At 63.7% G+C, this 114,764-nt stretch carries 102 protein-coding genes, 1 tRNA gene and 2 pseudogenes; 55 read left to right on the top strand and 50 right to left on the bottom strand.

Going from position 1 to position 114,764, the window contains the following annotated elements; translation table 11 throughout:
* The first annotated feature begins 57 nt into the window (after positions 1-57).
* On the top strand, positions 58-2,505 hold the full coding sequence (locus tag KFO72_RS03705; protein WP_225031419.1) for a PAS domain S-box protein: 2,448 nt from the start codon (positions 58-60) through the stop codon (positions 2,503-2,505).
* Positions 2,506-2,946: 441 nt separating this feature from the next.
* A complete protein-coding gene (locus KFO72_RS03700; RefSeq protein ID WP_225031418.1) occupies positions 2,947-4,077 on the top strand; it encodes a sensor histidine kinase in 1,131 nt (376 codons plus the stop codon).
* Positions 4,078-4,201: 124 nt separating this feature from the next.
* On the opposite strand, the gene KFO72_RS03695 is transcribed toward KFO72_RS03700, so the two are convergent.
* Positions 4,202-5,248 carry an AraC family transcriptional regulator gene (locus KFO72_RS03695; RefSeq protein ID WP_082845631.1) on the bottom strand — a complete coding sequence of 349 codons (1,047 nt, stop codon included), beginning with the start codon at positions 5,246-5,248 and terminating at the stop codon, positions 4,202-4,204.
* Positions 5,249-5,387: 139 nt separating this feature from the next.
* Here KFO72_RS03695 and KFO72_RS03690 point away from each other — a divergent pair, with 139 nt between their 5' ends.
* The gene (locus KFO72_RS03690; RefSeq protein ID WP_062918747.1) at positions 5,388-6,416 is read left to right on the top strand and encodes an SDR family oxidoreductase; all 1,029 of its coding nucleotides are present in this window, start codon (positions 5,388-5,390) and stop codon (positions 6,414-6,416) included.
* Between the two features lie 219 nt (positions 6,417-6,635).
* Here the strand turns inward: KFO72_RS03690 and KFO72_RS03685 are convergent, their stop codons facing one another.
* Positions 6,636-7,166 carry a MarR family winged helix-turn-helix transcriptional regulator gene (locus KFO72_RS03685; RefSeq protein WP_054931315.1) on the bottom strand — a complete coding sequence of 177 codons (531 nt, stop codon included), beginning with the start codon at positions 7,164-7,166 and terminating at the stop codon, positions 6,636-6,638.
* Positions 7,167-7,377: 211 nt separating this feature from the next.
* Here KFO72_RS03685 and KFO72_RS03680 point away from each other — a divergent pair, with 211 nt between their 5' ends.
* From KFO72_RS03680 to KFO72_RS03665, 4 genes are read left to right on the top strand one after another with little or no spacing between them, the layout of a single operon-like run.
* A complete protein-coding gene (locus KFO72_RS03680; protein WP_225031417.1) occupies positions 7,378-8,349 on the top strand; it encodes an amidohydrolase family protein in 972 nt (323 codons plus the stop codon).
* Positions 8,346-9,710 carry an MFS transporter gene (locus KFO72_RS03675; protein WP_225031416.1) on the top strand — a complete coding sequence of 455 codons (1,365 nt, stop codon included), beginning with the start codon at positions 8,346-8,348 and terminating at the stop codon, positions 9,708-9,710. Before KFO72_RS03680 ends, KFO72_RS03675 begins: the two co-directional genes overlap by 4 nt.
* A gap of 59 nt (positions 9,711-9,769) precedes the next feature.
* The gene (locus KFO72_RS03670) at positions 9,770-10,234 is read left to right on the top strand and encodes a (2Fe-2S)-binding protein (protein WP_225031415.1); all 465 of its coding nucleotides are present in this window, start codon (positions 9,770-9,772) and stop codon (positions 10,232-10,234) included.
* Positions 10,231-12,504, top strand: coding sequence for a xanthine dehydrogenase family protein molybdopterin-binding subunit (locus tag KFO72_RS03665; RefSeq protein ID WP_225031414.1), 2,274 nt, complete (start codon positions 10,231-10,233; stop codon positions 12,502-12,504). The genes KFO72_RS03670 and KFO72_RS03665 overlap by 4 nt, the downstream gene beginning before the upstream one ends.
* Before the next feature lie 158 nt (positions 12,505-12,662).
* On the opposite strand, the gene KFO72_RS03660 is transcribed toward KFO72_RS03665, so the two are convergent.
* Genes KFO72_RS03660 through KFO72_RS03645 form a run of 4 tightly spaced genes read right to left on the bottom strand, consistent with a single transcriptional unit; the run spans position 12,663 to position 15,375 of the window.
* Complete coding sequence (locus tag KFO72_RS03660) at positions 12,663-13,061, bottom strand: DoxX family protein (protein WP_107201213.1); 399 nt, start codon at positions 13,059-13,061, stop codon at positions 12,663-12,665.
* Positions 13,062-13,095: 34 nt separating this feature from the next.
* Positions 13,096-14,166, bottom strand: coding sequence for a maleylacetate reductase (locus tag KFO72_RS03655; RefSeq protein ID WP_225031413.1), 1,071 nt, complete (start codon positions 14,164-14,166; stop codon positions 13,096-13,098).
* The gene (locus KFO72_RS03650) at positions 14,153-14,476 is read right to left on the bottom strand and encodes a Dabb family protein (RefSeq protein ID WP_156516850.1); all 324 of its coding nucleotides are present in this window, start codon (positions 14,474-14,476) and stop codon (positions 14,153-14,155) included. Before KFO72_RS03650 ends, KFO72_RS03655 begins: the two co-directional genes overlap by 14 nt.
* Positions 14,473-15,375, bottom strand: coding sequence for an intradiol ring-cleavage dioxygenase (locus KFO72_RS03645; protein ID WP_225031412.1), 903 nt, complete (start codon positions 15,373-15,375; stop codon positions 14,473-14,475). The genes KFO72_RS03650 and KFO72_RS03645 overlap by 4 nt, the downstream gene beginning before the upstream one ends.
* 131 nt (positions 15,376-15,506) lie before the next feature.
* Here KFO72_RS03645 and KFO72_RS03640 point away from each other — a divergent pair, with 131 nt between their 5' ends.
* Positions 15,507-16,430, top strand: coding sequence for a LysR family transcriptional regulator (locus tag KFO72_RS03640; protein WP_054931310.1), 924 nt, complete (start codon positions 15,507-15,509; stop codon positions 16,428-16,430).
* A 100-nt stretch (positions 16,431-16,530) separates the two neighbouring features.
* On the opposite strand, the pseudogene KFO72_RS03635 reads toward KFO72_RS03640, so the two are convergent.
* Positions 16,531-16,745: pseudogene (locus tag KFO72_RS03635) on the bottom strand (hypothetical protein); the annotation flags it as partial.
* A 121-nt stretch (positions 16,746-16,866) separates the two neighbouring features.
* Here KFO72_RS03635 and KFO72_RS03630 point away from each other — a divergent pair.
* Positions 16,867-17,709, top strand: a complete 843-nt coding sequence (locus KFO72_RS03630) for a DMT family transporter (protein WP_225031411.1) — start codon at positions 16,867-16,869, stop codon at positions 17,707-17,709.
* A 151-nt stretch (positions 17,710-17,860) separates the two neighbouring features.
* Positions 17,861-18,757 carry an oxidoreductase gene (locus KFO72_RS03625; protein WP_060609435.1) on the top strand — a complete coding sequence of 299 codons (897 nt, stop codon included), beginning with the start codon at positions 17,861-17,863 and terminating at the stop codon, positions 18,755-18,757.
* A 36-nt stretch (positions 18,758-18,793) separates the two neighbouring features.
* On the opposite strand, the gene KFO72_RS03620 is transcribed toward KFO72_RS03625, so the two are convergent.
* Positions 18,794-19,120, bottom strand: coding sequence for a hypothetical protein (locus KFO72_RS03620; RefSeq protein WP_060609432.1), 327 nt, complete (start codon positions 19,118-19,120; stop codon positions 18,794-18,796).
* 83 nt (positions 19,121-19,203) lie between these two features.
* Between KFO72_RS03620 and KFO72_RS03615 the strand changes: the two genes are divergently transcribed.
* A complete protein-coding gene (locus KFO72_RS03615; RefSeq protein ID WP_060609429.1) occupies positions 19,204-19,623 on the top strand; it encodes an RcnB family protein in 420 nt (139 codons plus the stop codon).
* A gap of 71 nt (positions 19,624-19,694) precedes the next feature.
* On the opposite strand, the gene KFO72_RS03610 is transcribed toward KFO72_RS03615, so the two are convergent.
* The 3 genes from KFO72_RS03610 to KFO72_RS03600 all read right to left on the bottom strand — a co-directional run bounded on the left by KFO72_RS03610 (position 19,695) and on the right by KFO72_RS03600 (position 22,528).
* Positions 19,695-20,948: an ATP-binding protein gene (locus KFO72_RS03610; protein ID WP_107201167.1), complete on the bottom strand. Its 1,254-nt coding sequence runs from the start codon at positions 20,946-20,948 to the stop codon at positions 19,695-19,697.
* The gene (locus KFO72_RS03605) at positions 20,945-21,706 is read right to left on the bottom strand and encodes a response regulator (protein WP_060609423.1); all 762 of its coding nucleotides are present in this window, start codon (positions 21,704-21,706) and stop codon (positions 20,945-20,947) included. The genes KFO72_RS03610 and KFO72_RS03605 overlap by 4 nt, the downstream gene beginning before the upstream one ends.
* 177 nt (positions 21,707-21,883) lie before the next feature.
* Positions 21,884-22,528 (bottom strand): TetR family transcriptional regulator, encoded by a 645-nt coding sequence (locus tag KFO72_RS03600; RefSeq protein WP_054931304.1) that lies wholly within the window; start codon positions 22,526-22,528, stop codon positions 21,884-21,886.
* Positions 22,529-22,802: 274 nt separating this feature from the next.
* Between KFO72_RS03600 and KFO72_RS03595 the strand changes: the two genes are divergently transcribed.
* The 12 genes from KFO72_RS03595 (at position 22,803) to KFO72_RS03540 (ending at position 42,081) form a co-directional block, all read left to right on the top strand.
* Positions 22,803-23,996 carry an efflux RND transporter periplasmic adaptor subunit gene (locus tag KFO72_RS03595; protein ID WP_412101755.1) on the top strand — a complete coding sequence of 398 codons (1,194 nt, stop codon included), beginning with the start codon at positions 22,803-22,805 and terminating at the stop codon, positions 23,994-23,996.
* A gap of 14 nt (positions 23,997-24,010) precedes the next feature.
* Positions 24,011-27,169: an efflux RND transporter permease subunit gene (locus KFO72_RS03590; protein ID WP_225031409.1), complete on the top strand. Its 3,159-nt coding sequence runs from the start codon at positions 24,011-24,013 to the stop codon at positions 27,167-27,169.
* Positions 27,170-27,179: 10 nt separating this feature from the next.
* On the top strand, positions 27,180-28,700 hold the full coding sequence (locus tag KFO72_RS03585; protein WP_225031408.1) for an efflux transporter outer membrane subunit: 1,521 nt from the start codon (positions 27,180-27,182) through the stop codon (positions 28,698-28,700).
* 168 nt (positions 28,701-28,868) lie between these two features.
* Positions 28,869-30,032, top strand: coding sequence for an efflux RND transporter periplasmic adaptor subunit (locus KFO72_RS03580; RefSeq protein WP_225031407.1), 1,164 nt, complete (start codon positions 28,869-28,871; stop codon positions 30,030-30,032).
* 27 nt (positions 30,033-30,059) lie between these two features.
* Entirely contained in the window at positions 30,060-33,188 is a 3,129-nt protein-coding gene (locus KFO72_RS03575; protein WP_225031406.1) for an efflux RND transporter permease subunit, read from the top strand.
* Between the two features lie 3 nt (positions 33,189-33,191).
* Positions 33,192-36,296, top strand: a complete 3,105-nt coding sequence (locus tag KFO72_RS03570; RefSeq protein ID WP_225031405.1) for an efflux RND transporter permease subunit — start codon at positions 33,192-33,194, stop codon at positions 36,294-36,296.
* Complete coding sequence (locus KFO72_RS03565) at positions 36,293-37,795, top strand: efflux transporter outer membrane subunit (RefSeq protein WP_225031404.1); 1,503 nt, start codon at positions 36,293-36,295, stop codon at positions 37,793-37,795. Before KFO72_RS03570 ends, KFO72_RS03565 begins: the two co-directional genes overlap by 4 nt.
* A gap of 162 nt (positions 37,796-37,957) precedes the next feature.
* Positions 37,958-38,776, top strand: a complete 819-nt coding sequence (locus KFO72_RS03560; protein ID WP_035992597.1) for an ABC transporter substrate-binding protein — start codon at positions 37,958-37,960, stop codon at positions 38,774-38,776.
* A gap of 7 nt (positions 38,777-38,783) precedes the next feature.
* On the top strand, positions 38,784-39,515 hold the full coding sequence (locus tag KFO72_RS03555) for an amino acid ABC transporter permease (RefSeq protein WP_225031403.1): 732 nt from the start codon (positions 38,784-38,786) through the stop codon (positions 39,513-39,515).
* Complete coding sequence (locus KFO72_RS03550; protein WP_225031402.1) at positions 39,512-40,252, top strand: amino acid ABC transporter permease; 741 nt, start codon at positions 39,512-39,514, stop codon at positions 40,250-40,252. Before KFO72_RS03555 ends, KFO72_RS03550 begins: the two co-directional genes overlap by 4 nt.
* The gene (gene soxC / locus KFO72_RS03545) at positions 40,230-41,507 is read left to right on the top strand and encodes a sulfite dehydrogenase (protein ID WP_062918731.1); all 1,278 of its coding nucleotides are present in this window, start codon (positions 40,230-40,232) and stop codon (positions 41,505-41,507) included. Before KFO72_RS03550 ends, soxC begins: the two co-directional genes overlap by 23 nt.
* Positions 41,500-42,081, top strand: coding sequence for a c-type cytochrome (locus KFO72_RS03540; protein WP_060609393.1), 582 nt, complete (start codon positions 41,500-41,502; stop codon positions 42,079-42,081). Before soxC ends, KFO72_RS03540 begins: the two co-directional genes overlap by 8 nt.
* Positions 42,082-42,085: 4 nt before the next feature.
* Here the strand turns inward: KFO72_RS03540 and KFO72_RS03535 are convergent, their stop codons facing one another.
* The 9 genes from KFO72_RS03535 to katG all read right to left on the bottom strand — a co-directional run bounded on the left by KFO72_RS03535 (position 42,086) and on the right by katG (position 53,670).
* Positions 42,086-43,456 (bottom strand): LLM class flavin-dependent oxidoreductase, encoded by a 1,371-nt coding sequence (locus tag KFO72_RS03535; RefSeq protein ID WP_060609390.1) that lies wholly within the window; start codon positions 43,454-43,456, stop codon positions 42,086-42,088.
* Between the two features lie 37 nt (positions 43,457-43,493).
* Positions 43,494-44,351 carry an ABC transporter ATP-binding protein gene (locus KFO72_RS03530; protein ID WP_054931293.1) on the bottom strand — a complete coding sequence of 286 codons (858 nt, stop codon included), beginning with the start codon at positions 44,349-44,351 and terminating at the stop codon, positions 43,494-43,496.
* 23 nt (positions 44,352-44,374) lie between these two features.
* Positions 44,375-45,268, bottom strand: coding sequence for an ABC transporter permease (locus KFO72_RS03525; RefSeq protein WP_224101384.1), 894 nt, complete (start codon positions 45,266-45,268; stop codon positions 44,375-44,377).
* 24 nt (positions 45,269-45,292) lie between these two features.
* The gene (locus tag KFO72_RS03520; RefSeq protein ID WP_225031401.1) at positions 45,293-46,156 is read right to left on the bottom strand and encodes an ABC transporter permease; all 864 of its coding nucleotides are present in this window, start codon (positions 46,154-46,156) and stop codon (positions 45,293-45,295) included.
* A gap of 11 nt (positions 46,157-46,167) precedes the next feature.
* Positions 46,168-47,250: an ABC transporter substrate-binding protein gene (locus KFO72_RS03515; protein WP_060609376.1), complete on the bottom strand. Its 1,083-nt coding sequence runs from the start codon at positions 47,248-47,250 to the stop codon at positions 46,168-46,170.
* 82 nt (positions 47,251-47,332) lie between these two features.
* Positions 47,333-48,142 (bottom strand): class I SAM-dependent methyltransferase, encoded by an 810-nt coding sequence (locus KFO72_RS03510; RefSeq protein ID WP_225031400.1) that lies wholly within the window; start codon positions 48,140-48,142, stop codon positions 47,333-47,335.
* 200 nt (positions 48,143-48,342) lie between these two features.
* Entirely contained in the window at positions 48,343-49,059 is a 717-nt protein-coding gene (gene phoU, locus KFO72_RS03505) for a phosphate signaling complex protein PhoU (RefSeq protein WP_054931289.1), read from the bottom strand.
* A gap of 242 nt (positions 49,060-49,301) precedes the next feature.
* The gene (locus KFO72_RS03500) at positions 49,302-51,116 is read right to left on the bottom strand and encodes an L-lactate permease (RefSeq protein WP_054931288.1); all 1,815 of its coding nucleotides are present in this window, start codon (positions 51,114-51,116) and stop codon (positions 49,302-49,304) included.
* A 289-nt stretch (positions 51,117-51,405) separates the two neighbouring features.
* Positions 51,406-53,670, bottom strand: a complete 2,265-nt coding sequence (katG, locus tag KFO72_RS03495) for a catalase/peroxidase HPI (protein ID WP_225031399.1) — start codon at positions 53,668-53,670, stop codon at positions 51,406-51,408.
* A 250-nt stretch (positions 53,671-53,920) separates the two neighbouring features.
* Between katG and KFO72_RS03490 the strand changes: the two genes are divergently transcribed.
* Entirely contained in the window at positions 53,921-54,061 is a 141-nt protein-coding gene (locus KFO72_RS03490) for a hypothetical protein (RefSeq protein WP_225031398.1), read from the top strand.
* Between the two features lie 482 nt (positions 54,062-54,543).
* Here KFO72_RS03490 and KFO72_RS03485 read toward each other — a convergent pair whose 3' ends face one another.
* Entirely contained in the window at positions 54,544-58,143 is a 3,600-nt protein-coding gene (locus tag KFO72_RS03485; RefSeq protein ID WP_225031397.1) for an indolepyruvate ferredoxin oxidoreductase family protein, read from the bottom strand.
* 100 nt (positions 58,144-58,243) lie between these two features.
* Here KFO72_RS03485 and KFO72_RS03480 point away from each other — a divergent pair, with 100 nt between their 5' ends.
* The gene (locus KFO72_RS03480; RefSeq protein ID WP_054931284.1) at positions 58,244-59,149 is read left to right on the top strand and encodes a LysR family transcriptional regulator; all 906 of its coding nucleotides are present in this window, start codon (positions 58,244-58,246) and stop codon (positions 59,147-59,149) included.
* 25 nt (positions 59,150-59,174) lie between these two features.
* Here the strand turns inward: KFO72_RS03480 and KFO72_RS03475 are convergent, their stop codons facing one another.
* The 4 genes from KFO72_RS03475 to KFO72_RS03460 all read right to left on the bottom strand — a co-directional run bounded on the left by KFO72_RS03475 (position 59,175) and on the right by KFO72_RS03460 (position 62,816).
* Positions 59,175-59,909: an ABC transporter substrate-binding protein gene (locus tag KFO72_RS03475; RefSeq protein WP_225031396.1), complete on the bottom strand. Its 735-nt coding sequence runs from the start codon at positions 59,907-59,909 to the stop codon at positions 59,175-59,177.
* A 63-nt stretch (positions 59,910-59,972) separates the two neighbouring features.
* Positions 59,973-61,316 (bottom strand): chromate efflux transporter, encoded by a 1,344-nt coding sequence (chrA, locus tag KFO72_RS03470; protein WP_225031444.1) that lies wholly within the window; start codon positions 61,314-61,316, stop codon positions 59,973-59,975.
* Positions 61,317-61,520: 204 nt separating this feature from the next.
* Complete coding sequence (locus KFO72_RS03465; RefSeq protein WP_225031395.1) at positions 61,521-62,498, bottom strand: chromate resistance protein ChrB domain-containing protein; 978 nt, start codon at positions 62,496-62,498, stop codon at positions 61,521-61,523.
* A gap of 233 nt (positions 62,499-62,731) precedes the next feature.
* Positions 62,732-62,816 (bottom strand) — tRNA-Leu (locus KFO72_RS03460).
* A 283-nt stretch (positions 62,817-63,099) separates the two neighbouring features.
* On the opposite strand from KFO72_RS03460, the gene KFO72_RS03455 reads away from it, so the two are divergent.
* Genes KFO72_RS03455 through arsH form a run of 5 tightly spaced genes read left to right on the top strand, consistent with a single transcriptional unit; the run spans position 63,100 to position 66,256 of the window.
* A complete protein-coding gene (locus KFO72_RS03455; RefSeq protein WP_009771446.1) occupies positions 63,100-63,432 on the top strand; it encodes an ArsR/SmtB family transcription factor in 333 nt (110 codons plus the stop codon).
* Positions 63,429-63,896, top strand: coding sequence for an ArsI/CadI family heavy metal resistance metalloenzyme (locus KFO72_RS03450; RefSeq protein ID WP_224101392.1), 468 nt, complete (start codon positions 63,429-63,431; stop codon positions 63,894-63,896). The genes KFO72_RS03455 and KFO72_RS03450 overlap by 4 nt, the downstream gene beginning before the upstream one ends.
* Positions 63,893-64,414, top strand: a complete 522-nt coding sequence (locus KFO72_RS03445; RefSeq protein ID WP_225031394.1) for an arsenate reductase ArsC — start codon at positions 63,893-63,895, stop codon at positions 64,412-64,414. Before KFO72_RS03450 ends, KFO72_RS03445 begins: the two co-directional genes overlap by 4 nt.
* Positions 64,401-65,492: an ACR3 family arsenite efflux transporter gene (arsB, locus tag KFO72_RS03440; protein WP_225031393.1), complete on the top strand. Its 1,092-nt coding sequence runs from the start codon at positions 64,401-64,403 to the stop codon at positions 65,490-65,492. Before KFO72_RS03445 ends, arsB begins: the two co-directional genes overlap by 14 nt.
* Positions 65,493-65,494: 2 nt before the next feature.
* Entirely contained in the window at positions 65,495-66,256 is a 762-nt protein-coding gene (gene arsH, locus KFO72_RS03435) for an arsenical resistance protein ArsH (protein WP_225031392.1), read from the top strand.
* Positions 66,257-66,343: 87 nt separating this feature from the next.
* Here arsH and KFO72_RS03430 read toward each other — a convergent pair whose 3' ends face one another.
* Positions 66,344-66,616, bottom strand: coding sequence for a DUF2934 domain-containing protein (locus KFO72_RS03430; protein WP_054931278.1), 273 nt, complete (start codon positions 66,614-66,616; stop codon positions 66,344-66,346).
* A 75-nt stretch (positions 66,617-66,691) separates the two neighbouring features.
* On the bottom strand, positions 66,692-67,447 hold the full coding sequence (locus KFO72_RS03425; protein ID WP_225031391.1) for an NAD(P)-dependent oxidoreductase: 756 nt from the start codon (positions 67,445-67,447) through the stop codon (positions 66,692-66,694).
* Here KFO72_RS03425 and KFO72_RS03420 point away from each other — a divergent pair.
* Positions 67,373-67,882, top strand: coding sequence for a citrate/2-methylcitrate synthase (locus KFO72_RS03420; protein ID WP_225031390.1), 510 nt, complete (start codon positions 67,373-67,375; stop codon positions 67,880-67,882). The two genes, KFO72_RS03425 and KFO72_RS03420, sit on opposite strands and share 75 nt — an antisense overlap.
* On the opposite strand, the gene KFO72_RS03415 is transcribed toward KFO72_RS03420, so the two are convergent.
* Both KFO72_RS03415 and KFO72_RS03410 read right to left on the bottom strand, forming a co-directional pair.
* Positions 67,765-68,406 (bottom strand): DUF1109 domain-containing protein, encoded by a 642-nt coding sequence (locus KFO72_RS03415; protein WP_225031389.1) that lies wholly within the window; start codon positions 68,404-68,406, stop codon positions 67,765-67,767. The genes KFO72_RS03420 and KFO72_RS03415 overlap by 118 nt on opposite strands.
* Positions 68,403-68,951 (bottom strand): sigma-70 family RNA polymerase sigma factor, encoded by a 549-nt coding sequence (locus tag KFO72_RS03410; protein ID WP_054931368.1) that lies wholly within the window; start codon positions 68,949-68,951, stop codon positions 68,403-68,405. The genes KFO72_RS03415 and KFO72_RS03410 overlap by 4 nt, the downstream gene beginning before the upstream one ends.
* 310 nt (positions 68,952-69,261) lie before the next feature.
* Between KFO72_RS03410 and KFO72_RS03405 the strand changes: the two genes are divergently transcribed.
* The 3 genes from KFO72_RS03405 (at position 69,262) to KFO72_RS03395 (ending at position 70,997) form a co-directional block, all read left to right on the top strand.
* Positions 69,262-69,900 carry a cytochrome b/b6 domain-containing protein gene (locus tag KFO72_RS03405; protein ID WP_176052957.1) on the top strand — a complete coding sequence of 213 codons (639 nt, stop codon included), beginning with the start codon at positions 69,262-69,264 and terminating at the stop codon, positions 69,898-69,900.
* Positions 69,901-69,921: 21 nt separating this feature from the next.
* On the top strand, positions 69,922-70,698 hold the full coding sequence (locus tag KFO72_RS03400; protein ID WP_062918719.1) for a molybdopterin-dependent oxidoreductase: 777 nt from the start codon (positions 69,922-69,924) through the stop codon (positions 70,696-70,698).
* A gap of 65 nt (positions 70,699-70,763) precedes the next feature.
* Entirely contained in the window at positions 70,764-70,997 is a 234-nt protein-coding gene (locus tag KFO72_RS03395) for a pentapeptide MXKDX repeat protein (protein ID WP_054931273.1), read from the top strand.
* Positions 70,998-71,057: 60 nt separating this feature from the next.
* Here the strand turns inward: KFO72_RS03395 and KFO72_RS03390 are convergent, their stop codons facing one another.
* Positions 71,058-72,119 (bottom strand): class I SAM-dependent methyltransferase, encoded by a 1,062-nt coding sequence (locus tag KFO72_RS03390; RefSeq protein ID WP_060610613.1) that lies wholly within the window; start codon positions 72,117-72,119, stop codon positions 71,058-71,060.
* Positions 72,120-72,319: 200 nt separating this feature from the next.
* Here KFO72_RS03390 and KFO72_RS03385 point away from each other — a divergent pair, with 200 nt between their 5' ends.
* On the top strand, positions 72,320-72,739 hold the full coding sequence (locus tag KFO72_RS03385; RefSeq protein ID WP_054931365.1) for a MarR family winged helix-turn-helix transcriptional regulator: 420 nt from the start codon (positions 72,320-72,322) through the stop codon (positions 72,737-72,739).
* Positions 72,740-72,832: 93 nt separating this feature from the next.
* Positions 72,833-74,143 (top strand): chloride channel protein, encoded by a 1,311-nt coding sequence (locus tag KFO72_RS03380; RefSeq protein ID WP_062918718.1) that lies wholly within the window; start codon positions 72,833-72,835, stop codon positions 74,141-74,143.
* 7 nt (positions 74,144-74,150) lie between these two features.
* Here KFO72_RS03380 and KFO72_RS03375 read toward each other — a convergent pair whose 3' ends face one another.
* The 3 genes from KFO72_RS03375 to KFO72_RS03365 all read right to left on the bottom strand — a co-directional run bounded on the left by KFO72_RS03375 (position 74,151) and on the right by KFO72_RS03365 (position 78,331).
* Positions 74,151-76,577, bottom strand: a complete 2,427-nt coding sequence (locus tag KFO72_RS03375; RefSeq protein WP_225031388.1) for a glucose/quinate/shikimate family membrane-bound PQQ-dependent dehydrogenase — start codon at positions 76,575-76,577, stop codon at positions 74,151-74,153.
* Between the two features lie 235 nt (positions 76,578-76,812).
* Complete coding sequence (locus KFO72_RS03370) at positions 76,813-77,355, bottom strand: ureidoglycolate lyase (RefSeq protein WP_062918716.1); 543 nt, start codon at positions 77,353-77,355, stop codon at positions 76,813-76,815.
* Positions 77,356-77,386: 31 nt separating this feature from the next.
* The gene (locus KFO72_RS03365) at positions 77,387-78,331 is read right to left on the bottom strand and encodes a LysR family transcriptional regulator (protein ID WP_054931269.1); all 945 of its coding nucleotides are present in this window, start codon (positions 78,329-78,331) and stop codon (positions 77,387-77,389) included.
* 187 nt (positions 78,332-78,518) lie between these two features.
* Here KFO72_RS03365 and KFO72_RS03360 point away from each other — a divergent pair, with 187 nt between their 5' ends.
* The 6 genes from KFO72_RS03360 (at position 78,519) to KFO72_RS03335 (ending at position 84,828) form a co-directional block, all read left to right on the top strand.
* Positions 78,519-79,202 carry a DUF2848 domain-containing protein gene (locus tag KFO72_RS03360; protein ID WP_054931268.1) on the top strand — a complete coding sequence of 228 codons (684 nt, stop codon included), beginning with the start codon at positions 78,519-78,521 and terminating at the stop codon, positions 79,200-79,202.
* Positions 79,203-79,207: 5 nt separating this feature from the next.
* A complete protein-coding gene (locus KFO72_RS03355; RefSeq protein ID WP_054931364.1) occupies positions 79,208-80,563 on the top strand; it encodes an amidase in 1,356 nt (451 codons plus the stop codon).
* Positions 80,564-80,682: 119 nt separating this feature from the next.
* Positions 80,683-81,849, top strand: coding sequence for a branched-chain amino acid ABC transporter substrate-binding protein (locus KFO72_RS03350; RefSeq protein ID WP_225031387.1), 1,167 nt, complete (start codon positions 80,683-80,685; stop codon positions 81,847-81,849).
* Positions 81,850-82,241: 392 nt separating this feature from the next.
* The gene (locus tag KFO72_RS03345; protein ID WP_062918713.1) at positions 82,242-83,084 is read left to right on the top strand and encodes a DUF4118 domain-containing protein; all 843 of its coding nucleotides are present in this window, start codon (positions 82,242-82,244) and stop codon (positions 83,082-83,084) included.
* Positions 83,085-83,089: 5 nt separating this feature from the next.
* Positions 83,090-83,980: an alpha/beta hydrolase gene (locus tag KFO72_RS03340; protein WP_054931265.1), complete on the top strand. Its 891-nt coding sequence runs from the start codon at positions 83,090-83,092 to the stop codon at positions 83,978-83,980.
* The gene (locus KFO72_RS03335) at positions 83,980-84,828 is read left to right on the top strand and encodes a MipA/OmpV family protein (protein ID WP_107201142.1); all 849 of its coding nucleotides are present in this window, start codon (positions 83,980-83,982) and stop codon (positions 84,826-84,828) included. The genes KFO72_RS03340 and KFO72_RS03335 overlap by 1 nt, the downstream gene beginning before the upstream one ends.
* On the opposite strand, the gene KFO72_RS03330 is transcribed toward KFO72_RS03335, so the two are convergent.
* The 7 genes from KFO72_RS03330 to KFO72_RS03300 form a co-directional block, all read right to left on the bottom strand.
* Positions 84,816-85,337 carry a GNAT family N-acetyltransferase gene (locus KFO72_RS03330; protein ID WP_062918711.1) on the bottom strand — a complete coding sequence of 174 codons (522 nt, stop codon included), beginning with the start codon at positions 85,335-85,337 and terminating at the stop codon, positions 84,816-84,818. The genes KFO72_RS03335 and KFO72_RS03330 overlap by 13 nt on opposite strands.
* Positions 85,338-85,396: 59 nt before the next feature.
* On the bottom strand, positions 85,397-86,254 hold the full coding sequence (locus tag KFO72_RS03325) for a helix-turn-helix domain-containing protein (protein WP_225031386.1): 858 nt from the start codon (positions 86,252-86,254) through the stop codon (positions 85,397-85,399).
* 32 nt (positions 86,255-86,286) lie between these two features.
* On the bottom strand, positions 86,287-87,192 hold the full coding sequence (locus tag KFO72_RS03320; protein WP_060609322.1) for a LysR family transcriptional regulator: 906 nt from the start codon (positions 87,190-87,192) through the stop codon (positions 86,287-86,289).
* A 107-nt stretch (positions 87,193-87,299) separates the two neighbouring features.
* Complete coding sequence (locus KFO72_RS03315; protein WP_225031385.1) at positions 87,300-89,372, bottom strand: pyridoxamine 5'-phosphate oxidase family protein; 2,073 nt, start codon at positions 89,370-89,372, stop codon at positions 87,300-87,302.
* Between the two features lie 61 nt (positions 89,373-89,433).
* Positions 89,434-90,051 (bottom strand): glutathione S-transferase family protein, encoded by a 618-nt coding sequence (locus tag KFO72_RS03310; protein WP_054931260.1) that lies wholly within the window; start codon positions 90,049-90,051, stop codon positions 89,434-89,436.
* A gap of 203 nt (positions 90,052-90,254) precedes the next feature.
* On the bottom strand, positions 90,255-92,147 hold the full coding sequence (locus tag KFO72_RS03305; protein ID WP_107201140.1) for a methyl-accepting chemotaxis protein: 1,893 nt from the start codon (positions 92,145-92,147) through the stop codon (positions 90,255-90,257).
* A gap of 230 nt (positions 92,148-92,377) precedes the next feature.
* Entirely contained in the window at positions 92,378-92,995 is a 618-nt protein-coding gene (locus KFO72_RS03300; RefSeq protein ID WP_062918708.1) for a DJ-1/PfpI family protein, read from the bottom strand.
* Between the two features lie 86 nt (positions 92,996-93,081).
* On the opposite strand from KFO72_RS03300, the gene KFO72_RS03295 reads away from it, so the two are divergent.
* Together KFO72_RS03295 and KFO72_RS03290 are read left to right on the top strand one after the other, a co-directional pair.
* Entirely contained in the window at positions 93,082-94,416 is a 1,335-nt protein-coding gene (locus KFO72_RS03295; RefSeq protein WP_225031384.1) for a PLP-dependent aminotransferase family protein, read from the top strand.
* 99 nt (positions 94,417-94,515) lie between these two features.
* Complete coding sequence (locus tag KFO72_RS03290; protein WP_225031383.1) at positions 94,516-95,130, top strand: LysE family translocator; 615 nt, start codon at positions 94,516-94,518, stop codon at positions 95,128-95,130.
* A gap of 173 nt (positions 95,131-95,303) precedes the next feature.
* Here the strand turns inward: KFO72_RS03290 and poxB are convergent, their stop codons facing one another.
* From poxB to KFO72_RS03270, 4 genes are all read right to left on the bottom strand, one after another.
* The gene (poxB, locus tag KFO72_RS03285) at positions 95,304-97,025 is read right to left on the bottom strand and encodes a ubiquinone-dependent pyruvate dehydrogenase (RefSeq protein WP_225031382.1); all 1,722 of its coding nucleotides are present in this window, start codon (positions 97,023-97,025) and stop codon (positions 95,304-95,306) included.
* Positions 97,026-97,283: 258 nt separating this feature from the next.
* A complete protein-coding gene (locus tag KFO72_RS03280) occupies positions 97,284-98,402 on the bottom strand; it encodes an alkene reductase (protein ID WP_225031381.1) in 1,119 nt (372 codons plus the stop codon).
* A gap of 53 nt (positions 98,403-98,455) precedes the next feature.
* Entirely contained in the window at positions 98,456-99,262 is an 807-nt protein-coding gene (gene dkgB, locus KFO72_RS03275; protein ID WP_225031380.1) for a 2,5-didehydrogluconate reductase DkgB, read from the bottom strand.
* Between the two features lie 153 nt (positions 99,263-99,415).
* Complete coding sequence (locus tag KFO72_RS03270; RefSeq protein ID WP_225031379.1) at positions 99,416-100,618, bottom strand: MFS transporter; 1,203 nt, start codon at positions 100,616-100,618, stop codon at positions 99,416-99,418.
* Positions 100,619-100,733: 115 nt separating this feature from the next.
* Between KFO72_RS03270 and KFO72_RS03265 the strand changes: the two genes are divergently transcribed.
* The 3 genes from KFO72_RS03265 to KFO72_RS03255 all read left to right on the top strand — a co-directional run bounded on the left by KFO72_RS03265 (position 100,734) and on the right by KFO72_RS03255 (position 104,133).
* A complete protein-coding gene (locus KFO72_RS03265) occupies positions 100,734-101,636 on the top strand; it encodes a LysR family transcriptional regulator (RefSeq protein ID WP_060609295.1) in 903 nt (300 codons plus the stop codon).
* A 251-nt stretch (positions 101,637-101,887) separates the two neighbouring features.
* A complete protein-coding gene (locus KFO72_RS03260) occupies positions 101,888-103,093 on the top strand; it encodes an NAD(P)/FAD-dependent oxidoreductase (protein WP_225031378.1) in 1,206 nt (401 codons plus the stop codon).
* 296 nt (positions 103,094-103,389) lie between these two features.
* Positions 103,390-104,133, top strand: a complete 744-nt coding sequence (locus KFO72_RS03255) for an SDR family NAD(P)-dependent oxidoreductase (RefSeq protein ID WP_062918702.1) — start codon at positions 103,390-103,392, stop codon at positions 104,131-104,133.
* A gap of 32 nt (positions 104,134-104,165) precedes the next feature.
* Here the strand turns inward: KFO72_RS03255 and KFO72_RS03250 are convergent.
* The 5 genes and pseudogenes from KFO72_RS03250 to KFO72_RS03230 all read right to left on the bottom strand — a co-directional run.
* Positions 104,166-104,393: pseudogene (locus KFO72_RS03250) on the bottom strand (sigma factor-like helix-turn-helix DNA-binding protein); the annotation flags it as partial.
* Between the two features lie 174 nt (positions 104,394-104,567).
* Positions 104,568-105,557 carry an alpha/beta fold hydrolase gene (locus KFO72_RS03245; RefSeq protein ID WP_225031377.1) on the bottom strand — a complete coding sequence of 330 codons (990 nt, stop codon included), beginning with the start codon at positions 105,555-105,557 and terminating at the stop codon, positions 104,568-104,570.
* Positions 105,558-105,610: 53 nt separating this feature from the next.
* Positions 105,611-106,006 (bottom strand): DUF3331 domain-containing protein, encoded by a 396-nt coding sequence (locus KFO72_RS03240; RefSeq protein ID WP_054931247.1) that lies wholly within the window; start codon positions 106,004-106,006, stop codon positions 105,611-105,613.
* Between the two features lie 31 nt (positions 106,007-106,037).
* Positions 106,038-106,553 (bottom strand): Ohr family peroxiredoxin, encoded by a 516-nt coding sequence (locus KFO72_RS03235; protein ID WP_225031376.1) that lies wholly within the window; start codon positions 106,551-106,553, stop codon positions 106,038-106,040.
* Positions 106,554-106,853: 300 nt separating this feature from the next.
* Positions 106,854-108,296 (bottom strand): PLP-dependent aminotransferase family protein, encoded by a 1,443-nt coding sequence (locus tag KFO72_RS03230; RefSeq protein ID WP_225031375.1) that lies wholly within the window; start codon positions 108,294-108,296, stop codon positions 106,854-106,856.
* Positions 108,297-108,386: 90 nt separating this feature from the next.
* Between KFO72_RS03230 and KFO72_RS03225 the strand changes: the two genes are divergently transcribed.
* From KFO72_RS03225 to KFO72_RS03200, 6 genes are all read left to right on the top strand, one after another.
* Positions 108,387-108,824 carry a GNAT family N-acetyltransferase gene (locus tag KFO72_RS03225; RefSeq protein ID WP_054931244.1) on the top strand — a complete coding sequence of 146 codons (438 nt, stop codon included), beginning with the start codon at positions 108,387-108,389 and terminating at the stop codon, positions 108,822-108,824.
* Positions 108,821-109,480, top strand: coding sequence for an FMN-dependent NADH-azoreductase (locus KFO72_RS03220; RefSeq protein ID WP_225031374.1), 660 nt, complete (start codon positions 108,821-108,823; stop codon positions 109,478-109,480). The genes KFO72_RS03225 and KFO72_RS03220 overlap by 4 nt, the downstream gene beginning before the upstream one ends.
* A 22-nt stretch (positions 109,481-109,502) precedes the next feature.
* Complete coding sequence (locus KFO72_RS03215) at positions 109,503-109,961, top strand: carboxymuconolactone decarboxylase family protein (protein ID WP_054931242.1); 459 nt, start codon at positions 109,503-109,505, stop codon at positions 109,959-109,961.
* 387 nt (positions 109,962-110,348) lie between these two features.
* Positions 110,349-110,597 carry a hypothetical protein gene (locus KFO72_RS03210; protein WP_062918697.1) on the top strand — a complete coding sequence of 83 codons (249 nt, stop codon included), beginning with the start codon at positions 110,349-110,351 and terminating at the stop codon, positions 110,595-110,597.
* Positions 110,598-110,657: 60 nt separating this feature from the next.
* Entirely contained in the window at positions 110,658-111,413 is a 756-nt protein-coding gene (locus KFO72_RS03205) for an SDR family oxidoreductase (RefSeq protein WP_176052826.1), read from the top strand.
* A gap of 144 nt (positions 111,414-111,557) precedes the next feature.
* Entirely contained in the window at positions 111,558-111,863 is a 306-nt protein-coding gene (locus KFO72_RS03200) for a cupin domain-containing protein (protein ID WP_225031373.1), read from the top strand.
* 9 nt (positions 111,864-111,872) lie between these two features.
* Here the strand turns inward: KFO72_RS03200 and KFO72_RS03195 are convergent, their stop codons facing one another.
* The gene (locus KFO72_RS03195; protein ID WP_225031372.1) at positions 111,873-112,769 is read right to left on the bottom strand and encodes a LysR family transcriptional regulator; all 897 of its coding nucleotides are present in this window, start codon (positions 112,767-112,769) and stop codon (positions 111,873-111,875) included.
* 151 nt (positions 112,770-112,920) lie between these two features.
* Between KFO72_RS03195 and KFO72_RS03190 the strand changes: the two genes are divergently transcribed.
* Positions 112,921-113,760 carry an amidohydrolase family protein gene (locus KFO72_RS03190; protein ID WP_225031371.1) on the top strand — a complete coding sequence of 280 codons (840 nt, stop codon included), beginning with the start codon at positions 112,921-112,923 and terminating at the stop codon, positions 113,758-113,760.
* A gap of 28 nt (positions 113,761-113,788) precedes the next feature.
* On the top strand, positions 113,789-114,610 hold the full coding sequence (locus KFO72_RS03185) for an aldo/keto reductase (RefSeq protein ID WP_225031370.1): 822 nt from the start codon (positions 113,789-113,791) through the stop codon (positions 114,608-114,610).
* Positions 114,611-114,764: the final 154 nt, after the last annotated feature.

The raw sequence follows: 114,764 nt of genomic DNA, 5'->3' as shown, positions 1-114,764 counted from the left end.
GGTGACGGTTTTTATCCCCGGCACCTGGTCCGGCAGGCATCCGCACACCGGTCGCACATGAACGACGACACAGCACCCGCCACTGGCTTTAGCGCTGTCTGGCTTCGGCTATGGGCCGAGTCGACTGACGACTATTCCATTTTCGCCCTCTCGCCTGACGGCATCGTGATGACCTGGAACCCGGGAGGCGAACGTATCCAGGGTTACACGGCTGATGAAGTTATAGGGCAGCCATTCTCCGTGTTTTACACGGAGACCGAGCGTGCCTCGGGCGTGCCCGAGGCCGCGCTCAAAGCTGCGGCCAGTTCGGGGCGCTATGTTACTGAAGGATGGCGTGTACGAAAGGACGGCTCGAGGTTCTGGGCCAATGTCGTCATGACAGCACTTCGTGACAGCACCGGCCAGCTTCTGGGCTTTGGAAAGGTCGTTCAGGATGTCAGCGACAAAAAGGCGGCTCACGATGCCGTGCTCGAAAGCGAGCGGAGCTTTCGCCTGCTGGTTCAGGGCGTCACCGACTATGCCATCTTCAGGCTGTCGCCCGACGGGCGGGTCACAAGCTGGAACTCCGGCGCCCGGCGAATCAAGGGATACAGCGAAAGCGAGATCGTCGGCTCGCATTTTTCGAGGTTTTACACGCCCGAGGACGTGGCGGCCGGGGTGCCATTTCGCGGCCTGGAGACGGCAAGACGCGAGGGCCGTTGCGAGGCAGAAGGCTGGCGCGTGCGGAAGGACGGCAGCCGCTTCTGGGCGCATGTCGTCATTGACGCGATACGCGAGAATGGTGAACTCGTCGGATTTGCGAAGGTCACGCGGGACATTACCGAGCGTCGGCGTGCATCGGAACTGCTCGAGCAAACGCAGCGTGCTTTGTTCCAGGCGCAAAAAATGGAGGCGCTGGGGAAACTGACGGGCGGGGTCGCGCACGATTTCAACAATGTACTGCAGGTGCTACGGGGAAACCTGGAAGTACTCGAAAGCAGGTACGGTCGCGACAGCTGGAGCGCCGAGCGCCTGGGCAAGGCGATTGACGCCGTGGATCGCGGCGCGAAACTGGCCTCGCAGCTGCTCGCCTTCGGACGTCAGCAGCCGCTGGCGCCCGTCGTCATGAATCCCGCACACCAGCTTCGCGCGCTGGACGACCTGTTGCGCAGGGCGCTGGGCGAGACGATTGAGATCGAGTCTGTTGTCGCGGGCGGTCTCTGGAACATCCTTGCCGATCCCCATCAGCTGGAAAACGTGATTCTGAATCTGGCCATCAACGCGCGCGACGCAATGCCGGATGGCGGGAAGCTCACGCTCGAACTCGCCAACGCGACGCTGGACGACGAGTATGTATCGACGGTTCCTGACGTCAGCCCCGGACAGTACGTCATGCTGGCTGTCACGGACACGGGAACCGGCATGACCCGGGAAGTGATGGAACGCGCTTTCGATCCCTTCTTCAGCACGAAACCGGAAGGCCAGGGTACAGGCCTCGGGCTGAGCATGGCGTATGGGTTCGTCAGACAGAGTGGCGGGCACATCAAGCTCTACAGCGAGATTGGCGAAGGAACAACCGTCAGGATTTATTTACCCCGCTCGACCGGTACGGCAGTCGAATTCCCGCCTCGTACGAGTCGCAGCGTAGAGCATGGCGAAGAGACCATTCTCGTGGTTGAGGATGATCCGCAGGTCCAGTCGACGGTCGTCGAGCTTCTGACCGGTCTAGGCTACGCCGTGTTGAAGGCCAATGACGCGCAACAGGCACTGGCCGTCGTCGCGAGCGGCGTGCACATCGATCTGCTATTCACGGATGTCGTGATGCCGGGGCCGTTGCGTAGCCCCGACATGGCACGGCAAGCCGCCCGGATGCTACCGGGACTGAAAGTGCTTTTCACTTCAGGGTACACACAGAACGCTATCGTGCACGGCGGCCGGCTGGACCCGGGCGTGGAACTGCTCAGCAAACCGTACAGCCGTCAGCAGCTCGCGATGAAGGTGCGGCAGGTGCTCGGCGACAGTGATGGCGATAGCAAGGCGATCGAACAGCCGATGGCCGGGTCCGTCGATGGCCCGAATGGTCCCGTCTCGCGCCCCGAAGAATTGCGCGTCCTCGCGGTCGACGATGACCGCGCGTCGCTCGACGCGCTCTGTGAACTCCTCCAGCTGCTGGGAATCGACGCACGGCGTGCCGAAAACGCAGCGGCAGCTCTCGAAGTGCTAGAAGCAATGGACGTCGACGTTCTTCTCACAGACGTGGTCATGCCCGACATGTCCGGGCTGGAACTGGCGCGCCGCGCAGCGGCCATGCATCCCGGCCTCAAGGTTATCTTTGCTTCTGGAAAGAGGCTGCCGGACCAGCAGACGATGACATTCGACTGGTCGGCGCTTCGCAAGCCGTACACGTTCGCGCAGTTGCAGGATGCCCTGCAGTCAGCCGGTTACCGGCAGGAAAAGCGGAAAGCCGGCGGGGGCGGCGCCGACAGAATCCGCCACCCAGGCGATAAACCGGGCGCTGGATCATAGTGCCTTCGGACCCGCGTTGCCCCGGGTTTCCCAGCGAAATCAGTGCGCCCGCCTGCTATGAAGAGAGTCTGCGTGCGCATGCGGCTCTGGGCTAACGCGCCTTTTCGAATAGTGCGCAGATAGTGCGCGGATTGTGCGCTCCTGCCCGGGACGAGTTCTGCGTCGTACCCGGACAGACCACGGAAAACAGTGATCGCCTCCGCCTCGTCCCTGCGATCATCTACGACCAGTAGCTGGCGCGGAGTGAACCTTCTGGGACCGGGCGTGCGCTGAGTTCACCGAGTAATCGGCGAGGACAGCGGCATGAGCGGATATATACTTTTCACGTTGCCCGGCAACGTGCAAAGCATCGTCCGTTCCGGACGCGGGAAGGGGGCGGACACGAGGGGCGGCCTGTTTATTGCGCACAAGAAGCCAGGGCGTGGATGGGCGAGGGAACATATGACTCTGTCGGACTTCATCGAAAGCAACCTGGCCCAGTTCGTCGAAGACTGGACGGCATTTGCGCGCCAACTGACCCCCGCGGACGGTCAGCTCAACGACGAGCAACTGCGAAACTCAGCGCGCGCGCTCCTGACCGGGATTGCAGCCGACATGCGGGAACCGCAGACTGCAGCGCAGCAACAGACCAAATCCTACGGCCATCGCCCAAGCGCGGATTCGCACTTCAACCAGATTGGTCGCGTACACGCCGACGACCGGCGCGCGCACGGCTTCGAGATCAATGCCCTGGTGGCGGAATATCGTGCGTTGCGGGCAAGTGTCCTGCGCAGATGGCAACAGACCTGCCAGTTCGACGCAGCGGCATTTGAGGAGATGATCCGTTTCAATGAGGCAGTGGATCAGATGGTTGCTGAGTCGGTTCAGCAGTTCGCGAAGACGACAGAGCGTATCAGGGATCTGTTCGCGGGTGTCCTTGCACACGATCTGCGCTCGCCGGTGGGCGCGATCGTCAACTCGACCTACGTGATTCTGAAGGACGAGAACCTGTCGCCGACCAGCGTTCGGGCGGCTGCGAACCTGCGACACAGCGCGGAGCGCGTGAAAATGATGGTTGACGATCTTTTCGTCTTCACGCGTACACGCCTCGGGGACACGCTTCCCGTTGATCCCGCCCAGCACGATCTTGAGCGCATCTGCCACGGCGCGGTCGACGAGGTGTGCGCCACGCATCCCGACTCGCACATCAGGGTGGAAGCCCGAGGTGAGCTCATCGGCACGTGCGACGGCGCACGCATGAACCAGCTCGTCGTCAACCTGGTCGCAAACGCCGTTCAGCATGGCTCTGGGCCTGTCCGCGTCGAAGTGGAGGGCGATGGCGAGCGCATAAAGATCGCTGTCTCAAGTGGAGGGCAACCGATACCGCCCGACGCACTGCCCACCCTCTTCGATCCGTTGACGCGCGCAGCGCCTTCGCGGGAACGCAAGCGCGCTTCGCCCGGCATGGGGCTTGGCCTGTATATCTGCCGGTGCATTGCGCACGCCCACCGGGGAACGATTACGGTTGCATCCGATGAGCGCGCAACGGTTTTCACGGTGGACATCCCGCGGTTCGCCGTGCCGAACCGCTGACCCGGACTACGACGCCGGCAAACGGAAGTCTGATGGCTATTGGCCGGTGAGCGGCCGCTTCCTCGCGGATTACCCATTTAACGCTGGCTGAATCCGCACTCTGCAATACGCGAATCTGGCCGCATCAATCTTGCTGAAGCGTCTCGACTGCAGGCGTGAGATCAATAGCGCCACCGCTCGTGGACGGTAGGTCGCGCCCAATGGTGGGCCGGCCTGCCAAACGCAATGCAGTCCGATAGGCCTTTGGCGATCTCCCCGTGATGCGCTTGAAAGCGTGGCTGAACGCGCTCTCGGACGCATACCCCAGTGTCTGAGCGACGACCGAAACCGGCGTGGCGTCGTCTCCCAGTGCGCGTTCCGCCAATCGCATGCGCCAATTGGTCAGATAAGTCAGTGGTGCAACGCCCGCGACGGCTTTGAAGTGAGACGCAAATGTTGTTCGCGACATAGCGCAGGCCTGGGCCAGATCTTCGAGATGCCACGACCGTGCGGGACTCTCATGCATCAAACGGAGCGCAGGAGCGATGCGTGCGTCGCTCAACGCGCGCAGCCATCCAGCGTTCAGCGGCCCCGAGCTCGCCACGTGTGCGCGCAGGATCTCGATGAACAGCAGCTGCGACAGTTGCGCCGACGCGAGTTGCGAGCCGGGCTGCCCTGCCGCTCGCTCCTCCACCAGTCTGTCGAGGAGCCAACTGAAGACCGCCGCTTGCGGCGACGCGGCCTTGATATGGATCCACGGAGGCAAGACGTCCAGCAGCAGCGGGCCGCTGACGGGGTCAAGCAATACGTGTCCTCCGACGTGCGCGAACTCGTTCCCATTTGCTAGCTGCGTGGTCGAGCGTCCGGCGCGAGAGAAGATATCCATCGCTTCAATCGGTTCGGTCTCCAGATCGCTCGAAAGGATCGACCAGCGGGGAGCAGAGAGCAACCCGACATCGCCCGTCTCGAAACGCACCGGCTCGGGTTCGCCCTCGAGCCGTACCCAGCACTTCCCTTTCACAACTGCAAAAAACTTGATCTTGTCGGGAGCGGGGAAGCGCACTGCCCATGGCCCACCAGCCGTAAACCCGCCGGTGACGAGGCTCCGAGCCTGCGTCAGTTTGAGGATGTCGGAGAACGGATCGGTCGTCATCTTCGTACTCTTGCACAAGCAAAACGTACTTTCAAGCATTCTCAGCACGGCGAGCGTGGCTTATCGTGCTGCCTGTCTGGCGGCAGCTTCGACGATGAATTGCCCTGCAGATGTAGGGCTACGCGGTTGATCGCTGAGCCGGCCGACTGATTCAAACGACTTAACCCAAGGATCAAAAATGGACCAGGAAATGGTACTCGTCACCGGCGGAACCGGGTTTATCGCTCAGCATTGCATGCTGGCTTTGCTGAGTCAGGGCTATCAGATCCGCACAACCTTGCGCAACTTGTCGCGGGAAGCAGAAGTCCGGGAGAACCTCAAGACGGGCGGTGCAGAACCAGGAGATCTGTTGTCGTTCGTCGCGGCAGATCTCGGTTCCGACGAGGGATGGGCCGAGGCAATGCGCGGCTGTACCTATGTCATTCACTGCGCTTCTTCAACGCCGTCGGGCAACTACGCCACCCAGAACGACTGGAATAAGCCCGCTGTCGAAGGCAATCTGCGAGTCTTGCGGGCAGCGCGCGACGCAGGTGTGAAGCGCCTCGTGCTGACTTCTGCGTTCGGCGCTGTTGGCTGCGGCCACGAGCCACTCAACAGGCCTTTCAACGATAACGATTGGAGTAATTTGCAAAGCGACCTCGCGCCCTATCAACGGTCAAAGACACTCGCAGAGCAGGCTGCCTGGGATTTCGTGAAGCAGGAGGGCAACGGACTGGAGATGACTGCCGTCAATCCCACGACTGTTTTAGGTCCCGCCCTCGGCCCGGATTACTCGCATTCCATTCGAATGATCAAGAATATGCTGGAAGGCCAGCCCGGGATACCCAGGCTCAACTCGTGTTTTGTCGACGTACGCGATGTCGCCGACTTGCATGTGCGTGCCATGTTGGCGCCGACTGCCGATGGGGAGCGCTTTCTCGCGTCCGCGGGCGAAAGCCTGTGGTTGGCCGATGTCGCCAGGATTCTGCGCAGGCGCATGGGGCCGGCGGCCAGCAAGGTTTCGACGCGCGTGTTGCCCAACTGGCTCGTTCGACTCGGCGCGCGGAAGAACCCTCAGCTGAAGGCCATCGCACCTCTGCTGGGAGTCAACATGAACGCCACGAGCGCGAAGGCGAGAGCACGTCTCGGCTGGAAGCCGCGTTCGGCCGAGGACGCAATCGTTGCGACCGCAGAGAGCCTGGTCCGGCTGAATCTGCTCGGGGCTTAGCCGTCGCGCTCTCGCAAAACGAGAGCCATTGCCTCGGATATCAAATTGATGAGGGATTGCGTTGAGCGCACGTTCGAATAGCGTCAGTGACCGCTAACAGGTCTTTGAGTCCGAATCGTTGATGTCCGCTCAGTCACGCCTTCAGACGCATGTCCGGACACGCGCCGACAGCATATCGGCATATTGCGCGGGCTGCTTCCGAAGCTGGCGACAGAGAACTCAGCGGCGTACGCGAGAACGAACGGGCTGCTGGTTCGAGTCTGCAGACGTTTCCACCGGAAGCCCGGTGAAATGTTCCAGCGATTCTGCGTTCGCGTACAGGCGCTCCAGCAGATCGCGCAGGAAGTCGATTTCCACCTGACTGAAGCAGTTCAGCGCCGTGACTTCGAAGTGCTTCGCAAGCGGCACGATTTTGCGCGTCAACCTCGCGCCTTCGGCGGTAAGCGATAGCTGCACGGCGCGTCCATCCGCCGAACTTTTTTCGCGCAACACCAGGCCTTGCGCGATGAGGCGATCGACGATACGCGAAAGCGCGGACATGTCGACGCAAGCGCGTTCGACCAGTTCCGACAGCCGTTGATGCGGACGATGCCCAAGCGACGCGCACACGCGCCATTCGCTAAGCGACAGGCCGTAGTCGCGCAGCACTTTCGAAAATGAACTGCCCATCCGACTGCCCGCGCGCGCAACCAGGTACGGAATAGCGCGTTCCAGATCATGCTCGATGAGCGGCGGGTTCGGCTTCTTCATGTCATGCCATGTTTTATAGTTGAAGATGCAAGTATATACCATAGGCGGGGCGCGACAGGTACGACCGCATCCAGCTCGTGTTTTCACGCGCTTTGAGACATGAATGTAAGAAACATCGCACGGGTAATCCCTGGTTTATAGTTGAAAAATCAAATATATACTTTCCGGAAATTTAGATGATTTTTCAAGTAAATTACCTGAGACCTGTACCATGAAAGACAAGATCGCGCTGGAAGAACACTTCGCCATCGACCAGACCATCGCCGACTCGCAGGTATATGCACGTCCGGAAGTGTGGACGACGCTGCGCGCCAATCTGCTCGACTTCGAGCAGCAGCGCCTCGAACAGATGGAAGAATGGGGCACCGCATATTCGATCCTGTCGCTGAACTCGCCGGCCGTACAGGCGATTCCGGACGCCGGCCAGGCCAACGACGTTGCGCGCCGCGCCAACGACGTGCTCGCCGAGCAGATCAACCGTCATCCGACGCGCTTCGGCGGTTTTGCCGCGTTGCCCATGCAGGACCCCGAACTCGCCGCGCGCGAACTCGAGCGCTGCGTGAACGAACTGGGCTTTCACGGCTTTCTGGTAAACGGCTTCTCGCAGGTCGGCGACGCAGACACGGTCGTCTACTACGACGATCCGCGCTATGAGGGCTTCTGGGTACGCGCCGCCGCGCTGAACAAGCCGTTCTACATGCATCCGCGCGACCCGCTGCTGTCGCACGCGAAGATATTCGACGGTGCGCACTGGCTGACGGGCCCGACATGGGCGTTTGCGGCCGAAACCAGCATGCACGCGCTGCGCCTGCTGTCGAGCGGGCTTTTCGACCGTCATCCGCGCTTGCAGATGATTCTCGGCCATTTCGGCGAGGGCATTCCGTTCAACATCTGGCGCATCGATCACATCCTGCGCAAGGGCCGCCGCGGCATGCCATGCGAACGTGAGATCGGCGCATACCTGCGGGAGAACGTGTACATCACGACGAGCGGCAATTTCCGCACGCCGACCCTGCTTTCGACGATGCTCGAAGTCGGCAGCGACCGCATCATGTACTCGGTCGACTATCCGTTCGAAAAGCACGAGGACGCAGCGCGCTGGTTCGATCGCTGCGAGATCAGCGAGAACGACCGGCACAAGATTGGCCGGGACAACGCGCGCCGCCTGTTTGGTCTTGCATGAACACGCGCGCGCAACAGCCGGACGCAATCGACGTCGCCGCCACCATCGACGCGCAGCCGGTCGGCGCGTTCCAGAAGCGGCTGATGGTATTGATCGCGCTGTGCGTGGTGGTCGACGGATTCGACGTGCAGTCGATGGGTTTCGTCGCGCCGGCGCTGATCGCATCGTGGCAGGTGTCGCGCGCGGCGATGGGGCCGGTGTTCGGCGCGAGCCTCGTCGGCATGCTGATCGGTTCACTGGCGATGGGGCCGCTTGCCGACCGCGTGGGCCGTCGCCCGGTGCTGCTCGGCTGCACGGCGTTCGTCGGCGCGATGATGATCGCCACCGCCTTCGCGGGTTCGCTCACACATCTGCTCGCGCTGCGTTTCGTGACGGGCGTCGGCCTCGGCGGGATCATGGGTAACGCGGTGGCGCTCGTCAGCGAGTACAGCCCGGCCCGCAAGCGCGCAACGCTGACCATGTGGGTGTCGTGCGGCTTCACGCTTGGCGCGGCGTTCGGCGGCGTCGTGTCGGCGCTGCTGATTCCCGTCGCCGGCTGGCGCGCGGTGTTTGCGCTCGGCGGCGTCGTGCCGCTTCTGATCGCCGCCGTCATGGCGTTCACGCTGCCGGAATCGATGCAGTTCCTGATCGCGCGCGGCGCGCCTGCCGCCCGGGTTGGCGCGCTGTTGCAGCGCGTCGCGCCTTCCGTGCGCGTGGCGATGCACACGCGTTTTGCCGCGCCCGTGCGCGCGCATACGGGAAGCCCTGTCGCCGCGCTCTTCGCGGACGGCCGCGCGCGCGTCACGCTGCTCGCGTGGGGCGTCAATTTCATGAACCTGGTGAACCTGTTCTTTCTTGCGAACTGGCTGCCGACCATCGCAACCGACTTCGGCTATGGCGTCGCCGACGCCGCCATCATCGGCACGACGCTGCAGGTCGGCGGCGTGATCGGCACCCTCGCCATGGGCCCGTTGATCGACCGCTGGGGTTTCTTTCGCGTGCTCGTGCCGGCTTATCTCGTCGCGACTGTGACGATCCTCTCGGTCAGTCACGTCGCCGCTTCGCTGCCGATGCTGCTGGCCATCGTCGCGGCGAGCGGCTTTGCGATCGTCGGCGGACAGCCGGCGAACAATGCGCTGTCGGCCGCGCTTTATCCCGTGACGCTGCGCGCGACGGGCGTCGGCTGGTCTCTCGGCATTGGCCGTGCCGGGTCGATCGTCGGGCCGATCGTCGCGGGCTCGTTGATGCAACTGCACTGGAGCGCGCAGCAACTCTTCTACGCGGCAGCCATTCCCGCGCTGCTGTCGTCGCTGATGTTGTACGCCATGTCGCGCGACGGGCGCCTCATGCTGACGCCAAAGCCATCGACGGAAGCCGCCTGAGCCTGAATGCGCGGCTCGCGTCGCCGTCGTACTTCTTCCTTTCCCACTGGGGTATTCCGATGACGATTTCGCTGCTGGTGAACCGGCAACGGCACACTGTTCCCGCGGCGCCAGAGACGCCGCTGCTTTATGTGCTGCGCAACGATCTCGCGCTGAACGGCGCCAAGTTCGGCTGCGGACAGGCGCAATGCGGTGCATGTACGGTGATGCTCGGCAAGACACCCGTGCGCTCGTGCGTGTTCCCGGTCGGCGCCGTGCGCGGCGAGCCCGTGACGACGGTCGAGGGGCTCGGCACACCTGAGCATCCGCACCCGTTGCAGCAGGCCTTTATCGCCGGGCAGGCGGCGCAGTGCGGTTACTGTTCCAGCGGCATGCTGATGGCGGCCCGGGCATTGCTGGAGGCGAACCCGCACGCCGACGAGAGCGCGGTGCGCGCCGCGCTGGCCGGGCAAAAATGCCGTTGCGGCGCGCACAACCGGATCGTGCGCGCAGTGTTGCGGGCAGCGGAGGCGATGCGCGCATGAACGCCACTGACACATCATCCTCACGCTTTTCTCCATCGCGCCGCCGCTTTGGCAAACAGGCGGGCGCGTTGGTGGCGCTGTTCTCGCTCGCGCCGTTCGCTTCGAATGCGCAAACGTCCGCGCAAGGCGCGCAGAAGGCGCCGATGCCCGTCAGCTTCCGGGAAAACCCGCGACTGACCGGCTGGATTCGCATCGACGATCGGGGTCACGTGACAGTCTTCACGGGCAAGGCCGAACTCGGGCAGGGCATCCTGACTGCGCTGACGCAAATCGCCGCGGAGCAACTGGACGTCGACTTCGCGAGCGTATCGATTCTCTCCGCCGACACGTCCCGTGGCCCGAACGAGGGCTACACCTACGGCAGCCAGTCCGTCGAACAGAGCGGCGCGGCGTTGCAGGCCGCGAGCGCGCAGGCGCGCACGGTGCTGGTCGGCGCGGCGGCGCGGCAACTCGGCGTCGCTGCCGACGCACTGAGCGTACGCGCCGGCGTGATCCACGCGCCGGATGGCCGCACCGTGCGCTACGGCGACCTGGTGCGCGGCGAGCGGTCGCTGCTGGATCGCGCGGTGACGGGCGATGCGCCCGTCAAGCAGCCTGCCGACTATCGGTTGATTGGTCGTTCCATTCCACGCATCGATCTGCCGGCAAAGTTCACGGGCGGTGCCGCCTTTGTGCAGGACATGCGCTTGCCCAGCATGCTGTTCGGCCGCGTGGTGCGTCCGCCGCGCGCGGGCGCCGCGCTGATCGACGTCGATCTCGAGAAGGCGCGGGCGATGCCAGGCGTGGTCGCGGTGATCCGTGACGGCGATTTTCTCGCGCTCGCCGCAGAACGTGAAGAACAGGCAATCGCCGCGCGCGCGGTGCTCGCGAACGCAGCCCGCTGGAGCGACGCGCACGCCGATCTTCCCGATGTCGACGCATTGCCGGCCGCACTGCGCAGCTGGCGCAGCGAAGACACCGTCGCGGCGGCGACTGGCCAGGATGCGCCCGTGCCTTCGGATGTCCGCTGGATCGAAGCGGATTACTCGCGGCCGTATCTGTCGCAGGCTTCGATCGGGCCTTCATGTGCGCTCGCGTGGCTCAAAGGCGCACGCATGACGGTGTGGTCGCACACGCAGGGCGCGTATCCGCTGCGCGGCGATCTTGCGACGGTGCTCGGCATGCCTGTCGATTCCGTCGATGTGGTGCATGTGCCGGGTTCGGGCTGCTATGGCCACAACGGCGCGGACGACGTGGCGCTCGATGCGGCGCTGCTCGCACGTGCCGTCGCGGGCCGTCCCGTGAAGCTGCAATGGATGCGCGACGACGAATTCGCGTGGGCGCCGATCAGTCCCGCGATGTCGATGCGCATCCGGGCCGCGCTGACGCCGCAAGGCCGCATCGCAGACTGGCAGTACGACGTGTGGAGCAACACGCACGCGGCGCGTCCCGGCCAGCCCGGCGGCATCAATCTGCTCGCTGCCTGGCATCTGCAGAAGCCGTTCACGCCGTCGCCGTTCCTGCGCATTCCCCAGCCATTCGGAAACGGCGATCGCAACGCGGTGTCGGTGTATGCGTTGCCGCGACAGCGCGTGGTCAATCATCTGCTGCTTGAATCGCCGATCCGCACCAGTTCGCTGCGCACGCTCGGCGCGTTCGGCAACGTCTTCGCGATCGAGTCGTTCATGGACGAACTGGCACTCGCCGCGAATGCCGACCCCGCCGCGTTCCGCCGCGCGCATCTCAGTGATCCGCGCGCGTTGGCCGTGCTCGATGCGGCGCTCGCAAAGGCGAACTGGCGCGCGGACGAAAAACTGCCACCAGGACGAGGGCGCGGTCTCGCTTATTCGCGTTACAAGAGCATACAGGCGTATGCGGCGGTGATCGTGGATGTGGACGTGGAGCGCCAGAGCGGCGCGGTGAAGATCACGCGCGTCGCCATGGCCGCTGATCTCGGTCGCGTCATCAATCCTGACGGGGCGAAGAACCAGATCGAGGGCGGTGTGCTGCAGGCGCTCAGCTGGTCGCTGAAGGAGCGCGTGAGTTTCGACCGGCGCGAGATCACGACGCGCGGCTGGGACGACTATCCGGTCTTCACCTTCGAAGATGTGCCGCCCGTCGATATCGTGCTGATCGACAGGCCGGACATGCCGTCGCTAGGTGCGGGCGAGTTCTCCGTGGGACCCGCCGCGGCGGCGCTGGCCAATGCGGTTGCGGCGGCGACAGGCGGCCGCGTGCGCGATTTGCCGATGACGCCGCAGCGGGTCAAGGCGGCTTTCGTTGCAGCCTGAATGGCGAAAGCGCGGCTTGTCGCCAGTTGCCGCGCTGCGTGTTCATCATCGTTCGCCGGGCTTAAAAGCGAAGAGCCCGCTGCCGGATAAACCGGCGGCGGGCTCGGCGATCAATCAGCTTTAGCCGACGCGAGGCGGCAAGCGCGTACTTTGTTCGATCACTCGCGCGCCGACGTGCCCGAACGCGGCTCGATCAGCAGCAAAAAGCCGCCGACCATCGCGATGTTCTTGAAGAAGTTGTTCAGTTGCGGATTGAATTGCGCCGGATCGGCGTCCCAGAAGCGATGCGCGACGAACGCGGTCATGAGCGTGTAGACAGCGAGAATCAGCGCGATCTCCCGCTGGCGCCAGCCGAAGATGAGGGCCAGCGAGCCGCCAATCTCAAGCAGTATCACGAGCGGCACGATCGCTTCCGCCATCGGCAGGCCGAGTTTCGCGAAATAGCCCGTCGTTGCCGACCACGTGAGCAACTTGCGGATGCCGGATATCAGGAACAGTGCGGACATCAGCGTGCAGGCAATGCGCAGTCTGGCGGGATGCGTAGCGAGTGTATTCATCGTCGAGGTGTCCTTGCTGGTGAAAATTGACATGTCAGGAAAGCGCGGGCGGCGCGCCGTCGAACGCACGCTGCAGCAGCGCGCGGATGGGCGCCCGTTCGATCGGGCGCGGATTCCAGTACGCGTTCTGGCAGGCGAGATCGGCGGCGCGGTCCAGATCTGCCTCGCGCATGCCAAGCGCGGCAAGCGAAACGGGCGCGCCGTGGTCGCGCGCGAGCGCATAAATGCCGGCGGGCGCGTCGTCGCAGCCGAGCGCGTCGGCAATGCGTGCCATCGCGTGCGGCGCGGCGCTCGCGTTGTACGCAAGCGCGTGCGCGAGTACGGCCGTGTGTGTCGGCGCATGCGGCAAATCGAAACTGCCGCCGAGCGTATGACAGAGCTTGTGATGCAGCGACATGCCAACCGAGCCGAGCACCGACCCGCACAGCCACGCGCCGTACAACGCATCGGCACGCGCTTCACGGTCCGAGGGCGTGCGCGCGATTGTCGGCAGACTGCGCGCGAGGGCGGCGATACCCTCATGCGCGAACAGGCTCGTGACGGGATTCGCGTCGCGTGCGTACAGACCTTCGGCCGCATGTGCGATGGCATTGATGCCGCTCGTCAGCGACAGCGCGGCGGGCAGCGTCAAGGTGAGTTCGGGATCGTAGACGACGGTTCGGGGCAGCACGCTCATGTCGCTGCCCGTGCGCTTCAGGCCGTCTTCCGTGAGACCGTAGATGGGCGTCATCTCGCTGCCTGCGTAAGTGGTCGGTACGGCGATCACGGGCAGCCCGCTCGTCAGCGCAATGGCTTTTGCAAGGCCGATTGCGGAGCCACCGCCCGCCGCGATCAGGCAATCCGCGCGCAGTTGTGCGGCGGCCTCGCGCGCCTCGCGGGCCAGCGCGGCCGGCACGTGCATCGCGGCGCGATCGAAGAGCCCCGCGCTCGCGCTTCCGAGCGCGACCGAAAGCGCTTCGCCCAGCGCGCGCTGCTCCGCACCGCAGATCACGAGCGCGCGACGGGCGCCGAGCAGACGCACTTCTTCGGCGAGGGTCGAACGCTTGCCGGCGCCGAACACCACACGCACGGCGCGGCCTGTATAGACGAACTCAGTTGTGTGCATGACGCGTGTCCTCGGTTGCATAGTCGACCTGAAAGCGCGCGATACGAATATCGCCGAGCGCCGCTTTCATGCGCAGATGGGCGGGATGCGTCGCGTAGCCATCCAGCGCGCTCTGCGATTCGAAATCGGCGACGAGCACGGCATCGCACGCGTAGTCGACGCCGCTCGTGTCGAGACCGAGTTCGATCGACAGCATGCCGGGAATCTCGCCGCGCATCGCTTCCACCGATGTCTTCACGAGCCTGCGCGCGGCGTCGCGCTCGACGGGCGAGTCGCCGCGCAGCTTCCACATCACGACATGGCGGATCACTTGTTGTCTCCTTGAGGGTTGGCCGGGTTGCGTGGGTTCAACACGAAGCGGTAATCGAGCGTGTAGAAGGGCACGTCCATCCGCGTGGAGTCGGGCGCGATGCCCGCTTCGTGCTGGTTCCAGTCGACCACCAGCGACGAGCGCACGCCGAACACCGCGTCGCTGTCGAGGTAGCGATCGCCGTTGCGGAACACATGGGTGATCAGTGGTTCGTAGCCGTCGGCCTGAATCCAGAAGTGCAGATGCGCGGGCCGCCACGGATGCCGGCCGAGCGCGTCGAGCATCCTGCCGACCGGGCCGTCATGTGGGATTGGATAGGCTTGCGCGAGGATCGAGCGGAAATGGAACGTGCCGTCGGCAGCGGTGCGCAGACGGCCGCGCGCTTGTGGCTCGATGCGGCCTGTCGGGTCCGGGTCGTGTTGCACGTCGTAGAAGCCGTGTTCGTCGGATTGCCATACGTCGAGTTGCGCGCCGCCGACCGGCTCGCCGTCGATCCCGACCACGCTGCCGCTGACGAAGCATGGTGCGCCGGCTGCGCCGTTCGCAATGTCGTCGCCGGGCGCGTATTCCGGCGCATCCGCCACGAAGAACGGGCCGAGCACGGTGGCTTCCGTGCACGCAGCCGGCTTGCGGTGATTCTGCGTCGTCACGAGCATGGACAGGCCCAGCGTGTCGGACAGCAGCACGAATTCCTGGCGGCGATCGTCGGTGATATGACCGGCCTCGGTGAGAAAGCGGATCGCATGGAACCACTCGTCCTCGGTGAGCTTCACGTCGCGCGCAAAGGTATGCAGATGCTGCACGAGGCTCGTCATGACAGTGCGCAGGCGCTCGTCGTCGCAGTGCGACATGGACGCGATCACGGCCTGGGTGATGGTGTCTTCGTTGATGTTGCGCATAGGTCTCCTCCACAAGTGTCCCGGTACTGTAATCGTGCCGCGTGTTGAGAAATATGATCGTCGCGGAAAACATTCTTCCGCTCAGCGGATAAAAGCGGCGATCACAAGAGAGATCACAAGAGAGAGTCGTCATGGATCGCTTCGCACAGATGGAATTTTTCGTATTGACCGCCGATCTCGGCAGCCTGACGCGCGCGGCAGAGCGGCTCTGCCTGTCGAACGCGGCGGCGAGCCGGATGCTGAGCGCGCTCGAGAACCGGCTCGGCGTGCGGCTTCTCGAACGCACGACGCGGCGCCTGTGGCTCACCGATGCCGGTCGCGAGTATCACCGGCGATGCAGCGCGCTGCTCGCCGAAGCGGCCGCCGCCGATGCGGCAGCGGGGGAACTGAGTGCGCGCCCTCGCGGCGTATTGCGCGTCACGTGCTCGGTGTCGTTTGCGTTGTTGCACATCGCGCCGTGGCTGCCGGGCTTTCACGAATGCAACCCCGAGTTGCGCGTGCAGATCGAAGCGGCCAACCGCTATCCGAACTTCATCGAGGCAGGCATCGACGTCGCGGTGCGCACGCGTGAGCACGAAGGCGATTCGGGCATGATGGTGCAGAAACTGGCGCAGACACGCCGCGTGTTCGCGGCATCGCCGGCGTACCTGGCTCGACGCGGCTGGCCCGAGACGCCGGAAGCACTGGCCTCGCATGATCTGCTGGTCTACACGCACGCAGCCGATCCGTATGTCTTGCATCTGCACAAAGGCGACCAGTTGCGGGAAGTGCGCATCACGCCCGTGTTCGAATCGAACGAAGGCCAGGTGATCTGCGCGGCGGCCCGCGCAGGCATGGGCATTCTGGTCCAGCCGCTCTACATCGTGCGCGACGACATCGTCGCAGGGCGGCTCGTGCCGGTGCTCGAAGACTGGCAGTTGCCGCCGCTCACCGTCAATCTCGCGTATCAGAGCCGGCGCCATCAGCCGGCGAAGATTCGCGTGTTTGCCGAGGCGCTGCGAGAACATATGAAGTCGTCCGATCTGCAGGCTTCGTGGCATGTACGCGGTGCGTGACGGCGGAGCGCGTTTGCGCGAGTGAGCAAGGTCTTGCAAATCCGTCTCGGCGCAGTTCCTGTCGCCGCGGAGCACGGAACAATGCCTGCAGAATAGCGTCGACGTTCATGTCGGGATGGTCGGCACGGAATTTCGCCGGTCGCGGCACCAGCCAGCGCAGTGTGAATGTCGCCGGCGCCTTCACGGACAGGGATCGGGAAACGGCTCGGGTGCCGTGCATCGCGTGCAGCCCAGCGGCGGCTTACCTAAGATTGCCGGGTCGCCCGCAGCCTCGAACGCCCGTAGTGAATTGAGCGGCGGCAATGCGCGCTTCATTCGAATGAGTTTATCTAACGCGAACAGGCAAATTATCTGGTTTGTTAGCGGGCTACGAGATCGATATCCTTCTCGTTGAAATAAATGAAGCCATCTTGTTCCTCTCCAATCCGACATCCGCATGCTCAGTTACACCAGCGGCATCGTGCTTTTCGCCGCGATGCTTCACGCAAGCTGGAACGCAATGCTGCACGGCAACCGCGACCGCTTTTTTTCGATGACGTGGATGAGCATCGCCATCGCGGCCGTTTCCACGCTGATTGCGCTGTCCACGCCGTGGCCGACCCGCGCCGCGTGGCCGTACATCGGCGCATCGGGGCTCGTGCACGTGTTGTACAACGTGAGTCTCGTGCGCTCGTATCGCCACAACGACCTGGCGCTCGCGTATCCGATCGCGCGCGGCTCGTCGCCGCTGCTCGTCACGCTCGGCGCGGCGCTGTTCGCGCACGAGGCGATCGGCCCGCTGCATGTGCTCGGCGTCGTGATGATCTCAGGCGGGATCATCGCGATCGCGCTGCAGGGGCGTCAGGTGTCGCGCGCGGGGACGCTGGCCGCGCTGACGACGGGCGCGACGATCGCGCTCTATACCGTGATCGACGGCATCGGCGTGAGGTTGTCCGACGGCCGGTCACTCAACTACACCGCGTGGATGTTCCTCTTCTATTGGCTGATGCCGCTGCTGTTCGTCGCAACGCGCGGGTTTGCGCCGCTATGGACGCCAGTGCGCGCCGAGCCGTTGTCGATCGGTTCGTCGCTGGTCGGCGGGCTGGTGTCGATCGCCGCGTACGGCATCGTGATCTGGGCGATGCAGTCGGGCGCGATGGGCGCAGTATCGGCGTTGCGCGAGACCAGCGTGGTGTTCGCGGTGCTGATCGGGCGAGTGTGTCTGCGCGAAACGGTAAGCGCAAAGCGATGGCTCGCGTGCGTCGTCGTAGCCGCCGGCGCGGTTTGTCTGGGACTTTGACATGAAGGCAAATGCATCGCGGGTTTTTCGTGCGGGCCGCACGATTCGATGCCTATGCGAAGGAGAGCGTCATGCTTGAACGTAGTCGGTGCCCGGCGGATACGTCGCGCGGCATGACCGTCGGACCATTCATCACCATCAGGACATATTTATGACGAAGCCTGAACATCCAACCGTCGCGCTCGTGGGTCCGGGCGCAATCGGCACGACCATAGCGGCAGCGCTTCATGAGGCAGGACGCACGCCTGCACTGTTCGGCCGCACCGCGCACGAGCGCCTGGAGCTTCGCTTCGACGGCGGCCGTATTGTCGTGCCGGGTCCTGTGCAGAACGATCCGGCGAAGATCGAAACCAGATTCGACCTTGTTTTCGTCGCGGTCAAGTCGACGCAGATCGCGGCCACCGCACCATGGCTTTCTGCCTTGTGCAATGAGAAGACCGTCGTTTGCGTACTGCAAAACGGCGTCGAGCAGAAATCGCTCATCGCGCCGTACTTGCCGGGCAGCCCGGTACTGCCCTCTGTCGTGTGGTTTCCCGCTCAACGTGAAGCGGACGCGTCGGTGTGGCTGCGCGCCAGGGCGCGCCTCACCTTGCCAGACGTACCCGAAAACAGCGCCGTGCTCGCAGCGCTGTACGGCACGCGATGCGCGGTCGACGTAGCTGCCGACTTCGTCTCCGTCGCGTGGAGAAAGCTTTTGCAGAATGCGGTCGCAGGTTTGATGGTTCTGACAGGACGCCGATCCGGCATGTTCTCCCGAGCCGACATCGCCACATTGTCTTTGGCCTATCTGCGGGAATGTCTGGACGTCGCCCGTGCGGAAGGCGCCACGCTGGGCGACGAGGTGCCGCAAGAGATCGTCGATGCGTTTCAACGCTACCCGGCCGACATGGGTACATCCATCCTTGCGGACCGGCAGACAGGCCGTCCGCTCGAATGGGACTGCCGCAACGGAGTCGTGCAGCGATGCGGTCGCGCTCGCGGCGTCCCGACGCCGATCAGCGATCTGGTAGTACCGCTTCTTGCAGCGGCTAGTGACGGTCCTGGCTGATGCCGACGGGCAAAGTTCGATCCCTGGTATCACTCATCAATGGCAGGTGGCATGGGAAACGGTAACGGAGTCGTAGTCGTAGCCTGACGCGAGCGGCAGCGCAACGATGGCGAGACCACGTCGGCTTGCTAATGTGGCTCTGTGGAGTCGCGAGGCGTGGTCACGATTGCGACAGACGACGGGATTGTAAGGGTTCATGCGCAGAGGCATCGCGCCGAGGCGTTGCAGGTCGATCGTCCTGTCGACGAGACGGGCGGTCGAAGCTGTGCTGCCCATGATGATCGCCGAAGACTTCGGCGCGTTTTTGCAGGCCATGCCCGGTTCGCGGGCTTGCGCGTCTCGAACTGCCTGGTCACCACGCATAGCAGCCGCTCGTAAGGCACAGTAAGGACGCCGTTTGAATCGTTGCGCCGGAAAACACTCTCACCGTGTTTGGGGAGTGTTTGATGAAAAAAACCGTATCGGTCTTGTTGCTTGCTGCTTCATCTGTCGTTGCTCAAACTCAGGCGTTCGCGCAATACGCGCCCGGCGATGACGGCGGTCCGGGCCGTCATCCCGCTGCCGAAGAACGCGGCGGTCCCGATGGCGGTCCCGGCGGCCCTGGTGGTCCCGGCGGTCCGCAGTATGCTGGCGGGCCCGTTCGCGCGGAAGCATCGCGTGGTCCCGTACCGCACCGTGACTGGCATCGCGGCGACCGCTTGCCGCCCGACTATCGCCGTTCGCAATATGTCGTCGACGACTGGCGCGGCTATGATCTCCAGCCACCGCCGTCGGGCTATCACTGGGTGCAGGTCAATGGCGACTTCGTGCTTGTCGCGATCGCGACGGGTGTGATTTCGAGCATCCTGCTCGCGCCGCATCGCTGATCCATGAAAAATGCCGCCCGCTGCGGGCGGCATTTCATCCAGACACTGCGTGAAAGAAGAAGCGCCGCCGGCTAGGCTTCGCGCCCGAACGTCAGCGTCACGCGAAACCCGCCATCGGGCGCGTTATCGCATTCGAAGTGTCCGCCGTTGTAGCGTGTGAGCCGCCGCACGATTGCGAGGCCGAGGCCGCAATGCGCGTCGCCGCCGCGCGCCGGATCGAGGCGCGTGAACGGCTGCAATGCGCGTTCGAGCTGCTCGCCCGGAATGCCCACGCCATGATCGCGCACCGAGAGCGTGTAGATGCCGTTATGCGCGGAGGTCGAAATCTCGACGGGCGGCTCGCCGTAGTTCATCGCGTTTTCGATCAGATTCGACAGTATCCGGTCGAGGTCCACGAGCGGCAGATTGAAACCCTCACCCGCGTTCAGATGCAGGCGCACGAGTGCTTCATCGTCCAGCCCGTCACCATAGTGACGGCGGCAATGCGCATCGACATTCGCGGGCGGCGAAGGATCGGCCGTATCGCGCGCATAGTCGAGAAACTGCGTGACGATGCGCGACAGCGACTCGGCATCGCGCAGGAAGCCGCTGCGGTTCGCCGCGTCGGGCAACAGGTCCGCGCGCACCTGCATGCGCGTGATCGGCGCGCGCAGATCGTGCGCGACGCCCGCCAGCATCACGGCACGCTCCTGCTCGGACTGCGCGAGCTCGCGCATCATCTGGTTGAAGTCGCCGATCAGCGCGCGCATTTCGGCGGGACCGCTCTGCGTCACGGGCGGCACCCGCCGGCCCACTCTGAATTCGCGCGCCGCATCCGCCAGCCTGTGCAACGGACGCTGAAACTGCCACGCAGCCAGCAGCGCCGCGCAAACGGCCAGCACCAGCATCACCAGCGACGACCCGACAAAGCGCATGCCCGGCAGATTCGCGTTGCGCATGAAGAGCCAGTACGGCTCGTGGCCATACCGTATCCACAGCGAGCCCGTGTGCGGATCGAACACCACGCGGCTGCCTTCGGGCATGCGCGGCAGGAGATCGCGCTCGAACGGCGCGTGGGAGCCCGTGCAGCCGTTCGGACAGCCCGAGCGAACCAGGTCTGCCTCAGGGATGTATTCGATGCCGAGTGTCTGCGCGACGTGCTGCGCGGCGGCCTCGCCATCGTGCCTGGCCTGCACGGCCAGCAGCACGTCGCGGCGAGCATGCTCGGCGTCGATATGGCCGCGCTCGCGGTCGACGACGAACAGCGAGGTCACGTGCACGGCCACGATCAGGCCGACCGTCAACGTCGCGAGACGGCCGAACAGCGTGTTGAACGGGTTTTTCATTGCGATGCGCTGTCGCCGCCTTCGCCGGCATCGTCGCCGTCGCCGCCTTCGCCCGGCACGAACATATAGCCGATGCCGCGCATCGTCTGGATGCGGCGCGGCGCGGCCGGGTCGTCTTCGAGCAGACGCCGCAGACGCCACACGGGCACGTCGATGCCGCGTTCCGTCACTTCCGAATCCGGGCCGTGCAGCAGATCGACGATACGCGTGCGCGACAGTGTTTCCATCGGATGCTGCGCGAACACTTCGAGCAGCGCGTACTCGCTGCCCGTCAGCTTGACGGGTTCGTTGTCGCAAAACAGCGTACGCGAGGCGAAGTCGAGCCGGAAGCGTCCGAACACGAGCGCCTCGCGATGCTCCACGGGCGGCGCATCGGGATGCAGCTTGTGACGGCGCAGCACGGCGTGAATGCGGGCGAGCAATTCCTGCGGCATGAACGGCTTGCCGAGATAATCGTCCGCGCCGAGTTCGAGGCCGATCACGCGGTCCACGCCGTCGGCGCGCGCCGTCAGCATGACGACGGGAATCGTGTCGCCGCTCGCGCGCAACTGCTTGAGCGCCGTGAGCCCGTCGACGCCGGGCATCATCAGGTCGAGCACGATGATCGACGGGCGCTCGCGTTCGAGCCTGCGCGCGAGATGCGTGGCGTCGTGCAGCACCGAGAATTCGATGCCGCGTTGCTGGAAGAAGTTGCGAAGCAGGTCGCGCAGGTCGGCGTCGTCGTCGACGAGCAATACCTGGATGGGCGTGTCGGGCATGATGTGAGCAGGCTGCGCCGGCGCTTCGCCGCCTTGGGCGGGGCAGCGTCGTTGCCGCCGGGGTGTCGGATGTTGCGTATGACTATAGCGCAACGCGGTGCGAACCCGGTTCTGGGGACTTAGCAAGTCTTACCAAGTCTTAACTGAATTCCGGCCGTCGTCCCCGACGCCGTGCGGTCAAACACGGGCGGGTTCGAACGGTTTAAACGTCGTGTTCGCGCCCACGCACCTTAGCGCCGAAACAAGCGTCTGCTCCGCTTCAAGATCGACGCGCGGTTCAGCCGACATCAACAGCCGCTTGTGCAAAAACCCGGTCAATGCCGCGTGGATGAAACCGGCCGCCGCGCGCGTGTCGAGATCGGGCGGCAACTGTCCGCGCAGCGACGCGGCCCGTAGCGCCGCATCGATCTGCGCTTCGGCGCGCAAGGCCGCCATCGCGACGCGCTCGTAGAAGGCCGCCGTTTCCGCCGTCACTTCGCACTTGGTCAGCGCGATGCTGTACAGACGCCGCGCGCGCCGCAGATGCAACGCGTCGCGCAAGCGCTGCAGCAGTTGCGCATGCAGATGCTGCAGCGGATCGGCGTCCTGCTCGCACGACTGTACGACGAATGGATCGAGCGGCATGTCCGCGCACTCGTAGATCGCCTGAAACACGGCCTCCTTGTTCCTGAAGTGACCGTAGACGGCGCCGCGCGTCACGCCCGCTTCCGACGCAATGTCTTCGAGCGCAGCGCGCGCAAAACCGCGCACGAAGAACACACGCTCGGCGGCGTCGATGATCCTCGCCCGCGTGTCGAGCGCCTGTTGCTTCGTTCGTCCCATGACGGGTGCCTTTCTCCTGCCGTTCGGCGCCGCGCACGCGAAGCCGCGCAGCGACCGTGTGAATCACCCGGCCATCGTAGTCGGCGCGACATCGCGTTGGATTAACAAGTCTTACGGCAGCCTGGTGGCTGTAACCCGAGAAAGGCGAACAACCCCTATCGTCACGACCTTATCGTGTCGGTGCGTGTTGGATCAACACTCGTTGCGCGCCGGCCCCGTTCAATTCAAACAAGTTTGTACGATGCCAGCGCTATTAAAGAACCGTAACTTTCGTATGCTCGCGGCCACGGCTGCGATCTCCGCTGTGATCCCGTTTCTCGCCGCATGCAGCGACAAGCCCGCAGCGCCGCCTCAACAGATGCCCGAAGTCGGCGTCGTCAGCGTCAAGCCGACGGGCGTGCCCGTCACCGTCGAATTGCCCGGCCGCGTGAGCGCGCATCTCGTGGCTGAAGTGCGGGCGCGTGTCGACGGCATCGTGCTGAAGCGCGCGTTCACGGAAGGCAGCGAGGTCAAGGCGGGGCAGACGCTCTACAAGATCGATCCCGCGCCGTATATCGCCTCGCTCAACAGCGCGAAGGCGACGCTCGCGAAGGCACAGGCGTCGCTCGTATCGACGCATGCGGAAGCCGAGCGCTACAAGGTGCTGGTCGCGGCGAACGCCATCAGCAAGCAGGACTACGACAACGCCGTCGCCTCCGAAGGCCAGGCCGCCGCCGATGTCGCATCGGGCAAGGCCGCCGTCGAAACGGCGCAGATCAATCTCGGCTATACCGACGTGACCTCGCCCATTTCGGGGCGTATCGGCAAGTCGTCGGTGACGGAAGGCGCGTATGTGCAGTCGAGCGCGGCCACGCTGCTCGCCACGGTGCAGCAGCTCGATCCCGTCTATGTGGACCTCACGCAATCGAGCCTCGTCGGCCTCAAGCTGCGCCGCGACGCACAGGAAGGGCGGCTCAAGACGAGCGGCCCGAATGCGGCCAAAGTGACGCTGATTCTCGAAGACGGCCGTCCATACGGCGGCACGGGCAAGCTCGAATTCTCCGACGTCACCGTCGATCAGACCACGGGCTCCGTCACCGTGCGCGCCCTGTTCGACAACGCACAGCGTGTGTTGCTGCCGGGCATGTACGTGCGCGCGAAGATCGAAGAAGGCATCAACGAACAGGCGTACGTCGTGCCGCAACAGGGCGTCACGCACGACCAGAAGGGTGACCCGACGGCGCTCGTGGTGGGCGCCGACGGCAAGGTCGCGACGCGGCAACTGGTGACGTCGGGCACGTATGGCGCGAACTGGGTGGTCGAGAGCGGCCTGCAAACAGGCGACCGCGTGATCGTGCAGGGCGTCGACAAGGTGCACCCCGGCATGACCGTGAAGACGGTCGACGCGCAACTGCCGAACGCCGATGCAGCCGCCGCCGCGCAAACGGCAGCCGCCGCGCCTGCCTCCGGCGCGCACAGCGCGCAGTAACGAGGACGCATTCGATGGCAAAGTTCTTTATCGACCGCCCCATTTTTGCCTGGGTCATCGCGATCATCCTGATGCTCGCGGGCATCGCTTCGATCTTCAATCTACCCGTCGCACAGTATCCGACCATCGCACCGCCCGCTGTGCAGATCAGCGCGACGTATCCCGGCGCATCGGCGAAAACAGTCGAAAACACCGTCACGCAGGTGATCGAGCAGCAGATGAGCGGCCTCGACCATCTGCTCTACATGTCGTCGTCGAGCGACGACTCCGGCAACGCGACGATCACGCTGACCTTCGCGGCGGGCACCAATCCCGACATCGCGCAGGTGCAGGTGCAGAACAAGCTGCAGCTCGCGACGCCGCTGTTGCCCGAAAGCGTGCAGCAGCAGGGCACGAAGGTGACGAAGTCGAGCAGCAGCTTCCTGCTGGTGATGGCGTTCGTCTCGACGGACGGCAGCATGGACCGCTACGACCTCGCGAACTATGTGGCTTCGCATGTCGAAGACCCCGTCAGCCGCGTCGACGGCGTCGGCACCGTGCAGCTGTTCGGCTCGCAGTTCGCGATGCGTATCTGGCTCGACGCGAACAAGCTGAACCAGTACAGCCTCACGCCCGTCGACGTGGAAACCGCGCTGACGAATCAGAACGTGCAGGTCGCGGCGGGCTCGCTCGGCGGCACGCCTTCCGTGCCCGGCCAGGTCTTGCAGGCGACCATCACGCAGGCGACCTTGCTGCAAACCCAGGAGCAGTTCGGCAACGTGCTGCTGAAGGTCAATCAGGACGGTTCGCAGGTGCGCATCAAGGACGTCGCGCGCATCGAGCTGGGCGGCGAGAACTACAACTTCGACACGAAGTACAACGGCCAGCCGACGGCGGGCTTCGGCATTCAGCTCGCAACGGGCGCGAACGCGCTGCAAACGGCAAAGCTGGTGCGCGCGAAGATCGACGCCTTGTCGAAGAACTTCCCGCACGGTCTCGCCGTGCAGTATCCGTACGACACGACGCCGTTCGTGACGATGTCGATCGAGGAAGTGGTGAAGACGCTGCTCGAAGGCATCGTGCTGGTGTTCCTCGTGATGTATCTGTTCCTGCAGAACCTGCGCGCCACGCTGATTCCGACCATCGCGGTGCCCGTAGTGCTGCTCGGCACCTTCGCGATCATGAGCGCGGCGGGTTTATCGATCAATACGCTGTCGATGTTCGGCCTCGTGCTCGCCATCGGCCTGCTGGTGGACGATGCGATCGTGGTGGTCGAAAACGTCGAGCGGGTGATGTCGGAGGAGGGGCTGTCGCCGAGAGAAGCGACCCGCAAGGCGATGGGCCAGATCACGGGCGCGCTGGTCGGCGTGGCGCTGGTGCTGTCGGCCGTGTTCGTCCCCGTGGCGTTCTCGGGCGGATCGGTCGGCGCGATCTACCGGCAGTTCTCGCTGACCATCGTGGCGGCGATGGTGTTGTCCGTGCTGGTTGCGCTGGTGCTCACGCCCGCGCTGTGCGCGACGATCCTCAAGCCGATCCCGAAAGGCCATCACGGCACGACCAGGGGCTTCTTCGGCTGGTTCAACCGCACCTTCGACAACGGCCGCGACAAGTATCACTCGGGCGTGCAGCATGTGATTCGCCGCTCGGGCCGCTGGCTGGTGCTGTATCTCGCGGTGATCGTCGCCGTCGGCTTCCTGTTCATGCGCTTGCCGAAGTCGTTCCTGCCCGATGAGGATCAGGGCACGATGTTCGTGCTCGTGCAGACGCCGCCCGGCTCGACGCAGGAGACCACGGCACGCGCGCTGAAGAACGTCACCGACTATCTGCTCAACGACGAAAAGGACATCGTCGAATCGGTCTTTACCGTGAACGGCTTCAGCTTTGCGGGCCGCGGCCAGAACGCGGGCATCGCGTTCGTGCGGATGAAGGGCTACTCGCAACGCCAGCATGCGAACCAGAAAGTGCAGGCGCTGGTGGGCCGCGTATTCGGGCACTACGCGTCGTACAAGGAAGCGACGGTGCTCGCAGTGAACCCGCCGTCGATCCCCGAACTCGGCACGGCATCCGGCTTCGACTTCGAACTGACCGACAACGCCGGCCTCGGCCACGACGCGTTGATGGCCGCGCGCAACCAGTTGCTCGGGATGGCCGCGAAAGATCCGTCGCTGGCGCTGGTGCGTCCGAACGGTCTGTCCGACACGCCGCAGTTCAAGGTCGATATCGACCGCGAGAAGGCGCAAGCGCTCGGCGTGACCGTGTCGGACATCGACCAGACGTTCTCGATTGCGTGGGCGTCGGCGTACGTGAACAACTTCCTCGATACCGATGGCCGGATCAAGAAGGTCTATCTGCAAGGCGACGCGCCGTTCCGCATGACGCCCGAAGACATGAACAAGTGGTACGTGCGCGGCAGTTCGGGTTCGATGATGCCGCTGACGTCGGTGGCGTCGGGACACTGGACCTACGGCTCGCCGAAGCTCGAACGCTACAACGGCATTTCGTCCGTCGAGATCCAGGGTGCGGCGTCCGCAGGCAAGAGCACGGGCCAGGCGATGTCCGCGATGGAAGCGCTCGCCGCAAAGCTGCCGCAGGGCATCGGCTACGAATGGACAGGCCTGTCGTTCCAGGAACGGCAGTCGGGCTCGCAGGCGCCGATTCTCTACGGCATCTCGATCCTCGTCGTGTTCCTGTGTCTCGCCGCGCTGTACGAAAGCTGGTCGATTCCGTTCGCGGTGATTCTCGTCGTGCCGCTCGGCGTGATCGGCGCATTGCTCGCCGTCACGATGCGCGGGCTGGAAAACGACGTGTTCTTTCAGGTCGGCTTGCTCACCACGGTCGGTTTGTCGGCGAAGAACGCGATTCTGATCGTCGAGTTTGCGCGCGAATTGCAGATCAACGAAGGCATGACGGCCGTGCAGGCCGCGCTCGAAGCGGCGCGCCTGCGGCTGCGGCCCATCCTGATGACGTCGCTGGCGTTCGTGCTCGGCGTGCTGCCGCTCGCCGTCAGCAACGGCGCGGGTTCGTCGAGCCAGCACGCAATCGGCACGGGTGTGATCGGCGGGATGCTGACGGCCACGTTCCTCGCCGTTTTCATGATCCCGATGTTCTACGTCGTGATCCGCGAGAAGTTCTCGCGCGACGGCTCGACGCCGCATGGCACCGAGCACGACGTCGAAGAAGAAACGGCCCAGTAAGGACAAGCATATGAACAGAACACTACTGACGACGCTCGCCGCCGCGCTCTTCGCGACGGGCTGCACGCTCGCGCCGACCTATGAGCGTCCGGCCGCGCCCGTCGCGGCGACCTTTCCGCAAGGCGGCGTCTACGACAACCAGCCCGGTAAAGGTACGGCGACCCGCACGGCAAACGATCACGCCGCAACCGACATCGGCTGGCGCGAGTTCTTCGTCGATCCGCGCCTGCAACGGCTGATCGAACTCGCGCTGCAGAACAACCGCGACTTGCGCGTGTCGGCGCTCAAGGTCGAGGAAGCACGCGCGCAATACCGCATTCAACGCGCCGATCTGATGCCGTCGCTTTCGGTCGACGGCACGGGCACGCGCAGCCGCACGCCGAAGGACCTGTCGTACGTCGGCAAGGCGACGGTGAGCGCCGACTATCAGGTGGCGGCGAGCGCTTCGTGGGAACTCGACTTCTTCGGCAAGGTGCGCAGCCTCACCGAGCAGTCCTTGCAGACGTACTTCTCGACAGCGCAGGCGCGCAAGGCGGAAGAAATCCTGCTGGTGTCGCAGGTCGCCGATCAATATCTGACGCTCGTCGCCTACGACGAAATGCTGGCAAGCACGAAGAACACCTACGACACGGCGCGCCGTTCGTACGAACTGACGAAGCTCCAGTACGACACGGGCACGGGCTCCGAACTCGATCTGCGCGAAGCGGCGGGCACGATGCAGCAGGCGCAGGCGAACTACGAAAGCCAGCAGCGCTCGCGCGCGCAGGCCGAGAACGCGCTCGTGCTGCTGGTCGGCGCGCCGCTGCCTGCCGACCTGCCGCAAGGCTTGCCGCTCGCGAGCCAGCAACTGCTCGCGGATATTCCGGCGGGCCTGCCGTCCGATCTGCTGGCGCGCCGTCCCGACATCATGGAAGCCGAGGCAACGCTGATCGGCTCGAATGCGAATATCGGCGCGGCGCGCGCGGCGTTCTTCCCGAGCATCTCGCTGACGGGCGACTTCGGCACGGCGAGCGCGAGCCTCGGCTCGTTGTTCAAGCCCGGGCAGTTGGCGTGGAGCTTCGGGCCGACGATTTCGGTGCCGATCTTCAAGGGCGGCGAGAACCGCGCGAACCTCGATCTTGCGAAGCTCGAAAAGAACGTCGCCGTCGCGCAGTACGAAAAGGCGATCCAGACGGCATTCCGCGAAGTGTCCGACGGGCTGGCGGCGCGCGGCACCTACGACGGGCAGATCAAGGCGTTGCAGGAGAACGTCGAGTCGCAGCAGCGCCGCTATGACCTGTCGGATCTGCGGTATCGCAATGGCGTGGATAGTTATCTGAACGTGCTGACGGCACAGAGCGACCTGTATTCGGCGCAGCAGTCGCTGATTACGGCGTCGCTGAACCGGCTCACGAATCTCGTCGATCTGTATCAGTATCTTGGCGGCGGCTGGATCGAGCGAACGGGTGACACACCGCGTTCCGCCGATGCACCCTACGCGCAGCAAGCCTCACAGACCCCGCCGCCCACGCGCGTCGCCGCGCAGCCGTAACGCGCTGAAACATCTGCTAAGCGCGCTGAACCTGGGCGCGCTTTCCCGTTGCTACATTCCCCGTCATCTCCTGAGCAGCCGCCCGTCCTCGCGTGAGGCGGGCGAACTGCTTTCCGGCGACGCCCGTGTGGCGTCGTTCTTTGTGTGGCAAACCGTCGAGCGGCCCGAGTGCCGACCCATCTTCGCGTGAAATTCAATCGTCCAATCCGTCGTGTGTTGATCGCCGCAGGCGTTGTCGCTGTGGGCGTGGTCGTCTGGCAGGCGTTCGCTGCGTTCCACAAGCCGCCGCATCCCGTTGCGCAGGCCACGCCTGTCACCATCGGCACGGTGACGCGTGCCGACGTGCCGCTGCAACTCGACGCGCTCGGCACCGTCACGCCGCGCGCGACCGTCACCGTGAAAACGCAGGTCAACGGCACGCTCGAAGCGATGCTCGTGAAAGAAGGCCAGCGTGTGAAAGCGGGCCAGCCGATCGCGCGGATCGATTCGCGCGCGCTGCGCGCGCAGTTGCTCGAAGCGCAAGGCACGCTCGAACACGATGAAGCGCTGCTCGCGAATGCGCGCGCCGATTTGACGCGTTACGAAAGCCTGATCGACGGCGGCTCGATTTCGCATCAGACGCTCGACACGCAGCGCGCGACGCTGCGCCAGTATCAGGGCACCGTCAAGGCGGATCAGGGCAGCGTGGCGAATCTGCGCGTGCAGGTCGGCTACTGCGAGATCGTTGCGCCGATGGACGGCACGATCGGCCTGCTTTCCACCGACGCCGGCAACTACGTGACGACCAGCGACACGACAGGCATCGCCACGATCACCAGCGACTCGCCGACCACCGTTGTCTATGCGCTGCCCGAAGACAAGATGGGCGACGTGGTCGACGCATTCCATGACAAGGGCGCATTGCCCGTCGAGGTATTCGCGCGCGACAAGCGCACCGTGCTCGATCACGCGACGCTCGCCGCCATCGACAACCAGGCCGACACGACGACGGGCACGGTCAAGCTGAAAGCCAGCGCGCCCAACCGCGACGGCCGGCTGTTCCCGAACCGCTTCGTCAACGTGCGGATGACGGTCGGCACCTTGCGCGACGCGTTGACCGTGCCGACGGTTGCGATCCAGCACGGCGCCTCGGGCGATTTCGTGCTGACGCTCGCCGCCGCCGATGCGAAGCGGGGCGAAGGCAAGGTCGCGCTGCGCCGCGTGACGGCGGGCGTCGCCTACAACGACACGACCGTGATCGAGCAAGGCGGCCTGAAAGCGGGCGACACGATCGTGCTGGACGGTGCGGACAAGCTCGACGACGGCAGCGCCGTGAAGATCGTTCGCCCCTGACGCGCGCTTGCGAACCCAAAGATACCGATGGATATTTCCCGCCCGTTCATCCGCCGTCCTGTCGCGACGGGCCTGATGACGCTTGCCCTGCTGCTGATCGGCCTGATCGCCTACCGGCTGATGCCGGTTTCGGCGTTGCCCGAAATCGACTATCCGACCATTCAGGTCTACACCCAGTATCCCGGTGCATCGCCCGATGTGATCAGCACGTCCGTCACCGCGCCGCTCGAAAAGCAGTTCGGGCAGATGGCGGGGCTCAAGCGCATGAACTCGACGAGTTCGCTCGGCGTGTCGCTCGTCACGTTGCAGTTTCAGACCTCGACGAATCTCGACGAAGCCGAGCAGGAAGTGCAGGCCGCGATCAACAGTGCGAACAGCACGCTGCCGACCAACCTGCCGTATCCGCCCGTCTACAGCAAGGTCAATCCCGCCGATACAGCCGTGCTGACGCTCGCCGTCACGTCCGATGCGTTGCCGCTCACGCGTGTCGAAGACCTGACGGATACGCGCATTGCGCAAAAGCTCTCGCAGGTGTCGGGCGTCGGGCTCGTCACGCTGTCGGGCGGCGCGCGGCCTGCCGTGCGCGTGCAGACGGATACGCGGGCTTTGAACGCGATGGGTTTGTCGCTCGAAGACGTGCGCACGGCAGTCGGCGACGCCAACGTGAACAGCGCGAAAGGGACGATCGACGGTCCGCTGCAGGCCTTCACGATCGACGCGAACGACCAGCTCACGTCCGCTGCCGATTACCAGGACCTCGTGCTCTCGTATCGCAACGGCGCACCCGTGCGTCTCGCGGATGTCGCGAAAATTTCGGAGACGGCCGAAAATCCGCGCCAGGCTGCATGGAGCGGCGCGACGCCCGCGATCATCATCAACGTGCAGCGGCAGCCGGGCGCGAACGTCATCGAAGTCGTGGACGCGATCGAAGCGCTGTTGCCGCAACTGCGCGCGTCGCTGCCCGCGACCGTGAAGATCAGCGTGCTCAGCGACCGCACGCAGACCATCCGCGCTTCCGTGCATGACGTGAAGATGGAACTGGCTGCGGCTATCGCGCTCGTCGTGATGGTCGTGTTCGTGTTCCTGCGGCGGCTCGAATTCACGCTGATTCCGGCCGTGACCGTGCCGTTCGCGCTGGTCGGCACGGTGGCGGGCATTTACGCGCTCGGCTTCTCCGTCAACAACCTCACGCTGATGGCGCTGACCGTGGCGACGGGCTTCGTGGTCGACGACGCAATCGTGATGCTCGAAAACGTGATGCGCCACATCGAGAACGGCGAGACGCCTCTGGACGCCGCGCTGAAAGGCGCACGGCAGATCGGCTTCACGATTCTGTCGATCTCGGTGGCGCTCGTCGCCGTGCTGATTCCGCTGTTCTTCATGCCCGATGTGATCGGCCGGTTGTTCCGCGAGTTTGCGCTGACCTTGGCGATTGCGATTGTGATCTCCGCGTGGGTCTCGCTGACGCTCACGCCGATGATGGCCGCCCGCATGCTGCGCGCCGATCACGCGGCGAGCGACAGCGACGCGGCCGCAAAGGACTGGCTCGCGCGTTTGAATCGCGGCTATCTGCGCGCGCTCGACTGGGCGTTCGTGCATCGCCCGACGGTGCTTGTGATGGTTGCCGTCAGCACGCTGCTGACCGTCGTGTTGTTCGTGGTGCTGCCGAAGGGCTTGTTCCCGATGCAGGACACGGGCTTGATCGAAGGGATTTCGCTGGGTTCGCCGCGCGCGTCGTTCGAGCGGATGGCGGCATCGACGCGCACGCTGGCCGGCCGCGTCGCAAGCGATAGCGCGGTGGCCAATGTGTCGTCCTTCGTCGGCATCGACCAGAACAACCCGACCATCAACCAGGGCCGCATGCTCATCAGCCTGAAGGACGGCGATTCGAGCCGCGCCGTGATTCAACGGCTCACGCACGAAGCGGCGCAGCGCGCGGACCTCAAGCTCTATCTGCATCCCGTGCAGGACCTGACGCTCGACGATCAGATCAACGCGAACAGCTATCGCGTCGGCGTGCAGGCGACCGAGCGCGCCGAACTCGACGATTGGACGCAACGTTTGCTCGCCGCCTTGCGCGCCGATCCGATGTTCACCGACGTGCAAAGCCAGGCGCAACAGCAGGGCAACGTGCTGAAGTTCGACTTCGACCGCGCGACAGCGTCGCGGCTCGGCCTCACCGCGCAGGACATCGACAACGCGCTGTACGACGCATTCGGCGACAGGCAGATTTCGACTATCTATACGCACGTGAACCAGTATCACGTGACGCTGGGCGCGGACGTGCGGCTGGTCGGCGAGTCGCCGCTGGCGTTGCTCGACGGTTTGTATGTGGGCACGACTAGCGCTTCATCGACTGCTTCTTCCACCTCGTCCTCGACCAGCACATCGTCATCGCTCTCGCCGCTGTCGAGCATCGCAACGGCTGCCGTCGGCGCTGCACCTCTGACGATTCAACGGCAAGCACAGTTCCCGTACGCGGACGTGTCGTTCAATCTCGCGGATGGCGTGACGCTCGGCACGGCCATCGACCGTATCGAAGCGATCGAAGCGAAGCTGAAACCGCCCGCCAGCGTGCAGATGAACTTCGAAGGCGCGGCGCAGCTTTACAGCACGTCGCTCGGCAATGAAGCCTTGTTGCTGGTGGGCGCGCTGATCGCCGTGTATATCCTGCTCGGCATTCTGTACGAAAGCCTGATCCATCCGCTGACGATACTCTCGACGCTGCCTTCCGCCGCGTGCGGCGCGCTCGCGGCGCTGTTGTTCTGCGGCGGCGAGCTGGACATCATCGGTTTGATCGGCATCGTGCTGCTGGTCGGCATCGTGATGAAGAACGCGATCATGATGGTCGACTTCGCGCTCGAACAGGAACGCACGCTCGGCCTCACCGCGCATGATGCGATGCGCCGCGCGTGCGAACTGCGCTTCCGGCCGATCCTGATGACGACCTGCGCGTCGCTGTTCGGCGCGCTGCCGCTCGCGCTCGGCACGGGCATGGGCCACGAATTGCGGCAGCCGCTCGGCATCGCGATCATCGGCGGGCTGGTGGTGAGCCAGTTGCTTACGCTGTTCTCGACGCCCGTGATCTTCCTCGCGCTGCATCGTCTCGCGACGCGCGCCGCGATCACGCCGTCCAGCGATGCGAACGCGAGCTGAAGCATGAATCTGTCCGCTCCGTTCATTCGCCGTCCCGTCGGCACGATGCTGCTTGCGATCGGTCTCGCGCTGTTCGGCATCGTCGCGTTCCGGCTGCTGCCCGTCGCGGCGTTGCCGTCGGTGGACTTTCCTGTCGTGATGGTCAGCGCGACGTTGTCGGGCGCGAATCCCGACACGGTTGCCAAGACCGTGACGGCGCCGCTCGAACGCGCGTTCGGCTCGATTGCGGGCCTCACGCAGATGACCTCGCAAAGCTCGTCGGGCTCGTCGCAGATCGTGTTGCAGTTCGATCTGAACCGCGACATCGACGGCGCCGCGCGCGACGTGCAGGCGGCCATCAACGCCGCGCGCAGCAATCTGCCCACGACGCTCACGCAAACGCCGACCTATCGCAAGATGAATCCCGCCGCCGCGCCCGTGTTGATCGTCGGGCTGACGTCGGATACGGTGGGCGTCGGGCAGATGTACGACTACGCTTCTTCGGTGCTGCAACAGAAGCTGCTGCAGGTGGAGGGCGTCGGCGATGTGACCGTGGGCGGCGGCGCGCTGCCCGCGGTGCGCGTCGAACTGAACCCCGATCAGTTGAGCCGCTATGGCATCGCGCTCGACTCCGTGCGCACCGCATTGGCGAACGCCACCGTCGATCTGCCGAAGGGCGCCGTCAGCATGAACGGCCAGCACTATGTGCTGGGCGCGAACGATCAGCTCATGGAACCCGCCGACTACAAGCCGCTCGTGATCCGCACGCACGACGGCACGGTGGTGCATGTCACGGATGTCGCGCAAGTGGTGAAGTCGACGGAAGACCTGCGCAACTACGGCCTCGCGAACGGCAAGCCGGCGGTGCTGCTGATCGTCTCGAAGCAGCCGAACGCGAACGTGATCGAGACCGTCGACGCGATTCGCGCCACGCTGCCGCAACTCGCCGCGAGCCTGCCGTCGACGGTCAAGCTGAACGTCGTGCTGGACGGCACGCAGACGATCCGTTCATCGGTGTTCGATGTCGAAGTCTCGCTGCTGGCGGCCGTGCTGCTGGTGACGGCCGTCTCATACGCGTTTTTCCGCGACTGGCGCAGCACGCTGATTCCCGCCATCACGGTGCCGCTCGCGCTCGCGGGCACGTTCACCGCAATGTATTTCCTCGGCTACAGCCTGAACAACCTGTCGCTGATGGCGCTGACGATCTCGACGGGCTTCGTGGTCGACGACGCGATCGTGGTCGTCGAAAACATCATGCGGCATCTGGATCAGGGCAAGTCGCCGCTTGCCGCCGCACTCGACGGCACCCGCGAAGTCGGCTTCACCGTGCTGACGATCAGTGTATCTCTGGTGGTCGTGTTTCTGCCGCTCATTATGATGAGCGGCCTCGTTGGGCGGCTGTTCCGCGAGTTTTCGGTGTCGCTTGCCATTGCGATTCTGATTTCAATGGTCATTTCACTGACGCTCGCGCCGACGCTCGGGCGTCTATTGTTGCGCCCTGTGCCGCACCAGCCGCGTGAAGGCGCGCTGGGGCCGCGTGTGGAACGCGCATACGGGCGCAGTCTGCGCTGGGCGCTGCGTCATCCGAAGACGATGCTTGCCGTCACCGTGTTGTTGCTGTTCGCCAATGTCGGCGTGGTTGCCGTCATGCCGAAGGGCTTTTTCCCGATCGAGGACACGGGGCGGCTGATGGGCAATGTTCAGGCGTCGCAAAGCATCTCGTTCCAGGCGATGAAGCAGAAGTTCGACGAGATCAACAGGCGCATCCTGCAGAACCCGGATGTGCAATCGGTGTCGGGCTACGTCGGCGGGCGCAATGCGGTGAGCAACAGCATGATGTTTATTACGCTCAAGCCGCTGTCGGAGCGCAAGCACAGCGCCGATCAGGTGATCGCCGACCTGAGCCGCCGTACGGCCGACATTCCCGGCGTGCGCTTGTTGATGCAATCCGCGCAGGATCTGATGTTCGGCGCGCGGCAAAGCTCGGCTCAGTTCCAGTACACGGTCACGGCGGAGAATCAGGACGAACTGGATACCTGGATGCCGCGCATCGAAGCAAAGCTGCGCTCGCTGCCGCAACTGCGCGACGTGAATGCCGATGTGCAGAGCGCGAGTCTTTCGATGATGCTGCAGGTGAATCGCGACGCGGCGGCGCGTCTCGGCGTGCCGTTCGAAGCAGTCGACGATGCGTTGAACGATGCGTTCAGCCAGCGTCAGATCGCGACGATCTACGGCCCGGCCAACCAGTATCACGTGGTGATGGAAGTCGCGCCGCAGTACTGGCAAGACCCGAAGACGCTGGACACGCTGTACGTGCCTGCCACGAACGCGACCAGCACGGCCGCGACGGCCAGCGCGTCTTCGTCAACCAGCGCAACGCTCGTGCCCTTGTCCGCGCTCGCCACGCGCACGCTGTCGCACGCGCCCGTCACCATTGCGCACGACAACCAGTTTCCCGCTGTCACGCTGTCGTACAACCTGCGCGAAGGCGTGACGATGAGCGATGCCAATGCGGCTATCCAGTCGGCCGTCGCGTCGCTGAATCTGCCGAACACGATCTTGCCCGCCTTCGCGGGGCAGGGCGCGATGATGCAGCAGTCGGGCGGCAGCGAACTGCTGCTGATCATCGGCGCGCTGATTGCCGTGTATATCGCGCTCGGCATTCTGTACGAGAACCTCGTTCATCCGCTGACGATTCTCTCGACGCTGCCTTCAGCGGGCCTGGGCGCCCTCATCGCTCTCTACGTATGCGGCTACGAGCTGACGATCATCGCCTTGATCGGCATCGTGCTGCTGATCGGCATTGTGAAGAAGAACGCGATCATGATGGTCGATTTCGCCGTCACTTACGAACGGGAACAAGGCGCGAGCGCGGAAGAGTCGATCTATCAGGCGTGCCTCACGCGCTTCCGGCCGATCATGATGACGACGCTCGCCGCGCTGTTCGGCGCCGTGCCGCTGATCGTCAGTTCGGGCTATGGGCATGAGTTTCGTCATCCGCTCGGCGTCGCGATTTTCGGCGGCCTGATGGTCAGCCAGTTGCTGACGCTCTTCACGACGCCCGTGATCTATCTCTGGCTCGACCGCTTCAACGGCCGGCGCGCCTCACGTAACGGAAACCCATCATGATGGACAGAGCAACGCGCACGATGCGGCGTGCGCATCGAACGATCGTGGCTGCCGCCATTGCCGCACTGTGCGCCGGCTGCGCGGTCGGTCCCGACTACAAAAAGCCCGACGTTGCCGTGCCCGCCGCCTTCAAGGAAATGAGCAGCCCCGACGCGAACGGAATCTGGCAACAGGCGCAGCCCGATCCGGCGGCCTCGCTCGACAGCCGCTGGTGGACGATGTTCGGCGACCAGACGCTCGACGATCTGTGCGAGCGCGCATTGAAGGCGAACCAGACGCTCGCGCAGTATGAAGCCGCCTATCGCTCCGCGCGCGCGCAGGTGGCGTCGGCGCGCGCGAGTCTGTTTCCGACCGTTTCCTTCGCGGGCTCGGGCACGCGCTCGGGCAGCGGCAGCACGACCCAGCTGTCGTCGAGCGGAACCGTCAGCAGCTATGCGTCGAAGAGCGTGTCGGCGGAACTGGAGGCCAGCTGGGAGCCGGATTTGTGGGGCAGCGTGCGACGCTCCGTGGAAGCGAGCGAGGCGAGCGTCCAGGCTTCGGATGCGCAACTGGCAGGCGAACGCCTGAGCGTGCTCGCGACGCTGGCCGTCGACTATTTCACCGTGCGGGCCGCCGACGCCGATCTCGCGATCCTCGACCAGGAACGCCGCATCGACGCGGAACTGCTGGCGCTGACGGAAGCGAAGTATAAGCACGGCGTGTCGTCGTATGACGATGTGCGCACCGCACACAACACGCTGCAGGCGATCGACGAAAGCATCGCGAGCGCGCAACTCACGCGCCGTCAGTATGAACATGCGATTGCCGTGCTGGTCGGCGAAGCGCCTGCGGCGTTTTCGTTGCCGGTTCAGGCGGACTACCGGTTCGACCTGCCTGCGCTGCCCGTTTCGCTGCCGTCCGCCCTGTTGCAGCGGCGGCCGGATGTCGTGCAGGCCGAGCGCACGGTCGCGCAGTACAACGCGAAGATCGGCGTGGCGAAGGCGGGCTATTTTCCGACCATCACGCTTTCCGCCGACGGCGGCTGGAGCGGCACCTCGCTCGCGCATCTGATCTCGCTGCCGACCCGGTTCTGGTCGCTTGGATTCGACGTCGCGCAAAAGGTCTTCGACGCGGGCGCGACGAGCGCATCGGTCCGCGCCGCGCGCGCCAACTACGACCAGGAAGTCGCCGCTTACCGACAGACGGTGCTGAGCGCGTTCCAGGACGTCGAAGACTATCTGAGCGCAGTGCAGATCGCAACGCGCCAGGCGGCGGCGTCGAACGAGGTCGCGCAGCGCAGCGGCGAACTCGCGGCCAGCCAGCAGCGCAATTTCGCGGCGGGGACGTCGAGCCGCATCGACGTGCTCGATACGCAATTGACGCAAGTACAGGACCGCAAGATCGCGCTCGATTACAGCAGCACTGCGCTACAGAACGCCGTCATGCTGGTGAAAGCATTGGGCGGCGGCTGGGACGGCGACGTGGGGACGCTCAACACCGCAAAGGCACCTTCTGAATAGCGACGCGCGCCGGAAACGGCGCATATGACGTGTACGGCTTTGCTCGTGACGATTTATTGGTTCGTCGCGCGCGCGGGCGTTGCTACAGTCGCGGCTCATCATCGATAGCGGCGATGAGCCGTTGCACGCCGCTACACGCATAACTATCAGAAGGTCTTTACCATGAAAATCCGATTCGCTGGCGCTGTCATCATGGGGTTGATGCTCGCCGCTTCCAGTGCGGCCCACGCCGACCGTCTCGACGACATCAAGAAGGCAGGCGTGCTGCGCGTCGCGACGTTCGACAGCAATCCGCCGTTCGGCTTCGTCGATCCGAAGAACAATCAGATTGTTGGACTCGATGTCGATTACGCGCGCGCCGTCGCGGACAAACTCGGCGTGAAGCTCGAAATCCAGCCGACCAATCCTGCCAACCGCATTGCGTTCCTGAAGTCGGGCAAGGTCGATCTGGTGTTCGCGAACTTCACGATCACCGACGAGCGCAAGAAAGAAGTCGATTTCAGCACGCCGTATTTTGCATCGGGCACGCAGTTCATCGCGAAGAAGGGCGTGCTGAAAACGCCGCAGCAACTGAACAGCCTGCGCGTCGGCGCCGATAAGGGCACCACGAACGAGCAACAGGTTCGCGCGCAATTCCCGGGCGCGACCATCGTCGCCTACGACGACACGCCGTTCGCATTCGCCGCGCTGCGCACGGGCAACGTGCAGGCGATCACGCAGGACGGGCCGAAGCTCGTTGCGCTGCTGGCGAACGTGCCGGACAAGGCGAATTACGAAATCTCGCCGTTCACGATTTCCAACGACTACGAAGGCGTGGGCGTGCCGAAGGGCGAGACGCGTCTGTTGAACGTGGTCGATGACACGCTCAAGGGACTCGAAGCGAACGGCACGGCGGGCAAGATCTACGATCAGTGGTTCGGCCCGGCCAGCCGCGCGCCGTTGCCGCGTCTGTTCAAGATCGGCGATCCGCAGAAGAGCTGAACGGCGCATGAACAGCTGGCTGGAACCGAAGTACGTCGGGTGGCTCGCGCACGGCTTCGAGATGACCTTGCTGTTGTCGGCATGCGTGATCGTGTCGGCAACGGTGCTGGGCTTCGCGCTTGCGATGGCGCGCAATGCGCGTAACGGCTTCGCTGCGCGCCTTGCTGCGCTGTATGTGCTCGTCTTCCGCAACTCGCCGTTGCTCGTGCAGTTGCTGTTCTGGTACTTCGGCGCGGCGACGCTGCTCCCCCAAAGCTGGATGGAATGGCTCAACACTCCGCATACGCTTTCCTTGTGGCGCTTCACGCTTGCCTGGCCGCCGTTCGAGTTCGTCGCGGGCTGGATCGGGCTGACGTGCTACGCGACGACGTTCGTCGGTGAAGAGTTTCGCGCGGGCATGCGCGGCGTCAAGGAGGGGCAGTACCAGGCGGCGGCCGCATTGGGACTGGCGCCGCTCGGCACGTTTCGCTACGTGATCCTGCCGCAGGCGATCCGCATCGCGACGCCGCCGCTTGCGGGGCAATACATGAACATCGTGAAGAACTCGTCGCTGACGATGGCGATCGGTCTCGCGGAACTGTCGTACACGTCGCGGCAAGTCGATACGGAAACGTTCAAGACTTTCCAGGCGTTCGGCGCCGCGACCGTCCTCTATATCGCGACCATCGCGGCGATCGAAGTCGGCTTGCTTCTATGGAAGCGCCGCAGCGCGCACGCGTGGCAGCGAGGCGCAGCATGAGCGCGATCGACTGGCTGCCCACACTGCGCTATCTGTTGCTCGGCACGTTTCCGAATGGCCCGCTCGGCGGGGCGGCGTTGACGCTGGTGATGTCGGTGGTGTCGGCGTTGCTGTCCGCTATCGTCGGGCTGGCGGGCGGCATTGCACTGTCGATGACGCACGGCGCGGCGCATCTCGCGCTCACTGCAGTGGTCGGCTTTTTCCGCGCGATTCCCGTCCTGATGCTGATCTTCTGGACGTTCTTTCTGATGCCGATGCTGCTGCACGTCGACGTGCCCGGACTCGCAACCGTTGTGTGCGCACTGGCGCTGATCGGCGGCGCGTACCTGTCGCATTCGGTGCAGGCAGGCATTGCCGCCGTCCGCGCGGGGCAGGAGCAGGCGGCCCTGTCGCTGGGCCTGACGCGCTGGCAGGCGTTGCGCCATGTGCTGTTGCCGCAGGCCGTGCGGATCATGACGCCGTCGTTCGTGAACCAGTGGGTGTCGCTGATCAAAGACACGTCACTTGCGTATATCGTCGGCGTGCCTGAGTTCACGTTTCTCGCCAATCAGGTCAATAACCGGCTGATGGTTTATCCCGTGCAGATATTCCTGTTCGTCGGTCTGGTTTATCTGCTGCTGTGTTCCGCGCTGCAATTTTTCGCAACGCGCCTCCTCGACGCCGGGCGGCGCCGCAATGCCGCCCGCGCGCACTCGCGAATCACCCGGTTCTCCCATGTCCAATCCGCCGATTCCTGAACCCAAGACCGCTCCCGTGTTACCGCGTCGCCGGATGCTCGGCGGGCTGGCGCTTTCCGCGCTGGTCGCGCCCGGCGTGAAGGCGGCGACGCTGTTGCGCCCGCTGAACGTCGATCCGTGGTCGCAAACGCCTGGCGCGCCGATCCTCGATCATCCGTATGGGCAGCCGTCGCCGCGCGAAGCGAACGTGGTGCGCCGCGCGGCGCGCGCATGGCCGATGCCGGGCGCAGCCTCTTCCCTCACGCCGCTCGCCGACCTGCACGGCACGATCACGCCGAACGGGCTCGTGTACGAGCGTCATCATTCTGGCGTGCCGGATATCGACCCGGACGCGCATCGTCTCGTCGTGCATGGCCTGGTGCGTGAGCCGAAGCTCTTTACGATGGACGATCTGCTGCGTCTGCCGTCCGAGTCGCGCATTCATTTCCTGGAATGCTCGGGCAACACGGGGAGCGAATGGAAAGGCCCGAGCGGCCTGCCCGTGCAGATCACGCACGGGCTGCTGTCCTGTTGCGAATGGACGGGCGTGCGTCTTTCGACCTTGCTCGAAGCGACGGGCGGACTTGCCGCCGCGCAGGACGGCCGCGCGCCGAAATGGCTGCTTGCCGAAGGCGCCGACGCCGCCGCGATGACGCGCAGCCTGCCGCTCGACCGGATTCTCGACCGGGCGCTCGTCGTCTACGCGCAAAACGGCGAGCGTCTGCGGCCCGAGAATGGCTATCCGCTGCGGCTACTCGTGCCGGGCTTCGAAGGCAACACGAACGTAAAGTGGCTGCGGCGGTTGAAGATAGTCGATGCGCCGCTGGAGACGCGCGAGGAAACGTCCAAATACACGGGGCTATTGCCGGATGGGCGTGCGCGGCAGTTCGTGTTCGAAATGGATGCGAAGTCGGTGATTACGCGGCCGTCGTCAGGGCAAAAGCTGACGGTGCACGGCTTTTATCCGATTGTCGGTCTCGCGTGGTCGGGACGCGGCGCGATTCGCCGGGTCGAAGTATCGACGGATGGCGGCAAGACGTGGCAGGACGCGGCGCTCGACGACACGCCGCGGGATCGGGCGTTGACGCGCTTTCAATCGGGCTGGGTCTGGAACGGCGAGCCAACGGCGATTCTGTCGCGCGCCACCGATTCGACCGGCTATGTGCAGCCAACGCGCGAGGCGCTCGTGCAGGCGCGCGGATTGAACTCGAACTATCACTACAACGGCATTCACCAATGGCGCATCGGCGCCGACGGAAGCGTGAAAAATGCTTAAGTCCATGTTTCGGGCGTCTTTGCTGTGCGCGTCGCTGGCCGCGTGCTCGACTTCGTTGACGGCCTCGCATGATGCGCAACGGCCAGCGTTGAACGCCGATCTGCGCAAATCCGCCGATGCGATCGGCACGCCTGTCAGCGACGCCGATATCGCCGCATGGAATATCGACGTCGCGCCCGATGGCCACGGTCTGCCTCCCGGCAGCGGCGACGTCGCGATGGGCGGCAAAGTCTTCGCGGCCAAATGCGCCGCGTGCCACGGTGCGAAGGGGGAAGGGCTGATCGGCGACCAGCTGATTGGCGGGCAGGGCACGCTTACCTCGGCGAACCCGAAGCGCACGGTAGGCAGCTACTGGCCGTATGCGACGACGCTGTTCGACTACATCCGCCGCGCGATGCCGTACAACGCGCCGCAATCGCTCAGCGCCGATGAAGTCTATGCGGTGAGCGCGTGGATTCTGAACCAGAACGGCATCGTGTCCGACGATGCGCGTCTCGATGCGCATTCGCTGGCATCGGTTCGCATGCCCAATCGCGATGGTTTTGTACCTGATCCGCGACCGGGCCGTCTCTAGTTGCTCAAGCCGTCTGCGCGAGTTGCGCGGGTTGGGCCGAGAACGGGTTCTCCGGACGCGGCAGTCCTAGATGATCGCGCAGCGTGCGGCCCGCGTACTCGGTGCGAAACAGTCCGCGCCGCTGCAACTCGGGTACGACCAGTTCGGCAAACTCGCTCAGTCCGCCGGGCAGCCACGGCGACATGATGTTGAAGCCGTCGGCGCCTTCCTCTTCGAACCATTGCTGCAACTGATCCGCGATGCTCTGCGGCGTGCCGATCACCTGCTGATGTCCGCGCGCGCCCGCGATGCGCAGATAGAGCTGGCGTATCGACAGATTGTCGCGGCGCGCGAGGTCGAGCAGAAGCCGTTGCCGGCTCTTGCCGCCATTGGTTTCCGGCAGTTCCGGCACAGGCCCGTCGACGTCGTACTTCGACAGATCGACACCGCCCGACATGTTCGACAGCAACTGCAAGCCGACAACCGGATGAATCAGGTCCTGCAACGCGTCGAACTTGTCTTGCGCTTCCTGCTGCGTCCTGCCGACAACAGGAAAGATGCCGGGCATGATCTTCAGATGCTCCGGCTCGCGTCCATAGCGCGCGAGCCGCCCTTTCACGTCGCGATAGAAATGCTTCGCTTCGTCGAGTGTCTGATGCGCGACGAAGATCACTTCGGCCGTTTGCGCAGCGAGTTCCTTGCCCGCATCGGATGCGCCCGCCTGAATCACGACGGGCCGTCCCTGCGGCGAGCGCGCGACGTTCAACGGCCCGCGCACCTTGAAATGCTTGCCGCGATAGTCGAGCACGTGCACCTTGCCGGGATCGAAGTAGACGCCGCTCGCCTTGTCGCGCAGGAACGCGTCGTCGTCCCAGCTATCCCACAGGCCCGTCACCACGTCGTGGAATTCCTTCGCGCGCTCGTAGCGCAGCGCGTGGTCGGGATGTCTGTCGAAGCCGAAGTTGTGCGCTTCCGTCTCCGTGCTGGACGTGACGAGATTCCAGCCGGAGCGACCGCCGCTCAGATGATCCAGGGACGCGAACTTGCGCGCGACGTTGTACGGCTCGTTGAACGTCGTGGATACCGTGGCGACGAGACCAATATGCGAAGTCACGACGGAGAGCGCGGACAGCAGCGTCAGCGGCTCGAAGTGATCGGCGCGGGCCGTGCGCGACAGCGAAGGCAGGTGCGTGTCGCGCACGCTGACGCTGTCGGCGAAAAAGATCGCGTCGAACTTCGCGCGTTCGGCGATCTGCGCAAGCTGCGCGTAGTGCGCGAAGTCGAGGCCGCCCGTCGCGTGCGTGTCGGGGTGGCGCCATGCGGCGATGTGATGTCCCGTCTCCATCAGGAACGCGCCGAGGCTGATCTGTCGCTGGTGTTGTCGTGCTTCGCTCACTGTAGTTTCCTTGATCGACGTCGAAAGAAATCGGGCTTCACCACGCAAGGCGCCATTCCGTGATGCGCGGCTCAGGCGTGTTCGCGCGCAGGCCGTTGGCAGGCGTGTCGTGATCGGCGGGCGCGGGCTGGTCGGTGAAGTCGGCGAGAATCTGCTCGCGCAGCCGCACGAAGCGCGCATCGCTGCGCTCGCGCGGGCGCGGCAGATCGACGTGAGCGATGCGCTTCACGCGGCCGGGGCGCGGCGCCATCGTCACGACGCGGTCGCCGAGATAGATCGCTTCGTCGACGTCGTGCGTGACGAGAATCATCGTGATCCGTTCGTGTTGCCAGATGCGCTGCAATTCGTTTTGCAGGCGGCCGCGCGTCAATGCATCGAGTGCGCCGAACGGTTCGTCGAGCAATAGCACGCGCGGCCGGTTCACGAGTCCTCGGGCAATCGCGACGCGCTGCGCCATGCCGCCCGACAACTGATGCGGATACGCATGCTCGAAGCCTTCGAGGCCCACCAGCGCAACATGCCCGGCGACGGCGTCGCGCTTCTGCTGCGTGGTAAGCGGTGCGTTGCGCAACGCGGCGAGAATGTTCTGCGAGGCCGTGAGCCACGGGAACAGGCGGTGATCCTGGAACACGATGCCGCGCTCGAGCGACGTATCGCGCACGCGTTCGCCGTCCACGCTGATATCGCCGCGAAAGTCGCGGTCCAGCCCTGCGACGAGCCGAAGCAGCGTCGACTTGCCGCAACCGCTGGCGCCGAGCACGCTGACGAATTCGCCCTGCGCGATATCGAGCGAGATATCGTCGAGCACGAGCAGCGTGCCGTTCGCTTCGTCCTGTTGCGCGTAGCGTTTGCTGACGTTGCGAATGCGGATGCCTTCGGAGACTGTCGTCGTCATATGCCGTTACCTGAATGTTGATGTCATGCGGCGGCGCGTGCGCGCGTTGCGCCATTGCGCCGCGCGAGCACGCGCCGTTCGACGCCGCGTGCCAGTGCGTTGAGCGCCCAGCCCGTGATGCCCACGACGATGATGCCGAACAGCACGAGATCCATCCTGAACTGCTCGCTGCCGTCGATCAGCGTATTGCCGATGCCGCTGCCCGCAACCAGCAGGTATTCGGCGCCGAGCGTCGCGAGCCACGAGTAGATCAGGGCGAGATAGATGCCCGTGAAAATCGACGGCAGCGCGGCGGGCAGAATCACGAAGCGCGCCATTTGCAGGCGCGAATAGCGAAACGCGCGCGCGACTTCCACATAGCGCGGCGACACGGCGTGGATGCCGTCGCACGTATGCGCGGCGACGGGCAGCAGCGCGGCCAGCGACAGGAACACGACCTTCGCCATATCGCCGAGACCGAACCACACGGAGATCAGCGGTATCCACGCGAACAGCGAGATCTGCTTGAAGGTGTCGAAGGTCGGACCGATCAGGCGCGTCGCGACGCGCGAGAAGCCGAGCGCCGCGCCGAGCAGCAGGCCGCCCGCCGTGCCGATCACGAAGCCGCTCGCTTCACGCGCAAGCGAAGCCGACAGCGCGCGCAGCAGCGCGCCGCTCTGAACCTGCTGCCACGCGGTGCGCGCGACATCGACCGGGCTGACGAGCAAGCCGCTCTTGACGAGATGCAACGACGACACGATCCACCACAACGCAAACGCTGCGAGCGGCAGCACGAGGCCGCGCCAGTTGAACGCGGACAGACGCGGTTTGAGTGCGGACTGACGCTCGGGCTTGACGGGTGCGTCGCAACTGCACGGCGGCGGACGGCTGGATTTGCGCTGCGAAAAAAGACCTGAAAGCGGACGGGTGGAAGGCATGACGTGTGTCCTCGATCGAATGATTCACTCGCGAAATGCCGACGGTTGTCCGCGCCGCAAACGGGCTTCGAGCGCATCGAGCGCGCGGTTGATCGCAAAGCCGATGGCGCCGACGATCACCACGGAAGCCATCACGAGGTCGAGTTGAAAGAGCTGCCGGCCGTACACGATCAGATAGCCAAGCCCTTCTGACGACGCGACCAGTTCGACCACGACGAGCGCGAGCCAGGCCTTCGTGAACGCGAGCCGCACGCCTGTCGCGAGCGTCGGCACGGCGGCGGGCAGCACGACATGCACGACGCGCTGAAAGCGGTTGTAGCCGAACACGCGTGCGACTTCATCGAGCGCGGCGGGCGTGTTGCGCACGCCTTGCATCGTGCTCAACGTGACGGGCACGAGCGCGGCATGCGCGATCAGGATGTACTTCAACGGCTCGCCGACGCCGACCAGCAACAGCAGAAACGGCAGCCAGCCCAGTACGGGAATCTGCACGAGCGCATTGAAGGCGGGCAGCACATAGGCTTCGACGGTGCGCGACAAACCCAATGCCGCGCCGATGAAAAAGCCCGCGAGCGCGCCGACGCCGAAACCGACCAGCACCCGCTGCAGGCTGACCAGCGTGTTGCGCGCGAGATCGCCGCTGACTGCGAGGTCGTACAGCGTGTCGAATACCTGTTGCGGCGGCGGAAGAATTTGCGGCGCGATCCAGCCGTGCGCGCAGCCGATGCTCCATAGCGCGAACAGCGCGGCGGGCAGCAGCCATGGCGCGAGATGCCACACGGCCGCGCGCACGCGCCGTTGCACCTGCTCCGACGCCGGGCTTGTCTCGTCCCGATCCGAGGTGGCGCGCTTCGTAATGGCCGGCCACTGGCCTATCGCCTTGCTCATCGCGGACTCCGTCAACCCAGCGGTTTGCCTTGCGCGTCGTAACGCGTCCAGTAGTGTTCGAGCGACTGGGTGCGCAGTGCGTTGTCGAGATAGCGCGTCTCGAACCAGCCGTCGACTTCGACAGGCTGGCGGATCAGCTTCAGCCTGAGCGCATCGCTCGCCACGGCCTTGTAGCGCGCGACGATGAACGGATCGACGAGCGGCGAGTTGCGCGACTTCAGAGGCTGGTTGGCGAACTCTGCCTGCCACGACGCGTAGGTGACGCCGCTCTTCGCCCACAGCTTGAAGAGCGCATCGCGGTTCGCTTCGTCGGACGACCATTGCGCGCCTTTGACGAACGAATTGACCACGCGCTGCACGATGTCGGGATGCGCGCGGTCGAAGTCGTCGAGCACGAGCAGATGCGACTGTCGCGTGAATTGCGGCCCGTCCGTCTGCGATTCGTAGATGATCTTCGCGAGGCCCTGATCGCGCAGCTTGTAGAGGTGATAGTCGTTGACCGACGCGTCGATGCCCTTCGACGACAACGCCGCCAGCGAACTCGCCGAGTCGAGATTGATCACGCGCAGGTCGCGTTCGTCGAGCTGGTTCGCGGCGAGCACGTTGTCCGCGACGAGTTGCAGATTGGTGCCGCGAAAGATCGACACGCGCCGGCCTTTCAGGTCCTTCACCGACTGCACGTTCGAATCGGGCGGCACGGCGATCTTCACGCCGACGCGCACGCCCGATTCGAGCAGAATGCGCGTCTTCAGGCCATTGGCGCGGCCGAGCACGGAAGGCAGATCACCCTGAAAAGCGAAGTCGAGCGATTTGTCGGCGATCGCTTCGTTGACAGCGGGCCCCGCGCCCTTGAAGAACAGCCATTCGACCTTGATGCCGTCGGCGGCGAATTCCTTTTCGAGCAGTTGCAATTGCTGCACCGTCGCGGCGGGCGAACCGCCGAACGTGGGCGGATCGCCCGCGCCTTGTTGCGCGACGCCGATGCGGATCACGGCGGGTTTATCGGCGTACGCCTGCGGCACGGTGAAGGCAAGCGCGGTTGCCAGCAGAACGGACTTCACGAGCGTGAAGGTGCGTCGGAATCGGTTGTCCATTGGATGAGCGAATGCAAACGGAAGAAGAGATGAAGGGCGGACGCCGAAGCAGGCGGACCGTCGCCGCGCGATGAGTGTGCGATTAGTGCGCGAGCGGTTTGCGAGCGGCGGTGAAGATCATGCGGCGCGTCAATTGCAGGCCACGCGGACCGCGATGCAATTCGAGCGCAGCGGCGAGGCGCTCGCGCAGACGCGCAACGTGCGGATCGGGCAGCGACGAGAGGAAATTGCCGAAGGAACTCGCACGGCTGAACGACAGCACGTCGTCGACGTTGTCGAATGCGTCGTCGAACTCGCGAATCTCGTTGAGCGTGAGCTCGAACCCCACGGAAGCCAGCAGCGTTGCCGTGCTTTCGCGCGTCAGCTTGTTCGGCGCGCCGATCTCCGCGTGCTGCGAGGCCGGGTCGCCGGCGTTCAGCGCGTGCAGCACGCGATGCAGTTCGTGCGGCACGTCAGCGGGCATGGTCGTGAAGCCGATCCGTCCGCCGGGCTTCAGCACGCGCCACGCTTCGCGCAACGCCTCTTGCTGGTCCGGTATCCAGTGAATCACGCTGTTCAGATAGACGACGTCGAAGTGCGCATCGGCGATTTCCGCGAGGTTTTCCGCGCGGCCGACGCGCGCCGCGAAACGGCCTTGCGCGCGTTGCAGCGCGCGTTCGACGCGTAGCGGCAATGGATCGATGCCGAGCACTTCGCCGCGCGCGCCGACGCGCTGCGCGGCCGATTCCGTCAGGCGGCCCGTGCCGCAGCCAATGTCGAGCACGCGTTCGCCTTCGCGCAGGTCGAGCGCGTCGAGCAGTTGCAGACCGTGATTGAACTGGCGGGTGCCGAGGCGATCGTATTCGTCGGCAAGCGTGGCTGAATCGAGCTGCAGGCTGGGTGCTTTCGACATGGGAATGAGCGCAGTGGTCGTCTTTGAGCGCTCATTCTTGTCGACGCAGTACGGGACGACAAGAAAGCATTCGAGCTATGGATATGCGCTGCGATGCTTTCCTGTCACGTTCTGGTGCAAATGCGGCTGCTATCGTGAACGCGTATCTGCAAGAGTGAATAATGCGGATGCCTGATCCATCGATTCGCCGCTAACGTGGGTCAATGCGCCTCGTTCGTCAATGCCTCGCGTTCCAGTTCGCGCAGCGGAATGTGACGCACATCGCGCCCCTTGACGACGAACACGACAAATTCGGCAATGTTCTTGGCGTGATCGCCAATGCGCTCCAATGCCTTCGCGATGAACAGGTATTCGAGCGCGACCGTAATGGCGCGCGGCGCCTCGTTCATGTGCGTCGCGAGCCGCTCGACGAATGCGCGGAACACGTCGTCGATGGCCTTGTCGTCGCGCACGATTTGCGCAGCGGCGGCGGCGTCCATGCGCGCAAACGCATCGAGCACCCGATGCAGGATCGACGACGCCAGTTCACCGCACTGCTTCAGTTCGGCCAGCGAGATGGGCGGCGTTCCGCCATGTTCGTCGACGCGCCGCATGCGCTTGGAGATCTTGCGCGCTTCGTCGCCCATGCGTTCGAGGTTGGTGACGCACTTCGACATGGCCATCAATAGCCGCAGATCGCGTGCGGCCGGCTGCCGCCGTGCGATCACACGGTGTATTTCTTCGTCTATTTCGATTTCGAGCGCGTTCAGTTCGCGCTCACTGGCGCGGATGTCTTCGACGAGCGCGGCGTCGTAGGCGTCGAGCAACGACAGACAGCGGGTGATTTGCCGTTCTACGACGCCGCCCATTTCCAGCAGCCTGGTCGATAGCATGTTGAGCGCGGCGTCGAACTGACTGGAAAGATGCTTGTCGGACATGATGCGCCTCCTTGCCACGCAGGCTCTATGTAACGTGATGCGGTACTGCTGCTTGCCGCCGCACCACGTCGAATTCCACGGCGCAGAAAACCGTATATATCGTTTCATGTTAACGGCGCAAAAACGCACATGCAAGCGGGGTTATACCCACGTGCAAGCTCGCGTTGCCCGTGGGCAACGGGTTGCGGAGGCAGGGAAGGGTCCGCGGCCGTCCGCAGACGGCCTGACGGTCATGACGGCATTTATTTGCCGACGGGCGGGATCGGAATCATCCCGGGGAAGACATAGGCCTGCAACATCGCGATCACGCCGATCAAGGCGGCGCCCGCAATGGAATGGAAGAACACTGTGCGGAAAATCGGCCCAAGGGCGAACGAACGCTCCTTCGGATCATCGTAGCAAGCCGCGCAGGCGACCATGATGGACTGCGCGTCGATCATCTTGCCCATCACGCCGCCCGTCGAGTTCGTCGCCACGATCAGGATCGGGTTCAGGTTGAGCTGCTGCGCCGTGATGCGTTGCAGGCTGCCGAACAGCGCATTCGACGCCGTGTCGGAGCCCGTCAGGAACACGCCGAGCCAGCCGAGGAACGCCGCGAAGAACGGATAGAGCACGCCCGCGCCCGTGAACGCGAGGCCGAGGACGGCGTCGGTGCCCGAGTAGCGTGTGAGGAAGCCCAGGCCCAGCACCTGGGCGATCACCAGCACGGGTATTTTCATCCGGCGCATGGTCTGAACGAAGGCATCTTTCCATTGCGTGGCGCTCAACCTCAGCACGAGGCCCGACAGCACGGCTGCGACGAACACGCCCGTCCCCGCTGCCGACAGCCAGTTGATCGTGAAGCGCGCCGCTTCCGCTTTTGCGTTGGCGGCCACGACGGGCGGCATGCGCTGCACGAGGTTATGCAGCGCGGGCATATCCCAGACGGGCAGCGACAGCGTGCCCTTGAACGGCGAGCCGAGCAGCGTCGTCGAAAACGTCACGCTTGCGAACAGGTTGTTGAGCAGCTTCTTGAACTCCGGCACGCCCCATAGCGCGCAACAGGCGATCAGGATCACCCATGGCATCCACGCATAGACCGTTTCCGCCGCCGAATACCTGTACTTCCATTCGCTGCGGTCCGTCGTGACGGATGTCGCGCTGTCGCCGGCGCGCGCGAGCGCCTCGCGTTCATCGCGCAGCAGAAAGCGCGTTTTCGGATGCCACACGAAGCGCAGGAACAAGGCCGTGCAGATCACCGAGAACACGCCGGATACGACGTCCGTCATCAGATGCAGCGCGGGGCTGCTCGACGCGTAGAACTGCATCAGCGCGAACGATCCGCCCGCGCACAGCATTGCGGGCCAGACTTCGAAGACTTCTTTCCACGATCCGCCTTCCATCTTCACGAAGGTCGCGACCAGCCAGAAGGGCACGAGGACCGAGACGAACGGCAATTGATGGCCCGCCATCGCCGACAGCGTGACCTGATCGAGCTCGCTCACGGCCGCCAGCGTGACGATCGGGGTGCCGATCGCGCCCCAGGCGACGGGTGCCGTATTCGCGAGCAGATTGAGCACGGCGGACTGGAAAGGCCGGAAGCCGAGCCCGACCATCACGGCGCCCGCGATCGCGACGGGCGTGCCGAAACCCGACGTACCTTCGATGATCGCGCCGAACGAGAAGGCGATCAGCACGCATTGCAGCCGCCTGTCGAAGGAAATGTGGACGATCGACTCCTTGACGATCTCGAACTTGCCCGTCACGACGCTCATCGTGTACAGGAACATCGCGGCGAGCACGATCCAGATGATGCCGAGAAAGCCGGAAAGCGAGCCGAGTGCAAACGCGGAAACGGCGGACGCCACCGGCATCCGGAAGACCAGGCACGAGATGATGAACGCGGCGATGACGCCGAAAAACGCCGCATACGGCGCGGAGATGCCCAGATGCACGTTGCCTTGTGCATCGCGATGGCGGTGCAGCGCGATGAAGTACAGCAGCGTCAGAATCGGGATCGCGGCAACGATCGTGGAAAGGAATGCATTGCCCAACGGGTTATAGGTCTGCTGGTACATGGCTTTCCTTTTTGATCCGGGGATTCACGTTCATCCGCCGACGGACGACCCGCGCCCGAGCGGCCCTCGATCCTTACAGACTCCCGACCGATGCTTGTGGTATAGCGGGCCGGATCGTCGATTGCAAGTTTTGTGGCCGCTGCGGCGCATCTTTGCGGGCGTTGCGGACGAGAAAAGGAATGTCGATGCTGTGCGGGGCACAAAAGACAGCGCGGTGTGATTGCCGCTTTAACATCGGCAATCACACCGCGCATTCAACAGACGCAACCGCTGCAACCGCTGCAGCCGCTCAAGCTAGATCGAAGCGATCCAGATTCATCACTTTGACCCACGCTGCGACGAAGTCGCGCGTGAACTTCTCCTGCGCGTCCTCGCTCGCATAGACCTCGCTCAGCGCGCGCAACTGCGCATGCGAGCCGAAGATCAGATCGACACGCGTGCCCGTCCACTTCACTTCGCCCGTGCGGCGGTCGGCGCCTTCGAACACCTCGCGCGCGGGCGTCGTAGGCGTCCATTCCGTGCCCATGTCGAGCAGGTTGCGGAAGAAGTCGTTGGTCAGCGTTTCCGGCCGTTTCGTGAAGACACCGTGCGAATCGGCGCCCGTGTGCACGTTCAGCACGCGCAAACCGCCGATCAGCACCGTCATCTCCGGCGCCGTCAACGTCAGCAACTGTGCCTTGTCGATCAGCAAGGCTTCAGCCGGCACGTTGTACTTGCCCTTGAGGAAGTTGCGAAAGCCGTCGGCGACCGGCTCCAGCACAGCCATGGATTGCACGTCCGTCTGTTCCTGCGATGCATCCATGCGTCCCGGCGTGAACGGCACGCTGACTATGTGCCCGGCATTTTTCGCGGCCTGTTCGATCGCCGCGCCGCCCGCCAGCACGATCAGATCGGCGAGCGAAATCTTCTTGCCGCCCGTCGCTGTGCCGTTGAACTCGCTCTGAATGCCTTCGAGCGTTTTCAGCACCTTCGCCAGCTGCTCGGGCTGATTGGCCGCCCAATCCTTCTGCGGGGCAAGGCGGATGCGCGCGCCGTTGGCGCCGCCGCGCATGTCCGAGCCGCGGAAGGTCGACGCCGAAGCCCATGCCGTCGATACCAGCTGGGAGACGGAAAGCCCCGACGCCAGAACCTTCTGTTTCAGCGACGCAATGTCGCCGGCATCGACCAGCGGATGGTTCACGGCGGGAATCGGGTCTTGCCACAGCAGTTCTTCGGCGGGCACTTCGGCGCCGAGATAGCGGGTGCGCGGCCCCATGTCGCGGTGCGTCAGCTTGAACCAGGCGCGCGCGAAGGCGTCGGCGAACTCATCCGGGTTCTGCATGAAGCGCCGCGAGATCTTCTCGTACTCGGGGTCGAAGCGCAGTGACAGGTCGGTGGTGAGCATCGTCGGCAGCAGCTTTTTCGATGGATCGTGAGCATGCGGGATCGTCGCCGTCGCGCCCTTGGCGACCCACTGGTTCGCGCCGGCAGGACTCTTGGTCAATTCCCATTCGTGGCCGAACAGGTTCTGGAAGAAGCCCATGCCCCACTGTGTCGGTGTGGCCGTCCACGTGACTTCCAGGCCGCTCGTGATCGTGTCGCCGCCCTTGCCGCTGCCGAAGCTGCTTTTCCAACCCAGCCCCTGGTTTTCCAGCTCGGCTGCTTCGGGTTCGGCGCCGACATTATCGGCGGGACCGGCACCGTGCGTTTTGCCGAACGTATGGCCGCCTGCGATCAGCGCGACGGTTTCCTCGTCGTTCATCGCCATGCGCGCGAAGGTTTCGCGGATGTCGTGCGCGGCGGCGAGCGGGTCGGGATTGCCGTCCGGGCCTTCCGGGTTCACGTAGATCAGACCCATCTGCACAGCGCCGAGCGGGTTCTCCAGATGCCGCCCGCTATCCGTGCGGCTGGCTTCTTCGCCGTGCAGTTCCTCGTCGGCGACGAGCACGCCTTCGTCGCTTGCGTCGCGGGGCGCGGCGCCTTTTCCATAGCGGACGTCGCCGCCCAGCCAGGTTTTTTCATTGCCCCAGTAGACGTCCTGATCCGGCTCCCACGTGTCCTCGCGACCGCCCGCGAAGCCGAAGGTCTTGAAGCCCATGGTTTCGAGCGCGACGTTGCCGGACAGGATCAGCAGATCGGCCCACGAAATTTTCTGGCCGTATTTCTGCTTGACCGGCCAGAGCAGGCGGCGGGCTTTATCGAGGCTGACGTTGTCCGGCCAGCTGTTGAGCGGCGCGAAACGCTGCTGGCCGCGGCCGCCGCCTCCGCGTCCGTCGCCCGTGCGGTAGGTGCCGGCGCTATGCCATGCCATGCGGATGAACAGCGGTCCATAGTGGCCGAAGTCGGCGGGCCACCAGTCCTGCGAATCCGTCATCAACGCCGCGAGGTCTTTCTTGACGGCGGCGAGGTCGAGGCTCCTGAACGCCTCGGCGTAGTCGAAATCCTTGTCCAGCGGATTGGACCGGCTGGAATGCTGGCTCAGCAGGTCCAGCCGAAGCTGCTTCGGCCACCAGTCGCGGTTGGTCGTTCCGCCGCCGGCGGCATGAATGAACGGGCACTTTGCGTCGTTTGACATGCGTCGTCTCCTTGGGAGGATGTCTCCACTCTACGTTTTGCGTTGGTGTCGGGCTCGCGCGACAGATCGGCCGCCCGCGCCGGTGCGTCGGCCTGCGCAACGCGTTGCTATGTGCGCTCACGCTTGTCGCTGCGGTGTCGCCTCATCGGTCCAGCTTCAATATATGCGACGGCGAAGGGCAACTGAATTCGTTTGCGGCAATGCCATCAATAGCTCGCCGCTATAGCGCGGGCGCGGATTCGCAGCGGCCGTGAGCGTGATCGACGGAATGCCAGCAAGAGGATTTTTCTGCAACGCGCTCGGCATTACGCCGCGCACGCCGGAGATCTTCGACGATCTGGGAATCGTTGATCGCGCAATCGAGACCGGTGTCTGGTTCGCGGGCGTTTAAAGGTGGGTCGACGGGGCGATGATGCCTGCGCGCAGCATGCATGTGCCCGAGCAGGGCTTGCCGTTCATTCTCCCGCCGAAGCGTTGTTGCGGCGAAACAAAAACGCTTGCATTACACGAATAGGGGTTTATACTGACCTCTGTCTCCTCCATGTCTCCTCCTGATATGGATTCAGCCCACCGCTTGGTGGGCTTTTCTTTTTGTCCCCTCGGTATGCGCACGGCGCGTCGGCTTTTGAGTCAAGGGCCGAAGAATGTCTGGCAAAAGTGGCCGGGTGCGCGGCACTGTCCCGTTTCTGTCTGACCGGCTTGCGGTTGGTCCACTGTCGAACAACCGGCGGCAAGGCAAGCCAGCAGGCAGATCAGGACTGCGCGTGCTCGTATGAAGAACCCCAGCATGTCGCACCTCGAAGCGCATATTGCGCGAAGCGCCGGGGCTAGCGTTTGCCGCCCGCCCCGGTTCGGCGTCCCGTCAACCCAATGTTACGCGCTCGCGGTCAAGCGCTCCGGCGTCCGATAGTCATCGAGCAGGCGCGCCTTCTTTTTCGCCGCTGCCTGGATATTGCGTTCCTTCACATGACCGAAGCCGCGAATATCGTCCGGCAGACTGGCGAGCTGGAGCGCCGCAGGCAGGCGTTCGAGATCGAGTGTCGCGCAGAACTCGTCGACCAGCGCGATGTACTCCGTAATCAGTTGCCGCTCGCCGCGCCGTTCAGCCGTCTTGCCGAATATGTCGAGCGCAGTGCCGCGCAATCCCTTCATGCGTGCGAGCACACGGAAGACGGGCAGCATCCACGGACCAAAGCTTTGCTTCTGCAAATTCCCGCGTTCATCGCGCCTGGCGAGCAACGGCGGCGCGAGATGGAAACTCAGCTTGTAATCGCGGCCCGGTTCGCCCTCGAACTGTTGGCGCAGTTTGTCCAGATAAGCGGGGTCTGCGTAAAGGCGGGCCACTTCATACTCATCCTTGTAGGCCATCAGCTTCGCCAGGCTCGTCGCCACTGCGCGCGTGAGCGGCAGTTTCGCGTTGCCGGCGATTTGCGTTTCCTTCGCGCGGATACGCTCGATTACATCGCGATAGCGCTGCGCATACGCGGCGTTCTGATACGTCGTCAACAGCGCTTCACGCGATGCAATCAGCTTGTCGAGCGATTCCGGCAATTGCATGACGATCGCCTGTTGCGCGACAGCGGCCGGCTTGAGCAGCGCCTGAACAGCCGCCTCGCCATGATGCGCGATGTAACGTCCCCAGCTGAACGCCTGCTGATTCTTCTCCACCGATACGCCATTCAGTTCGATCGCGCGCACGAGGCTCGACAGTTGCAGCGGCAGCCAGCCTTTCTGCCACGCAAACCCGAGCAGCAGCGGATTGCTGTAGATCGTGTCGCCGAGCAGCTTCAGCGCGAGCGCGTTGGCGTCGATGAACGCGCATCCTTCGCCGATGCTGTCGCGCAGTCCCGCTTCCGTCTGCGTGCCCGGGAAAGTCCACTTCGGGTTCTTGACGAATTGGGCCGTCGGCGTCGCGCCGCTGTTGATCGCGGCAACCGTCACGCCATGTTGCGTGCGGGACAGCACATCGTTCGACGCCGACACGATCGCATCGCAACCGATCACGAGCCGCGCTTCGCCCGTCGCAATGCGTGTGGCGTGCAACGCGTCGGGCGAGGACGCGACCTGCACATGGCTGAGCACGGCGCCGCCCTTTTGCGCGAGGCCCGCCATGTCGAGCACCGTGACGCCCTTGCGTTCGACATGCGCAGCCATGCCGATCAGGCCGCCAATCGTCACGACACCCGTGCCGCCCACGCCCGTCACGAGAATGCCGTACGGTCTCGCGAGCGCGGGGAGCGACGGCATCGGCAGCGTGTCGAACTCTGCGCTGACAGCGCCGCTGCCACGCGCGGCCTGGGGCTTGCGAAGCTGCGCGCCTTCAGCCGTGACGAAGCTCGGGCAAAAGCCCTTCACGCACGAAAAGTCCTTGTTACACGACGACTGGTTGATCTTGCGCTTCGTGCCGAGCGGCGTATCGAGCGGCTCGACGGACAGGCAGTTCGATTGCACCGAGCAATCGCCGCAGCCTTCGCACACGGCGTCGTTGATGAACGCGCGGCGCGCCGGGTCGGGATACGCACCGCGCTTGCGGCGCCGCCGTTTCTCGGTTGCGCAAGTCTGATCGTAGATCAGCACCGTGGTGCCGGGCATGTCGCGCAGCGCGCGCTGCACGGAATCGAGTTGATCGCGATGATGGACATCCACACCCTGAGGCAACACGATGCCCGAGTGATACTTTTGCGGCTCGTCAGTGACGATGACGATGCGCTTCGCGCCCTCGGCATGGACCTGGTGCGCGATCTGCGGCACGGTCAGCACGCCGTCGACGGGTTGGCCGCCCGTCATCGCGACGGCGTCGTTGTAGAGAATCTTGTAGGTGATGTTCGCGTTCGCCGCGATGGCCGCGCGAACCGCGAGCAGACCCGAATGGAAGTAGGTGCCGTCGCCGAGATTGACGAACACATGCTTGTCGCCGGAGAAATGCATCTGGCCGATCCACGCCACGCCTTCGCCGCCCATCTGGCTGAAGGTTTCCGTCTTGCGGTCCATCCACATCGACATGTAGTGACAACCGATGCCCGCGAGCGCGCGCGACCCTTCGGGTACGTTAGTCGACGTGTTGTGCGGGCAGCCGGAGCAGAACCACGGCTTGCGTTCGACGGACACGCGCGGCTTCGCCGCTTCCCGTTCTTTGGCTTCGATGATCGCGACGCGCGCCAGCATCCGCGCCCGCACGTCGGCGGGCAGATCGGCGCGCGACAGACGCCGTGCCACGGCCTTCGCGATCAGCGCCGGCGACAGTTCGTAATGCGCGGGCAACAGCCAGTCGCCTCGCGGCACCGACCATTCGCCGCCTTCGTTGTTGCGCTCGTCGAACTTGCCATAGATCTTTGGCCGCACGTCCTCGCGCCAGTTGTATAGCTCTTCCTTCAGCGCATATTCTAGAATCTGGCGCTTTTCTTCGACGACGAGAATCTCTTCCAGGCCCGTCGCGAACGCGCGGGCATCCTGCGCATCGAGCGGCCACACGCAGCCTACTTTCAGCACACGCAAGCCAATTTGAGCGCACGTGTCTTCATCGAGACCCAGGTCGCTGAGCGCCTGGCGCACGTCGAGATAGGCCTTGCCCGCCGTGATGATGCCGAAGCGCGGCGTCGGCGAATCGATCACGATGCGGTTCAGCTTGTTCGCGCGGATATAGGCGAGTGCCGCATACCATTTCTCGTCGAGCAGCCGCGCTTCCTGCGCGAGCGGCGCGTCCGGCCAGCGGATGTTCAGGCCGCCCTCGGGCATCGCGTAATCGGTCGGCGTGACGATTTCGACGCGATCCGGATCGAGATCGATCGACGCCGTGGATTCGATCACGTCCGTCACGCACTTCATCGCCACCCATAGGCCCGAATAGCGGCTCATCGCCCAGCCGTGCAGTCCGTAATCGAGGTATTCCTGCACGTTCGCCGGATACAGCACGGGGATGCCCGCCGCGATGAACGCGTGCTCCGACTGATGCGCAACCGACGACGACTTCGCCGCGTGATCGTCTCCGGCCAGCACGAGCACGCCGCCGCGCGCGTCGCTGCCGGCGGAGTTCGCGTGCTTGAAGACATCGCCCGTGCGGTCGACGCCGGGGCCTTTGCCGTACCACATGCCGAATACGCCGTCGCGCGTCGCGCCGGGCCACAGGTTGATCTGCTGCGTGCCCCACACGGATGTCGCGGCCAGATCCTCGTTGACGCCGGGCTGGAAGACGATGTCGTTGGCCTGCAGATGCTTTTTCGCTTTCCACAGCGACTGATCGAGCGCGCCCAGCGGCGAGCCGCGATAGCCGGAAATGAAGCCTGCCGTGTTCAGCCCGGCCTTGCGGTCGCGTGCTTTTTGCAGCATTGGAAGACGCACCAGCGCCTGCGTGCCGCTGATATACACGCGGCCTTTTTCGAGCGTGTACTTGTCCTCGAGTGTCACGGGCATTTCGGACGTGTCGGGCATGTCGGCCGCTAGATCGGCTGCGACGGCTAGATCGGGCGCATTCATGGCAGGGCTGTCTCCGGGGAATGTGATTTTTCGCCGAGTATAGGAAGCCGAATTGGTATCGTAAAATCACAAATAGACAATTCTGGTATTCGAAAATCAGATGGCGTTCGATCTCACACTCCGGCAATTGCGCTACTTCGTGGCGGCGGCGCAGACAGGCCAGTTCTCGATGGCGGCGGCCAACGAGCATGTGTCGCAATCGGCGATCACCAACGCGGTGCTCGCACTGGAAAACGGCCTCGGCACACGGCTGTTCGAGCGGCTGCCGCAGGGCGTCACGCTGACGCCGGACGGCCAGGATTTCTACAACCACGCGCGGCGCGTGCTCGACGCCGCGCGCGATGCCGTGCACAAGCCGCCGTTTCGCTCGCACGACATGCGCGGGACCGTGCGCATCGCCGCTTCGTATACGGTGCTGGGCTATTTCCTGCCCGAACTGCTGGCACGCTTTCGCGCGACGTATCCGTTCATCGAGTTCGATCTGCGCGACATGGAGCGGGCGGATATCGAGCGCGCGGTGCTGGATGGCGATGTCGAGATCGGCATGGTGCTGCTGTCGAATGTCGAAAAGCTCAGCCGGTTCGGCAGCCAGGTGCTGATCCGCTCGCGGCGGCAATTGTGGCTCGCGCCGTCGCATCCGCTGGCGCAGATGGACGCGCCGTCGTTGAAGGACATCGCGGCGCATCCGTACATCCTGATCACGGTGGACGAGGGCGAGCACTCGACGCTGCGCTACTGGAAGAAAAAGGGGATCGCGCCGAACATCGCGTTTCGCACCAGTTCGATGGAAGCGCTGCGCGGGTTGGTTGCGCATGGCTTCGGCGTGACGGTGCTGTCGGATATGGTGTTCCGTCCGTGGTCGCTGGAAGGCAAGCGTATCGACGCGCGTCCCATCACGGACGTCGTGCCGCAAATGGACGCGGGCATGATCTGGCCGAAGGGCGCGCAGTTGAGCGGCCCGGCGACGGCGCTACAGCAGTTTCTGATTCACGCGTGCGGCACGTGAACGTTGGCGCGCAGGCGCACAGCCTTCATGCCTTCGGCGCGACCGACGCTCCCGCGATCCCATGTCGCGCCAGCGCATCGGCGACAAACCCGGAAGCCTTCATCTCTTCGACGAACGCATGCAGCGCTGCTGCCGCGGCTTGCCCACGGCTCTTCGGCGTACCCATTGCCTGCTGGATCACCATGAACCGTTCGTCGAGCAGCCGAAGTCCGCTGGCCTTCTTCGCATCGGCTTCGAGCTGCTGCTTGACGCCCGCGGCGACTTCGAGATTCTGTTCGAGGAACGTCTGCACGACGGCCGGAGACGTCGGCGCGCGCACGATCTCCGCAGCCTTCAGTTCGCGAGTCAGGAACAGGTCATACGCGCTGCCCTTGCCGACGGCGACGCGGTTGTGGGCATGATCGACATCGGCATTCGTCTTCACGGGCGAGTCGTCGCGCACGAGATAGAAACCTTCGATCAACACATACGGCGCCGTGAACGCAATCGTCTCGCCGCGCAATGGGTCGACGGCGAAGAAGCCGAAATCGGCGCGCTCCTCGCTGACCGCCTGGACCGATTTGCCCGCCGCGTCGAACACGACAAGTTCCAGTTCGACGCCGAGTTTTGCGGCGAATGCGCGCGCCAGATCGACGGATACGCCGAACGGCTCGCCCGTTTGCGGGTTCTTGTTGGCGAGAATCGGATTGCCGAGATTGATCGACGCGCGCACTTTACCCGTGGGCGTGAATGCGGCGACGACGGATGGATCGATAGTCATGGATGCTCCCGTGGCGACCGCGTTCGCGGCGGTCATAAGGAATCGGTTGAAATGAGAAGTACCTCAGGAGACCAGCAGCTTGAGTGCGAGTCCAACTACACCTGAAGCAAGCACCACGGGTATCACCCCGACCTTGAACCGGAACAGCGCAATAGCGGCCACTACACCGATTATCAATGAGGGCCATTCGAATCCGCCGTGCATGCCATGTGGCCACAATACGTGAAGCGCGAAAAAAACGGCGAGGTTCACGATAACGCCGACCACGGCGGAAGTGATGGCGGTCAGCGGCGCGGTGAATTTCAGATTGCCGTGGGTCGTTTCAATGAAAGGACCGCCGAGCAGAATGAACAGGAAAGAAGGCAAAAAAGTAAAGAACGTCACGACGAAGGATGCGACGACGGCGGAAGCCAGTATGGCATCTGGGCCGAACACTGCCTTGGTCCAGCCGCCAACGAACCCGACGAAGGAAACCACCATGATGAGCGGTCCCGGCGTCGTCTCGCCGAGCGCGAGGCCGTCTATCATCTGTAATCCCGTCAGCCAGTGGTAGTTGTCGACGGCGCCTTGATACACATAGGGCAACACCGCATACGCGCCCCCGAATGTGAGCAAAGCGGCTTTCGTGAAGAACCAGGCCATTTGCGTAAGCGTTCCCGTCCAGCCGTACAGAAGCGAAAGCACGGTGATAGCCGCGAGCCAGATCAGCATGAAGACCGCTAGCACGACCGCGAACCGCTTCCAGGTGAAGAGCGCATGCTGAGGGGTGGGCGTATCGTCGTCGAGGAGCGCTGGGCCAAATGCCTTGTCGGCCGACTTGTGGCCGCCGCCGACCGCAAATCTGGACGGAGCGTACTTGCCTCCAAAATGACCCAGGATGCCGGCCGCCAGGACGATGAGCGGGAACGGCACATTGGCTACGAAGATAGCGAGGAATGACGCAGCTGCAATTGACCACAGCCACGCGTTCTTCAATGCGCGGGAGCCGATCCTGTACGCGGCGAAAACGACGATGGCCGTGACCGCCGGTTTGATGCCGTAAAGCACGCCTGCGATGGCGGGAACACTGCCGAAGGCCATGTAGACCCAGGATAGTCCTATCAGGATGAAAAGCGACGGCAGGACGAACAGGCCGCCCGCGACGACGCCACCCCAGGTCCGATGCATGAGCCACCCGATGTAGGTAGCGAGCTGCTGCGCCTCGGGGCCAGGCAACACCATGCAATAGTTCAATGCGTGCAGGAATCGCTTCTCCGAAATCCAGCGTTTCCGCTCGACCAGGTCCTGATGCATGATGGCAATCTGGCCCGCTGGCCCGCCGAAGCTGATAAAGCCGAGTTTGAGCCAATACCACAGCGCTTGACTGAAGCTCACAGCCTCGACAGCATCGATGCGCTCGTTACTCATTCCGTTGTCCTGCGCCATCTGGGTCTCTTGCACTGGGAACTCCACACGCGGTAGTCATGCATGGTCAGCAAGCGGCCACGCCGCGAAAGCGCGCCACGGTCGATTCAACACGCGGCGCGAGCCGTGTTTCGTGGCCGGATCGCAGCGACGAATGCGTCAGGCCTATCGACCCGGCAACCCGTATCGGAACGCAGGCGGGTGCGCTCATCGCCGCCGCCTGGCGGATGTTTTCTCCTGCGCAGCAAAATGAGCGAGGAGCGAGTCGAGCATCTGGCTCATTTCGGTCAGCAACTCGTCGTCGCTCAGGCCACGCTGCTTCGCGCCCGTCATCACCGCTTCGAACCCGGCAGCTTCGGGGACTGCGATGCCGCCCACGTCGAGCGAATGAACCATGCTGGAGAGTCCCGCCATGCCCGGCTCATCCTCGATGCCGAAGCTGCCGGCCAGCACCTCGAACGTCACGCGGCCGTTGATGTGCGAGAACCTCGCGCCGTCGAAATCGAAGCCCACTGCGCCCGCTGGACATTCGTCCGGGGACGCGAGCCACAGAAACTGCGCTTCGCTATCGACGAATCGCCGGATGAGCCATGCGCTGGCGACGCGGTCAACCCAAAGCTTCTGCCTGGTTGCCCAGACCCGGCCCTGGTAGTCCGCTCGCTCGACGGGCTTTATCGTGCCTACGGCCGGATGCGGCTCACCTGGGGACAACACTGCATCGGCGGCCGCTACAAAATCCTGCCAGGCTGACTGCGCGCGAATCGATGCCTCGTTCGGAAAGAAATCGATGCCAGCAATTGCTTCGAACTCCTTCCGCGTTTTGCGCAGGAGTTTGGTGATGTCGGCAGGTGCGAGACTAACGAGTGTTTTGCGCGTCTCGATCAGTGACCGGCGCAACGTTGCGTAGTCGTCACTCCGGTCGAACAGCTGCTGGAATTCCAGATCTTGAGCGCCGTCGCGACTGCCAAACCGCAATAAGTAAGATGTCCCGCCTGCCTGAGTAATGCCTTCGCACATCTCGGCCATCTCGACGCCTGCGCGCTCGTCGTCCGGAAGCAGGTACACCCCATCGCGCAGCACCGCACACCCTTTTGTTTTCAACGCCCGCCAGTAACGCATGCGCGCGGTGGCGTTGTCCGTCGGGAGGGTGAGCACGAGAAGCAGCCAATGGGTCAAGTCGTCCATGTTACGTAGACTACCCCACTGTTACGAGCGCTACAAATATTTTCTTCGATACGCGTGTGTTGCAACCGATCCTTGCTGGACAAGGCGGTTGTTCATTGGGGATACGCAGTTTATTGCGCGTCAGTCGCGTGCATTTCGCGTCAAGTTGAAGAATTACGGATGGCAGAGCGATGCTCGCTGGCCGAGACGCGAGGAAGCCTTGCTTCCGTCCTGCGCGGAGAACTTTCACAGTTTGGTGCCGACGGCGAGACTCGAACTCGCACAGCTTTCGCCACTACCCCCTCAAGATAGCGTGTCTACCAATTTCACCACGTCGGCATTCTTCTTCATTCTGGGTGCACCGGACGTCGCGTCACGGAAACCCCTCAGCCAAGGCTTAGGCCTTGCTTTGTAGCGCGCACCAACAGGCAGTGCGTCCACCCATTCAGTCATATGGGCAAGGGGGCGCAATTGTATCGACAATCCCATCGCTTTTTCAAGTGGCACGTAAGTGAGTCTGCACTTTGCAGTGAAACGGGACCCTTAGGACACGTCGTCCATCGAAATCACGTCATTTCAACATTTCTTGAAATATAAAAATAGAGCAGGTAAAGTAATCGACATGGACACGATCAACGCCGTACGCGCGCTCGGCGCGCTCGCTCACGAATCCCGCCTCGCCATCTTTCGCCAGCTGGTCATTGCCGGCCCCGAAGGCATGGCAGCGGGCGAAATCGCGCAGCAGTTGGGAATCTCGCCCTCCGGCCTGTCTTTTCATCTGAAAGACCTCACGCACGCTGAACTGGTGAGTTCGCGGCAGGAGGGCCGCTTCGTCATCTACACCGCGAACTTCGATGCGATGACCACGCTGATCGGCTTTCTCACCGAGAACTGCTGCGCCGGCGTCCCGTGCGCCGCCAGCGACCTTTCCAACTGCTGTGGAGACAAGCCATGAAACGCATGCACATCCACGTCGCGGTCGAGAACCTTGCGGACAGCATCCGCTTTTACAGCGCGATGTTCGGCAACGTCTTGCCGACGGTGACGAAGAGCGACTACTGCAAATGGGAGTTGACCGATCCGCCCGTGAATTTCGCTATCTCGCAACGCGGCGCGAAGCCGGGCGTCGACCACATTGGCATTCAGGTCGAAACCGATGGAGAGCTTGCCGAGATGAATGCGCGCTTCGCGGCAGCCGCGCTCCCGGTTCAGCAGCAGAGCGGCACCACGTGTTGCTATGCGAAGTCCGACAAGGCGTGGACCGTCGATCCACAAGGCGTCGCGTGGGAGACCTTTCGGACACTCGAATCGGCTCCCGTCTACGGGCAGTCCCATCTCGAAGCGTTACCCGCGAATGAATCCACGGCAGCTTGCTGCGTTCCGTCCGAGACTGCAATTTCATTCCGGAGCCGCCAATGAGCGACAAACCTTATGCCGTGCTGATTCTCTGCACGGGTAACAGCGCGCGCAGCATCATGGCTGAAGCGCTGTTCAACGTGCTTGGCAAAGGGCGCTTTCGCGCATATAGCGCGGGCAGCCATCCATCGGGAGCGGTCAATCCGTTTGCGATCGAGCGGTGCAGCACACTGGGCTATGACACGGCGCAGATGCGCAGCAAGAGCTGGGACGAGTTCGCCACACCGGGCGCGCCGCAGATGGACTTCGTCATCACCGTGTGCGATCAGGCCGCTGGCGAGGTCTGTCCGATCTGGCCTGGCAAGCCCATCACGGCGCATTGGGGATTTGAAGATCCCGCAGCTGTCCAGGGAACCGACGACGAGAAGCGCAAGGTCTTCGACAAGGTGTATCGACAGATCATGAACCGCGTCAGCCAATTCGTGAACCTGCCTTTGCACATACTCGATCACAACGCAATCCAGCGCGAAATGCGCGCGATCGGCGAACGTCCAGCAGAAGAAGCCCATGAGCAGCACTGAAGCTCGCCCGGCCGCGCGCCCTGCAATCGGCTTTTTCGAGCGCTATCTGACGCTATGGGTTGCGCTGTGCATCGTTGCCGGTGTGGCGTGCGGGCAGCTACTTCCGCGCGTGTTTCAGACGATCGGCCGTATGGAAGTGGCGCACGTCAACGTACCAGTCGGGGTACTGATCTGGATCATGGTCATCCCGATGCTCGTCAAGATCGACTTCGCGGCGATGAAGCAGGTCGGCAGCCAGTGGCGCGGCATCGGCGTGACGCTTGTGGTCAACTGGCTCGTCAAGCCGTTCTCGATGGCGCTACTCGCCTGGCTGTTCATTCGCCACGTGTTCCGTCCGTGGCTGCCCGTCGAGCAGCTCGACAGCTACGTCGCGGGTCTGATCCTGCTGGCCGCTGCGCCCTGCACGGCGATGGTGTTCGTGTGGTCGCAACTGTGCAAGGGCGATCCGTATTTCACGCTGTCGCAAGTCGCGCTGAACGATTCGATCATGATCGTGGCGTTCGCTCCCCTCGTCGCGTTGCTGCTCGGCTTGTCTGCGATTACGGTGCCGTGGGATACGCTGATCGCGTCCGTCTGTCTGTACATCGTGATTCCCGTCGTCCTCGCGCAGTGGCTGCGGCGCCGGCTGCTCGCGCGCGGCGAACTGCATTTTCGCGGCGTCGTTGCCAGCCTCGGCCCATGGTCGATCTGCGCCTTGCTGGCGACGCTGGTCCTGCTGTTCGCGTTTCAAGGCCAGGCGATCGTCGCACAGCCGTTGGTGATCGCGATGCTTGCCGTGCCGATCCTCGTTCAGGTGTTTCTGAACTCGGGGCTCGCCTATCTGCTCAATCGCCGGCTTGGGGTCGCACATTGCGTGGCTGGACCATCCAGTCTTATCGGAGCGAGCAACTTTTTCGAACTCGCGGTCGCCACGGCAATCAGCCTGTTCGGTTTCCATTCGGGCGCCGCGCTCGCGACAGTAGTCGGCGTATTGATCGAGGTGCCCGTGATGCTGCTGGTTGTCGGCATCGTGAACCGCTCGCAGGCGTGGTACGAATCAGGGCACCGGCAAGCCGCGCCCAGCCTTTGGAGAAACTGACCATGCTGGACGATCTGCCGAACATCAGCGCTCCGCACCTCGAAACACCGCAACCGGAGAAACTGACGCCTACGATGCCATCGACGCATCCGCCGCGCATCCTGCTGCTGTATGGGTCGCTGCGGGCCACGTCGTACAGCCAGTTGCTTACGCTCGAAGCCGAGCGCATTCTTCGGCATTTCGGCGCGGACACACGGGTATTCGATCCTCACGGCCTGCCGCTCGCCGATAGTGTCCCGGCAGACCATCCGAAGGTCGTCGAACTGCGCAAACTGTCGGAGTGGTCCGAGGGGCAGGTATGGTGCAGCCCCGAGCGTCACGGCAACCTGACGGCCGTGTTCAAGAACCAGATCGACTGGCTGCCGCTCGAAAGTGCGGGCATACGGCCGACACAAGGCCGCACGCTCGCGGTCATGCAGGTATGCGGCGGCTCGCAGTCCTTCAACGCGGTGAACGCGCTGCGCGTGCTCGGCCGCTGGATGCGGATGGTGACGATCCCCAATCAGTCGTCGGTCGCGAAGGCCTACCAGGAGTTCGATTCCGACGGCCGGATGAAACCCTCTGCCTACTACGACCGCGTGGTCGACGTCATGGAAGAACTGTTCAAATTCACGCTGCTTGTCCGCGATCGTTCGGACTATCTGACAGACCGCTATAGCGAACGGAAGGAGGCAGCGCCCGCGCCGGCGAGCACGCTCGCCAGCGCGGCGATGCGGCACGAAGCCAGTTCGGGTGCCGACACCGACGACAGCGAAACGGAATGAGCGCGGCCACGTTTGCGCAAAGATAAAGGCGTGGGCGCCCAGATTGTTTCGTGTGCGTCGGTCTGTGACGATTTCGCTTCGCGCCCGTCACCGCGTTCGCTTCGCGCGCGGCTTGCCTGCCGCATCGCCATTCGGGCTTTCGCCTTCCTGCGGGTCTTCGCTTTCCAGTTGCCGCTTGTCGGACTGCTCGAGCGGGGGCTCGGCGGGCGCGTTGTCCGCGCCCTCGGCCTCGATCTGCCGGCGGGCCGTGTCCCAGTACTCGTCGGCGTGTTTCCTGGGGTCGTCGTCCCGCTCCCACAGTTGATACGCACGTTCGCGAATCCGTTGGTCGGTGCTGCGTTCGCCATCATGTTCAGCCATGTCGTTCTCCCGGGAGCAATAGCGCCTTGGCATTGAGCATTCGCGATGCCTGATCCCGGAACAGCCGCCGCCATCTCATCCGAGACTTTCGACGGCGGCGTCCGCCTGCGAGTCGTCCCTGTCGCGTGGGCCGCGAAGGCCGAAATGCCTGGCGAGCGTATCGACGACGTTCTCCGCCATGCTCCGCCGCGTTTCGCCCGTCGCCGAACCGATATGCGGCGTCAACACGACTCTGCGGTCGTGTATCAGCGCTTCGGGGACGACGGGCTCGTGCTCGAAAACATCGAGCGCCGCGCCCGCAATCCCGTCTTGCGCCAAAGCGGCAATCAGCGCCGCCTCGTCGACCACGGGTCCGCGCGAAATGTTCACGAGATACCCGCGTGGTCCGAGCGCATCGAGCACCGCTCCATTGACGAGATGATGCGTGGCAGGAGAAAGCGGGCAGGTCAGAATCAGCATGTCGCAATCGCTCGCGAGACGAACGACGTCGTCGTAGTACGGAATATCGACCGGTTTCCGGCTCGGGCCGAAATACGCGAGCTTCGAGCCGAATGCCTGCAGGCGCTTCGCGATTGCAGACCCGATCGTCCCCAGTCCGACAATCCCGACTTTCATGCGCGAGAGGGAACGTCCAAGCGGATACTGCCCGTGCGCGGGCCACGTTCCCGTACGGACGAAGGCATCCGCGTTGATGAAGTCGCGGGTGACGGCAAGTGCCAGACCGACGGCTGCATTCGCGACGTCTTCGGCCAGAATGTGCGACGTGTTTTCGATTGCGATGCCGCGCGAAGGCGGCTCGCCGGCAGCGAGCCGTTGCCCGGTTTTGGACATGAACTCTACCCGCAAGGCGATCCGCGAGCAGCCTGTCTGCTGTCGATGCTGACGCCATCGCAAACGACGAGCGAGCTGATTGCTGGCGTGGACAGCGTGACAGGCAGGCAGCCCACCATCGATATTGCGCTTGCTGCGCTCGTCGAGCATTGTCAGTTGGAGCGAGACGCGGCCTTCGCGCTGTTTGCGATCGCGAGAAGCGTAGGCTGGGCCGCGCATTCCATCGAACAGATGACGAGCGGCAGTCTGTTGCGTCCTCGCGCACTACGTCGGGCCTGCCGTCGCCGAAGGGGACGACGCCGAAGCCTGAGGCCGGCCTACCAGCGCAACAGCTTCGGCCCCAGCCACGCGCCGATGCACGCGGGCAGCAACATCCCGATCGCGTACCACACGCTCCAGAACGCCGGGCTCATCTCCGGGCAATGCAGGCAATAGACGATCGTCGCAGTGGAACTTGCAAGCAGCCCGGCGACAGCACCCGCGAGCCGCAACTGAGTCGGAGCGAGCGATTTCACCGCCCAGAACACGGCAGGAAACGTCGGCACCGACAGCAGCACGATGTTGAACGGGCAGGTGCGCCACGTGTGACCGAGCACGATCGGCAAGCGCGCGCCGGGCGCCGCGCTGTCGAGCACCATCATGCTCGCGATCCACACCGCGATGAACGGCAACGCAATGATCGCCCACGAATAGCCGGCGCGCGCGCCCGGCCGGCCGAGCCGCATCACGGCGAGCATCGCGCCCACGGCGATGGCGAGCGGATACGCCAGCTTTGCCCAGAAGATCGTGGTACGCGCGACGCTGCCCAGATCGTGCCGCACGCCGAACACCACGCTCATCAGGATCAACGAGCCCAACGCGCCGAGCAGAAGCGCCTGGATGAAGCGGCGCGCCACCGCGCCGCGCTCGATACGCGTCACCTGGTTCGACAGGAGGCCAATGAGGTCGTCGGTCTTCATCGCAGCCCCCGAATGAGCGCGGACAGCGCCTTGAGACCTCTATGCACGCCGACCTTCACGGCCGATTCGGACAGGCCCGTGATACGCGCCGTCTCCGTCACCGACAGGCCTTCGAGTTTCATGTGAACGATGGGCAGCCGCTGCTTGTCGGGCAGATGTTCGAGCAGCTTGCCGATGTCGTGACGCGCCTGAGCGGGTTCGTCGTCGGTGTCGGCGAGCAGCTCGGCGTAATCGTCGAGCGGATCGTTCAGGGATTCGCGGCGTGCGCGCGAGCGGAAGAAATCCATCAGCTTGTAGCGGGCGATTGCGTGCAGCCAGGCAGTCAGAGGTTCGTCGGGACGATAGGTGTGCCGCGCGTTGTGCACCGCGAGCAGAATCTCCTGGACGAGGTCTTCGACGTCGTCGCGATAGTGCGGAATGCGCCGGCGCAGAAAGCCGCGCAAATGCCGCGTAAGTGCTTGCAGAAAGCTGCGATAAGCGTCGGCGTCGCCGTCGAGACCGCGCACGAACAACGCTTTCAGGCGGCTTTCCGCTTCTTGCAACATGGCTCCCTTATTGGCAGAACGGCGAGGCGACGAGCCGTGCGCGTGGCTCGCTACCGCAGCGAGCGGGGCGCTGAGCTTCAGATCGAGCGTTTCGGCATAGCCGAAGCCGTGATGCGCAACTATAGCGCGGTCGTCGTCCATCGTCGTCATCCGCCTCCTTTACCGGGTTAATTCGCCCCTAAGCCGGTTTCGGTTACACCGAGCGAAAATTTTTTCGAGCGGAGTGAATTGACCAAATAAGCACGCGAGGCTGTAACCAATTCCGTGTCCCCGACGAATTGACGTGTATCCGACCGTCATGGTGATCGACATGGACACGATGAAAGCGACCCTCACTCCGGCGCGCGAAACCGCACCGCGCAACGCGCCGATCCATCCGCTCTGGCTGCGCATCACGCATTGGCTCAATGCTGTTGCCGCACTCGTGATGATGTTCTCCGGCTGGCGCATTTATGACGCGTCGCCGGTGTTTCACAACATCGTGATTCCACCGTCGATCACGCTCGGCGGCTGGCTTGGCGGCGCGCTGCAATGGCACTTCGCGGCGATGTGGCTGCTGGTGTTCAACGGCATCGTGTATCTCGCGCTCAACATCGGGAGCGGGCGCTTCGTCGCGAAGTTTTTCCCGGTCTCGCCGCGCGCCGTGCTGCGCGATTTCATCGCCGCATTGAGCGGCAAGCTCGCTCACACGGATTTGCGCCAGTACAACGCGGTGCAGAAGCTGGCGTATCTGGTCGTGATCGTCGATCTCGCGGTGCTCGTGCTGTCGGGGCTCGCGATCTGGAAGTCGGTCCAGTTTCCGCTGCTGCGCGAGCTGATGGGCGGCTATGACAACGCGCGCATCGTGCACTTCTGCGCGATGGCCGTGATGGCGGCGTTCGTCGTCGTGCATGTCGCGATGGTCGCGCTCGTGCCGCGCTCGCTGCTGACGATGCTGCGCGGCCGCTGATTTTCCGCCCGAGGACACGACATGAAGACCGACGACAAATCCATCATGAAGCTCGACCGCGCAGCGATTCTCGCGGATGCGCGCCGCGAACTGGACATGCCTTCACGCCGCCTGTTCGGCAAGCGCCTGTTGACCTTGGGCGGCCTGTCGCTGCTCACAGGCTGCTCGATCACCGACGACAAATCGGTCAACGCATTTCTGACTGCCGTCTCACGCCTGAACGATCGCGCACAAGCGTTCCTGTTCGATCCGCACCAGCTCGCGCCGACTTATACCGAAGCGCAGCTCACGCGGCCCTTTCCGTTCAACGCGTTCTACGGCATCGACGATGTGCCCGAGGTGAACGGCAGCGATTATCGGCTGAAGGTGAGCGGTCTCGTAACGGGGCAGCGCGTGTGGACGCTGCCTGAGTTGTACGCGCTGCCGCACGCCGAGCAGATCACGCGGCATATCTGCGTGGAAGGGTGGAGCGCGATCGGACGCTGGGGCGGCACGCCATTCGCGGAGTTCCTGCGCCGCATCGGGGCGGATACGAGCGCGAAGTATGTCGGCTTTCGCTGCGCGGACGACTACTACGAGAGCATTGACATGCCGACGGCGCTGCATCCGCAAACCCTGCTGACGTTCGAATACGACGGCCAGCGTTTGCCCGCGAAATACGGCTATCCGATGAAGCTGCGGATGCCGACCAAGCTTGGCTACAAGAACCCGAAACATATCGTCGAAATCTTCGTCACCAACACCTATCCCGGCGGCTATTGGGTCGATCAGGGCTACAACTGGTTCGGTGGTTCTTGAGCGCAGTGATTTTTCTGGTTCCGGTCATGCCGGATGCCACTTTCAACCCACGAAGGAGATGAGCAATGAAACGACTGATGACAGCAGTATTCGCAGCAGCGATGGCATTAGGCACCACGGCTGCATTCGCGCAGGCAAGCGGCGCGATGGCAAACGATGCGATGAGCAAAGACAGCATGTCGCACGATGCGATGAAAAAGGACAACATGTCGCACGATTCGATGAAGAAGAGCAGCAAGATGAAGAAGCACGACGCGATGGGAATGGATCATCCCGCGTCGGGTGCGATGTCGCAGTAAGCAATCGCAACCGGACAAGCCGGGCGTGCGTGCGCGCCCGGCTGCTTTCGTCTGGGCCGTTCAGGCCTGTGCCTGAAAAACCAGATTGAACGGCGTTTGCGTCGCGCGCCTGAAACGCGTGAAACCGCCTGCAGTCACCACTTCTCTGAGCCGCGCCTCGCCCGCCTGCGCGCCGAGCGCCCTTGCGCCTTCCTGCGACAACGATGCGCCCGTGCAGATCATCGTCGACGCCGAATAAAACACGCGCCCTATCGGGTTGAGATTGTCTTCGAGGCGGTCGTTCGCAAAGGGCTCGACGATCATCCACGAGCCGCCGGGCTTCAGCGATTGCAACACGTGGGCCGCCGCGCCCGTCGGGTCGCCCATGTCGTGCAGGCAGTCGAAGAAGGCGACGAGATCGTAGTCGCGTCCCGGGTATTGCTGCGCGCTTGCGATTTCGAATGTGACGCGCTCGCCGAGGCCCGATTCATCCGCGAGTTCTCGTGCTCGCTGCACGGACGGTTCGTGATAGTCGAAGCCGACGAAGGTCGCGTCCGGATAGGCCTGCGCCATCAACATCGTCGATACGCCGTGGCCGCAGCCGACATCCGCGACTTTGGCGCCGCCTCCCTTGAGTACGGCTTCGACGCCGTGTAAAGCGGGAATCCACTCGTCGACCAGATGCGCCGCATAGCCCGGACGAAAGAACCGCTCGGTGCCCTTGAACAGCGATGGATGGTGCTGATGCCATCCCACGCCCAGCCCCGTGCGAAATGCGCCTTCGAGCTTGGGCAGGCTGCGGAACATCGCTTCGGCGCAATCGGCGAAACCCGGAATGAAAGTCGGGCTGCCTTCTTCGGCAAAGCACATCGCCATTTCGTTTTCGAGCTGGTAGCGGGCGGTGTCGGGATCGTAGCGGATGAAGCCCGATGCGGCTTGCGCCGCAAGCCATTCGCGCACGTATCGCTCGGCGAGGCCGGCGCGCTCGGCAATCTGCTCCGAGGTCATCCAGCCCTGTTCGGTCATCGCCTTGTACAGGCCGAGCCGGTCGCCCAGCGCGATCAGCGGCGCCGACGCGACCGCGCCGAACTCGCCAACCATGCGCGCCATGAAGTCCTGCACCTTCTGCTCGTCGTATTGCACGTGCCACCTCCGTGAAGAAGGCAGAATTGATATGACGAAAAGAGCGTCGGCCGATGCTTGCGTTTCGTCGACTTCGCCCATGCCAAGTATAGGTACTGAAAACACAGATGAAAGGCAAAGTACAGATGACGGCGGACGATCAGACGGTGTGTATGATCCGCGAACATCACCGTGTCTTCATCCATACACCGGGACTTCAGATGAGTTCAAGCAGGCAGTCCAAACGCAACCTTCCAGGCAAACACGATCTGGAATCGATGTCGGTATTCCGTTACGAGCTGCGCAAGTTCTTGCGCGTGTCCGAGGAAATCGCCAGTGCGGCGGGCATCACCACCTTGCAATATCAGTTGCTGCTGCACGTGCGCGGTTTCGAGGGGCGCAACTGGGCCACGGTCGGCGAACTGGCGGAGCGTCTGCAGGCCGCGCCGAACGGCACGGCGGCGCTCGTGTCGCGCTGTGAATCGGCCGGTCTCGTGACGCGCAAGCCTGACGCCGAAGATCGCCGCCAGGTGCAGGTGCATCTGACGCCAAAGGGCGAGCGCTGCCTGCTCAAGCTCGCAGCCGAGCACAAGGCGCATTACGGGTCGTTTGGCTGGGTATTCGGCGACACGGGCGAATAACCCGTCTCGCGCGGGCCGCAGGCACCGAAGCGGAACATCGTGCATTTATGTCACAATGTGCCTTAATTTGCTTTTGGTCAAACTGACGTCCCGATGCGCATTCCCGTACTTCTCGACCGGCGCGCCTTGCTGCGCGGCAGGCGGCTTTGGCTGCATTACGGCGTGTTCTGGCTCGGCGCGGTCGCGACCGGGCTTGTCGCCGTCATGTACGCGCGGCTGATCGATTTCGGCTACGACACGTTTCTGCGCTACACCACGGAGTTCTGGTGGCTGCCGCTCGTGCTGACACCCGCAGTCGCGGCGCTCGGCGTCTGGATTACGCGGCGCTGCTTCGCGGGCGCTGAAGGCAGCGGCATTCCGCAAGTCATCGCGACGCTGCACGAAGGGGGCGACCTCGGCCCGCGTCTGCTGACCCTGCGCATTCTGGTCGGCAAGATCGCCGTGTCGTTTCTGTCGATTCTCGGCGGATTCACCATTGGACGCGAAGGGCCGACCATCCATATCGGCGCCGCGCTGATGTTCAGCCTGCGGCGCTTCTATCCGGCCCGCTTGCGCAGCCTGCGCGGCGCGGGCCTGGAGCGCAAGCTCGCGCTGGCCGGGGCGGCGGCGGGGCTGTCCGCGGCATTCAATGCGCCGCTCGCGGGTGTCGTCTTCGCCATCGAAGAACTGACGCGCAGCTTCGAAACGCGCACCAGCGGCGTCCTGATTACGGCGATCATCTTCGCGGGGATCGTCTCGCTAGCCTTGCAGGGCAACTACACCTACTTCGGCACAATCGATATCGACGGGCATTTTCCCGATCTGCTCGTGGTTGCCGTCGTGATGCTGGGCGTCGTGACGGGCGTGGCGGGCGGCGCGTTCTGCTGGCTGCTGCTGAACACCCATCGCTGGATGCCGGCGCGCGTCGCGGCGTGGAGAGAGGCACATCCCGTTGCATTCGGCGCGGCGTGCGGCCTCTTCATTGCGCTGATCGGTGTCGCTGCAGGCGGTCATACGTTCGGCAGCGGCTATGCGGAAGCGCGCGGCATGCTGGAAGGCAATTCGCAGCTTGGCGCGAGTTACCCGCTGCTGAAGATGGCGTCGATGGTCGGATCGTATCTGCCCGGCGCGCCCGGTGGGTTGTTCGCGCCTTCGCTCGCGATCGGCGCGGGCATCGGCAACGCGCTGCATCTCGTGTTCGCGCACACGCAACTGCCGATGCTGATCGCGCTCGGCATGGTCGGCTATCTTGCCGCCGTCACGCAAAGCCCGATCACCGCGTTCGTGATCGTGATCGAAATGATCAACGGACACGCGCTGGTCCTCTCGCTGATGGCGACCGCGCTAATTTCCAGCCAGGTGTCGAAGCTGTTTGCGCCACCGCTTTACGAAGCGCTGGCGCAGCGTTATCTCGCGAAGCAGTGAGCGCGCATCACTTATCGGGCAACGCATACGCGATCACATAGTCGCCAAGCTTCGTGCCGAACGAGCCATGTCCGCCCGCCGCGATCACCACGTATTGCTTGCCGTTCGCTTCATAGGTCATCGGCGTGGCCTGGCCGCCAGCGGGAAGCCGCGCGCGCCATAGCTCTTCGCCTGTGTCGGTGCTGTAGGCGCGCAAATAGTTATCGGCCGTCGCGCCGATGAAGAACACGTGGCCTGCCGTCGTCATCGGACCGCCCAGCATCGGCATGCCCATCCTGAACGGCAGCGGAATGGGCGCGCTATCGCGAACCGTGCCGATGCGCTTTTTCCACACCACCTCGTTGGTCCTCAGATCGAGCGCTGCCACGTAGCCCCACGCAGGCTGCTTGCAAGGCAAGCCGATCGGCGACAGGAACGGGTTCAGCTCCACGCCGAACGGCACGCCGTATTGCGGCTGGATGCCCGCTTCGGTGCCCGTGCCGCCCTGGCCGTTCGCGGGCGGCTGAATCGGGTTGTGCGGCCCGCGTGCGACGAGCTTCGATACGAACGGCAGCGCGATCGGGTTGGCGATGGCGAGTTGCCGGTCGGTATCGACGGCCAGACCGCCCCATTCGAACATGCCGAGATTGCCCGGAAAAACCAGCGTGCCCTGTTCGGACGGCGGCGTGAACGGACCTTCGTAGCGAAGCCGGTGAAAGATCACCCGGCACGCGAGCTGGTCGAACATCGTTGCGCCCCACATGTCGGCGCCCGACAGGTTCTTCGCGGGCCGGAAGGTCAGTTGCGAGTAGGGCTGCGTCGGCGACACATGGTCGCCTTCGGCCGCACCTTGCGGCACGGGCTTCTCGGGTGCGGGCACGATCGGCGTGCCGGTGCGGCGATCCAGCACGAAGATGTTGCCCGTCTTCGCAGGCGCGTAGATCGCGGGCAGGACGTTGCCGTTGCGGTCGGTGATGTCGGCGATGGTCGGCTGCGCGGGCAGATCCATGTCCCACAGATCGTGATGCACCGTCTGATAGAACCACGCCAGCTTGCCCGTCGATGCATGCAGCGCCAGCAGCCCGCTCGCGTAGCGTTCATCCTGCGGCGTGCGATTGCCGCCCCAGATGTCGGGCGTCGTCACGCCCATCGGCAGATAGACGAGGTCGAGCTTCGCGTCGTAGGCGGCGGGCGCCCACGAGTTCGGAGAATTGAACGTGTACGTGTGCTGGTCGTCGGGAATGGCGTTCGGCGTGTCCGAGCCTGGATCGAATGCCCACACGAGTTTGCCTGTTTCGACGTCGAAGCCGCGTATCACGCCGGACGGCTCGCGGGTCGAATAGTTGTCCGTGACCGATCCCGCCATCACGATGATCTTGTCGGTGACGATGGGCGGCGAGGTCGGTTCGTACTGCCCCACCGTCGTCACCGGTTGCAGATGCTGCAAGTCGAGGTCGCCGTTGTTGCCGAAACCGGCGCAGCGCTGTCCCGTTGCGGCATCGACTTCGAACAGATGGCCATTGTTGACGGGCAGGATCACGCGGCGTGCGCATGCGGGCAACGCGCGTTGCGCGGCTTGGTCCTTTGCGGCGGCGGCCGCCGCCGTCTCGTAATACGACACGCCGCGGCAGGTCACGTGCTGGAAGGTCTGGTCGGCTTTCAGGCCTGGATCGAAGCGCCATTTCTCCTTGCCTGTCGCGGCGTCCAGTGCGAACAGGATCTGATGCGGCGAGCACAGATAGAGCATGTCGCCGACCTTGAGCGGTGTGACTTCGTCGGTGATTTCACCGGGATCGTTGGGGCCTTTCTTGTCGCCCGTCTGAAAGGTCCACGCGACCTGCAGGTCTTTTGCGTTTTGCTGGTTGATCTGCGTGAGCGGCGAATAGCGGGTGCCCGCTTGCGTGCGTCCGTAGGCCGTCCAGTCGCCGGGGCGCGGGTCGGGCTGCGCCGGCGCCGCGGCGGCGCTTTCAGCGACCTTGCCGTTGATTTCCTGCGGGTCGTTGAATGCCGCATACGCGAGCGCCACGCCCGTGAGAACGAGGCACACCACGAGCGCAACGGCGCCGCCCCGCCGCGCGGATACATCGAACAGACGGAAGACGAACGGCAACAGCAGCCAGATGCCGAACAGGACGAGAATATCGGTGCGCGGCGCGAGCGCCCAGAAATCGAAACCCGCTTCGAACACGGCCCAGATCAGCGTGCCGATCAGCAACAGCGCATAGAGCGACAACGCGAGCCCGTTGCCGCGATGGATCAGCCACGCGACGGCGAGCAACACGATGCCCGCAACGATGTAATAAGGGGTGCCGCCTATCGTGACGAGCCAGATGCCGCCTGTCAGCAGGTACAGACCGGACAGCACCGCGAACAGAACGGTCAGCCATGCGATGACGGGCGGCGACGTGCGTCCCGACAGGCCCCGGGAGGAGTTCGCTCGGTTCTCATCGTTCATGCTGTCAGCCTCCTGTTCGTGCTTGATGGCGCGTTGCGCGTGCGATGCTCAACCTGTATCGCTTAGCAACATGCGGACCTGAAAGCGTATGCGAAGTGGATCAGTGCGCAACGCGATACTCGCACGCGTGCTGTCGACTCGACTCATCGTGCACCGTGTCGGGATGTATCGCAAGCAAACAGTCACTGCACAAACTTTGTGGAGGCGTGACGCGTGCGATCGCACGCGAACACATTCAGGCCACGCCCAATTCGAGCGTGCGTGTATCGATCGGCCTGATGACGCTTTCACAGGCGGGTGCGCCCGTCTTCAGATGGACGACGAGATCGTAGGTTGTCGAAGGACGAGTGAGCATCAGGCAGGTGGACTCGGTGTTCGCGACACGCGTTGCGTGCCACACGTTGGGGCGCATGCAAAGACCTTTGCCGACGGGAATCTCGAATGCGCGCAGCGAGTTGAGGTCCGGCTCGCCGTCTTCGAGCGACGTCGCGACGATATGCACGACGGGCGCCGTCAACGGCACGATGGCCTGCTGCGTCAGTCGATGCAATTCGAGCGCGGAGATCTCCGCGTCACGATTGCGGTACACGACCCAGAGTATTTCGGTTTCGCCCGCCGTGCCCGTATCGAACAGATGCTCGCGCCAGAAGTCGGACGCCGGGCTGACGAAGGCCGGCGCGTCGCCGTCCGTGCGTACGGGCTTGCCGAGCATCCAGCCATACGGTTCGCAGCGATTCGCTTCGAGCGGTTCGATCGGAATGGAAAGAGCGGTCAGCATGTCGGCGTACTCGTGTTGACGAATGGATCGGTCATGCGTGCGAGATGGCGTCGTCCGATGGTGGGAACAGCGCGAACTCCGGCCCATGCTTCAGGCTGAAATCGAGCACGACGTTCAGCGCGAGACGCGTGATCGACTCGGCAAGCAGGCTGTCGGGCGTGCGCCGGTACGCGGCGACCAGCGGCAATGCGGGCACGCGGTGCGTGACCTGCAACAGTTGCAACTGACCCGCTTCGAGCTCGCGCATCACGAACGCGGGCGGCAGCACGGCAATGCCGAATCCGTCGACCACGAGCCGGATGATCGCCGCCACCGACGACAGACAATTGATCTGCACCTGCACGTCGCCACTCGCCGCGAACAGGCCCGTCAGGAACTCATGCGGCGGCGAGTGACGCGCGAAGCTGATCACCGGATACGCGGCCAGTTCGGTTTCGGTGAGCGCCTGCGCGGACAGATTGAGCGCCGGGCTCGCCATCCAGCGCATCGGCAGGCTGCCGAGCGGCACATTCGTCATGTCCGCGCCGGCGACGCTCGTCGTCTGGAACGACACGTCGATATGCCCGTTCGCCAGTTGAGCGGAGAGGTTCGCGGAGGTGTCGCTGGTCAGCTCGATCACGAGGTTCGGATATTCGTCGCGAATGCGCTTGAGCAGATCGGGCAGCCACGTGTGCACGATCGACTCGATCGCGCCGAGCCGCAGCAGGCCCGACACCTTCGAGCGATCGCCGACGCTCGCGAGCATCGCCTGATTCAGCTTCAGCATCTGTTCGGCAAACGGCAGCGCTTTGCTGCCGTCCTGCGTGAGCGTCGCTTCCTTCGGGCCGCGCTCGAACAGCCGCACGCCGAGTTCCTGTTCGAGCGCGGAAATGCGGCTCGAAATGGCTGCCTGGGTCGCGTGCAGCCGCTCGGCCGTCAGGCGGAAGCTGCGCAGCCGCGCCAGCCAGACAAACGTTTCCAGAAATCGCAGATTCATTCACAACCCTGACGAGGCAAGCACGAATGGCTCAGTGTAGCGCCGCGACCCGCCGCAGGTGACAAGAAAAATTTCAACCACGCGACAACTTTAATTTGTTGGACACGTACGGCGCAGGCGCCAAAACTTCGCAACACATGCCCATCGACGCAAGGGCAAACACACTGTCAAACCAGAGGACGTTGCGATGAAGAAAGTGTCATGCGAAATCGAAGGCGGGTTGCCCGTAGAAGTGAACGCGAGCCGTCTCGTGATTGCGGGCTGGGCGGGACGCGACCATGCCGAGGTCGAGCATCATATTCGCGAGCTGGAAGCGATCGGCGTGCGCAGGCCGTCGAGCGTGCCATGCTTCTATGAAGTCGCGCCCGCCTTGCTGACGACGGCGGACAGCATCGAGGTGATCGGCGGGCATTCGTCGGGCGAAGTGGAAGTCGTGCTGATCCAGACGCAAGAGGACGGCTTGCTGGTCGGCATCGGTTCGGATCATACGGACCGTAAGGTCGAAGGCTACGACGTTGCCGTGTCGAAACAGATGTGCGCGAAACCGCTCGGCAAGACGCTGTGGCGCTACGCGGACGTGGCTGCACATTGGGACGCGCTGATTGCTCGCAGCTGGCGCATCGATGCGAACGGCGAGCGTATCCGTTATCAGGAGGGCACGCTGGCGCGGCTGATCCATCCCGAGCCGCTGATCTGGCGTGCGTTCGGTTCGACGTCGATGATTCCCGAGACCGTGCTGTTCTGCGGCACGCAGCCCGTGCTCGGCGCGCTGACGTCAGCGCGCGCGTACGAACTGGAGTTGCACGATCCTGTGCTTGGACGCAGCTTGCGGCATCGCTATGGCGTCGATGCGCTTGCGCATACGGAGTGATCGCGATGCGCACCATTCGTGAATCCGGCAAGGCGCTCGCAGCGAAAAAGCGCTCGGCAGGCGAACTGCTCGATGCGAGCCTTGCGGCCATCGACGCCGACCTCGCAGGAGGCGGATCGACCTACACGCAGATCGACCGCGCGGCGGCGCGCGAAGCGGCCGCCAGCAGCGACGCGTTTCGCGAGCGCGGTTATGTGCCGTCCGTCGTGGCGGGCGTGCCGGTATCGGTGAAGGACCTGTTCGACATCAAGGGGCAAGTGACGACCGCGGGCTCGCGGATACTGCGCGACGCCGCGCCTGCCGTGCGCGACGCTGCCGCTGTCGCGCGTCTGCGCGAGGCGGGCGCGGTGTTCGTGGGCCGCACCAACATGAGCGAGTTCGCGTTCTCCGGCCTCGGGCTGAATCCGCACTACGGCACGCCGCTCAATCCTGCTCATGCCGGGCGTCTTGCGGGCGGCTCCAGTTCGGGCGCGGCAGTGTCCGTCGCGCTGGGGCATGTGGCCGCCGCGCTCGGCACCGACACGGGCGGCTCGGTCCGCATTCCCGCCGCGTTCTGCGGACTGGTCGGCTTCAAGCCGACCGCGCGGCGCGTGCCGCTCGACGGCACCGTGCCGCTGTCGACGTCGTTCGATTCGATCGGGCCGATTGCGCACAGCGTCGACTGTTGCGCGCTGATCGACGGCATTGTCTCCGGCGAGGCGCTCGACACGGCGCCGCGCCCACTCGCAGGGCTTCGGCTGGGCGTGACGTCCGACTACGTGGCCGACGATCTCGACGAGACCGTCAGCACTGCGTTCAATCGCACGATCGGCATGTTGCGGCGCGCGGGCGCATCGGTGGAGCGCTTTGCGTTTCCGGAGTTGCACGAGGTCGCGGGCCGCTATCCGCTTGCGGGCATCACGGCCGCGCAGGCGTGGGCGTGGCATCGCGGGCACGTTGCGCGCGATGCCGATGCGTATGACCCGCGCGTGCTCAAACGTCTGCGCGCCGGGGAAGGGCGCAGCGCCGCCGACTATATCGATCTGCTCGCCGCGCGCGAGCGCTTCGTGCGCGATACGCGGGCGCGTCTTGCGAGCTTCGATGCGTGGCTGATGCCGACGGTCGCCATTGTTCCGCCTGCCATTGCGAGCGTCGAAGGCGACGACGAGGCGTTCTCGTCGACGAATGCAAAGGTGCTGCGCAATCCCGCTGTCGTGAACTTCATGGACGGCTGCGCGCTCACGCTGCCTTGCCATCGCGAAGGCGAACTGCCCGTCGGCCTGTCGATCTGCGGGCCTGCGCTCGCCGATGCATCGATTCTCGCGATAGCGCGCAGCGTTGAAGCGTTGCTCAGGCATAGCGAAACGGTCGTGCCCGCATAAGGTTTGTCTATCGGCAGCAAAAAGAATTTCTCGTTGGACGCGTAATTACGGCGAACGAATACTGGATTTCAGGCGCGATGGAATCGACGGCGCGCTTGTTCAGAACCTTTACCGCATTGATGACCAAAGTGAGGCAGCCCGTGAATCAAACTTTCCACTCTTTAGCTGGTGTCGTTGCACTGGCCGCTATTCAGACATGCGCGCAAGCCGCCGATGCCACGCCCGCTGTCGTGCTGATCGGGCATGCGGCGCCGCTCACGGGGCAACTCGCGAACATGGGCAAGGACAGCGAAAACGCTGCGCGCCTCGCAGTCGATGAGATCAACAGTTCGCACCCTGTGATCGGCGGCAAGCTGGTACGTCTGCAACTGGATTCGCAGGACGACGCCGCCGACCCGCGCACGGGAACCCAGGTCGCGCAGAAACTGGTCGACGAAGGCGTGGTGGCCGTAGTCGGCGATATCAACTCGGGCGTGTCGATTCCCGCGTCGCGCATCTATAGCGAAGCGCAAGTCGTGCAGATTTCACAAGGCTCGACGAATCCTGCTTACACGCAACAGGGTTACAAGACGACGTTTCGCGTCGTCGCGACGGATGCATTGCAGGGACCGGCGCTCGCGCGTTACGCGCTCGATTCGCTGCACGCGAAACGGATTGCCGTGATCGACGATTCGACGGCCTATGGGCAGGGGCTCGCCGACGAGTTCGTGAAGGCGGCGAAGGCGAACGGCGGGACGATCGTCGCGCGCGAAGCCACCAACGACAAGGCCACCGACTTCCGCGCGATTCTGACCAAAATCAAAGGGCTGCGGCCCGACGTCATCATGTATGGCGGTTCCGATGCGACGGCCGGACCGCTGGTGAAGCAGGCGGCGAATCTCGGCATGACGGCGAGCGTGCTCGGCGGCGACGGGGCATGCACGGACAAGATGGTGAGCCTTGCGGGCGACGCGATCGGTAACCTGGTGTGCTCCGAAGCAGGACTCGCGCTCTCGAAGATGCCGAAGGGGCAGGAGTTCGATCGTCGCTACACCGCGCGCTACAAGGTGCCTATCGATGCGTACGCACCGTTTGCCTACGATGCCGTCTACGTCATTTACGACGCGATGAAGCGCGCCAATTCGACGGAGCGGGCCAAAGTCCTGGCCGCGATGCCCGTCACGCAGTATGACGGCGTGATCGGTAAGATCGCATTCGATACGCACGGCGATCTGAAGGACGCCGCCATCACGATCTATCAGTTCAAGGACAAGAAAAAGACCGTGATGGATGTGATTCGAATGTGAGATCGAAGCCGCGCCGTGCGCGGGTAAGAACTCCCGCTTACGTTAGCGGCGACGGTTGATGCATGGGCTGGTCCATAGGGACACAGCCCATTTCGATTTTTATCGGCATCCGTACTATCGGGAGTGGGCGGACCAAAATTACGTATCTGAAAGGCGATCGGCAGGGGGATGAAAGTCTTGATCCCTTGGCGGTGACGCACGCAAACGTTGGCGCGCATAAAACGCAAACATAGGCGTCGCATAAATGCCCAAACTGGGAAAAGTCCAAGTATTACAGCGTGTTACATGTGATATCGTTGCGGTCTTCCGAGACATTTCTTAATTCGTCTCATTACCTAGGCCGTCTCGGCCACAAGTTGAAGAGTGTCCGGTAGTCCGGCAAACGAGATTTCATGCAAGTTCAAAACGCCCGTCGCTGGGCGCCTCGTGGGGCACGGCGATGGATTGCCGCGATTGCCGCGCTGTGTATCGCGAGTGGCGTGCGCCTTCTGCTGCACCCGCTTCTCGGTCCTGTGATGCCGGGTACTGCGTTCAGCGTTGCTGCCGTGCTGATCGAGTACTACTTCGGCCTTGCCCCCGCACTAACCGTGATGCTGGCCGGCCTGTGCATCGCCGACTATCTGTTCGTGCCGCCATACGCGGTGCTTGGTTTCATCGACCGTTCGGACGTGCTGTTCATCGTCTCGTTTCCGCTTGTCGCGCTGATCTTTATTACGCTGATCGAAAGGTTGCGGCGCGCGCAATTTCGCGCGGAGCTGATCGCGTCGGTCGCGCAGTCGCGTTACGAGATGCTGCTGCGTCACGACAACGACCGCATGCTCGCGCGCCGCGCCGTCGATGAAACGCACAGGCTGCTGCGTCATCTGTCGCAACATAGCAAGGCGTTCGTGCTGATTCAGGCACTCGAACGCATGCCCGCGTGGACCAACGGCACTGATGCGGGCAGTACGCGCGAGGCCAGGGCAAGCGCGCTTGCCGTTGCCCTGCCGCCGGCGGAGATCGCGCCAGGCCCTCGCTTCGACGATGTCGACCCCGAGGATATTCGCCGCCTGTCGAACGCACTGTGGCCGGGCTCGCATCGTGTGCGGCTGCGCGCGAGCGAGGCGACGGCGATGCATGCATCGGCGGGTGCTCAGGGTGAGACGGGCGATAGCGCCGCACAACTTGTCGATTGCATCTGCGAACGCTTCACGACGCACGCGGGCGATTTCCTCGTGTTGCGCATCGGCGAGTGACACACATGAAAACCTCGGTCCGAACGATCTTCAACGAAGGCGACAGCCATGCTGTGCTGATGTTGCATGGCCTGTCCAGCTCGCCGCTGGAATTGCGCTACCTCGCGCGCTTTCTGAACGATGAAGGCTTCACGACGTGCGTGCCCGTGCTCAATGGCTACACGGCGGGTTCGCAAGAACAGGCGATGGAACACTGGCTCGACGCGGCAACCCGCGAATACGATGCGCTTGCCGCGCGCTACGAGCGCGTGTCGATCTGCGGGCTTTCGATCGGTGCGGCGCTCGCGCTCGCGCTCGTGCATCGTCGCCCGCAGGCGCAGGCCGTCGCGCTGCTGTCGCTGACGCTCGCGTACGACGGCTGGGCGATTCCGTGGTATCGCTTCCTGCTGAACTGGGCGTACTACTCGCCGCTGCGATCGCGCTATCGCTATCGCGAATCGGCGCCGTACGGGTTGCGCAACGATGCGCTGCGAGCCAAGATCGCACGGGCGATGGAACGCGACGACTTCAGCGAAGTCGGCCCATCGACGATCTCGCTGCCCGCATTGCACGAAGCCAGCCGGCTCGCGGCAAGCGTGCGCTCGCAACTGCGCGCGATCCGCAACGACTGCCTGATCATTCACGCCATCGACGACGAAACATCGAGCCCGCGCAATCCGCGCGTCGTGTCTTCGTCAATTGGATCGAGCTTCTTGCGCACCATCTGGCTCGACGATTCGTACCACATGATTACATCCGACAACGAGCGCGAGATCGTCGCGCGGGAGACCGCGCTGTTTCTGCGCGAAAGCGAAATCACGAGCCGTACGGGCGACGCGGGCGGGAAGCCGGTGGTGTCGAAGGCGCTTGCCCGCCGGTTGCGGCAACTTGCGGCGATGAGCAAAGGCCGCGCGTGATGATGAAGCAGCGTTCCCTGATTGCGGCACGACGCGCCGTTACGCTGGCGGCGGCGATGACGCTGACGCTGGCGCTCCAGGCAGCGGAAGCATGGGCCGACGATGCGCCTTCGTCCTCTGCGTCAACTTCGCAGCAAAGCGACGCGGCAGCAAAACCCGCCAGCAAATGGAAGATCGGCATCGGGCCGGGTGTCGTCATCACGCCGCTGTATCCCGGCTCGCGTGAACTGCGTGTGTTTCCCTATCCCGCGCTCGACATCTCTTACGACGATCGCGTGTTCTCGCAAGGCCCCGACGTGCTGGGCCTGAACGTGCTGCGCAGCGAGGACTATCACGTCGGCGCTGCGCTCAGCTTCGATTTCCAGTCGCGCCAGGAAAAGGACGACCCGCATCTGCACGGGCTGGGTAACGTCGACGGCGGTCCGAAACTGAAGCTGTTCGCCGACTACACGGTATGGATGTTCACTGGCTCCGTGGCGATGTATCAGGACATCGCCGGGCATGGTCAGGGCAAGACCGTCGTCACCGACCTCTATGCGTCGCTGCCTGTTGGAGGCTGGCTGTTTTCGATGGGGCCGGGCTTTACGTGGGCGGACGCGGAGTACACGCGCACATTCTTCGGCGTGTCGAGCCAGCAGAGCGCAGCATCGGGACTGCCTGCGTACAACACGGGCGCAGGCATTCGCGACGTGCATCTGAATGGCTACGTCAGCTACGACATATCGAAGCACTGGGCCGCCTCGGTCGCGGTGACGCTTGGACGGTTGCAGCACTACGCGGCCGCGAGCCCCATCACCGAGCGCCGAAGCGAACTCAACACGCTTGCATCCGTGAATTATCGTTTCTGATCTCGGGCGAGATCCAGCCTGAACAGCAACGAATCCCGATCCGGGTAAGGGTACTTGACGGGCAATTCATCGGCCGCGATCTGCCGGAACCCCTGACGCCGGTAGAACGCATGCGAGCGCGTCGAAACGGAAGGGGTATCGAGCAGGATCGTTTCGATGCCTTTACGCTTTGCATGTGCCAACAGCGTTTCGTAAAGACGCGACGCGCATCCCATCCCCGCGCCTCGCCACGCTGCCGATACAAAGAACTTCTTCAGCACCGCAACCGTTGCCGTTTCGATCTGCAGCGCGATCGTGCCGACCACATGCGCCCCGGCGTCGAGGGCGATCCAGAAGCCGCCGCCATGTGCGATGAAGCATCGATTGATATCGAGAAGCTCGGGCTGATCGTCGATCGACAGGCCGACCTTGCTCTCGTCATTCTGGATATGCAGGATCAGGCCGATGACCTCGTCGGTGAACGAATCCTGGAAGGCGGCGATGCGAGGCGGTGTGGTGGCGGTGTGCATGGGAACGTGCGCTCGGGCAATGTACGAGGCACTACCTTATGCGTCGCGCGGCAGCCGATCTAGAACGTTCTTGCGCTGTTTCGCCGCGCCACCGCACCGGGCGTCACGCCGAACACGGCCTTGAAGTGGCGTCCGAGATGGCTTTGATCGGCGAAGCCAGTCGCGGCGGCAGCGGCGGAAGGCGTCATGCCTTCCAGTAACAGGTGCTTCGCCGTCTTCAGGCGCAGCACGAGCTGGTAACGATGCGGACTCAGCCCAAACGCAGCGGTAAAGCGCCGGCACAATTCGGACGCCGATAGCGACGCCTCGCGCGCCAGCTCGTCGAGCGATACGTTACGGCTGGAAAATGCCTGCAAGTAGGCCCGCGCGTCGCGCAGACGTTTGTCGGCGGCTTTCGAAGAAAACGGCGCAGACGTATTCCGATCGTTCATCGAACCGAGCACCGCCTCACACAACAGAGCCCATTCATCGGGCCATGCCGGCGAATGCCGCGAGCCTTGCATCGACAACGCGGCGAACTGCGCGAACGGCGCCATTGCACGGCGGATCGTCACAGGCTGCGAAAATGCGTTCGGCGAAACACCGTGAATATCGCACTGCAAACGCCATTCGTCATCGGGCACATAGAGCATCACGTATTCGCATCCGTGATCGCCGATGGACATTCCCGCATGCGCGACGTGCGGCGCAATCGCGTACACCTCGCCCGCCTGGACGATCGACGGTTGCCGCGCGCTGGTCATCGAGTCTTTTGCGCCGCGAAGCACGGCGCCGATCGCCCACGTGTCGTGCGCATGCGGCGTGAACCGATGGCGCTCGAAGCGGGCATGAAGCACTTCGATACCCGTGCCGTCGGCATAGCCATACCGCGCATGCTCTTTTGCTGTTGTCCGGGCGTTGTCAGTGGAGCGGGGCATCGTGCGTGTCATGCAACGGGTAAGCGGCGCATCTACGCATGCCAGAGCGAAGCTTTCGCCCTGAGCGTTTCGATCGCGAGGTCGAGAAAGGCGCGCACTTTCTGGTTCGCATGCTTGCCTTCGCGATGGACGACATGCACGGGCAACGCAGCCAGCTCGTAATCGGCCAGCACGGCGCGCAGCGTGCCTTCCGCGAGTTCCTGCGCGACCTGATACGACAACAGCCGCACGATACCCAGCCCCGCCACGGCCGACGAGATCGCGGAATCATTGGTCGTGGTCACGAGACGCGGCTGGATCGGCACCGTCAGCGGCTTGTCGTCCACGCGAAAGCGCCATTCGGGCGCGGGCGTGAGGCCCGTCGCCTGCACCGTGACATGAGACGCGAGATCTTCGGGGCGCTGCGGCACGCCATGCGCTTCCAGATATGCAGGCGAAGCGCACAGCACGCGGCGCACCTTGCCGACAGCGATTGCCTGCAACGATGAATCCGGCAGGTCGCCGATGCGGACCGCGACATCCGCCCCTTCGTCGACGAGATTCACGACGCGATCCAGAAACCAGCAATTCAGATTGACGGCCGGATAGCGCGTCAGATAGTCGTGAGCGATGGGCGTCACATACATCTTGCCGAACAGCACAGGTGCCGTCACGGTCAACTGGCCGCGCGGCGTGGTGTTCGCACCGGCGGCGGAAAGCTCGGCCACCTCGACTTCCGCGAGGATGCGGCGGCAATCTTCGAAGAACTTGGCACCCGCATCGGTCATCCGCACGATGCGCGTCGTGCGGGTCAACAGCCGCACGCCGAGGTGTTCTTCGAGTTCGTTCATCACCCGGCTGATGACCGATGGCGACACGTTGAGTTTGCGCGCCGCGGACGCGAAACCTTCCGTCTCGACCACGGTGACGAAGGTGTTCATTGCCTGGAGCCTGTCCATGTCTGAGGAGATGAACGGGAAGCGGATAGAGGACGCCTGCCGGGCGTCGGCAGGCAAGCGAGCGTCAAGCATAACAGCGTTTCGCAACCCTCCCCGTGCAGCCTGCCTCACAGATCGAGCAGCAGGCGGTCGCCGCCGCCCGTGTCCGCATTGGCGGGCACGGCACAACAGATCAACGCTTCGTCGTCGGGCACGGTGAACTCCGGCGTCATGGTGTACGCCACCGCGCCTTCCACGATGCGCGTGCGGCAAGTCCCGCAGCTACCGCCCCGGCAACCGAATTCAGGATTCAGTCCGCGCGCTTCAGCAAGCTCCAGCAGCGAACCGCTGTCCGGACTCCAGCGCGCTTCCTTGCCCGACTTGACGAAGGCGATGGGGACCGGTTGCTCCGCTGCGACGCGAACGGGACCCGTGACGGCGGCAGCATCTTTTCTGCGTTGCAGCCCCGATGGTCCGAACGCTTCGGCATGAATACGGTTGTCAGCGACGTTGAGATTGCGCAAGCCGTCGTACATGGACTGCATGAACGCCGATGGTCCGCAAAGATAGAAGTCGTAGTCGTTGAAGGGCAGCGTGTCGCACAGCAACGCGACATCGATCCGGCCTTCCACGTCGAAGTCTTTGCCTTCGCGGGCGCCGTCGATGTGACTCAATGCGCGCACCACGTTCACCGCGCCTTTCGCGGATACCGCGAGCGTTTCGATCTCGCGGCTGAACGCGCGCTCTTTCAGCGTACGCGCCGACTGGAAGAACCAGGTGGGGCGCACGCGCCGCGTGCGCAGCCCTTCGTAGACGATGTGCCTGAGCATCGCGAGCATGGGCGTGATGCCGACCCCGGCGGCGAGCAGCACGGCGGGACGGCGCTCGGCGGCGTCGATCGTGAACTGGCCGGCGGGCGCACGCGCTTCGACGACGCTGCCGATGTGCAGCGTGTCGTGCAGATGTGACGATACGAGCCCATCGCGCTTCACGCTGATCCGGTAGAGGCCGTCGGCGGGGGCCGTCGACAGCGTGTAGGTTCGGATCACAGCCTTGTCGTGACCGGGCGGCATGACGCGGATGGGCAGATGCTGACCCGCGATATGTGGAATGAGCCCCGCGCCGTCGACCGGTTCGAGATGAAACGAACGGATCACCGAGCTTTCGTCGACGACATTCGTCACCTTGAACGGCCGCCATGCGTTCGCCAGCTCGGCGGCCTTCAGGCGGCTCGTCACTTCGTCCCAGCTGCCTGTCATCAGCGAGTTCGGGGACCAGCCATTGGCCTGGAACTTCCAGCGCAGCGGCAGCGCGCCCTCGCGATACACGATGCGTCGCGGCGTGAAATGCCACAGCCGTTCCGCGCCCTGAAACGCGGCAATCTCGGGCGAGTCCAGATCGACGGTCGCTTCGCCCGTCAATTGCAGCAGGTCGCCCGTTTCGAAGTCGGCGAAGACGAGCCCAGCGCGCGGGTTGACGAGGAAGTTGCCGAGCGTCGCGAAGAAGAGGTTGCCCGCGAAATCGGGAATGGTCAGCCGGCCGTCGTCGCCGATCCGCACGAAGCCCGCCTTGCCGCCGCGATGCGATACGTCGACCTGACGGTGCTCGCCTTCGCCCACATAGGACGCGACGAACAGCGTGTCCGCTGCTTCGATCATCGCGCGGGCGTGTCCGGTCAGGCCAGCGAACTCCTTGGGCGCGATCGCGGAAAAACTGCCGGGATCGCGGATGAATTCGAAATCGCGCGCCTGGATATATTGCGGGCAATTGCCGAAGCTTTGTATGACCTCGACGTCGAAACCGTGCGGCGTCGCGCCACGCAACAGGCCGTTCATGCGATTGCGGCGGCGCGTGTGCAACTCGATTCCGAGCAGGCCGATCGCCGCGCCTTCGTGCAAGCCCCCGGACGCCGGGTCATGCGGGTCAGCGGCGACGGCCATGTGCAGAACCTTCTCGGTCGGCGACTGCATGAAGCCCGGCTGACCGGCCACGAGTGTCGCCCATACGTCGCCGTCGTCAGCCACCGCGCCTGCCACGATGAACGGCAATTGTCTGTAGAAAGTGCGGTGCTGATCGGGCATGTAGTCGCGGATTACCCGGCGGCCGAGTTCCTGCATCTTCGCCGCCACGCCGACTTTCTCCTGCAGCGCCAGTTCGCCTGCGTGCCAGGGCGACCCTTTTTCCGTCGATACCGTGCTCATGATTTGCCTCCGGGCGTAAAGCCGGGAAAGCCACGCGTGGGCTTCCCGCTCACTGACTCGCTCAGCTGTTGGCGGCGAGGCCGACAGGGGTTTTCTGGAACTCGACGAAGCCAGGCAGCGCCTCGATGCGGCGCAACCACGCATTGACGTTCGGGTAGAACGACAGGTCGACATTGCCTTCCGGCGCACGCGCGATGTAGCTGTACAGCGCGACATCGGCAATCGTCGGGTGAGCTTGCGCGATGTACTCGCGCCCGGCCAGCTCTTCGTCGATCAGCTTGAGGATGCGATGCGCGCGGGCAATCAGTTCTTCGGCGTTGTATTTTGCGCCGAATACGGTGATGAGTCGCGCGGCGGCCGGGCCGAAGGCGATCTCGCCAGCGGCCACGGACAGCCAGCGCTGCACGGCGGCTTCCTGCGCGGGCGCTTGCGGCAGCCAGTCGGTCTTGCCGAACTTGCGGGCGATGTACACCAGAATCGCGTTGGAGTCGGAGATCGCGGTGTCGCCGTCGACCAGAACGGGCACCTGGCCGAAGCGGTTGAGCTTCAGGAATTCGGCGGATTTGTGTTCGGCGGCCGCGAGATCGACCTGAATCGACTGGTGCTCGATGCCCAGCAGCGAGAGGAACAGGCGGGCGCGGTGCGAGTGGCCGGACAGCGGGTGGTAGTAGAGCTTCATGGCGGTTTCCTTTGGTCAGAGGTGACTGGGACATCCCGATCACTTGATGCAAAGTCTAGGGACGCTGCCTTCGCAGCAGAATCCCTCGCCAGGTCAATTGATACTTCTCGAAACGAGAACGGTGCTCGTGCGCCGGGAACGGCCGCCCGGCGTCGCAGTCAGGCGGCGTTCATCCGGGCCGCCTGGCTGCCAGCGTCCACGCCTTACGCACCGAGCTTGAAGAACCCAACCGTCGCGTTCAGATCCTTGCCTTGGGTGCTGAGCGATTCGGACGTGGCGGCAATCTCTTCCACCAGCGCTGCGTTCTGCTGGGTCGACTGATCCATCAGCGACACCGCCTGATTCACTTCGCCGATCGCGCGGCTTTGCTCGCGTGCCGAATCCGCGATTTCGCTGGTAATGGTGGCGAGGTTGGACACGGCATCCGTCAGTTCGGCGATCGTCTTGCCCGCGAGATTGACCTGTTCGGCCCCCGCCTCGACATTGCCGACGGAAGCCTCGAGCAGCGCCTTGATCTCTTTTGCCGCGCTGGTCGAACGTTGGGCCAGGTTGCGCACTTCGGCCGCGACGACGGCAAAGCCGCGTCCGCTCTCGCCCGCGCGCGCCGACTCGACAGCGGCGTTCAACGCCAGGATGTTGGTCTGGAACGCGATGCCCTCGATCATCCCCACAATGCCGACGATACGCCCCGATTGCTCGACAGCCGTGTTCATCGTCTTCGCCGCGCCCGCGACGGCCTCGTTGCCGCGCCGCGCGGCATCCACGGCGCCCGCCGCGACGGCGTTGGCCGTCATCGCCTGATCGGCGGTGCCGCGCACGGTGCCCGCCAGTTCTTCCATGCTGGCGGCCGTTTGCTGGATCGACGCGGCCTGTTGCTCGGTTCTCGACGACAGGTCGAGATTGCCCGCCGACACTTCACCCGCAGCGAGTTCGAGGTGACGGCTGTTCGTCCTCACCTTGAGCAGCACGCCATGCAGCTTTTCGACGAATGCGTTGAACTGCTTCGCGAGATGGCCTACTTCGTCGTTGCTGAGTTGCGGCAGACGCCGCGTCATGTCGCCGTCGCCGGAGGCGATTTCGTGCATCGAGTTGGCGAGATTGCGAATGGGACCGGTCATTCTGCGGCCCAACGCAACCATGGCGAGCACGGCGACCACGAGCACCAGCAGCCCCGTCGCGATCAGCGTCCATGTGAGCCGGTTGGCGGCCGCCATCATTTCCGATTCAGGCACGAGCGCGTAGTACTTCCAGCCGTTCTTGGGCGACGTGTAGATGAACGACTGATAGTCGACGCCGTCCATCTGGATGCGAACGAGCCCGTCGCTGCCATTGGACAGCTGTTCGTATCCCCCGCCCAGGCCCTTCAGTTCCTTGAACTCGTGTTTCTTCTCACGCGGATCGATCAGAATTTTTCCGCTGCTGTCCGTCACGAGCAGATAGCCGGTCTTGCCGAACTGGATGCCGCTGGTGAGCCGTGCGAAGTCGTCGAGCGAGATGTCGCCTTCGAGCACGCCGAGAATTTCGTCCTTGCCGTCCTTCACGACGCGCGCGAACGGAATGATCGCGCCGCCGGAACCGGCCGCGCTCAGATAGGGCGCGGGCCGCACGACGCGCTCGGGCGCCGTCATCGCAAGCTGGTACCACGGCCTGACACGCGGGTCGTAGTGCTCGCCGTTCAGGCTTTCGATCGGCCATTGCACGTAGCCGCCCCAATGCGTGCCGATGTCGAGATAGCGCATGTTGGGATGCGTATCGCCGAACTGCTTGAGCAGCGCGAAGATGGACTTCTCGATTTCACCGTTCTTGTCCGGCGTCATCTGGCCGCCGTGGTTCAGATAATCGGTGATGCTCTGGTCAGCGGCTTTCAGTTGCGCCGTTTGCGTCAGATACGTGAGGTTCTGTTCGACCTCCCTGAAGCTCACATCGAGCGATTCGTCGGCCTGGACGATTCTGGCGTGACTGGACTGCTCGAACTCGTCGACCGCCTGATGACGCACGTTCAACGCGCCGACTGTAGTGAGAAGTAGAACCGTGACTGCGAGCGCGGCGCCCGATGCCGCGCTGAACTTGAATGCGATCGAATCCGTAAGCTTCAAAATGACCTCTGCCCAATGACGAACCACTATCCGATATCGACCCGCGGTGCGCTAAAGACGAAGCAATGCGCATCGTTGATTACGTTGGTTGTCGGCCGATATCGGGGCGGCTTGAGCGGAATTGACGCTGGATTCGATTTATTTTTCTAGTGACTTTTTCGTACTCTTTCCCATGTCGCATCGCGTGGGAATCGCGTCGCGATTTCGATGTCCGGGAGGCGGCAAACGGTTTAAAAGGCTGCACTCGTCTCTTGCAGAAAAGGCGTGATATTGCGCATCGCGCGCGCAACGTACTCGTCCTTTTCGCCCACAGGCGCGACGTAATGCATCGCGCTCGCGACGGCATCCACGCCTTCAAGTCGCGCAATGACCCACGCCGCCAGATACTGGGAAGCCAGACATCCGCCCGCGGTCGCGACGTTGCCTCGCGCGACGAACGGTTGATTGAGCACGTCCACGCCGGCTTCCTCGACCCACGGCTTCGTGGTCAGGTCCGTGCAGGCGGGCACGCCATCGAGCAGTCCGAGCTTCGCCAGCACGAGTGTGCCGGAGCACTGCGCGCCGAGCAGTTGGCGCGACGGGTCGAATTGCATCTGCGCCATCAACGTCTGATCGGCAACGACGTTGCGCGTCATCACGCCACTGCCGACAATCACTGCATCGGCAGCATTCGCCTCGTGCAGCGCGATCTGCCCTTCTATCACCACGCCGTTCATCGATTTCACGCGTGCCTGCGGCGTCGCAAGCGACACACGCCAGCCCGGCTTCCTGATGCGGTTGAGTATGCCGAGCGCAATCAGCGAATCGAGTTCGTTGAAGCCTTCGAAAGTGAGAATCGCGATGTGCATGATGTCCGCCCGCCGATGAATGTGGTACGACGATGCTATGCGCAGATACCATTACAATCAAATAATTGTCATGGATACATCTGCGCATGGCTCAGCCCCGGTACAAGGAACTCGTCGACACGCTCGCCGCGGATATCCGCTCGGGACGCCTGCGCGCCGGCACGCGCCTGCCGACGCATCGTCAGCTCGCGTCCACGCACGGCCTCGCGCTCGTCACGGCGACGCGTGTCTACGCCGAACTCGCGGCGATGGGACTCGTCAGCGGAGAGGCGGGACGCGGTACGTTCGTGCGGGAAATCTCGCTGCCGCCCAGACAGGGCATCGATCAGTTCGCGCTGGCGGCGGGCATGGTCGACCTCAATTTCAATTATCCGGCGCTGCCGGGCCAGGCGGATCTGTTGCGCGGCGCGTTGCGCCAGCTTGCTGCATCCGGCGATCTGGAAAGCCTGCTTCGCTATCAGCCGCATGGCGGACGCCAGCATGAACGCGCGGCCGTCGCGCGTCATCTCGCGTGCAGGGGGCTCGACGTTGGCTGGGAGCAGGTGTCGCTCGTGAACGGCGCGCAAGCAGGCCTGGCTGCAACCGTCATGGCGCTGCTGGGCCCTGGTGACGTGGTCGCAGTGGACACGCTGACCTATCCGGGGTTCAAGGTGCTGGCCGAGGCCTGTCGACTCGAACTGGCGCCGATACCCGCGGACGGTCAAGGGTTCGATCTCGACGCGCTCGAACGCTTGTGCAGGACTCGACGCGTGCGCGCCGTGTACGTGATGCCGACGCTGCACAATCCGCTCGGTTGGGTGACGGGTGCGCAATGGCGCAGGCAACTCGTGTCGATTGCGCGCCGGCACGGGCTATTGATTATCGAAGACGCCGCGTACGCGTTCCTCGCGGGCAAACCGCCTGCGCCGCTCGCCGCGCTCGCGCCGGAAACGACCGTGTACGTGTCCGGTCTTTCGAAGAACGTCGCTACCGGATTGCGGGTGGGTTTTGTCGTGGCCTCGGCTGAATCGATGAAGGCCATCGAGCGGATCATCAGGGCGACGACGTGGAATACGCCCGGCGTGATGACGTCGATCGCGTGCGCGTGGCTCGACGACGGCACCGTCAAGCGGCTCGAAGCGGAGAAGCGCCGCGACGCGAAGGTCCGGCAAGCCATGGCCGCCGGGATTCTCGCGGGCCTGAATTGCGTTCGTCACCCGTCGTCGTATTTCGTCTGGTTGCCGTTGTCGGAAGAAGTGCGTGCCGATCAGGTTGCTGCGGCGCTCATGCGCGAGCGCATTTCCGTATCGACGGCCGAACCGTACGCGACTTCGCACCATGTGCCGCATGCGGTGCGCCTCGCGTTGGGTTCCGTCGAACTCGATGTGCTGCGCGAATCGCTGGAAACGGTCAGGCGCGTGATTAGCAGTTACGCGTATTGAAGGCGGCGTTTGCGCTTCAGAGGCATGTTGCAGCGGGGCTTCGCATCCCCTCGCGTATGATGGAAATCCGATTTTTGCCCAACGTCCGTGGAAGACACCATGCTCGATCCCATCAACAGTTTGCTCGCGCTGTGCGGCGTGTTGCTGCTCAGCGTTGCCAGCCCGGGGCCTAACTTCGTGATCGTCACATCGACGGCGGTTGCGTCGCGACATGCTGGCGTATCGACGGGTCTGGGGCTGGCGGCTGCGTCGGGCACTTGGGCGTTGATAGCGATCGCGGGCCTGAGCCTGATCGTCACGCACGTCGCCTGGATCGAGACGACCTTGCGGATTGCGGGTGCGGCCTATCTGATCTGGCTCGGCGCGAAGATGATCGTGACTGCCCGCCAACCTTTGTCCGCGCCTGCACGGACCGCCGGGTCGGGTTGGGCTGCCGCGAAACGCGGCTATTTCGTGAGCATGACGAACCCCAAATCGGTCGCGTTCTACGGCAGCATATTTGCCGTGATGGTGCCTGCTCACGCCACACTATCGTTCGATATCGCTGTCGTCGCGCTGTCGATCGGCATATCGTGCGGGTGGTACTGCGCGATGGCGCTGCTGGCGTCTCATCCCGCCATTCGCGGCTTCATGGTCCGGCGCAAAGCCGTGATCGATACGACGGCGGGCGTGCTGTTGATTGGGCTCGGTGGAAGGATGCTGGCGGGGCGCTGACGTTATGCACGTTCACGCACCAGCGCCAGACGTTTCTTCTCAGCGTGAGCGCGCTTGGCACGACTCGCAGAAGTGCGCTTCACACGCGAAATTACCACCTGACGGAACCAATGCGGGACTTCGGTAGCCGCCATCCTTAAAGTACGAATGGCGGCGCGCCGACGCCCCATGCATCAACGGAAATTGGTCCGCACGAGGTCGACGATTTCGTCGCCGCGGCCATTCAGAATGGCGCGCATCATGTACAGACTAAAACCCTTGGCCTGTTCGAGTTCGATCTTGGGCGGCATCGCGAGTTCCTGTTTCGCCGTCACGACATCGACGACGGCCGGGCCATCATGCGCGAAGGCTTCCTTCAACGCTCCGGCCACCTGTTCCGAATCTTCGACGCGAATGCTGAAGATGCCTGCGCCTTTCGCAATCGCTGCAAAATCGGTTTTGCTCAGATCGACGTTCGTGTCGAGATAGCCGCTCGCTTTCAGTTCCATCGAAACGAAACCCAGCACGCTATTGTTGAACACCACGACCTTGATTGGCAGCCCCAGCTGGCGCGCGGTCAGCAGATCGCCGAGCAGCATCGACAGGCCGCCGTCACCCGAAAGCGACACGACCTGACGGCCCGGATGCGCGCCCTGCGCACCGAGCGCCTGCGGCATCGCATTCGCCATCGACCCATGATTGAACGATCCGTGCAATTGACGCTTGCCGTTCATCGTCAGATAACGCGCGGACCACACGGTTGGCGTGCCGACGTCGGCGGTGAAGATGGCATCTTCGCTGGCGATTTCGTCGATCATGCGCGCAAGGTACTGCGGATGCACCGGCCTGCCCGCGGGCGCAGGCGTCGCGAGCTCGTCGAGGCTCTTGCGCGCGGCGGCGTAATGCTTGCGCGCCGTGTCGATGAAGCCACGGTCCTGCTTGCGCTGAAGTTTGGGCAGCGTCGCCGCGATCGTATCCTTGACCGTTCCGACCAGACCCAGCGTCAGCGGCGCACGATGACCGAGTTGCGAGCCCTTCCAGTCGATCTGCACGATCTTCGCGTGCGGCGGGTAGAACGGACGATACGGAAAATCGCAGCCAAGTAGCAGCAGCGTGTCGCACGACATCATCGCGTGATACCCCGAGCTGAAACCGATCAGCCCCGTCATGCCGACGTCGAATGGGTTGTCGTACTCGACGAACTGCTTGCCGCGCAACGCATGCACGACAGGCGCGCCGAGCGTATCGGCAAGCGCCACGACTTCGTCGTGTGCACCCTGTGTGCCGCTGCCGCACATGATCGTGACGGCATCCGACGTATTGAGCAGGGTCGCAAGGCGCTCCAGATCGGCTTCGGCGGGCACGATGCGCGGCGGCGCGCTTTCCGTCCACGTCGGCAATTCGTCGGGGCCGTCGCCCAAGGCGACGTCGCCAGGCAGCACGATCACCGCCACGCCGCGCTCCTCGATGGCCGTACGCATTGCGCGCGCGAGGACACGCGGAAACTGCGCAGCCGACGACACGAGCTCCACGTAATGGCTGCACTCCTTGAACAACTCCTGCGGATGCGTTTCCTGAAAGTAGCCGAGGCCGATCTCCGTCGATGGAATGTGTGCGGCGATCGCGAGCACGGGCTGGTGATTGCGATGACAGTCGAACAGACCATTGATCAGATGCAGGTTGCCCGGACCGCAACTGCCGGCGCACACGGCGAGCCGGCCCGTGGATGCGGCATCGGCGCCCGCCGCGAATGCAGCGGACTCTTCGTGGCGCGTATGCATCCAGCGGATGCCGCCGACCTTGTCGAGTGCGTAGGCAAGACCGTTCAGGCTGTCGCCCGTCACGCCCCAGATGCGTTCGACGCCCGCTGTCGCGAGCGTTTGGGCCAGGTAAGCTGCAATGGTGTTTGCTGACATATAAATCTCCGTTGACCAGTCATCGCGAATGTCGCAGTTTCTGCGGAGCCCATGAAAGCAGGGCGCCACGGTAGCTACGCAAGGTACTGGTACGACGGATACCGCGTTTCGCAAAACGCACGCACCGTGCGAATTGGCACGTACAGGTTCAGCGCGGGTCAGCGGCCCTGAGTGTCCAGAGTCGTCTTGAGGCGTGTCACGCCCACGAGGCACTCGACGCGCGACGTCGGTGGGTTGTCGTGGATAGAGGACCGTTCGTCAGTCGTTGGTGCCCGTGAGCGCCGGGTAGTCCGTGAGCCCTCGAGCGCCGCCGCCGAACAGTGTGTCGCGTTCATGCACGGCAAGATCGGCCCCGCTGCGCAGGCGCTGCGGCAGATCGGGATTCGCAACGAAAGGGCGGCCGAATGCAATGAGGTCCGCCCAACCTGCGGCGATGGCCTCGCGCGCGCGATCCGCCGTATATTTGCCCGCATAGATCAACGCGCCTGGATAGGCTTGCCGGATGCGCTGCTTGAATTCGACGGGCATATGCGGCGCATCGTCCCAATCGGCTTCCGCGATATGGATATACGCAACGCCGATTTCACCGAGCAGCTTCGCGGCTGCGAGGTAGGTCGTTTCGGGGTCTGCGTCGACGCATCCGTTGAGGGTGGTCAGCGGCGCGAGACGGATGCCGACGCGCTGCGCGTCACCCGTGCCGTCGATCAGCGCACGCGTGACTTCGTCCAGAAACCGCAGGCGATTTTTCAGCGAGCCGCCGTACTCGTCCGTGCGGTGGTTCGCATCGGAATCGATGAACTGATTGACGAGATAGCCGTTGGCCGCATGCAGTTCGACGCCGTCGAAGCCTGCGAGCATCGCGTTGCCGGCCGCCTCCCGATACTGCCCGACCACGTGGGCGATTTCCGCCGTGCTCAGCGCGCGCGGCGCCGATGCCTGCACGAAGCCCGGCACGTTGCTGCCGTCTGCGCCGGCGATGAACACGTTGACGCCCTTCGCCTGTAGCGCGGAAGACGACACGGGCTGTTCACCGCCGAGCAGGCTCGTATGGCTCAACCGGCCGACATGCCACAGCTGCGCGAAGATGCGTCCGCCCGCTTCGTGGACCGCCGTCGTGACTTTGCGCCAGCCGTCGATCTGCGCCTGCGTGTGAATGCCGGGCGTCCATGCATAGCCCTTTGCCAGCGGCGAAATGTAGGTGCCTTCGCTGACGATCAGACCGGCGCTGGCGCGCTGCGCATAGTAGGCAGCCATCAGATCGTTGGCTTCGTCGCCGGGCTGGCTGGCGCGCGAGCGTGTCATCGGCGGCATCACGATCCGGTTGGAAAGGGTGAGCGCGCCGAGCGCGAGGGGTTCGAAAAGCGGGTCGTTCTTCATGATGCGATTCCTTGCGTCGTTCACGGCAGGTTCGCCGCGAGCGTGGTTTTTCGTTAGTCCCACACGGGCGCGAGACCGCTAGGGCTGACTTCGCGGCCGTTGCGTTCGAGCGCGGCGATCTGCGCCATGTCGTCGGCAGTAAGCGGCAGTTGTTGCGCGAGCAGGTTGCTGGCGAGGTTCTCGCGCTTCGTCGACGACGGAATCACCGAATAGCCCAGTTGCAGCGCCCAGGCGAGCGCGACTTGCGCCGGCGTGGCGTCGTGCCGTTTGGCGATCGCGCCGATAACCGGGTCCTTCAGCACCTTGCCGTAAGCGAGCGTCATGTAGGACGTGACATGAATGCCCTGTTCGCCGAGAAATTCGACGAGCTTGCGGTTCTGCAGATACGGACTCAGCTCGATCTGATTGGTTGCGATGTTGTCTTTGCCGACCACCGCAATGGCCTGCTTCGTCAGCGCGATGTTGAAGTTCGAAATGCCGATCTGGCGCGTGAGTCCTTGCGTCTTTGCATCCGCGAGCGCGCTCATGAATTCCTCGAGCGGGACGCCGTTGTCCGGCGCGGGCCAATGGATCAACGTCAGGTCGACGCGATCGGTGCGCAGCTTCGTCAGGCTCTCTTTAAGGCTCGCAACGAGCTTGTTGCGCGAGTAGTTGTCGACCCAGATCTTCGTGGTCAGGAACAGCTCGTCGCGCGCAACCCCCGAAGCGGCGATCGCTTCGCCGACTTCCGCTTCATTGCCGTAGATCTGTGCGGTGTCGATGGTGCGATAGCCCAGCTCGAGGCCGTTGCGCACCGAATCGATGACGACCTGGCCTTGCAGCCGGAACGTGCCGAGACCAAATGCCGGAATGTGACTCATGGTGATACCCCTTGATTGATAGATTCGCCAGGCGATGAACAAGCTTCATTCTGGCCCGTTCGATTCATTCGAAAAACCACTCGAAACGCGAAAGAAATTTGATTTTCGATCAAGAGTACAGACCTGCCGTACCCCGTGCGATTCGACTCAAGTTCAATGCGTCGCCGCGACGGCTTCGGCCGTGTGCTCGGCGAGTCCCGCGCGGCGGTCGAGGCGGCCGCTCCACGCCGTCAAGCCGAACGCCAGCATGGTCACGGCAGCGGCGATCCACGGCGTGTGGCCCAGCCCGAGGTGCGCGACGATCACGCCGCCCAGCGACGATCCGCCCGCCACGCCGAGGTTGAACGCGGCGATGTTGAAGCCCGACGCGACATCCGTTGCTTGCGGCGCGAACTGCTGCGCCTGCTTGACCACGTAGACCTGCAGGCCGGGCACGTTGCCGAATGCGACGGCACCCCATGCGAGCATGGTCAGCACGGCGAGCCACGCGTTGTGCGACGTGAACGTGAACACCAGCAGCACGACAGCGAGCAGAAGGAAAATCCGCTTCAATGCCTTCACAGGTCCTTGCGCGTCGGCGAGCTTGCCGCCCCACACGTTGCCGGCCGCGACGGAAACGCCATACGCGACGAGCACCATGCTGACCTGCGACGGCGTGAATCCCGCGATCTGTTCGAGAATCGGCGCCATGAACGTGAACGCGATCAGCGAGCCGCCATAGCCGACAGCCGTCATCGCATACACCAGCAACAGACGCGGATGAACGATCACGCGAGCCTGCTGGCCGAGCGACGCCGGACGCTTGTGCGGCAGGTTGTTCGGCATGAAGAACAACGCGCCGAGCATCGCGACCAGGCCGAACAGCGCGACGACGAGAAACGTCGCGCGCCAGCCGAAATGCTGACCGATGAACGTGCCAAGCGGAATGCCCGCGACGAATGCGACGGTCATGCCGCTGAACATCGTGGCAATCGCGCTGGCTGATTTGTCTTTCGGCACGAGCGTGGTCGCGATGATCGAGCCGACCGAGAAGAACACGCCGTGCGCGAGCCCCGTCAGAATGCGCGCCACCACAAGCGATTCATACGACGGGGCGCGCCACGCGACCAGATTGCCGATCGTGAAGAGCGCCATCAACGCGATCAACAAGGTTTTGCGCGGCACGCGTCCGGTCAGGGCGGTCAGCAGCGGCGCGCCGATGGCGACGCTCAGCGCATACAGGCTGACGAGCAGACCCGCGGAGGGGAGCGTGACGCCGAGATCGGCGGCGATGGTCGGGATGAGTCCGACGATGACGAACTCGGTCGTCCCGATTGCGAAGGCGCTGAGCGTCAGCGCGAAGAGGGCAAGTGGCATGGTCGTCTACCAGAAAGCATGATTGAGAGGCTTTAACGGATGGACGAAGTGTGCCCGCTTTACTTTTGCAGAAAAACTAGTCTATAAAGGAAACACTTTTGATTTCAGATCAAGTATGAAAGTTACTCTCGACGAACTGCAAACCTTCGCGACCGTGGTCGACACGGGCTCGATCACGGCTGCTGCCGAACAACTGGAGCAGACCGTTTCCGGCGCGAGCCGGACCCTGGCACGGCTCGAGGAAAAGCTGCAAACCACGCTGCTGCGGCGGACCACCCGGCGCCTCGAACTGACGGAAGAGGGCAAGGCCTTTCTGCAAAACGCGCGCGAGATCATCGGTGCGGTCGAGAACGCCGAAGAGCAACTCGCGGCGCGCCGCGAGCGGCCATCCGGACGCTTGCGCGTCGATGCCGCCACGCCGTTCATGCTGCATGTGATCGTGCCGCTCGTCGCGGGTTATCGCGCGCGCTATCCGCAGGTCGAACTGGAACTGAACAGCAACGAAGGCATCATCGATCTGCTCGAACGCCGCACCGATGTCGCGATCCGGATCGGACGGCTCAAGGATTCGACGCTGCATAGCCGGCCCGTGGGCAGCAGTCGCATACGGGTGCTGGCGACGCCGGCGTATCTGAAGGCGCATGGTCATCCCAAACGCGTGGACGACCTCGCGAAGCACTCGCTGCTGGGATTTACGCAGCCCGAGTCGCTCAACGTCTGGCCGCTGATCGGGCCGGACAACGAGTTGTACCGGATCGAGCCGGCCATCGCGTCGTCGAGCGGCGAAACGCTGCGGCAACTGGCGCTGGAGGGCGCGGGCATTGTTTGCCTGTCCGATTTCATGACGGGCCGCGACCGTCGCGAAGGCCGGCTCGTCCAGCTTTTTGCGCGGCAGACGCAGGACGTGCGGCAGCCGATCAATGCCGTCTACTATCGCAACACGGCGATATCGGCACGCATCGCTTCGTTCGTCGATTATCTGGCCGAGGCGGCAAAGGCGACGGAGTTCGCGCGCTAGCTCTGCTGGCGGGCACTGCTTTCCCTCTCTGCGAAATCCCTTCTCGCTTCACCGCTTATTGTTGTCGTGCAGGCAACATGGTGAACGCGTTCGCGGTGCTTCTGGCGTTCGATCTCCAAACCTACAATCCGTCTCGACGATGGTCGCATGAGCAATGTCTCCAACGTCGATCGGGCGCGTTCGCCGATGCTTTCCGCAAGCGTTGCCGCGCCGGTCGTCGACTTCGCAACTTTCTAAACGAAGGCAATTTCATGTCGCAGAAGATCCTGATTGTGGGTGCCGGTTTTGCCGGCGTATGGGGCGCGCTAGGCGCTGCTCGCGTGCTCGACGGCGCAGGCGTCAGAAGCAGCGACGTTGAGATCACGTTGATTTCGCCGAAGCCCGAACTGCAGATCCGCCCTCGTATGTATGAAGCCGAGCCGCACAAGATGGCTGCGCCGCTGCTGCCGCTGCTCGATGCCATTGGCGTGAAATATGTCGAAGGCAGCGTCGATGCAATTTCCGTTCAGGACAGGACGGTGAGCGTCGTGTCTGCGAACGGGCAAATTCGCTCGCTCGCGTATGACCGTCTGCTGCTGACGAGCGGCAGTCAACTCAGCAGGCCGCCTGTGCCGGGTCTGGAGCACGCGTTCTCGGTGGATCGTATCGAGGATGCTGTGGAACTCGATAACCATCTCGACAAGCTGGCGAAGCAGCCCGCTTCACCGGCCCGCAATACGGTTGCCGTGGTGGGCTGCGGCTTTACGGGCATCGAGGTGGCAACGGAACTGCCGAAGCGTCTGCGCGAGAAGTTCGGCGCGGACGCGGCGATTCGCGTCGTGGTGATCGGCACGCAAGATGCAATCGGTCCCGATCTCGGGCCGAATCCCCGCCCGTTCGTCGCCGAGGCGTTTGAATCGCTCGGCGTCGAGGCGCTGCTGGGTTCGGGCGTGGTGTCCGTCGATGCCGGCGGCGTTCGCACGGCGTCGGGCCAACGCATCGAAGCGGGCACGGTGATCTGGGCGGGCGGCATGCGCGCGAGCGCGCTGGCCGCGCAGGTGTCGTCGAATCTCGATCCGCTCGGCCGCGTCGAAGTGGCGCCGGATTTGCGCGTGCCGGAAGCGCCCAATGTATTCGTCGCGGGTGACGTCGCGAAGGCATCGACGGACGACAGCGGCCGCTACGCGCTGATGTCCTGTCAGCACGCCATCGTGATGGGCCAGTTCGGCGGACACAACGTCGCTGCGGATCTGCTCGGCGTGCCGACGCTGACGTATCGACAGCCGTTCTACGCCACGTGCGTCGATCTCGGCGAATGGGGCGCGGTCTATTCGGAAGGCTGGGATCGACAGATCAAGCTGACGCACGCCGAAGGGAAGGCGCGCAAGCAGATGATCAACACGCAATGGATCTATCCGCCGGCGCCGAATCGCGCAGAGGCATTGGCAGCGGGTAATCCGCAAGCGTCTTTCGGCTAAGCCGTTTGGTGCCGCCCGAGCCGCAGTGGCGAGGGCGGCGAACGCGTGTTGCACGCGGCTTCGTTGCGGAACATCCCTTGCGCGGCGCATGGCGCAATTCATTTCCTTTCCTTGTCGATAAGACTACTGAAGTAGTCGAATCGTTTCGGGTCAATTCGACATCGCCTGTCGTCAACTCGCTGAAAACAAAGCGTTCTTATGCTGGCCCGATCCTTGTTATATGAACTGGGTCGTGACGGCCTGCGCAATGGACCAACGACAAGAGAACGTAATCGACAAATGAAAAGGAAAGAACCATGTTTGAAGGATTTGAGAATCGCCTGGCTGTAGTGACGGGTGCAAGTTCCGGCATTGGACTTGCGACGGTTGAGCGTCTGCTGGCAAGCGGCGCCAAGGTACTGGCGATGAGTCGCACGATGGGTGAACTGGATTCGTTGCAGTCCAGATGTGGCGACGCGCTCGAATGGATAAAAGGGGATGTCACGCAAAGCGGCGATCTCATGGCGCTTTCCGAACGGGTCCGTCAGTTGGGCACCGTCGACTTTCTGGTCCCCAATGCGGGCATTGCCGAGTTGGCCAATGGCCTGGAAGTCTCCGCGTTCGAGCGGCAATGGGCGGTGAACGGCGCGGGTGCGCTGAATACGTTGTCGAGCTTGAAAGAGCAGTTGGGAACGTCTGCGTCGGTCGTATTCATCGGGACGTTTCTGTCACAGGTCACGTTTCCGGGACTCGCCGCCTATATCGCCTCGAAGACCGCGCTCAAGGCGCACGCAAGAACGCTCGCAGTCGAACACGCAGCGGACGGCATCAGAATCAATATCGTGTCGCCCGGTCCGACCGCGACCGCGATCTGGTCCAGCCTCGGATTGCCGCAAGAGCAGCTTTCCGCGGTGGCGCAGCGCGTCAATCAACGTTTGCTTCCCGGCCGCTTTCTCGAACCCGCTGCTATTGCGGATACGATCATGTTCCTGCTTTCGCCCGCTTCACGTGGTATATACGGCCAGGATCTGATCGTCGATAACGGATATACGTTGCAGTAAGCCGAACGGGCGGCTGCGTCGATTCGCGTTTAGCGCAGCCGCTCATCACGCAGTTGCGCTTTGGCATGAATGACCAGGCGCCGGCACTCGGCTTTCGACTTGCCAAGCACCGCTGCGATCTCCCGATAGTCCGCGCCGAAGATCTCGTGCAGCAGATATGCCGCGCGTGCTTCGGGAGAAAGGCGTTCGAGCAGCATCAGGAATGCGAGTGATGCTTCGTCGGCGCGTTCGCTCATTCCGTCGGGTGTCGCAGGCGGGTCGCTCATGTCTCTCGTAGGTGTAGCCGCCGCCTCGCAGAATACGGGCGCTTTCCATGTCGCCGTTCGCCCCTGCCTTCAGGCACGATCGGGCACGATCGGGCACGAAGCGCGATTGCGGATAAAAAGGGGCAAGCACGGCAGTGCTTGCCCTTTCTGGTCGGCTTTCGATTCGGTTTAGCTCTGGATGAACGCAAGAAGATCCGCGTTGAATTTCTCCTTATGCGTGTCCGTCAAACCATGCGGCGCACCGGGATAGACAATCAGCTTCGAATTCCGGATCAGCTTCGCGGACGCGCGCCCTGCCGCGTCGATGGGCACGATCTGATCGTCGTCACCATGCACGATCAGCGTGGGAACGTCGATCTTCTTCAGGTCGTCGGTAAAGTCCGTCTCCGAAAATGCCTTGATCGAATCGTAGGTGTTCTTGTGGCCGCCTTGCATGCCCTGCATCCACCACGAATCGATCAGCCCCTGCGACGGCTTGGCGCCCGGACGATTGAAGCCGTAGAACGGACCCGCCGGCACGTCCTTGTAGAACTGCGAGCGGTTCGCCAGTTGGGCCGCGCGCAGGCCATCGAACACGTCGATGGGCAATCCGCCCGGATTGGCGGGCGTTTTCAGCATCAACGGCGGCACGGCCGAAACGAGCACCACTTTGGAAACACGCTTCGTGCCATGCCGGCCGAGATAGCGCGCCACTTCTCCGCCGCCCGTGGAAAAGCCCACCAGAATGGCATCCCTCAGACTCAGCGTGTCGAATACGGTGGCGAGATCGTCTGCATACGTGTCCATGTCGTTACCGTTCCAGGGCTGACTCGAACGACCATGCCCGCGACGATCGTGAGCGACGGCGCGATAGCCGTGCGACGCCACGAGCATCATCTGCGACTCCCAGCTATCGGAGCTGAGTGGCCAGCCGTGACAGAACACCACGGGGCGGCCGGCTCCCCAGTCCTTGTAATACAGCTGCGTGCCGTCTTTCGTCGCGATATAGCTTGCCGCGTGTTGACCGCGAGATTTCGGCGCGTCACGCGACGCACCCGGCTGCGCTGCCTGTAGCGCGCCAGGAATCAGCGCTGCCGCGAGGCCGCCAGCGGCTGCGGCGCTGCCGAGCAAAAGGTTTCGACGCATAGGATTCTGCTTTTGATTGCTGCTTTCCGACATAGTGATTGCCTCTGTGTTAATGCCTTGCGATAAATCCGTGACTCGTTCGGTCTTCAACTCACCGTCGGCGCCTTTAGCGTGTTCGCGAGAATCATGTCGAACGCGTTTTTGGGCAGTGCGCCGGCGCGCTGTAGCGGCCGGAATACCGGGTCGCCGCGACGAACGGGCACTCCCGTCAGACCGCAAATGCCTGAAGTGCGCGCAAAACCTGCTCGCCATGTCTGATCTTCGAATCGGCCCAGCGTCGAATCGCTCCACGTCACCAGAATCGTGCACGTGGTCTGCCACTCGATGCGGCGGATCGACGAAGCATTGGCCATCGCGGTGGTCATCGGACTGCAGCGTTCGTGCGGCCCGCGTCCTGCGGATGCGGGATGTCGCTGCGCGGCGAACCGGCCGCGACCGTGCAAGCCGCTGACAATCTGGAACCATGGATCGATTCTGTTCATTTCCAACCTCTCTACGATGTGGCGAACTGCGTCACGACTCGCTCGTCTCGCCAGCCGCGACGAGCGCGACGACGTTCACGATGCCTTGCCTTGCCATCTTCGTGTACGGGCAAAACCATTCGGTTTTGCGAACCAGTTCTTCGGCGACGGCGCGTTCGAAGCCCGGCAAATGGACGCGCGTATGCGCGCTCAGCACGAACACGCCATCCGTCGGGTCCCGGCTGAAGTCGACGGTGACGTCGACTGACGCGTCGTGAATGCGAACCGCGGTGCGGGCCGCCAACAGGCTGAGCGCGCCATGAAAACAGGCCGCATACCGCGCGGCGAACAACTGCTCCGGATTGGTTCCACCACCCGGTCCGCCCAGCGCTTTGGGCATGCGTAGTTCGACGGCGAGTTGCCCGTCATCCGGGCGCGCGACACCCGACGCGCGTCCATGGCCCGTGCCTCCGCCCATGACGGTGACCGTGGTCGAATAGAGGATGCGAGGCTCTCGTCCGGAATGCTTGTCGGGCAGCGTCAATGGCGGTGGGCCTGGCGTTGTCATTCGGTTCGGTGTGTAGTGGCGGCTTGATTCGTCGCGCTCTGTTTGCGCAGAATGAATCGTAAGAGGAAGCAACGGTGCGCAGAAGACACGCGGAGGGGAGCACGGTGTTGCATCCCGAACATCAATCGAGACGTCCTCGAGTTCGGGGCCGTGATGAGTCGAATCCGCTGACTCAGGCGTTCGCCGGTACAGTGCCGCTTTGTGTGTGAAGGAATTGATTTTCCATATGATTCGGATGCCGAATCATATGGAGAGAATCGGAAATATCGAGCAATGCGTTGACGCGGAAGAACTACGCGGTTAACCCGTCTGCAATTCGAACGAGCGGATCAGGTCCGCAACCAGACGGTCGGCCTCGGCGCGATCGCGCACGTTGGTGAATCCCATCAACAGGCCGCGCCGTCCCGGCGCGCCGTTGCGCCATGTCGTGAGTGCATGCACGGCGAAGCCCGCTCTGCGGGCACGGCTGGCCAGCACCACATCGTCGAGATCGTCGCGTACGTCGACGAGGAGATGCATGCCGCCGTCCTGCAAATGAACGACGAAACCTTCGGCCGCGTACGGCGCGAGCGCTTCGGCCAGCAGTGCGCGCCGTCGCGCGTAGAGCGTTCGCATTCGCTTGATATGCCGGGAGAAGTGGCCTTCGCCGATGAACCCGGCGACCGCTGCCTGCAGCAGTTCGGGGCAGCCGCCATGCACGGTGCGCCTGCACGCCAGTTCGAACTGCGCAACGAGGCTTTGCGCAACGACCACATACGCAAGCCGCAGCCCCGGAAACAGCACCTTGCTCAGCGTGCCGCAATAGATCACCCGGCCGCCCGAGTCCATGCTTTTCAGCGCCGGCAATGGATGACCGCGATACCGGTACTCGCCGTCGTAGTCGTCTTCGACGATCCACGCGTCACGCTCGCCCGCCCAATCGAGAAGCTCCACGCGACGCTGTAACGGCAACGCCACGCCCGTCGGACTCTGATGCGACGGCGTGACGACGGCAAGCCGCGCATTGGGGAAGTGCGCACGTCCAAAGGCGACGTCGATGCCGTGTTGGTCCACGGGCACGTCGCAGACGGCCAGGGCGAGGCGGTTCAGCGTCTGCGCAGTGGGCGGATAGCCTGGATGCTCGACCCAGGCGCTTTCGCGCGCAAGGCCGAGCGCGTCGACGGTCAACGCTAGGCCAGCGGTATAGGCGGGCACGATGAACACCTGGCCCGCGTCCGCGTCGATGCCGCGAGAGCGGTGCAGATAGGCCGCCAGCGCCTCGCGCAACGGCATGTAGCCCGCGGGCGCGGGCTTCGTGAGCGATCCCGCCCTGCGAACTTGCCGCGCCATCAGTCGCGACCAGAGCTTTCTCGGGAATTCGTCGAGCGCGGGCAGCCCCATCTGAAACGGTGGGGGACTGCCGCCGTCCACGTCGATGATGTTATCGGGCGCGCCCTCTGCCCGCAGCGCAACTGCGGCGCCAGCGGCTTGCTTCGCGCGGGCGGGTTGCGCCGGGGCCGTGTGTTCCGACACGAAGGTCCCTGCCGGACCGCGGGCAACGAGGTAGCCCTCTCCGAGCAGGCGGTCGTAGGCGACCTGCACGGTGCCGCGCGCCACGCCCAGTTCGGTCGCCAGCGCCCGCAAGGACGACACCTTCTGGCCGGGGCTGAGCTGTCCCTGCTCGATCATCGCGCGAAATCGCGCATAGATCTGCTCGTGGATGGGAGGAGCGCCCGGTTTCGCCTGGGCCGCTGGCTGTGTCATGGCCTGGTCTAAAGCAGAAAAAATGGCCCTGTTGGCTGGGTCATGGAACGACGACACTGAAGCCTACACCAACCCCTCCCGATCGGCATCATGACTGACACACCAACCCTCCGACACGCCGAAACAGATGCCGATGTGATGGCCTGTTTCGACGTCATGCATCAACTGCGTCCCCAATTGAATTCGCGCGAGGAGTTCCTCGCCCGTGTCGCGCTGCAACGCGCGCAGGGCTATCGCCTGCTGGGCGTTTGGGAAGACGGCAAGGCTGTCGCGCTGGCCGGCTACCGGCGCATCGACAACCTGATTCACGGCCGCTTCATCTACGTCGACGATCTGATCACGGACGAGGCCGGACGTGGCCGCGGCCATGGCGAACGCCTGCTGGCCGAACTGGGCACGCTGGGTCGCGCGGACGACTGCCAGCGTCTGGTGCTCGATACGGCGCTCGCCAACGCGCTTGCGCAACGCTTCTATTTCCGCTGCGGCCTGCTTGCCCGCGGCCTTCACTTCACCATGGAGCTGGCATGAACAGCCTCAACGTGTTGCTGCTCGATTGCAGCCCCCGGCGCGACAACTCGACGAGCCGGCACTTCACCCGTCATTTGCTGCCTGCCATGGCCGAACGTCTGGGGCGGGACATCCGGATCACGCGGCGCGAGCTTGGCGCGCAGCCGCTGCCGCCCATCACGGAAGCGTACGCGGAGTCGCTGGTGCTGCCCGGTGAGGTTGCGAAAGAGCGGTTCGGCGCGGCGCTCGCTGTATCCGACGAACTGATTCGTGAACTGGATCAGGCGGACATGCTGTGGATCTCGACGCCCGTGCACAACTTCACGGTGCCTGCCGTGCTCAAGAACTGGATCGATCACGTCGTGCGTATCGACGTGACGTTCAAGGCGGGCGCGAGCGGCAAGGTCGGCTTGCTGCGCGACCGTCCGACTTTCGTTGCCGTGACCGCTGGCGGCGCGATGTTCCGCGAACCGGCTTATCAGCCGGACTTCTTTCGACCTTATCTGTCTGCCGTGCTGGGCGTGATCGGACTCAAGGACATCACGTTCATGCAGGCGGCGGGCCTGGTATCGACGGATCAGCCGCTTGCGCTCGTCGAGGCAAAGGCGGCGCAGTGGCTGCGCGACAACCCGCAGCGCCACGAGACATGCGAAGCCAGCCCTTCTTCCATTGCTTAACCAGCCCTTTCCGGAGCACATCATGAATGCACCTCGTCTCGCGTGGACCACGCTCGCACCCGTCCAGTACAAGTCGCTGTATGCGGTCAGCCAGTCGCTGGCCGAGTCGTCCCTTGGCAGCCAGCTGATCGAACTCGTGCACACGCGCGTGTCGCAAATCAACGGCTGCGCCTACTGTCTCGACATGCATGCGCGCGAGCTGCGCAAGGGCGGTGAATCATGGCAGCGTCTGAGCGTGCTGTCGGCGTGGCGCGAGACCCACTTCTTCACCGCCAGGGAGCAGACCGCGCTGGCGTGGGCCGAATCGTTGACGTGCCTTCCCGACGGCCATGCGGATCGTGAAGTCGAATATCAGGCATTGCGGGAGCACTTTAACGACGGGGAAATTGTCGAGTTGACGTGGGCCGTGGCCGCCATCAACGCGTGGAATCGTATGGCGATTGGCATGCATCAGCCGGTCGAGGCAAAGCCCATCGACTGACAGCGCGAACGGCGATGCATGGCGATGCGCAGCGGGGAGCGCACCAGCATTCAAAACGCAGTACACGGCCTTACAAATTGATGTTCCATTTTCCTGAAGAACGTCTATGTTTTTATGGTGCGTTTTCTTTACGTGCGCGGGCTTACCGGCCCTCTGACGATTCTTCAGGTGCATCTGCCACCTCGAACGCCATCCGCGGCGTTTGCCGCGTCCCATTTTCCATAGACCAGGCAGCAGGCCAGGCGCGCAGCCATGCAACGGCTCGTTCCGGCCGCGCGGGAATCGCGAGCAGTGCCTGTCGAGCACCGCTTGCCGCTGCGCCGGGTTTGATCTGGCCGGCGCGGCTACAGGTTCCAAACCCTGCTGTCGTTTTGAAGGAGTCAAATCATGAAGACACGATTCATCCTTTTCGCAGCGTGTTCCGTCGCGCTTTCCCTGACGAACGTGGCGCACGCTCAGGGCACGCCTGCCCAACAGAATGCGCAACCAGCCGCAACCACCGCCACGTCCAGCAGCACCGAGTACGGCGGCGTGTCCGGAACCAGCATGGCGATGGGCAACGCGGCCCGTGCGGAATGGGCACCGCCTGCCAGCTGCGGCCATCTGGCCCGGTGCAACCCGAATTCGGGCCACTGAGCGAGCGGTTGCGTTCGAACGGTTGAGAGTTCTGCAACGATCGACCCCGGAGGGTGAATCATGAAGATCGTTATCATTGGCGGCACGGGCCTGATCGGCTCGAAGACGGCTGCAATCCTGCGTCAGGCGGGTCACGAGGTCGTCGCCGCGTCGCCCAGGAGCGGTGTGAATACCATCACGGGCGAAGGGCTCAACGCGTGCCTGACCGGCGCGCAGGTGGTGATCGACTTGTCCAATTCGCCCTCGTTCGAAGACAAGGCGGTGCTGGAATTCTTCGAAACGTCCGCCCGCAACCTTCGCACGGCCGAGGCGCAGGCGGGTGTCCAGCATCATGTCGCGCTGTCTATCGTCGGGACCGACCGCACGGCCGAGAACGGCTACTTTCGCGCGAAGGTCGCGCAGGAGAAGCTGATCGAGTCGTCCGGCGTTCCGTACACGATCGTTCGCTCGACGCAGTTCTTCGAATTCCTTGGCGGCATCGCCGATTCAGGCATGCAAGGGAATGCAGTCCGGCTCTCGCCGGGCATGTTCCAGCCCATCGCGGCCGATGACGTCGCCGCGATCGTCGCCGATGTCGCGCTCGCCGCGCCGCGCAACGGCATCGTCGATATTGCCGGACCGGAGCGCGCGCCGTTCAACGAGATCATCGCGCGTTATCTGAAAGCGGTCGGCGATCCACGCGAAGTCGTGCGAGACCCGGAGGCCCGTTACTTCGGCGGCCTGGTCGGCGATCTTTCGCTCGTACCGCTCGGCGAAGCGCGCCTTGGCAACATCGGTTTCGACGAATGGTTTCGCCGCTCGCAGAGCAAAGCCTGATTGCGCATCCTTCAAACTGACAACAGGTGTGACATGAAACGCATCCTCTGCGCGGTGCTCATTGCGAGCTTGCCATTTGGCAGCGTGCTTGCGCAGTCACCAAAAGAAAAGAGTGCCAAGGTGACGCTCGTCTAACAGCACGAGGTGCCGAATATTCCGGGGAAGAGCGTCAAGGGCGTGCTGGTCGAATATGGGCCGGGCGGCTATTCGTCCGGTCATACGCACGCGAAGTCCGCGTTCATCTACGCGACCGTGCTCGAAGGTTCGATCCGCAGTCAGATCAATGACGGGCCCGTGACGGTCTACAAGGCCGGGCAAAATTTTTCCGAACAGCCCGGCGACCGCCACCGCGTCAGTGCGAATGGGAGCAAGACGAAGCCGGCGAAGCTTCTCGCCGTCTTCGTGGTCGATACGAACGAAACCGAACTGACCACGCCATTCGGAGATTGAGTTCGAGGCTCAACAGATCCGTCTGCCGAGTTCGTCGGCGCGCCGGCAGACGGCTTGCATCAGCATGGTCGCGCTACGTGACGGCGGGGAGAACTTCGAATAGACGAACGTCGATACCATTTCCAGATCCTCGACGAGCGGACGCACGATACAGTCGACATCGCCCGGCGCGAACTCGTCGACGATCGCCAGTCCTAGGCCGCCGCGCACGAGTGCGAGCGCCTGATCGGCGCGCGTGACGTCGACCACGGATGTCAGTTCGACGTTGGCCTGCTGGCATGCGCGCACGATGATCGTGCCGAACGGGATGTCGCGCCGGAAAAGGATCATCGGCTCTTGTGCGAGGTCTGCGAGCGCGATCCGTTCGCGGGCGGCGAGGGGATGGTCCGGCGGCAATGCGCACACCATTCGCCCGCGCATGAACGGCACGGCTTCCAGGTGCTCGTGCTCGATCGGCAGCGACGTGATGGCGACGTCGACAGTTTTGCTCAGCACTTCGAGCGGCAAATCGGCCATCAGCGCGGTATGCCAGTCGACGCTGAGCCCCGGCAACTGTCGCTTGAGTTCGACGATGGCGGGCGCGACCACGCCAGGCGCAAGCGAGGGGCTGCACGCGACGCGCAGCAGGCTGGCCGGGCCGAGCGCGAGCGCCCGCGCGAATTCATCGACACGCAGCGCCGATTGATAGACCTGCTCGACCTCGCGATACAGCGCCTGCGCTTCGGCCGTCGGAACGAGCCTGCCCTTGGCGCGCTCGAAGAGCCGCAGTCCGAGCGTCGTCTCGGTGTGCGCGACCAGCTTGCTGACGGCGGGCTGCGAGACGTACAGCATTTTCGCCGCCGCGTTGATCGAACCCGTCAGCATCACCGCGCGGAACACTTCCATCTGTCGCAGCTTGAAACGCATCGTTGTTCCGTATCGTGCAGAGATTAACCAAAGGTTATAGGGTAGCCTAAACACGGCATACGACAACGGCACGGCAAGCCATTAGCATTGCCGTGCCGCGATTTGCGCTGCTGCGCGCAGCGAACACGACGGCCGGCACAGGAAACCTGAGATGAGCGTATTCGACGAAGACAAGATCGACTGCCACTGTCATATCTTCGACCCCGTTCGCTTCCCCTACCGGGACGACACCGCGTACCGGCCTGCACAGCAAGAGATCGGCACGGCCGCGCAGTTCGTTCGCGTGATGGACGCGTATGGCGTGCGGCATGCGCTGCTGGTCGGCCCGACGAGCGGCTACCGGACCGACAACCGTTGTCTGCTCGACGCACTGGAGACTTACCAGGATCGCTTTCGGGGCATCGCCGTGGTCGATAACGATATCGGCCGAAGCGAGCTTCTGGCGTTGCGTGACGCAGGCGTAGCCGGTGTCGCATTCAATCCGGCGATGGAAGGTGTCGAACTCGTGCGCGATGCAGGTGCGCTGTTTGCACTGCTCGCCGACCTCGGGATGTTTGCGCAGATTCAGGTGTGCGGCGCTCAACTGGTCGCGCTGGCGCCCTGGCTCGCGCAGCAGGAAGCGCAACTCGTGATCGACCACGGCGGGCGGCCCGACGTCGAGGCGGGCGTCGCTCAGCCAGGCTTCCAGGCGCTGCTGCGGCTCGCGGATTCCGCGCGTGCGAGCGTCAAGCTGTCCGGCTGGCAAAAGTACTCGCGCAACGCGTATCCGTATGAGGACGCGTGGCCTTACGCGCACGCGCTGCTTGCTGCGTTCGGCCCGCAACGCTGCGTGTGGGGTTCCGACTGGCCGTTTCTGCGCGCGCCGGAGCGGCTCGACTATGGACCGCTGCTGACGCTGTTCGAGCGTATCGTGCCCGACGCGGAGGCCCGGCATCGGATTCAGTGGGAAACGCCGCGGCGCCTGTTCGGTTTCGACGCTCGACGATCTTGACACCCTTATCAACGATGGAGAAACACGCTTGGAACACATCGTCAACCGACACGGCCTCGACATGCCGAAGCTCGGCCTCGGCACCTGGCCGATGGTCGGTGAAGACTGCACGCGCGCAGTCGTTCAGGCGCTCGAACTTGGCTATCGGCATATCGACACGGCAGCTGGCTATCAGAACGAAGATGCGGTCGGCGCGGCGCTTGCTGCGTCGCCGGTGCCGCGCGAGCAGATCCACGTGACCAGCAAGGTCTGGTGGGATCAACTCGAACCGCAGGCGCTGCGCGCGTCATGCGATCGCTCGTTGCGAGACTTGCGTAGCGAGTACGTGGATCTGTTCCTGATTCACTGGCCGACGCGGGACATGGATCTGCGCCGATCGCTCGATGCACTCGTTGCGCTGAAGGAGTGCGGGCTCGCGCGGGCCATTGGTGTTGCGAACTTTCCGTTGCCGTTGCTGCGTGAGGCCGTCGAGACGATCGGCGCGCCGCTAGCGGCGATTCAGGTCGAGTATCACGTGACGCTCGGTCAGTCGAAGTTGCTCGATTTCGCGCGGCGGCATGAGATGGCGTTGACGGCATATAGTCCGCTGGCGCGCAATCGTGTGTCGGAGATTCCTGCAGTCGTTGATATTGCGCGCAAGCATGGCGTGCTGCCGACGCAGGTTGCGTTGGCCTGGCTGCTCGAGCAGGAGAAAGTTGCTGCGGTGCCGAAGGCGAGTGGTGCGGGGAATCAGATGTCGAATCTTGCATCGGTTGAGGTTCGGCTCGATGATGAAGATCGCGCGGTGATTGCCGCGTTGCCGAAAGGCGAGCGGCTTGTGAGTCCTGGGTTTGCGCCGCAATGGGATTAGGGAGGGTTTTTTTTGCTGCGCAAGCGGGTCGGGTGTTTGCGGGTTTTTGCTCGCATCCGCGATATGGCTTCTTCGCGGGCATCCGCGATGCGTTATCTAGCTTCAAGCGTCGCCCCTGTGCGGGGCGGCACCTACTTTTCTTTGCCGCCGCAAA

Origin of the sequence: Paraburkholderia sp. XV, from assembly GCF_020177535.1 — a bacterium.
GTDB classification, from domain to species: domain Bacteria; phylum Pseudomonadota; class Gammaproteobacteria; order Burkholderiales; family Burkholderiaceae; genus Paraburkholderia; species Paraburkholderia caribensis.
Note: the sequence above shows the minus strand (reverse complement) of the source record. Positions and strands in the feature narration are given on the sequence as shown.

Bases quoted from the DNA above. Each gene is read 5' to 3' on its own strand.
- KFO72_RS03705 (WP_225031419.1), top strand. From the start codon at position 58: ATGAACGACGACACAGCACCCGCCACTGGCTTTAGCGCTGTCTGGCTT.
- KFO72_RS03700 (WP_225031418.1), top strand. From the start codon at position 2,947: ATGACTCTGTCGGACTTCATCGAAAGCAACCTGGCCCAGTTCGTCGAA.
- KFO72_RS03695 (WP_082845631.1), bottom strand. From the start codon at position 5,248: ATGCTTGAAAGTACGTTTTGCTTGTGCAAGAGTACGAAGATGACGACC.
- KFO72_RS03690 (WP_062918747.1), top strand. From the start codon at position 5,388: ATGGACCAGGAAATGGTACTCGTCACCGGCGGAACCGGGTTTATCGCT.
- KFO72_RS03685 (WP_054931315.1), bottom strand. From the start codon at position 7,166: ATGAAGAAGCCGAACCCGCCGCTCATCGAGCATGATCTGGAACGCGCT.
- KFO72_RS03680 (WP_225031417.1), top strand. From the start codon at position 7,378: ATGAAAGACAAGATCGCGCTGGAAGAACACTTCGCCATCGACCAGACC.
- KFO72_RS03675 (WP_225031416.1), top strand. From the start codon at position 8,346: ATGAACACGCGCGCGCAACAGCCGGACGCAATCGACGTCGCCGCCACC.
- KFO72_RS03670 (WP_225031415.1), top strand. From the start codon at position 9,770: ATGACGATTTCGCTGCTGGTGAACCGGCAACGGCACACTGTTCCCGCG.
- KFO72_RS03665 (WP_225031414.1), top strand. From the start codon at position 10,231: ATGAACGCCACTGACACATCATCCTCACGCTTTTCTCCATCGCGCCGC.
- KFO72_RS03660 (WP_107201213.1), bottom strand. From the start codon at position 13,061: ATGAATACACTCGCTACGCATCCCGCCAGACTGCGCATTGCCTGCACG.
- KFO72_RS03655 (WP_225031413.1), bottom strand. From the start codon at position 14,166: ATGCACACAACTGAGTTCGTCTATACAGGCCGCGCCGTGCGTGTGGTG.
- KFO72_RS03645 (WP_225031412.1), bottom strand. From the start codon at position 15,375: ATGCGCAACATCAACGAAGACACCATCACCCAGGCCGTGATCGCGTCC.
- KFO72_RS03640 (WP_054931310.1), top strand. From the start codon at position 15,507: ATGGATCGCTTCGCACAGATGGAATTTTTCGTATTGACCGCCGATCTC.
- KFO72_RS03630 (WP_225031411.1), top strand. From the start codon at position 16,867: ATGCTCAGTTACACCAGCGGCATCGTGCTTTTCGCCGCGATGCTTCAC.
- KFO72_RS03625 (WP_060609435.1), top strand. From the start codon at position 17,861: ATGACGAAGCCTGAACATCCAACCGTCGCGCTCGTGGGTCCGGGCGCA.
- KFO72_RS03620 (WP_060609432.1), bottom strand. From the start codon at position 19,120: ATGCGTGGTGACCAGGCAGTTCGAGACGCGCAAGCCCGCGAACCGGGC.
- KFO72_RS03615 (WP_060609429.1), top strand. From the start codon at position 19,204: ATGAAAAAAACCGTATCGGTCTTGTTGCTTGCTGCTTCATCTGTCGTT.
- KFO72_RS03610 (WP_107201167.1), bottom strand. From the start codon at position 20,948: ATGAAAAACCCGTTCAACACGCTGTTCGGCCGTCTCGCGACGTTGACG.
- KFO72_RS03605 (WP_060609423.1), bottom strand. From the start codon at position 21,706: ATGCCCGACACGCCCATCCAGGTATTGCTCGTCGACGACGACGCCGAC.
- KFO72_RS03600 (WP_054931304.1), bottom strand. From the start codon at position 22,528: ATGGGACGAACGAAGCAACAGGCGCTCGACACGCGGGCGAGGATCATC.
- KFO72_RS03595 (WP_412101755.1), top strand. From the start codon at position 22,803: ATGCTCGCGGCCACGGCTGCGATCTCCGCTGTGATCCCGTTTCTCGCC.
- KFO72_RS03590 (WP_225031409.1), top strand. From the start codon at position 24,011: ATGGCAAAGTTCTTTATCGACCGCCCCATTTTTGCCTGGGTCATCGCG.
- KFO72_RS03585 (WP_225031408.1), top strand. From the start codon at position 27,180: ATGAACAGAACACTACTGACGACGCTCGCCGCCGCGCTCTTCGCGACG.
- KFO72_RS03575 (WP_225031406.1), top strand. From the start codon at position 30,060: ATGGATATTTCCCGCCCGTTCATCCGCCGTCCTGTCGCGACGGGCCTG.
- KFO72_RS03570 (WP_225031405.1), top strand. From the start codon at position 33,192: ATGAATCTGTCCGCTCCGTTCATTCGCCGTCCCGTCGGCACGATGCTG.
- KFO72_RS03565 (WP_225031404.1), top strand. From the start codon at position 36,293: ATGATGGACAGAGCAACGCGCACGATGCGGCGTGCGCATCGAACGATC.
- KFO72_RS03560 (WP_035992597.1), top strand. From the start codon at position 37,958: ATGAAAATCCGATTCGCTGGCGCTGTCATCATGGGGTTGATGCTCGCC.
- KFO72_RS03555 (WP_225031403.1), top strand. From the start codon at position 38,784: ATGAACAGCTGGCTGGAACCGAAGTACGTCGGGTGGCTCGCGCACGGC.
- KFO72_RS03550 (WP_225031402.1), top strand. From the start codon at position 39,512: ATGAGCGCGATCGACTGGCTGCCCACACTGCGCTATCTGTTGCTCGGC.
- soxC (WP_062918731.1), top strand. From the start codon at position 40,230: ATGTCCAATCCGCCGATTCCTGAACCCAAGACCGCTCCCGTGTTACCG.
- KFO72_RS03540 (WP_060609393.1), top strand. From the start codon at position 41,500: ATGCTTAAGTCCATGTTTCGGGCGTCTTTGCTGTGCGCGTCGCTGGCC.
- KFO72_RS03530 (WP_054931293.1), bottom strand. From the start codon at position 44,351: ATGACGACGACAGTCTCCGAAGGCATCCGCATTCGCAACGTCAGCAAA.
- KFO72_RS03525 (WP_224101384.1), bottom strand. From the start codon at position 45,268: ATGCCTTCCACCCGTCCGCTTTCAGGTCTTTTTTCGCAGCGCAAATCC.
- KFO72_RS03520 (WP_225031401.1), bottom strand. From the start codon at position 46,156: ATGAGCAAGGCGATAGGCCAGTGGCCGGCCATTACGAAGCGCGCCACC.
- KFO72_RS03515 (WP_060609376.1), bottom strand. From the start codon at position 47,250: ATGGACAACCGATTCCGACGCACCTTCACGCTCGTGAAGTCCGTTCTG.
- KFO72_RS03510 (WP_225031400.1), bottom strand. From the start codon at position 48,142: ATGTCGAAAGCACCCAGCCTGCAGCTCGATTCAGCCACGCTTGCCGAC.
- phoU (WP_054931289.1), bottom strand. From the start codon at position 49,059: ATGTCCGACAAGCATCTTTCCAGTCAGTTCGACGCCGCGCTCAACATG.
- KFO72_RS03500 (WP_054931288.1), bottom strand. From the start codon at position 51,116: ATGTACCAGCAGACCTATAACCCGTTGGGCAATGCATTCCTTTCCACG.
- katG (WP_225031399.1), bottom strand. From the start codon at position 53,670: ATGTCAAACGACGCAAAGTGCCCGTTCATTCATGCCGCCGGCGGCGGA.
- KFO72_RS03485 (WP_225031397.1), bottom strand. From the start codon at position 58,143: ATGAATGCGCCCGATCTAGCCGTCGCAGCCGATCTAGCGGCCGACATG.
- KFO72_RS03480 (WP_054931284.1), top strand. From the start codon at position 58,244: ATGGCGTTCGATCTCACACTCCGGCAATTGCGCTACTTCGTGGCGGCG.
- KFO72_RS03475 (WP_225031396.1), bottom strand. From the start codon at position 59,909: ATGACTATCGATCCATCCGTCGTCGCCGCATTCACGCCCACGGGTAAA.
- chrA (WP_225031444.1), bottom strand. From the start codon at position 61,316: ATGAGTAACGAGCGCATCGATGCTGTCGAGGCTGTGAGCTTCAGTCAA.
- KFO72_RS03465 (WP_225031395.1), bottom strand. From the start codon at position 62,498: ATGGACGACTTGACCCATTGGCTGCTTCTCGTGCTCACCCTCCCGACG.
- KFO72_RS03455 (WP_009771446.1), top strand. From the start codon at position 63,100: ATGGACACGATCAACGCCGTACGCGCGCTCGGCGCGCTCGCTCACGAA.
- KFO72_RS03450 (WP_224101392.1), top strand. From the start codon at position 63,429: ATGAAACGCATGCACATCCACGTCGCGGTCGAGAACCTTGCGGACAGC.
- KFO72_RS03445 (WP_225031394.1), top strand. From the start codon at position 63,893: ATGAGCGACAAACCTTATGCCGTGCTGATTCTCTGCACGGGTAACAGC.
- arsB (WP_225031393.1), top strand. From the start codon at position 64,401: ATGAGCAGCACTGAAGCTCGCCCGGCCGCGCGCCCTGCAATCGGCTTT.
- arsH (WP_225031392.1), top strand. From the start codon at position 65,495: ATGCTGGACGATCTGCCGAACATCAGCGCTCCGCACCTCGAAACACCG.
- KFO72_RS03430 (WP_054931278.1), bottom strand. From the start codon at position 66,616: ATGGCTGAACATGATGGCGAACGCAGCACCGACCAACGGATTCGCGAA.
- KFO72_RS03425 (WP_225031391.1), bottom strand. From the start codon at position 67,447: ATGTCCAAAACCGGGCAACGGCTCGCTGCCGGCGAGCCGCCTTCGCGC.
- KFO72_RS03415 (WP_225031389.1), bottom strand. From the start codon at position 68,406: ATGAAGACCGACGACCTCATTGGCCTCCTGTCGAACCAGGTGACGCGT.
- KFO72_RS03410 (WP_054931368.1), bottom strand. From the start codon at position 68,951: ATGTTGCAAGAAGCGGAAAGCCGCCTGAAAGCGTTGTTCGTGCGCGGT.
- KFO72_RS03405 (WP_176052957.1), top strand. From the start codon at position 69,262: ATGGACACGATGAAAGCGACCCTCACTCCGGCGCGCGAAACCGCACCG.
- KFO72_RS03400 (WP_062918719.1), top strand. From the start codon at position 69,922: ATGAAGACCGACGACAAATCCATCATGAAGCTCGACCGCGCAGCGATT.
- KFO72_RS03395 (WP_054931273.1), top strand. From the start codon at position 70,764: ATGAAACGACTGATGACAGCAGTATTCGCAGCAGCGATGGCATTAGGC.
- KFO72_RS03385 (WP_054931365.1), top strand. From the start codon at position 72,320: ATGAGTTCAAGCAGGCAGTCCAAACGCAACCTTCCAGGCAAACACGAT.
- KFO72_RS03380 (WP_062918718.1), top strand. From the start codon at position 72,833: ATGCGCATTCCCGTACTTCTCGACCGGCGCGCCTTGCTGCGCGGCAGG.
- KFO72_RS03375 (WP_225031388.1), bottom strand. From the start codon at position 76,577: ATGAACGATGAGAACCGAGCGAACTCCTCCCGGGGCCTGTCGGGACGC.
- KFO72_RS03370 (WP_062918716.1), bottom strand. From the start codon at position 77,355: ATGCTGACCGCTCTTTCCATTCCGATCGAACCGCTCGAAGCGAATCGC.
- KFO72_RS03365 (WP_054931269.1), bottom strand. From the start codon at position 78,331: ATGAATCTGCGATTTCTGGAAACGTTTGTCTGGCTGGCGCGGCTGCGC.
- KFO72_RS03360 (WP_054931268.1), top strand. From the start codon at position 78,519: ATGAAGAAAGTGTCATGCGAAATCGAAGGCGGGTTGCCCGTAGAAGTG.
- KFO72_RS03355 (WP_054931364.1), top strand. From the start codon at position 79,208: ATGCGCACCATTCGTGAATCCGGCAAGGCGCTCGCAGCGAAAAAGCGC.
- KFO72_RS03350 (WP_225031387.1), top strand. From the start codon at position 80,683: ATGACCAAAGTGAGGCAGCCCGTGAATCAAACTTTCCACTCTTTAGCT.
- KFO72_RS03345 (WP_062918713.1), top strand. From the start codon at position 82,242: ATGCAAGTTCAAAACGCCCGTCGCTGGGCGCCTCGTGGGGCACGGCGA.
- KFO72_RS03340 (WP_054931265.1), top strand. From the start codon at position 83,090: ATGAAAACCTCGGTCCGAACGATCTTCAACGAAGGCGACAGCCATGCT.
- KFO72_RS03335 (WP_107201142.1), top strand. From the start codon at position 83,980: ATGATGAAGCAGCGTTCCCTGATTGCGGCACGACGCGCCGTTACGCTG.
- KFO72_RS03330 (WP_062918711.1), bottom strand. From the start codon at position 85,337: ATGCACACCGCCACCACACCGCCTCGCATCGCCGCCTTCCAGGATTCG.
- KFO72_RS03325 (WP_225031386.1), bottom strand. From the start codon at position 86,254: ATGCCCCGCTCCACTGACAACGCCCGGACAACAGCAAAAGAGCATGCG.
- KFO72_RS03320 (WP_060609322.1), bottom strand. From the start codon at position 87,192: ATGGACAGGCTCCAGGCAATGAACACCTTCGTCACCGTGGTCGAGACG.
- KFO72_RS03315 (WP_225031385.1), bottom strand. From the start codon at position 89,372: ATGAGCACGGTATCGACGGAAAAAGGGTCGCCCTGGCACGCAGGCGAA.
- KFO72_RS03310 (WP_054931260.1), bottom strand. From the start codon at position 90,051: ATGAAGCTCTACTACCACCCGCTGTCCGGCCACTCGCACCGCGCCCGC.
- KFO72_RS03300 (WP_062918708.1), bottom strand. From the start codon at position 92,995: ATGCACATCGCGATTCTCACTTTCGAAGGCTTCAACGAACTCGATTCG.
- KFO72_RS03295 (WP_225031384.1), top strand. From the start codon at position 93,082: ATGGCTCAGCCCCGGTACAAGGAACTCGTCGACACGCTCGCCGCGGAT.
- KFO72_RS03290 (WP_225031383.1), top strand. From the start codon at position 94,516: ATGCTCGATCCCATCAACAGTTTGCTCGCGCTGTGCGGCGTGTTGCTG.
- poxB (WP_225031382.1), bottom strand. From the start codon at position 97,025: ATGTCAGCAAACACCATTGCAGCTTACCTGGCCCAAACGCTCGCGACA.
- KFO72_RS03280 (WP_225031381.1), bottom strand. From the start codon at position 98,402: ATGAAGAACGACCCGCTTTTCGAACCCCTCGCGCTCGGCGCGCTCACC.
- dkgB (WP_225031380.1), bottom strand. From the start codon at position 99,262: ATGAGTCACATTCCGGCATTTGGTCTCGGCACGTTCCGGCTGCAAGGC.
- KFO72_RS03270 (WP_225031379.1), bottom strand. From the start codon at position 100,618: ATGCCACTTGCCCTCTTCGCGCTGACGCTCAGCGCCTTCGCAATCGGG.
- KFO72_RS03265 (WP_060609295.1), top strand. From the start codon at position 100,734: ATGAAAGTTACTCTCGACGAACTGCAAACCTTCGCGACCGTGGTCGAC.
- KFO72_RS03260 (WP_225031378.1), top strand. From the start codon at position 101,888: ATGTCGCAGAAGATCCTGATTGTGGGTGCCGGTTTTGCCGGCGTATGG.
- KFO72_RS03255 (WP_062918702.1), top strand. From the start codon at position 103,390: ATGTTTGAAGGATTTGAGAATCGCCTGGCTGTAGTGACGGGTGCAAGT.
- KFO72_RS03245 (WP_225031377.1), bottom strand. From the start codon at position 105,557: ATGTCGGAAAGCAGCAATCAAAAGCAGAATCCTATGCGTCGAAACCTT.
- KFO72_RS03240 (WP_054931247.1), bottom strand. From the start codon at position 106,006: ATGAACAGAATCGATCCATGGTTCCAGATTGTCAGCGGCTTGCACGGT.
- KFO72_RS03235 (WP_225031376.1), bottom strand. From the start codon at position 106,553: ATGACAACGCCAGGCCCACCGCCATTGACGCTGCCCGACAAGCATTCC.
- KFO72_RS03230 (WP_225031375.1), bottom strand. From the start codon at position 108,296: ATGACACAGCCAGCGGCCCAGGCGAAACCGGGCGCTCCTCCCATCCAC.
- KFO72_RS03225 (WP_054931244.1), top strand. From the start codon at position 108,387: ATGACTGACACACCAACCCTCCGACACGCCGAAACAGATGCCGATGTG.
- KFO72_RS03220 (WP_225031374.1), top strand. From the start codon at position 108,821: ATGAACAGCCTCAACGTGTTGCTGCTCGATTGCAGCCCCCGGCGCGAC.
- KFO72_RS03215 (WP_054931242.1), top strand. From the start codon at position 109,503: ATGAATGCACCTCGTCTCGCGTGGACCACGCTCGCACCCGTCCAGTAC.
- KFO72_RS03210 (WP_062918697.1), top strand. From the start codon at position 110,349: ATGAAGACACGATTCATCCTTTTCGCAGCGTGTTCCGTCGCGCTTTCC.
- KFO72_RS03205 (WP_176052826.1), top strand. From the start codon at position 110,658: ATGAAGATCGTTATCATTGGCGGCACGGGCCTGATCGGCTCGAAGACG.
- KFO72_RS03195 (WP_225031372.1), bottom strand. From the start codon at position 112,769: ATGCGTTTCAAGCTGCGACAGATGGAAGTGTTCCGCGCGGTGATGCTG.
- KFO72_RS03190 (WP_225031371.1), top strand. From the start codon at position 112,921: ATGAGCGTATTCGACGAAGACAAGATCGACTGCCACTGTCATATCTTC.